This window comes from Collinsella sp. CLA-ER-H7, assembly GCF_040092345.1.
Classification (GTDB): domain Bacteria; phylum Actinomycetota; class Coriobacteriia; order Coriobacteriales; family Coriobacteriaceae; genus Collinsella.
The window spans coordinates 1-115,343 of record NZ_JBBNLT010000007.1 but is presented as its reverse complement, the minus strand read 5'-3'; the positions used below and the strand labels follow the sequence as shown (position 1 = coordinate 115,343).

General features: G+C 60.2%; 92 protein-coding genes, 2 tRNA genes, 1 pseudogene and 1 riboswitch (1 of these 96 running past the window's edge). Of the genes and pseudogenes, 71 read left to right on the top strand and 24 right to left on the bottom strand.

What is annotated here, in order from left to right:
* Positions 1-480, bottom strand: partial view of a DNA mismatch endonuclease Vsr gene (gene vsr, locus AAAX75_RS05720; protein WP_349091387.1) — the beginning only. Its footprint begins 507 nt before the window's first position; 480 of the gene's 987 nt are visible here — the first part of the coding sequence; it begins with the start codon at positions 478-480; its stop codon lies beyond the left edge, outside the window.
* Between the two features lie 148 nt (positions 481-628).
* On the opposite strand from vsr, the gene AAAX75_RS05715 reads away from it, so the two are divergent.
* The gene (locus AAAX75_RS05715; protein WP_349091386.1) at positions 629-1,414 is read left to right on the top strand and encodes an ABC transporter ATP-binding protein; all 786 of its coding nucleotides are present in this window, start codon (positions 629-631) and stop codon (positions 1,412-1,414) included.
* Positions 1,404-3,641 carry an ABC transporter permease gene (locus AAAX75_RS05710; RefSeq protein ID WP_349091385.1) on the top strand — a complete coding sequence of 746 codons (2,238 nt, stop codon included), beginning with the start codon at positions 1,404-1,406 and terminating at the stop codon, positions 3,639-3,641. Before AAAX75_RS05715 ends, AAAX75_RS05710 begins: the two co-directional genes overlap by 11 nt.
* Before the next feature lie 585 nt (positions 3,642-4,226).
* On the opposite strand, the gene AAAX75_RS05705 is transcribed toward AAAX75_RS05710, so the two are convergent.
* The 4 genes from AAAX75_RS05705 to AAAX75_RS05690 all read right to left on the bottom strand — a co-directional run bounded on the left by AAAX75_RS05705 (position 4,227) and on the right by AAAX75_RS05690 (position 10,507).
* Complete coding sequence (locus AAAX75_RS05705) at positions 4,227-5,258, bottom strand: 3-deoxy-7-phosphoheptulonate synthase (protein ID WP_349091384.1); 1,032 nt, start codon at positions 5,256-5,258, stop codon at positions 4,227-4,229.
* 580 nt (positions 5,259-5,838) lie between these two features.
* A complete protein-coding gene (locus AAAX75_RS05700; RefSeq protein ID WP_195620757.1) occupies positions 5,839-7,695 on the bottom strand; it encodes an ABC transporter ATP-binding protein in 1,857 nt (618 codons plus the stop codon).
* Positions 7,695-10,061 carry an ABC transporter ATP-binding protein gene (locus AAAX75_RS05695; RefSeq protein WP_349091383.1) on the bottom strand — a complete coding sequence of 789 codons (2,367 nt, stop codon included), beginning with the start codon at positions 10,059-10,061 and terminating at the stop codon, positions 7,695-7,697. Before AAAX75_RS05695 ends, AAAX75_RS05700 begins: the two co-directional genes overlap by 1 nt.
* Positions 10,058-10,507, bottom strand: coding sequence for a MarR family transcriptional regulator (locus tag AAAX75_RS05690; RefSeq protein ID WP_050766108.1), 450 nt, complete (start codon positions 10,505-10,507; stop codon positions 10,058-10,060). Before AAAX75_RS05690 ends, AAAX75_RS05695 begins: the two co-directional genes overlap by 4 nt.
* A 290-nt stretch (positions 10,508-10,797) precedes the next feature.
* Here AAAX75_RS05690 and AAAX75_RS05685 point away from each other — a divergent pair, with 290 nt between their 5' ends.
* The 12 genes from AAAX75_RS05685 (at position 10,798) to yihA (ending at position 25,086) form a co-directional block, all read left to right on the top strand.
* Positions 10,798-11,547, top strand: coding sequence for an SDR family NAD(P)-dependent oxidoreductase (locus tag AAAX75_RS05685; protein ID WP_006234857.1), 750 nt, complete (start codon positions 10,798-10,800; stop codon positions 11,545-11,547).
* 108 nt (positions 11,548-11,655) lie between these two features.
* Entirely contained in the window at positions 11,656-12,675 is a 1,020-nt protein-coding gene (locus AAAX75_RS05680) for a 2-keto-3-deoxygluconate permease (RefSeq protein ID WP_349091382.1), read from the top strand.
* 466 nt (positions 12,676-13,141) lie between these two features.
* Positions 13,142-15,193: a formate C-acetyltransferase gene (gene pflB, locus AAAX75_RS05675; protein ID WP_006234859.1), complete on the top strand. Its 2,052-nt coding sequence runs from the start codon at positions 13,142-13,144 to the stop codon at positions 15,191-15,193.
* Between the two features lie 85 nt (positions 15,194-15,278).
* Entirely contained in the window at positions 15,279-15,530 is a 252-nt protein-coding gene (gene grcA3, locus AAAX75_RS05670) for an autonomous glycyl radical cofactor GrcA3 (protein ID WP_006234861.1), read from the top strand.
* A 303-nt stretch (positions 15,531-15,833) separates the two neighbouring features.
* Positions 15,834-16,844 (top strand): LacI family DNA-binding transcriptional regulator, encoded by a 1,011-nt coding sequence (locus AAAX75_RS05665; protein ID WP_349091381.1) that lies wholly within the window; start codon positions 15,834-15,836, stop codon positions 16,842-16,844.
* Between the two features lie 184 nt (positions 16,845-17,028).
* Positions 17,029-18,411, top strand: coding sequence for a family 43 glycosylhydrolase (locus tag AAAX75_RS05660; protein WP_148346449.1), 1,383 nt, complete (start codon positions 17,029-17,031; stop codon positions 18,409-18,411).
* 45 nt (positions 18,412-18,456) lie between these two features.
* Positions 18,457-19,908 carry a PTS transporter subunit EIIC gene (locus AAAX75_RS05655; protein ID WP_271761288.1) on the top strand — a complete coding sequence of 484 codons (1,452 nt, stop codon included), beginning with the start codon at positions 18,457-18,459 and terminating at the stop codon, positions 19,906-19,908.
* 101 nt (positions 19,909-20,009) lie between these two features.
* The gene (locus tag AAAX75_RS05650; RefSeq protein ID WP_349091380.1) at positions 20,010-21,452 is read left to right on the top strand and encodes a glycoside hydrolase family 32 protein; all 1,443 of its coding nucleotides are present in this window, start codon (positions 20,010-20,012) and stop codon (positions 21,450-21,452) included.
* Between the two features lie 276 nt (positions 21,453-21,728).
* Positions 21,729-22,583 carry a DegV family protein gene (locus AAAX75_RS05645; RefSeq protein ID WP_349091379.1) on the top strand — a complete coding sequence of 285 codons (855 nt, stop codon included), beginning with the start codon at positions 21,729-21,731 and terminating at the stop codon, positions 22,581-22,583.
* A gap of 187 nt (positions 22,584-22,770) precedes the next feature.
* Entirely contained in the window at positions 22,771-23,589 is an 819-nt protein-coding gene (gene pflA / locus AAAX75_RS05640; RefSeq protein WP_349091378.1) for a pyruvate formate-lyase-activating protein, read from the top strand.
* Between the two features lie 126 nt (positions 23,590-23,715).
* Positions 23,716-24,456 (top strand): 5'-methylthioadenosine/S-adenosylhomocysteine nucleosidase, encoded by a 741-nt coding sequence (mtnN, locus tag AAAX75_RS05635; RefSeq protein WP_342996032.1) that lies wholly within the window; start codon positions 23,716-23,718, stop codon positions 24,454-24,456.
* Between the two features lie 39 nt (positions 24,457-24,495).
* On the top strand, positions 24,496-25,086 hold the full coding sequence (gene yihA, locus AAAX75_RS05630; RefSeq protein ID WP_349091377.1) for a ribosome biogenesis GTP-binding protein YihA/YsxC: 591 nt from the start codon (positions 24,496-24,498) through the stop codon (positions 25,084-25,086).
* Between the two features lie 256 nt (positions 25,087-25,342).
* Here the strand turns inward: yihA and thrB are convergent, their stop codons facing one another.
* Positions 25,343-26,224, bottom strand: a complete 882-nt coding sequence (thrB, locus tag AAAX75_RS05625) for a homoserine kinase (protein ID WP_006234874.1) — start codon at positions 26,222-26,224, stop codon at positions 25,343-25,345.
* 201 nt (positions 26,225-26,425) lie between these two features.
* Positions 26,426-27,943, bottom strand: coding sequence for a threonine synthase (gene thrC, locus AAAX75_RS05620; RefSeq protein WP_349091376.1), 1,518 nt, complete (start codon positions 27,941-27,943; stop codon positions 26,426-26,428).
* Between the two features lie 104 nt (positions 27,944-28,047).
* Here thrC and AAAX75_RS05615 point away from each other — a divergent pair, with 104 nt between their 5' ends.
* From AAAX75_RS05615 to AAAX75_RS05605, 3 genes are all read left to right on the top strand, one after another.
* Positions 28,048-29,436, top strand: coding sequence for an aspartate kinase (locus tag AAAX75_RS05615; protein WP_349091375.1), 1,389 nt, complete (start codon positions 28,048-28,050; stop codon positions 29,434-29,436).
* 174 nt (positions 29,437-29,610) lie between these two features.
* Positions 29,611-30,636: an aspartate-semialdehyde dehydrogenase gene (locus AAAX75_RS05610; protein ID WP_349091374.1), complete on the top strand. Its 1,026-nt coding sequence runs from the start codon at positions 29,611-29,613 to the stop codon at positions 30,634-30,636.
* Positions 30,637-31,039: 403 nt separating this feature from the next.
* Positions 31,040-31,618: a methylated-DNA--[protein]-cysteine S-methyltransferase gene (locus AAAX75_RS05605; RefSeq protein ID WP_271748854.1), complete on the top strand. Its 579-nt coding sequence runs from the start codon at positions 31,040-31,042 to the stop codon at positions 31,616-31,618.
* A gap of 206 nt (positions 31,619-31,824) precedes the next feature.
* Here AAAX75_RS05605 and AAAX75_RS05600 read toward each other — a convergent pair whose 3' ends face one another.
* Positions 31,825-33,060, bottom strand: a complete 1,236-nt coding sequence (locus AAAX75_RS05600) for a chloride channel protein (protein ID WP_349091373.1) — start codon at positions 33,058-33,060, stop codon at positions 31,825-31,827.
* A gap of 173 nt (positions 33,061-33,233) precedes the next feature.
* Positions 33,234-33,872, bottom strand: a complete 639-nt coding sequence (locus tag AAAX75_RS05595) for a GyrI-like domain-containing protein (protein WP_349091372.1) — start codon at positions 33,870-33,872, stop codon at positions 33,234-33,236.
* Between the two features lie 271 nt (positions 33,873-34,143).
* On the opposite strand from AAAX75_RS05595, the gene AAAX75_RS05590 reads away from it, so the two are divergent.
* Positions 34,144-34,845 (top strand): ABC transporter ATP-binding protein, encoded by a 702-nt coding sequence (locus AAAX75_RS05590; protein WP_349091371.1) that lies wholly within the window; start codon positions 34,144-34,146, stop codon positions 34,843-34,845.
* A 5-nt stretch (positions 34,846-34,850) separates the two neighbouring features.
* The gene (locus AAAX75_RS05585) at positions 34,851-37,616 is read left to right on the top strand and encodes an ABC transporter permease (RefSeq protein ID WP_349091370.1); all 2,766 of its coding nucleotides are present in this window, start codon (positions 34,851-34,853) and stop codon (positions 37,614-37,616) included.
* A gap of 540 nt (positions 37,617-38,156) precedes the next feature.
* Here AAAX75_RS05585 and AAAX75_RS05580 read toward each other — a convergent pair.
* Positions 38,157-39,236 carry an ATP-dependent 6-phosphofructokinase gene (locus AAAX75_RS05580; RefSeq protein WP_349091369.1) on the bottom strand — a complete coding sequence of 360 codons (1,080 nt, stop codon included), beginning with the start codon at positions 39,234-39,236 and terminating at the stop codon, positions 38,157-38,159.
* A gap of 140 nt (positions 39,237-39,376) precedes the next feature.
* Positions 39,377-40,462, bottom strand: coding sequence for a carcinine hydrolase/isopenicillin-N N-acyltransferase family protein (locus tag AAAX75_RS05575; protein ID WP_349091368.1), 1,086 nt, complete (start codon positions 40,460-40,462; stop codon positions 39,377-39,379).
* A 161-nt stretch (positions 40,463-40,623) separates the two neighbouring features.
* Here AAAX75_RS05575 and AAAX75_RS05570 point away from each other — a divergent pair, with 161 nt between their 5' ends.
* Positions 40,624-42,009, top strand: coding sequence for a M18 family aminopeptidase (locus AAAX75_RS05570; protein WP_349091367.1), 1,386 nt, complete (start codon positions 40,624-40,626; stop codon positions 42,007-42,009).
* A gap of 257 nt (positions 42,010-42,266) precedes the next feature.
* Here AAAX75_RS05570 and AAAX75_RS05565 read toward each other — a convergent pair whose 3' ends face one another.
* The 3 genes from AAAX75_RS05565 to AAAX75_RS05555 all read right to left on the bottom strand — a co-directional run bounded on the left by AAAX75_RS05565 (position 42,267) and on the right by AAAX75_RS05555 (position 45,157).
* Positions 42,267-43,202, bottom strand: coding sequence for a D-2-hydroxyacid dehydrogenase (locus AAAX75_RS05565; RefSeq protein ID WP_349091366.1), 936 nt, complete (start codon positions 43,200-43,202; stop codon positions 42,267-42,269).
* 130 nt (positions 43,203-43,332) lie between these two features.
* A complete protein-coding gene (map, locus tag AAAX75_RS05560; protein WP_349091365.1) occupies positions 43,333-44,220 on the bottom strand; it encodes a type I methionyl aminopeptidase in 888 nt (295 codons plus the stop codon).
* A gap of 160 nt (positions 44,221-44,380) precedes the next feature.
* Positions 44,381-45,157, bottom strand: a complete 777-nt coding sequence (locus AAAX75_RS05555) for a radical SAM protein (RefSeq protein ID WP_349091364.1) — start codon at positions 45,155-45,157, stop codon at positions 44,381-44,383.
* Positions 45,158-45,382: 225 nt separating this feature from the next.
* On the opposite strand from AAAX75_RS05555, the gene AAAX75_RS05550 reads away from it, so the two are divergent.
* From AAAX75_RS05550 to AAAX75_RS05540, 3 genes are all read left to right on the top strand, one after another.
* The gene (locus AAAX75_RS05550) at positions 45,383-46,180 is read left to right on the top strand and encodes an alpha/beta hydrolase (RefSeq protein ID WP_349091363.1); all 798 of its coding nucleotides are present in this window, start codon (positions 45,383-45,385) and stop codon (positions 46,178-46,180) included.
* A gap of 211 nt (positions 46,181-46,391) precedes the next feature.
* Positions 46,392-48,272, top strand: a complete 1,881-nt coding sequence (locus AAAX75_RS05545; protein WP_349091362.1) for an HD domain-containing phosphohydrolase — start codon at positions 46,392-46,394, stop codon at positions 48,270-48,272.
* 23 nt (positions 48,273-48,295) lie between these two features.
* Entirely contained in the window at positions 48,296-48,652 is a 357-nt protein-coding gene (locus tag AAAX75_RS05540; RefSeq protein ID WP_349091361.1) for an Hpt domain-containing protein, read from the top strand.
* A gap of 105 nt (positions 48,653-48,757) precedes the next feature.
* Here the strand turns inward: AAAX75_RS05540 and AAAX75_RS05535 are convergent, their stop codons facing one another.
* The 6 genes from AAAX75_RS05535 to AAAX75_RS05510 form a co-directional block, all read right to left on the bottom strand.
* Positions 48,758-49,567, bottom strand: a complete 810-nt coding sequence (locus AAAX75_RS05535; protein ID WP_349091360.1) for a gamma-glutamyl-gamma-aminobutyrate hydrolase family protein — start codon at positions 49,565-49,567, stop codon at positions 48,758-48,760.
* A 51-nt stretch (positions 49,568-49,618) separates the two neighbouring features.
* Positions 49,619-50,383 (bottom strand): amino acid ABC transporter ATP-binding protein, encoded by a 765-nt coding sequence (locus tag AAAX75_RS05530; RefSeq protein ID WP_349091359.1) that lies wholly within the window; start codon positions 50,381-50,383, stop codon positions 49,619-49,621.
* A gap of 36 nt (positions 50,384-50,419) precedes the next feature.
* The gene (locus AAAX75_RS05525; RefSeq protein ID WP_349091358.1) at positions 50,420-51,253 is read right to left on the bottom strand and encodes an amino acid ABC transporter permease; all 834 of its coding nucleotides are present in this window, start codon (positions 51,251-51,253) and stop codon (positions 50,420-50,422) included.
* On the bottom strand, positions 51,250-51,909 hold the full coding sequence (locus tag AAAX75_RS05520) for an ABC transporter permease subunit (protein WP_349091357.1): 660 nt from the start codon (positions 51,907-51,909) through the stop codon (positions 51,250-51,252). Before AAAX75_RS05520 ends, AAAX75_RS05525 begins: the two co-directional genes overlap by 4 nt.
* Positions 51,910-52,047: 138 nt before the next feature.
* The gene (locus AAAX75_RS05515; protein WP_349091356.1) at positions 52,048-53,043 is read right to left on the bottom strand and encodes a glutamate ABC transporter substrate-binding protein; all 996 of its coding nucleotides are present in this window, start codon (positions 53,041-53,043) and stop codon (positions 52,048-52,050) included.
* A gap of 347 nt (positions 53,044-53,390) precedes the next feature.
* Positions 53,391-55,172 (bottom strand): 1-deoxy-D-xylulose-5-phosphate synthase, encoded by a 1,782-nt coding sequence (locus AAAX75_RS05510; protein ID WP_349091355.1) that lies wholly within the window; start codon positions 55,170-55,172, stop codon positions 53,391-53,393.
* A 228-nt stretch (positions 55,173-55,400) separates the two neighbouring features.
* Here AAAX75_RS05510 and AAAX75_RS05505 point away from each other — a divergent pair, with 228 nt between their 5' ends.
* The 11 genes and pseudogenes from AAAX75_RS05505 to AAAX75_RS05455 all read left to right on the top strand — a co-directional run bounded on the left by AAAX75_RS05505 (position 55,401) and on the right by AAAX75_RS05455 (position 68,568).
* The gene (locus AAAX75_RS05505) at positions 55,401-55,937 is read left to right on the top strand and encodes an HD domain-containing protein (protein ID WP_349091353.1); all 537 of its coding nucleotides are present in this window, start codon (positions 55,401-55,403) and stop codon (positions 55,935-55,937) included.
* A 3-nt stretch (positions 55,938-55,940) separates the two neighbouring features.
* A complete protein-coding gene (locus AAAX75_RS05500; RefSeq protein ID WP_349091352.1) occupies positions 55,941-56,960 on the top strand; it encodes a putative ABC transporter permease in 1,020 nt (339 codons plus the stop codon).
* Between the two features lie 198 nt (positions 56,961-57,158).
* The gene (locus AAAX75_RS05495) at positions 57,159-58,436 is read left to right on the top strand and encodes an ammonium transporter (protein WP_349091351.1); all 1,278 of its coding nucleotides are present in this window, start codon (positions 57,159-57,161) and stop codon (positions 58,434-58,436) included.
* Positions 58,437-58,648: 212 nt separating this feature from the next.
* Positions 58,649-58,987: a P-II family nitrogen regulator gene (locus AAAX75_RS05490; RefSeq protein WP_349091350.1), complete on the top strand. Its 339-nt coding sequence runs from the start codon at positions 58,649-58,651 to the stop codon at positions 58,985-58,987.
* Positions 58,988-59,074: 87 nt separating this feature from the next.
* Positions 59,075-59,932: an HAD family hydrolase gene (locus tag AAAX75_RS05485; RefSeq protein ID WP_349091349.1), complete on the top strand. Its 858-nt coding sequence runs from the start codon at positions 59,075-59,077 to the stop codon at positions 59,930-59,932.
* Positions 59,933-60,087: 155 nt separating this feature from the next.
* Positions 60,088-60,213, top strand: coding sequence for a hypothetical protein (locus AAAX75_RS05480; protein ID WP_022094649.1), 126 nt, complete (start codon positions 60,088-60,090; stop codon positions 60,211-60,213).
* 275 nt (positions 60,214-60,488) lie between these two features.
* Complete coding sequence (locus tag AAAX75_RS05475) at positions 60,489-61,199, top strand: TetR-like C-terminal domain-containing protein (protein WP_349091348.1); 711 nt, start codon at positions 60,489-60,491, stop codon at positions 61,197-61,199.
* Positions 61,200-61,210: 11 nt separating this feature from the next.
* Positions 61,211-65,992 carry an acyl-CoA dehydratase activase-related protein gene (locus AAAX75_RS05470; protein WP_349091347.1) on the top strand — a complete coding sequence of 1,594 codons (4,782 nt, stop codon included), beginning with the start codon at positions 61,211-61,213 and terminating at the stop codon, positions 65,990-65,992.
* 418 nt (positions 65,993-66,410) lie between these two features.
* Positions 66,411-67,370 carry a 3-hydroxyacyl-CoA dehydrogenase gene (locus AAAX75_RS05465; protein WP_271758444.1) on the top strand — a complete coding sequence of 320 codons (960 nt, stop codon included), beginning with the start codon at positions 66,411-66,413 and terminating at the stop codon, positions 67,368-67,370.
* Positions 67,371-67,466: 96 nt separating this feature from the next.
* Positions 67,467-67,928, top strand: a pseudogene (locus AAAX75_RS05460) (aryl-sulfate sulfotransferase); the annotation flags it as partial.
* A gap of 190 nt (positions 67,929-68,118) precedes the next feature.
* Positions 68,119-68,568, top strand: coding sequence for a hypothetical protein (locus AAAX75_RS05455; protein ID WP_349091346.1), 450 nt, complete (start codon positions 68,119-68,121; stop codon positions 68,566-68,568).
* A 127-nt stretch (positions 68,569-68,695) separates the two neighbouring features.
* Here the strand turns inward: AAAX75_RS05455 and AAAX75_RS05450 are convergent, their stop codons facing one another.
* Positions 68,696-69,835, bottom strand: a complete 1,140-nt coding sequence (locus AAAX75_RS05450; RefSeq protein WP_349091344.1) for a DUF389 domain-containing protein — start codon at positions 69,833-69,835, stop codon at positions 68,696-68,698.
* Positions 69,836-70,141: 306 nt separating this feature from the next.
* Between AAAX75_RS05450 and AAAX75_RS05445 the strand changes: the two genes are divergently transcribed.
* Positions 70,142-73,594: a CAP domain-containing protein gene (locus AAAX75_RS05445; protein ID WP_349091343.1), complete on the top strand. Its 3,453-nt coding sequence runs from the start codon at positions 70,142-70,144 to the stop codon at positions 73,592-73,594.
* Positions 73,595-73,794: 200 nt separating this feature from the next.
* Here the strand turns inward: AAAX75_RS05445 and AAAX75_RS05440 are convergent, their stop codons facing one another.
* Positions 73,795-75,498 carry an OPT/YSL family transporter gene (locus AAAX75_RS05440; RefSeq protein WP_349091342.1) on the bottom strand — a complete coding sequence of 568 codons (1,704 nt, stop codon included), beginning with the start codon at positions 75,496-75,498 and terminating at the stop codon, positions 73,795-73,797.
* A 192-nt stretch (positions 75,499-75,690) separates the two neighbouring features.
* Here AAAX75_RS05440 and AAAX75_RS05435 point away from each other — a divergent pair, with 192 nt between their 5' ends.
* From AAAX75_RS05435 to AAAX75_RS05385, 11 genes are all read left to right on the top strand, one after another.
* Positions 75,691-76,542 carry a type III pantothenate kinase gene (locus AAAX75_RS05435; protein ID WP_349091341.1) on the top strand — a complete coding sequence of 284 codons (852 nt, stop codon included), beginning with the start codon at positions 75,691-75,693 and terminating at the stop codon, positions 76,540-76,542.
* 84 nt (positions 76,543-76,626) lie between these two features.
* On the top strand, positions 76,627-77,151 hold the full coding sequence (locus tag AAAX75_RS05430; RefSeq protein WP_195445341.1) for a dCMP deaminase family protein: 525 nt from the start codon (positions 76,627-76,629) through the stop codon (positions 77,149-77,151).
* Between the two features lie 170 nt (positions 77,152-77,321).
* The gene (locus AAAX75_RS05425) at positions 77,322-77,600 is read left to right on the top strand and encodes a NifU family protein (RefSeq protein ID WP_117637654.1); all 279 of its coding nucleotides are present in this window, start codon (positions 77,322-77,324) and stop codon (positions 77,598-77,600) included.
* Between the two features lie 109 nt (positions 77,601-77,709).
* Positions 77,710-78,531, top strand: a complete 822-nt coding sequence (lgt, locus tag AAAX75_RS05420) for a prolipoprotein diacylglyceryl transferase (protein WP_349091340.1) — start codon at positions 77,710-77,712, stop codon at positions 78,529-78,531.
* A gap of 143 nt (positions 78,532-78,674) precedes the next feature.
* Positions 78,675-80,858 (top strand): DUF6020 family protein, encoded by a 2,184-nt coding sequence (locus tag AAAX75_RS05415; RefSeq protein ID WP_349091339.1) that lies wholly within the window; start codon positions 78,675-78,677, stop codon positions 80,856-80,858.
* Positions 80,859-81,022: 164 nt separating this feature from the next.
* Positions 81,023-81,829: a YebC/PmpR family DNA-binding transcriptional regulator gene (locus tag AAAX75_RS05410; RefSeq protein WP_006234926.1), complete on the top strand. Its 807-nt coding sequence runs from the start codon at positions 81,023-81,025 to the stop codon at positions 81,827-81,829.
* A 166-nt stretch (positions 81,830-81,995) separates the two neighbouring features.
* Positions 81,996-82,541 (top strand): hypothetical protein, encoded by a 546-nt coding sequence (locus tag AAAX75_RS05405; protein ID WP_349091338.1) that lies wholly within the window; start codon positions 81,996-81,998, stop codon positions 82,539-82,541.
* On the top strand, positions 82,534-82,911 hold the full coding sequence (locus tag AAAX75_RS05400; RefSeq protein ID WP_349091337.1) for a DUF2273 domain-containing protein: 378 nt from the start codon (positions 82,534-82,536) through the stop codon (positions 82,909-82,911). The genes AAAX75_RS05405 and AAAX75_RS05400 overlap by 8 nt, the downstream gene beginning before the upstream one ends.
* 44 nt (positions 82,912-82,955) lie before the next feature.
* Positions 82,956-83,477 (top strand): Asp23/Gls24 family envelope stress response protein, encoded by a 522-nt coding sequence (locus AAAX75_RS05395; protein WP_195620847.1) that lies wholly within the window; start codon positions 82,956-82,958, stop codon positions 83,475-83,477.
* A 205-nt stretch (positions 83,478-83,682) separates the two neighbouring features.
* Entirely contained in the window at positions 83,683-84,705 is a 1,023-nt protein-coding gene (locus AAAX75_RS05390) for a YitT family protein (RefSeq protein WP_349091335.1), read from the top strand.
* 77 nt (positions 84,706-84,782) lie between these two features.
* Positions 84,783-86,168, top strand: coding sequence for a DUF4013 domain-containing protein (locus AAAX75_RS05385; protein WP_349091334.1), 1,386 nt, complete (start codon positions 84,783-84,785; stop codon positions 86,166-86,168).
* 140 nt (positions 86,169-86,308) lie between these two features.
* Here the strand turns inward: AAAX75_RS05385 and AAAX75_RS05380 are convergent, their stop codons facing one another.
* Positions 86,309-87,772: a M20 family metallopeptidase gene (locus AAAX75_RS05380; RefSeq protein WP_349091333.1), complete on the bottom strand. Its 1,464-nt coding sequence runs from the start codon at positions 87,770-87,772 to the stop codon at positions 86,309-86,311.
* A gap of 162 nt (positions 87,773-87,934) precedes the next feature.
* On the opposite strand from AAAX75_RS05380, the gene AAAX75_RS05375 reads away from it, so the two are divergent.
* From AAAX75_RS05375 to AAAX75_RS05320, 12 genes are all read left to right on the top strand, one after another.
* The gene (locus tag AAAX75_RS05375; protein WP_349091332.1) at positions 87,935-89,578 is read left to right on the top strand and encodes an amidohydrolase; all 1,644 of its coding nucleotides are present in this window, start codon (positions 87,935-87,937) and stop codon (positions 89,576-89,578) included.
* A gap of 493 nt (positions 89,579-90,071) precedes the next feature.
* Positions 90,072-90,365: a co-chaperone GroES gene (gene groES, locus AAAX75_RS05370; RefSeq protein ID WP_022094351.1), complete on the top strand. Its 294-nt coding sequence runs from the start codon at positions 90,072-90,074 to the stop codon at positions 90,363-90,365.
* Positions 90,366-90,461: 96 nt separating this feature from the next.
* Complete coding sequence (groL, locus tag AAAX75_RS05365; RefSeq protein ID WP_006234938.1) at positions 90,462-92,099, top strand: chaperonin GroEL; 1,638 nt, start codon at positions 90,462-90,464, stop codon at positions 92,097-92,099.
* A 371-nt stretch (positions 92,100-92,470) separates the two neighbouring features.
* Positions 92,471-92,661: riboswitch (FMN riboswitch) on the top strand.
* Between the two features lie 5 nt (positions 92,662-92,666).
* Complete coding sequence (locus AAAX75_RS05360) at positions 92,667-93,257, top strand: ECF transporter S component (RefSeq protein WP_349091331.1); 591 nt, start codon at positions 92,667-92,669, stop codon at positions 93,255-93,257.
* Positions 93,254-95,158 (top strand): energy-coupling factor transporter ATPase, encoded by a 1,905-nt coding sequence (locus AAAX75_RS05355; RefSeq protein ID WP_349091330.1) that lies wholly within the window; start codon positions 93,254-93,256, stop codon positions 95,156-95,158. The genes AAAX75_RS05360 and AAAX75_RS05355 overlap by 4 nt, the downstream gene beginning before the upstream one ends.
* Positions 95,158-95,958, top strand: a complete 801-nt coding sequence (locus AAAX75_RS05350) for an energy-coupling factor transporter transmembrane component T (protein WP_349091329.1) — start codon at positions 95,158-95,160, stop codon at positions 95,956-95,958. The genes AAAX75_RS05355 and AAAX75_RS05350 overlap by 1 nt, the downstream gene beginning before the upstream one ends.
* 30 nt (positions 95,959-95,988) lie before the next feature.
* Positions 95,989-96,435, top strand: a complete 447-nt coding sequence (locus tag AAAX75_RS05345; RefSeq protein WP_349091327.1) for a pyridoxamine 5'-phosphate oxidase family protein — start codon at positions 95,989-95,991, stop codon at positions 96,433-96,435.
* Positions 96,436-96,489: 54 nt separating this feature from the next.
* Positions 96,490-96,900, top strand: a complete 411-nt coding sequence (locus tag AAAX75_RS05340) for a pyridoxamine 5'-phosphate oxidase family protein (protein ID WP_349091325.1) — start codon at positions 96,490-96,492, stop codon at positions 96,898-96,900.
* Positions 96,901-97,157: 257 nt separating this feature from the next.
* On the top strand, positions 97,158-98,228 hold the full coding sequence (argC, locus tag AAAX75_RS05335; RefSeq protein ID WP_349091323.1) for an N-acetyl-gamma-glutamyl-phosphate reductase: 1,071 nt from the start codon (positions 97,158-97,160) through the stop codon (positions 98,226-98,228).
* A 135-nt stretch (positions 98,229-98,363) separates the two neighbouring features.
* Complete coding sequence (argJ, locus tag AAAX75_RS05330) at positions 98,364-99,632, top strand: bifunctional glutamate N-acetyltransferase/amino-acid acetyltransferase ArgJ (protein WP_349091321.1); 1,269 nt, start codon at positions 98,364-98,366, stop codon at positions 99,630-99,632.
* 81 nt (positions 99,633-99,713) lie between these two features.
* Positions 99,714-100,694 carry an acetylglutamate kinase gene (argB, locus tag AAAX75_RS05325; RefSeq protein WP_349089388.1) on the top strand — a complete coding sequence of 327 codons (981 nt, stop codon included), beginning with the start codon at positions 99,714-99,716 and terminating at the stop codon, positions 100,692-100,694.
* A gap of 64 nt (positions 100,695-100,758) precedes the next feature.
* Positions 100,759-102,042 (top strand): aminotransferase class III-fold pyridoxal phosphate-dependent enzyme, encoded by a 1,284-nt coding sequence (locus tag AAAX75_RS05320; RefSeq protein WP_349091319.1) that lies wholly within the window; start codon positions 100,759-100,761, stop codon positions 102,040-102,042.
* 614 nt (positions 102,043-102,656) lie between these two features.
* Here the strand turns inward: AAAX75_RS05320 and AAAX75_RS05315 are convergent.
* A tRNA-Val gene (locus tag AAAX75_RS05315) sits at positions 102,657-102,732 on the bottom strand.
* A gap of 187 nt (positions 102,733-102,919) precedes the next feature.
* Here AAAX75_RS05315 and asnB point away from each other — a divergent pair.
* From asnB to lysS, 13 genes are all read left to right on the top strand, one after another.
* Positions 102,920-104,800, top strand: coding sequence for an asparagine synthase (glutamine-hydrolyzing) (gene asnB, locus AAAX75_RS05310; protein WP_117745773.1), 1,881 nt, complete (start codon positions 102,920-102,922; stop codon positions 104,798-104,800).
* Positions 104,801-104,911: 111 nt separating this feature from the next.
* Entirely contained in the window at positions 104,912-106,474 is a 1,563-nt protein-coding gene (locus AAAX75_RS05305; RefSeq protein ID WP_349091318.1) for a UDP-N-acetylmuramoyl-L-alanyl-D-glutamate--2,6-diaminopimelate ligase, read from the top strand.
* Between the two features lie 107 nt (positions 106,475-106,581).
* A complete protein-coding gene (locus AAAX75_RS05300; protein ID WP_349091317.1) occupies positions 106,582-107,493 on the top strand; it encodes an HAD-IIB family hydrolase in 912 nt (303 codons plus the stop codon).
* Between the two features lie 51 nt (positions 107,494-107,544).
* On the top strand, positions 107,545-108,429 hold the full coding sequence (gene murI, locus AAAX75_RS05295) for a glutamate racemase (protein WP_035137557.1): 885 nt from the start codon (positions 107,545-107,547) through the stop codon (positions 108,427-108,429).
* 53 nt (positions 108,430-108,482) lie between these two features.
* Complete coding sequence (rph, locus tag AAAX75_RS05290; protein ID WP_349091316.1) at positions 108,483-109,208, top strand: ribonuclease PH; 726 nt, start codon at positions 108,483-108,485, stop codon at positions 109,206-109,208.
* A gap of 143 nt (positions 109,209-109,351) precedes the next feature.
* Positions 109,352-109,993: an RdgB/HAM1 family non-canonical purine NTP pyrophosphatase gene (gene rdgB, locus AAAX75_RS05285; RefSeq protein WP_349091315.1), complete on the top strand. Its 642-nt coding sequence runs from the start codon at positions 109,352-109,354 to the stop codon at positions 109,991-109,993.
* Positions 109,994-109,996: 3 nt separating this feature from the next.
* Positions 109,997-110,443, top strand: a complete 447-nt coding sequence (gene dtd, locus AAAX75_RS05280; protein ID WP_055286755.1) for a D-aminoacyl-tRNA deacylase — start codon at positions 109,997-109,999, stop codon at positions 110,441-110,443.
* A 182-nt stretch (positions 110,444-110,625) separates the two neighbouring features.
* Positions 110,626-110,922: a Veg family protein gene (locus tag AAAX75_RS05275; RefSeq protein ID WP_006234957.1), complete on the top strand. Its 297-nt coding sequence runs from the start codon at positions 110,626-110,628 to the stop codon at positions 110,920-110,922.
* 2 nt (positions 110,923-110,924) lie between these two features.
* Positions 110,925-111,821, top strand: coding sequence for a 4-(cytidine 5'-diphospho)-2-C-methyl-D-erythritol kinase (ispE, locus tag AAAX75_RS05270; RefSeq protein WP_349091314.1), 897 nt, complete (start codon positions 110,925-110,927; stop codon positions 111,819-111,821).
* 49 nt (positions 111,822-111,870) lie between these two features.
* Positions 111,871-111,947 (top strand) — tRNA-Pro (locus AAAX75_RS05265).
* 112 nt (positions 111,948-112,059) lie between these two features.
* Positions 112,060-112,335, top strand: coding sequence for a twin-arginine translocase TatA/TatE family subunit (gene tatA, locus AAAX75_RS05260; RefSeq protein ID WP_022094895.1), 276 nt, complete (start codon positions 112,060-112,062; stop codon positions 112,333-112,335).
* 106 nt (positions 112,336-112,441) lie between these two features.
* Complete coding sequence (gene greA / locus AAAX75_RS05255) at positions 112,442-112,912, top strand: transcription elongation factor GreA (protein ID WP_006234960.1); 471 nt, start codon at positions 112,442-112,444, stop codon at positions 112,910-112,912.
* Between the two features lie 79 nt (positions 112,913-112,991).
* Complete coding sequence (gene lysS, locus AAAX75_RS05250) at positions 112,992-114,956, top strand: lysine--tRNA ligase (RefSeq protein ID WP_349091313.1); 1,965 nt, start codon at positions 112,992-112,994, stop codon at positions 114,954-114,956.
* The last annotated feature ends 387 nt before the right edge of the window (positions 114,957-115,343 follow it).

Below are 115,343 nucleotides of genomic sequence, written 5' to 3'. Positions count from 1 at the left end.
TTTGCGCTTGGGCTTGGTAACGGGCTCGTCGGCTGTGGTGGACTCGGTGTCGTTGGCGCCGTTAGCCTCAAGCCGATCTTCCTTCAACTCAATCAGGGCATCAATGAGCCCTTTGTCGGCGGGCATCCACTCAACGGTGGCAAGCGAGGTGCGCGGAATCCAGCGGATATCGAGCTGGCGGTCATGCTTCTGGGGTTCATCGGATTCATCGGCGAGCGAGCAGTAGTAGCACTCCATGGAGAGATGAAAATCGGGGTAGTCGTACTCAACGGTGTAGAAATCGCGCAGGTTGGTGACTTTTACCTGCAGCTCTTCCATGAGCTCGCGGCGCACGGCGTCTTCGGGCGTCTCGCCGCGCATGAGCTTGCTGCCGGGGAACTCCCAAAGTCCCTGCATGTCGCCGTAGCCGCGCTGCACGGCAAGCAGCTCGTCAGATCCATCCTTGCGAATGATCCCAGCGGCAACATGAACAGTCTTCAACAGGAGTCCTCTCTCAACATCAACACGTGACAGGGTAGCTACCCGTACCTTACACAACGGTAAGGCAAGCGTAAGCCATATCGATGGTAGCCGACTCGTCTTCTTGCGACTATAGATGCCGTAGACTAATCGCAAGAAAGGACTCGGTATGCAAACCACGCACATGGCGACCCCGGTACTGGAGGTCGCGCATCTCGAAAAAGTATATGGAGCGCTGGGCAACGTGACCCGCGCGCTCAACGACGTCAGCTTTACCGTCAACCGCGGCGAATTTGTTGGCATCATGGGCGCTTCGGGCTCGGGTAAGTCGACGTTGCTCAACTGCGTCTCGACCATCGATAGCGCCACAAGTGGCACGATCCGCATCAATGGGCAGGACGTGACGCGCATGAAGCAGGCTAAGCTTTCGCAGTTCCGCCGCGAGGAGCTCGGCTTTATCTTCCAGGACTCCAACCTGCTCGATACGCTCACGGCACGCGAGAACATCGTCCTGCCGCTCACCATCGCCCGCACAAACTCGGCAGAGATCTCGACTCGCGTGCAGGATGTGGCAGCGCGCCTGTCCATCAGCCAGGTGCTCGACAAGTATCCCTACCAGATGTCCGGCGGTCAGCAGCAGCGCGTTGCCGCGGCTCGCGCGCTCGTCACCGACCCCACCATGATCATGGCCGACGAGCCCACCGGCGCCCTCGATTCTAAAAGCGCTCGTCTGCTGCTCGAGAGCCTGGAGGCCCTTAACCGCCGCCTACGCGCCACCGTGCTCATGGTCACGCACGACAGCTTTGCCGCCAGCTACACGAGCCGTGTGCTGTTTATTCGCGACGGCAAGATCTTCACCGAGCTGCGCCGCGGCGACATCGACCGCCGAGAGTTCTTCGACCGCATTATGGAGGTCGTTGCCATGATGGGCGGTGAGGGCTCCGATGCTCTGTAAACTCGCTTGGGGCAACGTCCGCCGCGCCGGCCGCGACTACCTCGTCTACCTTTTGACGCTCACCCTGGGCGTCACGGTCTTCTATGCCTTTAACACCATCTCGATGCAGGTCGACATCGCCGGCATCGATGAAAAGGGCTTGGCGCAGGTTATGGGCAGCATGCTCGGCAACCTGACGTATTTTTTGGCCGGTGTCATGGCCTTTTTGATGGTGTATGCCAATAACTTCATCATGAAACGCCGCAAGAAGGAGTTTGGCCTGTACCAGGTGCTCGGCATGGGGCGCGGGCGCGTCGCCACGATCATGGCGCTCGAGACCGTGATAGTATCGGTCGTGGCCTTTGTCGCCGGCATTGTGCTGGGTGTGGGACTCTCCCAGCTCATGACGTTCTTTACGGCCTCGCTCTTTAAGACACAGATCGCCAATTTCCACTTCTTTTTCTCGGTGCATGCGTTCAACCTGACCCTTGCTTGCATGCTCGTAATGTTTGTGCTCACGCTACTGCTGAACCTTCGCGCCGTGCGTCGTACCAAACTCATCGAGCTTATGGGTGCCGAGCGCCGCAACGAGAGCATCAAGACACGCAACCCCTGGATCGCGATTGCCATTTTTGCCGTGGGCGTGGTGCTTGTGGGCGTGGCCTATTACCGTCTGCTACGTGATGGGTTCCCGCTAACCGCGACGGACAGCAAGCTGCAAGAGGCCATGAACCAGTTTGGTATTACGACCGCTATGGTTACCGTGGGCACCTTTGCCCTGTTCTGGGGACTCTCGGGCATGCTCATCAAGCTGCTGCAGAGCCTGCGCGGCGTGTATTGGCGCGGCCTCAACATGTTTACCGTGCGCCAGCTTGCGGCCAAGGTCAACACGGTGTGCTTTTCGATGGGCGTCATCGCGATGCTCCTGTTTTTGGCCATCACCTCGGTGACGTGCGGTATGTCGATTGCCAACGTGATGAACGAAAACCTGGAGCGCTATAACCCTGTTGACGTGTCTCAGACGTATGTCTATTACACGCCCGATACGCTCGACTACTACAAAGAGTACGTCAATCCGTCTGAGGCCGATCGAATGGTGCTGGCCGATAGTACGGTCGATTTGTACTCCGCATGGCACGGCGATCGTATCGATCACGATAACGTTGCAGACGGTATTAAGGGCAAGTCGGCGGACAACAACGACGAGACCGGCAAGAAGGTCAATATCGCCGATGTTGCCGGTGAGCATGTGCAGATCGATTCGTATCTGAGTTACCCGTTTGGCGGTTCGGATCCTTCGGTGACCCCAAGTGAGATGTGCAAGATCATGGGCGAAAAGCTTCCCAAGGCGTTCGGGGGTAGCAATGCCGATGCGATGGGTCTGTTTGTGACGCCGGCGAGCCAGTACAACAAACTGCGTCAGATGATGGGCGAGGAGCCGGTGCATATCGGTCACGACCAGTATCTGCTCACGTGTGATATGGGCGGCGAGCTGGTCGACATGTACACCAAGTATATGGCTGGCGGCCATACCCTCACCTTGGGCGGGCATGAGCTCAAGCCCGCAGCCGATAAGTCGGACGAAGATACGGCGGCCATCGCCAACTCGGCGATGGGCAGTAATCCGGGTACCGTCGTCGTTGCCGACGAGCTGTTGTCCCAACTTAATCTGCAGCCGTATTCCAGTAGTCTGCTCGTTAACTACAAACAGGGGATGGATACGACCGAGGCAGACGAGAGTATTAAATACACTGTGCTCGACAATCTGCTCGTTGACGGCAAGGAGCCGGGGTCGTGGGGAACCTTCATCACACGCTCCGAGATGTACGCGCAAGCAGCGCAAATGAACGGTCTTATTAGCTACCTAGCCATCTACATCGGCTTTGTATTGGTCGTTGCATGCGTGGCGATTCTGTCGATTCAGCAACTCTCCAACGTGGCCGACGGTAGCCGCAGCTATCGTGTGCTGGCACAGATTGGCTGCGACGACCGCCAGATTCGCCATTCGGTGATGGCACAGCAGGCGGTATTCTTCCTGTTCCCGCTGGCAGTGGGCCTGGCGCACTCCTTTGTGGCACTTAAGGTGATCATCGAGCTGGTGAGTATTTTCGGAAATATGAGCATCGGCGGCACCGTTGGCCTCACCTGTGCAATCTTCCTGGCAGCATACGGTGGCTACTTCCTGGTGACCTACCTCATGAGTACCGGCATGGTGCGAGCCGCCATCGCCACCCGCTACAGCGAGTAACAAGCGGGCAAAATCGTCGCAAAATCAGAGGCGTATGACCGCCGCGAAGGGACCAGGGGCCCTTTCGCGGCGGTTTTTGCCAACCTGGTGCGTCTCAGATACAAGTGAGTAGACTTTTTTGAACCTGCCGAGCACATCGGGACAAATGCTCAATAAAACCGCAGGTCAGGGCAGTGATGTTTTGGGGCGTGCTTGGCTTCCTGAAAAAAGCCTACTCACTTGGTTTTTCTGCTAGAAGACCGCCACGAGGGAAGGCAACTCCCCCGGTAGTCGTTGGGGACGTTCTTAAACGACTGGCCGTTGGGGACGTTCTTGTTTGACTAGTCAAGCAAGAACGTCCCCAACGGCAACACCAAGGAATGTCCCAGACTGCCGGCAGAAAAGGAACGTCCCTAACTGCCGCATCCGGAGCAAGACAACGCCGCAGGTAGAGGACGGACAGCGAGCGGGTCGCATTTGAGACAAGGTGACGTGAAACGAAAGGGCGCCGACCTTCTGGTCGCGCCCTTGAAGTTGAACGTCAGATTGTCCAAATGCGGCCCGCGCAGCGTCGAGCCGTTACGGCGTTTGGTAAAACGCCGTAACCTACACCCGTTCCGCGATCTCGTGGATGAGGTAGTCGGTCTTTTCCCAGCCCAGGCACGGGTCGGTGATCGACTTGCCAAAGACACCGCCGTCGACCGGCTGGTTGCCGTCCTCCAGGTAGGACTCGATCATAAAGCCCTTGACCAGCTTGGAGATGGACTCGTTGCGGCGGCAGCTGTCGAGCACCTCCTTGCAAATGCGATACTGCTCCAGCGGACGCTTGCCCGAGTTGTCGTGGTTGCAGTCGATGACCGCTGCCGGATTGGCATAGCCGGCATGCTCGGTATAGCGTTCGGCCAGGCGTTCCAGGTGTTCGTAGTGGTAGTTGGGGTAGGTGCGCCCATCGAGACCGATGTAGCCACGCATAACGGCGTGTGCGAGCGGGTTGCCGTCGCACTCGACCTCCCAGTTGCGAAAGATGAAGCTCTGGTGCGCCTGCGCGGCGAAAATGGAGTTGAGCATAACGGTGGTAGAGCCGGCAGTGGGATTCTTCATGCCGACGGGCACCGAAATGCCGCTCGACACCAGGCGATGCTCCTGGTTCTCGACCGAGCGTGCGCCCACGGCAACATAGCTCAGCAGGTCAACGAGGTATTGGTAGTTGGACGGATAGAGCATCTCGTCGGCGGTGAAGAAGCCCGTTTCCTCAATAACGCGCAGGTGCATATGGCGGATGGCCTTGACGCCCTCGAGCAGGTCGTCGGGAGCCTCGGGGTTGGGGTTGTGCAGAAGACCCTTGTAACCGGTGCCCTTGGTGCGCGGCTTATTGGTGTAGACGCGCGGAATGATGATGAGCTTGTCCTTGACCTCTTCGGCGGTCTTGGCCAGTCGGTTCATATACTCGAGCACCGAATCCTCGCGGTCGGCAGAGCACGGGCCGATGATGAGCACCTTACGTGCGTCCTCGCCGGTAAAGACTTTGGCGACCTCGGCGTCAAATGCCTGCTTTTTGGCGGTAAGCTCGGCAGAAAGTGGCATTTCCTCGCGGATCTCCATGGGGATCGGCAGCCTGCGTTTGAATTCCATGGCCATAGGGGTCTCCTCAATCTATAGAAAGAGCAATAAGCGTATTGTCGAATGCTCGGCATTATCCGCTGTCGCACGCTAAAGTGCAAGCCCTTGTCACCCCGAAACCTACCAAAAAGGGACAGGTTTATTTTGGCAGGTTTTATCTGGGTAAACGTCGGCGGATGCTGGGAGGGAGCGGCGCCGCGCGGGACCCTAAGGCTGTTGTCGGTTCCCCAGGAAATACCCTGTGGGCAAAAAATGCCAAATATGAGTACGGTTGCTAGCTTAGTAGCATATTGCCTTCGCAAAATAATAGACATAACAGCAAAATATGCTCATTAACGCAAACACATATAAGTTCGCTATAGGGCTGTTTGATCATTTTAGGGACGCGTGTAAGCCGTGAAAACGGTATTTGGGGCTGTTTTGGCTGTTACTAAAAGGGTAACAGTACTCATATTTGCCATTTTTTGCCCACGGGGCCTCGAAGGGGCTGTCAATCAGGTCCCAGGGGAGGCGGTTTGAGGGTCGCAGAGCAAAAACGGGGGCGCAGGTTGTCCTGCGCCCCCGTTTTCTGGGCATTGCGGTTGTTTGCCGCCGGTTGTTACGCCGCCTCGTCGAACTGCGAGTTGTACAGGTCGGCGTAGAAGCCGCCTTGGGCGAGTAACTCGTCGTGCGTGCCCTTCTCGACGATGTCGCCGTCGCGAATTACCAAGATCACGTCGGCGTTGCGGATCGTGGACAGGCGGTGCGCGATGACAAAGCTGGTACGGCCCTGCATCAGCGCATCCATGGCGCGCTGAATAAGCTCCTCGGTGCGGGTGTCGACGTTGGAAGTCGCCTCGTCCAGAATCAGCGCCGGGCGGTCGGCCAAAATGGCACGGGCGATGGTCACGAGCTGGCGCTGACCCTGCGACAGGTTAGTGCCCTCCTCGTTAATCATAAAGTCATAACCGCCGGCAAGCGTATGGATAAAGTGGTCGCAACGTGCGGCGCGCGCGGCGGCCTCGACCTCGGCATCGCTCGCATCGGGGCGTCCGTAGCGGATGTTCTCGCGGATGGTGCCGTTAAACAGCCAGGTATCCTGCAGCACCATGGCAAACTCGCCGCGCAGCGCCGCGCGGTCCCAGTCGCGCACGTCGACGCCCTCGACACGCAGCGAACCGCCGTCCACATCGTAGAAGCGCTGCAGCAGCTTGATGAGCGTGGTCTTGCCGGCGCCGGTGGGGCCGACGATGGCGATGGTCTGGCCGGGCTGCGCCTCGCAGCTAAAATCGTGGATGATGGTCTTGTCGGGCGTATAGCCAAACTTGACGTGATCAAACTCCACATGGCCGGGGCGCTTTTCGGGAATCTGCGCGTCGGCCTTCTGCTCCTCCTCGGGCGCGGCCAGGAACTCAAAGACGCGCTCGGTGGCGGCTGCCATCGACTGCATCGTGTTGCTCACGTTGCCCAGTTGCTGCACGGGCTGCGTAAAGTTGCGAACGTACTGGATAAAGCTCTGGATGTCGCCGGGCGTGGCGTTGCCGGTCAGTGCGAGCTGTGCGCCCACCACGACAACGCCCACGTAGCCCATGTTACCCACCAGGCTCATAAGCGGCATCATCAGGCCCGACAGGAACTGCGAGCGCCAGCCACTAATAAAGAGGCGGTCGTTTTGACGGTCGAACTCTTCGATCGAGGCCTCGGCGCGGTCGAACACCTGAATGACGTTCTGGCCGGCAAAGTCCTCCTCGATAATGCCGTTGACGGCGCCCAGAACCTGCTGCTGCTCGCGGAAGTACGGCTGCGAGAAGTGAATCATTACGGTCAAGATAATCGCGGCGGCCGGCAGCGTGAGCACGGTGACGCCGGTAAGCGGCAGGCTGATCGAAAGCATCATGACGAGCACGCCGATAATCTGCGTCACCGACGTGATGAGCTGCGTCACGCTCTGGTTGAGCGACTGACCCAGCGTATCGACGTCGTTGGTGATGCGGCTGAGTACGTCTCCCTTGCTGTGGCCGTTGAAGTAACTCATCGGCACGACGGCAATCTTGGCGGCGATTTCCTTGCGCATGCGGTAGCAGATCTTTTGCGTGACGCCGGTCATGAGCCAGCCCTGGACCAGGCTGCAGACAGAGCTCGCCAGATACAGGCAGAGCAAAAAGCCGAGCGTCTTGGCGATCCAGTCAAAGTCAACGTCGCCGGTGCCGTTGACCTTGGCGACCAGGCCTTCGAACAGCTTGGTCGTAACCTGGCCGAGCACCTTGGGTCCCACAATGTTAAAGATGACCGAGCACACGGCAAAGGCGACGGCGGCAAACACGGCAATCTTGTGCTGGCCGATATAGCCGAGCAGCTGCCTCATGGTGCCCTTAAAGTCCTTGGCCTTTTCGCCACGACGCATGCCACCCATGCGGCCCATGGGACCACGCTGGCGGGTGGGCTTGGGAATCTGAGTCTTGGTCTCGTCTGCCATTAGCGCTCGCCTCCTTCCATGACGGCTGCAATTTCTTCTTGGGTAAGCCCCAGCTCCTCGGCGGAAAGCTGCGACTGTGCGATCTCCAGGTACGCCGGGCAGCTGCGCAGCAGCTCCTCGTGCGTGCCGGTGCCCACTACGTGGCCGTCCTCGAGCACGATGATCTGGTCGGCGTGCATGATGGTCGCGATGCGCTGGGCCACGACCACGAGTGCGGCGTCGGTAACGTTTTTGGCCAGCTCCTCGCGCAGGCGCGCGTCGGTCTTGTAGTCGAGGGCACTAAACGAGTCATCGAACACCACGACCTCGGGCTTTTTGGCCAATGCGCGGGCGATGGCCAGACGCTGGCGCTGACCACCCGAAACATTGGAGCCGCCCTGGCTGATGGGGGAGTCGTAACCGCCCTCACGCTCGGCGATAAAGTCCTCGGCCTGTGCGATGCGCGCGGCCTGGCGCATGTCATCATCGCTCACCATGTCGCCCGCAAACTTGAGGTTGCTCTCGACGGTGCCCGAGAACAGACGCCCCTGCTGCGGGATGTAACCAATGCGGCGGCGCAGCTCGGAAAGGGTCATGTCGCGCACGTCGATGCCGTCGAGCGAAATGCTGCCGCCCGTGACGTCGTACAGGCGCGGAATCAGCTGTACGAGCGTGGACTTGCCCGAGCCCGTGGAGCCAATGATGCCGAGCATCTGACCGGCATGCGTGGTGAAGTTCACACCGCTAATGACGTCGGCGCGGGCATCGGGGTACTGGAAGCTCACGTCGCGGAAGGTGAGCTCACCGCGCGGCGAGCTGGCCGCGGGCAGTTTGGGCGAGGCAGGGTCGTTGATGCTCGTGGGGCAGGTGATGACCTCATCTACGCGCTCGGCTGCGACCTCGGCACGGGGCAGGATGACCGAAACCATGGTGAGGATCATAAACGCCATGACGATCTGCATGGTGTAGGAGATAAACGCCATCATGTTGCCGACCTGCATCACGCCGTCGGACACGCCCTGCGCGCCAAACCAGACGATAAGCACGGTGATGCAGTTCATGACGAGCATCATGAGCGGCATCATAAAGCTCATGGCGCGGTTGGTGTAGAGCTGCGTGGTCATTAGGTCGAGCGAAGCCTTGTCAAAGCGCTCGAGCTCATGTTCCTCGCGGTTGAACGAGCGGATGGGCATAAGGCCGTCGAGCAGCTCGCGGGCGGTAAGGTTCACGCGGTCAACAAAGCTTTGCATCTTTTTGAACTTGGGCATGGTGAGGCCCATAAGCACGCCGACGACGGCCGAGACCGCGATGATGGCAACGGCGATGGTCCACTCCAGGCCGGTATGGTTGGCCAGGACGCGCATAACGGCGACGATGCCCATGACGGGGGCCATCAGACACATGCGGATAAACAGAGTTGCGGCCATCTGGATTTGCTGAATGTCGTTGGTGCAGCGGGTAATGAGCGAGGCCTGGCTAAATTTGCCCACCTCGGCTGGCGAGAAGTGCATAACCTTGTTGAAGGTCTCGCGGCGCAGGTCGCGGGCGATGGAGCAGGCGGTGCGCGACGCCACGGCACCGGTCAGGATGGTGGCGACGAGCGACACCAGGCACAGCCCAAACATCGTGGTCGCCATGCGACTCAGGTACGCGTTCTGCACGTCGGCGGGGTCGATGCCCTGCGCCTTGTACTCGTCCTGCACATAGCTCACGGCGCGTTGGGTCACAATGGAGCCCGACATGGAGCCCATTTTGTCCGCCATTTGGTTGGCGCCCTCGACGAGCTTGCCCTGGTCGATTAGGCCGCCTTCAACGCCCAGACGCAGACTCTTCATGGTGATCTTGCCGCCGTCGGCATCAATCTGCTTTTGCATGTTCTGCGCCGCTGCGGCCTTCTGCTGCATCTCGGCGAGCTGCTCGGGCGTCATCGCTGCCATTTGCTCGGGGGTGGGCATGGCCTGGGCAGCATTGTTGTCTTTCTCGCTGGACGAGCCCATCATGTCGCCCATGGAGTTGGCGTCGATGCCCTGGTTGAGCGAAAGGACGACAGTCTCGGGCAGGCTCATAATGTCGGCAATCTTGCCTCCATCGGCACGCTCTTCCTCGGTGCCCTTGTACGTTCGAATGCCGTTTTTGTCAGCCTTGCTAAACACGGCCTCCACAGCTTTGGCGTCCTTGGCGCTCATAAAGAGTTCGAGGTCGTCGAGCGATTCGGCGCGAATGGTGTCGGGCACAGGCGAGGCGATGCCGCCTTGCTGCACACCCACGTCGACGATGTCGCTCATATAGGTAGGCAGCGCCAGATCGGCGTTGCAGCTGATTACGATAAGTACGATAGCTGCGAACAGTGCCAGGATATGTTTTTTAAAGAGCTTGAGAATCCTCACTCGGCATCTCTCCTTTCTTGATTGCGGTCGATAATTTCGTTGGCACGTCTAAGAAGGCGCACCATCTCTTGGGTATCTGTTTCGCCAAGCTGCTCGAGGAAGGCCGCGGTGCGGTCCTCGAATTCCCGACGTTTGATTTCGATAACCTGGAATCCTTTGTCGGTCACCGTGACGTGTACGCGACGACGGTCGGTCTTTGAGTGCTCGCGCTCGACCCAGCCCTTGGCCTCGAGGGCGCGCAGGATATTGGCGATGCGGGCGCTCGAGACCCAGGCGCGATCAGCGAGTTCGCTCGGCGTGAGCGAGCCGCCGGCGCGCATGAGGGCGCGCATGACGGCCATCTCGCCACCCAGAGCCTGGTCGGCAAAGCGCGAAACGCGCTGGTGCATGCTGCCAAACTCGGTAAAGAGCTGACGCCCAAGCTCATGGAAATCGGTATCTTCCAACGAAAACCCCTAACACTAGAAACTATTTTCGGTGGAAGATGATACCCCCGCTCAACCATCCCATTCGGTGGATTTCTAGGCATGTCCCAAAAATCCACTTGGCCGCTAGGCAATATTAAGAGCTCATTAAGACTTAAAAACATTCAATTGCTAAAGCGTTTCAAAGAACTATCATGCCCGCGGTTAGGCGAGGGGTTGTCACCACCATGACGACTGGGACTCATATAATCGCCACGTGCGATGCTCCAACTTCCCGCGAGGAGACACCTTATATAAAGGGGGATGGAGTCATGGCATTTGACTTCACGGGCAAGACCGCGATTGTCACGGGCGGCACTCAGGGCATTGGCCTCGAGATCGCCAAGGGCATCGTCGCGGGCGGCGGACATGTCGCGCTCATCGCAAGGAACGCTGCTAAGGGCGAGGCCGCTGTGGCCGAGCTTGGCGAGGGCAACAAGTTCTATCAGCTCGATGTCGCCGATGCGCCCAAGGCGCGCGAGACCGTCGAGCAGATTTTTACGGACCTGCCGCAAACCAACATCCTGATCAACTGCGCTGGCGTCATCAGCACCAAGAAGTTCGACGAGATTGATGACACCGAGTGGCGTCGCACCATCGACATCAACCTCAACGGTACCTTCACTATGATGAACGCCGTGTACCCGCACTTTAAGGCGGCCCATGCCGGCACTATCGTCAACGTGAGTTCCGTTGCGGGCAAGATCGGTGGCGGCCTGCTCGGCACAGCCGCCTACGCGAGCTCCAAGGCCGGTGTTAACGGTCTAACCAAGGCAGTCGCCAAGGAAGGCGGCAAGTTTGGCGTCCGCTGCAACGCCGTGTGCCCGTCGCTTACGTTGACCGATATGACCTCGATTCTCTCTGACGAGAACTCTCAGCGCATCATCAACGGTATTCCTCTGGGCCGCGCCGCCCAGGCCAGCGAGCCTGCGCAGATGGTGCTGTTCTTCGCTTCCGACCTCGCCAGCTTCGTGAACGGCGAGATCGGCGACTGCGACGGCGGCATCGTCCTGGACGGGTAATACCCCACGACGATTATTCGGCGACGGCTCCTGCGACTCGGGACCGTCGCCTTCTTTCTGATATAGGCGCGTGCGGCTACGATTCGCATGCATCCAAAGGAGATATATATGAGTGAATCGACTGCGGTGGAGGCGCCGGCGGCAAAGGAGCCGTTCTTTAAGATGTCCTCCATCCCGGGTGCCAATATTTTGGTGCCGCTTTTGTTGGGCTGCCTGCTCAACACGCTGTTCCCCGACCTGTTCAAAACGCTCGGCAGCTTTACGCTTGGCATGACCCAGCAGGGTGCAGGCCCGCTCGTGGGCGCTTTTTTGCTTATCGTCGGTACGACGATTTCGTTTAAGAGTGCTCCTGCCGCCGCTGCCCGCGGTGCCATCATCATCGCCGTCAAGCAAATCGTGGTCGTTGCCGTGTCGCTGCTCATCCTTTATGTGTTCAACGACAACCTGTTTGGCATCTCGGCCATGGTGATGCTGGCCGCTTGCACGGGTGCCAACAACGCTATGTACGCTGGACTGATGGGCACCATGGGCAACGAGGCCGAGCGTGGCGCCGTCGCCATCACCACGCTCGTTGTCGGCCCTCCGGTCACGATGATCGTGCTCGGCGCCGCCGGTCAGGCTCCGATTGGCTGGTCGCTCGTGGGCGCCATCCTGCCGATCGTCGTCGGCATTATCCTGGGCAACCTGTTCCCCAGCTTTAAGAAGATGATGGCACCGGCACTTTCCGCCATCATCGTGCTCGTCTTCTTTGCCATGGGCTCGACCATGACCTTTGGCCAGCTCATTAATGGCGGTCTTCCCGGTATTTTGCTCGGCGTGATCTGCTCGGCGATCTTTGCAATTCCCGTCATCGCGGTCGATAAGCTCACGGGCGGTACGGGTGTCGCAGGTGCGGCCATTTCGAGCTGCGCCGGAGCCAATGTGGCCACGCCTGCTGCCATGGCAAGCGTCAACGGGGCCATGTACGGCGGCGCCGTGCTCGCGACGGCTACGGCACAGGTTGCTGCCTGCGCAATCGTGACGGCTATTTTGACCCCGCTGGTCACCAGCTGGTGCTACAAGCATTTTGAGGGCCAGGGCAACGGCAATAGCAAGGCAACGACCGACAAGGCCGCCGCAGCCGCCTAATGCCAAGCGGCAATCAAAGCTAAAAACTAGTCACGCCACAGGGCGGCCACGGGGGATCCTGTGGCCGCCCTGCAGTTTCTGTAGGGTCTCTGGGACACTTTACCCTGCTAAAGCTGACATAACAGCTAGAGCGAACGTCGTACAAAGGCAAGGAAAAATAACGTACAAATCGGTGAACGGTAGTTGTTCACGCTCGCATTTCCTGCGGGTTTGTAAAAAACGCCCTTATGATATAAAAAAAGAAACATATAACAGCCCAGATGGAGAGGGTCGCTATGTTATCCTTCTCAAACGGGTGAAATCTTGGGTTTTGGGTTGTAGTTCCAAGGTGGACAAACGTTTTCCCTGCACCAACGTGTGGTGAAGAACGGAAGAAGCCGGTAGTGCAAGCCGAAAATTCAAGAATTCAATAAGCAGCGGTGTGAGAGAGCGCCGCATTACACGTAACTAGGAGCGTGGTTACACAATGCAGGAGGCATGGGAAGGCTTCAAGGAAGGCATCTGGACGGGAGAAGTTGACGTCCGAGACTTCATCCAGAAGAACTACACCCCCTACGAGGGCGACGAGTCGTTCCTCGTCGGTCCGACCGAGCGTACCAAGGAGCTGTGGGGCGAGGTTCTCGACCTGCTGCTTAAGGAGCGCGAGCAGGGTGGTGTCCTCGATATGGACACCAAGATCGTCACAGGTATCGTGAGCCACCCCGCTGGCTACATCGATAACGCCCACCGCGAGAAGGAGACCATCGTCGGTCTCCAGACCGACAAGCCGCTCAAGCGCGCGCTGCACGTCAACGGCGGTATCCGCATCGCTTGCCAGGCTGCCAGCCAGCACGGCTATAAGGTCGACGAGAACGTTGTCGAGCGCTACACCTTCGAGCGTAAGACCCACAACGCTGGCGTCTTCGATGTTTACACCCCCGAGATGCGTGCTTGCCGCTCGGCTCACATCATCACCGGTCTGCCCGATGGCTATGGCCGCGGCCGTATCATCGGCGACTACCGTCGTGTCGCCCTGTACGGTGTCGACTACCTGATCAAGGACAAGGAGGCCCAGAAGGCTTCCACCCCGACGGTCATGACCGCCGACAACATCCGCGATCGTGAGGAGCTGCAGGAGCAGATCCGCGCCCTCGGCGAGCTTAAGATGATGGCCGAGACCTATGGTTTCGACATTTCCAACCCTGCTACCAACACGCAGGAGGCCATCCAGTGGATGTACTTCGCCTACCTTGCTGCCGTCAAGGAGCAGAACGGCGCTGCCATGTCCATCGGCCGTACCTCTACGTTCATCGACATCTACGCTGAGCGCGACCTTGCCAACGGTACCTTCACCGAGGAGCAGATCCAGGAGTTCGTGGATCACTTCATCATGAAGCTTCGCATGGTCAAGTTTGCCCGTACCCCTGAGTACCAGGCCCTGTTCACCGGCGACCCGCAGTGGGTCACCGAGTCCATCGGCGGCATGGGTGTCGACGGCCGTACGCTCGTTACCAAGATGAGCTACCGCTACCTGCACACGCTCGAGAACATGGGCACCAGCCCCGAGCCCAACATGACCGTTCTGTGGTCGACCCGTCTGCCCGAGAACTTCAAGAAGTTCTGCGCCAAGACTTCTGTCGCCAGCTCCTCGATCCAGTACGAGAACGACGACCTCATGCGCGTCTATCATGGCGACGACTACGGCATCGCCTGCTGCGTGTCCTCCATGCGCATCGGCAAGGAGATGCAGTTCTTCGGCGCTCGCGCCAACCTGGCCAAGTGCCTGCTGTACGCACTCAACGGCGGTGTTGACGAGGTCTCCAAGAAGCAGGTCGGCCCCAAGTATCGCGCCGTCGAGGGCGATACGCTCGATTACGACGACGTTGTGGCCAAGTACAACGACATGATGAAGTGGCTCGCTGGCGTGTACGTCAACTCGCTGAACATCATTCACTACATGCACGACAAGTACTGCTACGAGCGCATCCAGATGGCTCTGCACGACAAGCACGTGCACCGCTGGTTCGCTACGGGCATCGCTGGCCTTTCCGTCGTGGCTGACTCCCTGTCCGCCATCAAGTACGCCAAGGTCCACCCCGTCCGCGACGAGAATGGCATCATCGTCGACTTCGAGACCGAGGGCGAGTTCCCCAAGTACGGTAACGACGACGACCGCGTCGACCAGATCGCTCACGACGTTGTGCACCAGTTCATGGAGTACATCCGCATGAACGACACCTACCGCAACTCCGTGCCCACGACCTCGGTTCTGACCATTACCTCCAACGTCGTGTACGGTAAGAAGACCGGCTCCACGCCCGACGGCCGCAAGGCTGGTCAGCCGTTCGCCCCGGGTGCTAACCCCATGCACAAGCGCGATAGCCACGGCGCCATCGCTTCGCTGTCTTCGGTTTCCAAGCTCCCGTTCCGCGATGCTCAGGACGGCATCTCCAACACCTTCTCCATCATCCCGAGTGCGCTCGGCAAGGAGGACCAGGTGTTCTTTGGCGATATCGACCTTGATCAGCTGGGCGAGTAACTATTGTTAGTGCTATACTAACAATAACGATTACTGATTAGTGCGCCGGTTTCGGCCGGCGCCTATTAATCGAAGGAGACACATTATGAAGGTTTCTGAAGTTTCCGAGACCCAGGCCGATAACCTGGTCCACATGCTCGACGCTTACGCCGAGAAGGGTGGCCACCACCTGAACATCAACGTCTTCAACCGTGAGACGCTGCTCGACGCTCAGGCTCACCCCGAGAAGTACCCGCAGCTGACCATCCGCGTTTCCGGCTATGCCGTGAACTTCCACACGCTCACCAAGGAGCAGCAGGACGAGGTCATTGCGCGTACCTTCCACGACAAGTTCTAAAGGGTTCAACTCCTGTAGAATTACTGGGGCCGGTTTTGGGTTATTTCCCAAAACGTCCTCGGACATGCAAAGAGGCTCCGCTGCGCGCGTTGCGCGGCGGAGCCTCTTTGCGTCCTGCGGGATGTTTTGGAAAATAACCCAAAACCGGCCATGTGGGGTCCTTTGGAGTCACCCTTTAGGCGGAACTCTCCTAATTATTTGGATGAGTCGTTTACTTACTTGTGCTGTTACCGTCTTCCCGCTGTTGTTGGGGTATGCTTTGTTCGTATGTAAACGTATGACATGTTGATGGGGGAGGGTGCTATGGCTCGCGAGAGTGCTCGTTCTAAGGATACGGCTAAGCCTGGCATCAAGGAAGTTGCGGCGGTGGCGGGGGTTTCGCCCACTACGGTATCTCGCGTGCTTAATAATCGCGGCTATATTAGTCAAGAGACCCGCGATAAGGTCCATGCCGCGATGAAGCGCATCAACTATACGCCCAACGATATCGCCCGTGCCATGCTCAACGGTCGCCTGAATCTTATCGGTATGATCGTCCCCTATGTCAGCAGCCCGTTTCATGCCCAAGCGGTCCAAGCCGTTGAGCGTACCCTGGCCGAAAACGGTTTTAAGATGTTGCTGTGCAATAGCGCCAATCGACCTGATCTTGAGCGTTCTTATATCGATATGCTTCGGCGCAATATGGTTGATGGCGTCATCGTCAACTCGCTTAATATCGGTGCCGAGGCGTATGCCGAGATGGGCTTGAGTCTGGTTGGTATCGACTGCGACCTTGGCGAGACCTCTGTTCAGATTGCGAGCGACAGCTATGGCATCGGCGAACTTGCCACGCGTCGTCTTATCGATGACGGGTGTTCGCGCATCTTGTGCCTGCGCAGCAATAGCCGCATGCGCATGCCTGCCAATAAGCGTACCGATGCCTACCTCGATGTTGTTGAGCAGGCCGGTTTGCCCGCGCTTGTCCGTGAGGTCGAGTTCGTTAAACCCGACGACGAAAAGAGCGCGGTCGTTGCGAAGATCCTCGATGAGAACCCCGATATTGACGGCATCTTTGCGGGAGACGACACGATGGCGGCTATCTGTCTTAACGTGATGAAGCAGCGCGGCTTGAGCGCTCCGGGCGATATTAAGGTCGTGGGCGCGGATGGTGCCCGCCGCACTATGACGTTTATGCCTGACTTAACAACCGTACGCCAAGATATCGATCGCATCGGAGAGCTCGCGGCGCAATCCATCATTGCTCTTATTAACGGCGAAAAGCCCGAATCGAATATCAAGCTCCCCGTTGAACTCATTGAGGGTAAAACCGCGTAGTTCATCCCGTGCCAAAAGAATTCCTCAAACACCTCTGATGACCGTTCGCCGGCATATGTCAACCGTTTGCCGACGACTGGAACTGCGAAAAGACGTATTGGTGTGAAAACGTTTGACATATGAAAACGATTGACATATCTTGCAGTTGTACCGAGTTAGTATCTCGTGAGAAAGGAAGTCTCGGATGCACAAGGTGTATTACCAGCCTGAGGGAATTTGGGTAGGCGACATCATGCCGTACGGCGAGGACGGCACGTTCTATCTCTATCACCAGCGTGACACGCGAAACCCCGGTCCTTTCGGAGAGCCGTTTGGTTGGGCACTCGCGACGACCAAGGATTTCGTCAACTACAAGGACTTTGGCGAGAGCCTTGAGCGTGGCGGCGACGAGGAAGTCGACCAGTATGTTTATGCCGGCACGGTGTTTAAGGTGGGCGACAAGTACCATGCGCTCTACACTGGTTGCAATCGCGATAAGGTCCGCGCACGCTTGATGAAGCAGGTTCTTCTTCACGCAACGAGTGACGACGCCGTCAAGTGGGAGAAGAACATCGCCGAGACGCTGCTTCCGCCCCAGGAAGGTTACGATGACCGCAACTGGCGCGATCCCTTTGTGCTTTGGGATGAGGAGAACGAAGAGTACATGCTCATCCTCGGCACGCGCGTGGGCGAGGACAAGCGTCTGATGACCGGGCGTCTGGTCAAGTTCACCTCCAAGGACCTGGATACCTGGGAGTTCCAGGGCGACTGGTGGAATCCGGGCCTTTACACCATGTTCGAGATGCCTGATCTCTTTAAGATGGGCGACTGGTGGTATCTGGTGTTCTCCGAGTACAGTGATGGCAACAAGACCCGTTACCGCATGTCTCGCTCCATCAACGGTCCCTGGATCACTCCTGCGGACGATTCCTTCGATGGCCGCGCGTACTATGCCGCACGTACCGCATTTGATGGCGAGCGTCGCGTTCTCTTTGGTTGGGTTCCTACGCGTGACGAGGGCGGCGACCCCAGCTCTTACCTGTGGGGTGGCACCTTTATGCCCCTCGAGATCGTTCAGCGTGCCGACGGAACGCTTGGCACCAAACTCCCCGACAGCATGCTTGGCGCCTTTGGCGAGGCTAAGGCAGTCGAGGCCTTTGAGCTTTCCTGCGAGTCGGGCAAGGTCGAGCAGGTGCTCGCTGCGGATGCCGGTTCCACCTATATGCTCGACGCCGACATCGAGCTCGCCGGTGACGCTGCCGGCTTCTCGGTTAAGCTCGCCGAGGACGCCGAGTCCGGTCTTGCCTATGAGTTCCGCGCCAACCTGCGTGAGGGCAAGCTCGAGTTTACGGCGGCCCCCCAGTATCCGTGGTTCCAGGTCAACAACATGGGCCTCGAGCGTCCGTTGTTCTTTAAGGGCGAGGGCACTCATCATGTGCGCCTGGTCGTTGACGACGATATCGCGACCATCTTTGTCGATGATGTTGCGCTTAACGCGCGCTTCTGCAATAAGCAGGGCCAGGGTGTGGCACTGACGGTCACCGACGGTACGCTCAAGTGCGCAAATGCAACGATCGCGTCTCTGTAATGGCATCAAAACGTTTTATGATTTCGTAAGGGAATGGAGAGGAACATGGACTACAAAGTAGTGTCTCAGCAAGTCGTCGATAACGTCGGCGGTCTGGAGAACATCGAGGGCGCCACGCATTGCGTTACGCGTCTGCGTCTGGTGCTCAAGGATACGAGCAAGTACAACAAGGCCGAGCTTGAGAACATCGATGGCGTCAAGGGCGTGCTGTACAACAGCGGCCAGCTCATGATCATCTTCGGTACCGGTACCGTCAACAAGGTCTACGATGAGTTTATGGCTCTGACGGGCGTTAAGGAGATCAGCGCTTCCGAGGTCAAGGGCGCCGAGGCGGACAAGAAGGGCAAGTTCTTCTCGGTCCTCAAGGTATTCTCGGACATCTTTATCCCCATCATTCCCGCTTTCGTCGGCGCTGCTATCATCATCGGCCTTAAGTCGCTGATCGTTGCCAACGGCCTCTTTGGCATGGAGGGCAGCCTCGCCGACCACAGCGAGTTCCTCAAGAACCTCGCAAGCTTCTTTGCCATTATTGCCACCACCTTTGACTACCTGCCTGTCCTGGTTATGTATAGCGCGGTCAAGCGTTTTGGCGGCAACCCGATCCTGGGTATCCTCGTCGGTATCGTCATGGTTCACCCGAGCCTTATGAACCGTAACGCGTTCGTTATGGATCCGTCGGGTGCTGAGTACTGGAACTTTGGTCCGCTCTCCATCCCCATGGTTGCTTTCCAGGGCGGCGTGTTCCCTGCAATCCTGACTGCCTGGTTTATGGCCAAGGTCGAGAAGATTGCCCAGAAGTACATCCCCGAGGTCGTCTCGTTCGTCTTTGTCCCGACCGTTACCCTGATTCTTGCTAACGTCGCCCTGTTCACCGTGTTCGGCCCGCTCGGCAACCTGATCGGCGACGTCCTCGCCGGTGTAATCGATATCCTGTACAACAGGATGGGCGTCTTCGGTGCCTTTGTCTTTGCCGCATTCCTGCAGCCGCTCGTCGTTACCGGTACGCATCAGTTCATCCAGGGTATCGAGGCAAACCTCGTCGCCACGACTGGCTTCAACTACATCCAGGCCATCTGGTCGGTTTCCATCATCGCCCAGGGCGGCGGCGCCATCGGCATGTACCTCATTCACAAGAAGCATTCCAAAGAGCGCAACATCTGCATGTCGTCCTTTATCCCGACGCTGGTCGGTATCTCCGAGCCCGCAATCTTTGCTGCAAACATGCGCTACTCGATCATCCCGTTCATCTGCGCTTGCATCGGTGCAGGCTGCGGCGGTGCCTTCGTGAAGCTCTTTGAGGTGCGCGCCATCGGTCAGGGTCTGACCGGCGTGCTTGGCCTGCTCATCGTCACGCCCGAGACGCTCGTGTGGTATGTGGCTGGCAATCTCATCGCCTTTATCGTGCCGATCGTCTTGATCTTTGCCTACAACAAGGCAAAGGGCGTGCCGACCACTGATGAAGAGGGCGCTGGTGCTGGCTTTGATGTCAGCTTCTAGTTGAGCCGTTCAGCGTAATCTGAGGATAAGTCCATTTGGGGAAGGGCGTTCGACTCGTGTGAGTCGAGCGTCCTTCCCCATAGACGAGAAAGTCAACGGCGATGTTTAATCAAAAAAATAAGGTGACACGCGCGGACTATGAGCAGTGGCGAGCTGGACAGGACGAGACGGCGGCTCGCATCGCGTCCGACCCCGATAGGCTCCTGTTCCATGTGGAGCCTGAGCTTGGCTGGCTCAACGACCCCAACGGTTTGGTTCAGATTGGTGATACGTATCACATCTATCATCAATACGATCCGTTCGATGCTGCGCATGGCGGTCCAGTGCTTTGGAACCATCTGACGACAAAGGATTTTGTGACCTACGAGAATCACGGTCCCGTGCTGTTTCCCGATTCCGATTTGGATTCGAGTGGAGCGTATTCTGGTTCTGCCTTTGTACGTGATGGTAAGATTCACTACTTCTATACCGGCAACGTCAAGCATTTTGACCGCGATGATTACGACTACGTGTTGACGGGCCGTGAGCAAAACCAAATTCATATGGTTGCCGAGAATCCCGACGAATTGGGCGAGAAGCGCATGGCTGTTGGGCCGGTCGATTACCCCGACGATATCGGTACGCACGTGCGCGACCCCAAAATCCTTGAACACGACGGTATCTACTACATGGTTCTCGGCGCTCGTACGAAAGACAATCGTGGCTGCGTGCTTGTCTATGCCTCGCACGATCTAGAGGACTGGAGCTATGCGACGCGCATTGAGCCGGGCGAGAAGTTTGGCTTTATGTGGGAGTGCCCTGATCTATTTGAGCTTGATGGCGAGCTTATTCTCGTTTGCTGTCCGCAGGGTGTGCCCGCCGATGGTTGGTGTTACCGCAATCCGCACCAGTGCGTGTGGTTCTCCATCGAGGCCGATTGGGAGGCGCCGAGCTTTAAGATCACCGGGCAGGGCATGCCCCCGATGGTCGATGCCGGCTTTGATTTCTACGCACCGCAGTCCTTTGAGGATGCTGCGGGTCGGCGTTTGATGATCGGGTGGTCTGGTTGCCCCGATGCGACGGCAGAAAACCCGACGGTGGCACGCGGGTGGCAGTGCGCGTTGACGGTGCCGCGAGAGCTGAGCATACGCGATGGTAAGCTCTGTCAGCAGCCGGCGCACGAGATTGAGAAGGTGCGCGGCGACTGCGTTCGCGCGACAGGCGGTGAAACCGTTGAGGAGCCGGGCCGCCTGTTTGATCTTGTGGTTTCCTGTGAGGGCGCCAAGATGGTCGAGCTCGAAATCCGCAAGGGTGTCTTTGTGCGTTATACGGACGGGATGCTTACCCTCGATATGGGTGACGAAGGCTATGGGCGCGACCAGAGGTCGATTGAGCGCGGCGAGCTTCGCGACCTACGCGTGCTTTCGGACACTACGATGGTCGAGATTTTTGCAAATGGCGGCGAGGCGGCACTTACGAGCCGTACCTATTCGCCGGCGGTTCCGGCGATGGAGCTGCACGCCGAGGGTGCGGCATCGATGAATTTCTACCGCCTCGTGCATTAACCGTGCGTGGAGCACGATTGGATTTGCTGGACGGAATGTGTCGCAGTTGTCGCGGCCAACTACCGCTTACCGCATATAGCGACCGTTTGCGGAATAAGTAACCCTCCTTAATAAACCGTGTGGAATCCTAGATAAGCACGGAGTTTTCCAGGGAGACGCTGTCCTTTGTTGTGTGCAAGGGGCGGCGTCTCTTTGGCGCTTGGACGCCGTTGTGCAACAGTGCGGCGGCGCGTGCCATGTATTGAAAAGCCAATGTCGAGATGGGTCGTGATAATAATGGGCAAGTACGTAATCGTGGTTGAGTCTGGGTCGGATGTGACGCCGGAGCTCTGCGAGCGCTACGGCATCGTGCGCGTGCCCATGCATGTCACGATTGGTGACGAGACCGTCGAGGACGGCTCGATCGATCCGCTCGAGATTTATTCGCGCTGCAACGAGTTTGGCGTGATGCCCAAGACCAGCGGCTGCGCGCCTGCGGATTTTGCTCACGTGTACGACCGCATTCACGCTGAGCAGCCCGATGCGACTATTCTGCATCTCGCGTATTCCGAGGCCACGACCTGCTCGCATCAATCATCGAAGATCGCCGCCAAGGGTCGCGACTACGTGTTCTCTATGGACACGCGCTTTGTCTCGGTGGGCCAGTCGCTTGTTGTCGTCGAGACCGCCAAATACATCGAGGCTCACCCCGATGCCACCGTCGACGAGATCTTCGCCTTCGCGAACTCCGTCATGGACCGCGTGCTGCTGGGCTTTGTTCCTACCGATCTTGCCTTCCTTAAGGCGGGCGGTCGCTTGTCCAACGTCGCGTTCCTAGGCGCCCATCTGCTCAAGATTAAGCCCTGCATTGAGGTGACGGGCGGCAAGTTCGTGGCGACCAAGAAGTTCCGCGGCTCTATGCTCAAATGCGCCCGCGCCTTTATTGACCACATGGTTGCGAAGGGCGAGATTGACTACTCGCACATTGGCCTGGCGTATTCGGTAGGCCTTTCCCAGGAGCTTCGCGACGACATGGAAGTCTATGCGCACGACCTGGGCTTTAAGGACGCTACCTGGACTCAGGTCGGCGGTGTCATCTCGAGCCATTGCGGCCCGACGGCCTTTGGCGCGGTGCTTACGCTTAAGGCGTAAGGTCTGGCGTCTATCGATCTCTATTGCCACGGCGGCGGGCGGGTTGCGATAACCCTCTCGCCGCACTTGCGTGGGGCCAAATAGGACAACCCAATCGATCACTAAACCGTTTCACCATCATGCGTATGGGCTAGAATGGCTCTGGCATTAAAATTGGCAAAAACCAAAGAGAGGCAAGGTAGCGGGAATGGCTGAGATGACGCTTGAGGGTGTGGACGCTCATCCCGAGGACTCTGCGTTTGCCCTGGGTCGCGTGCATTCAATCGAAACGATGGGAACGGTCGACGGTCCCGGCATCCGCTTCGTAGTGTTCGTCCAAGGTTGTCCCATGCGCTGCGCGTATTGCCACAATCCCGATACCTGGTCCGTTAAGGGCGGCACTATGGTGACCGTTGAGCACCTGATGGACGAGTTCCGGAGCAACCATGAGTTCTATCGCAGTGGCGGCATTACCGTTTCGGGCGGCGAGCCGCTTCTGCAACCCGAGTTTTTGGCCGACCTGTTCCGCGCCATGCACAACAACCCCGATGGCCGCGTGCATACCTGCCTGGATAGCTGCGGTTATGCGTTTGATTCCAACCGCCCCGAGAAGTTCGATGCCGTTCTCAACGAGACCGATATGGTGCTGCTCGACATTAAGCATGCCGATCCGGTTGAGCACAAAAAGTTGACCGGATGCGATCCTGCGCGCATCCTGGCGTTTGGCGATGAGCTTGCCCGTCGCAAGATTAAGGTCGTTATCCGCCACGTGGTTGTGCCGGGCATTACCGACACGGTGGAGGAGTGCGAGAAGCTCGGTCGCCTCATCGCTCCATGGCACAACGTGGTGGGCCTGGAAATGCTGCCGTATCACACGATGGGTGTCGTCAAGTACGAGCAACTGGGCATTCCCTATAAGCTCGAGGGCGTGCCCCAGATGGATACCGCGCGCATGCCCGAGCTGCGCAATGCCGTTATGACCAGCATGAAAAAGCGCCGTGCGGAGCTCAGGTCGGCCATCGGCTAACAAGCTATTTTTGCCCCTTTATGATACCCGAGCTGTACTGGCCTAACGGCTTGGTGCTGACGCGGTTGAGCCAAAATGCTGGTACCATACCGTGGATAAGCAATTTGCACGGATTTGGGGGATGGCATGGCAACCATCGCGATCATAGGCGCACTCGAAAAAGAGGTTGCGCAGATTAAGGAAGAGCTGAGTGGCGCGCATGAGTCGCAGGAGGCGGGCTTGACCGTTGTGAACGGTGGGCTTTCGGGTCTGACGGTAGTCGCCACGACGGCAGGCATGGGGACCGTGAACGCCGCTGCCGCAACGCAGCATCTCATCAGCAAATACGCCCCGCAGGCCGTTGTGTTTTCGGGCATTGCGGGCGGCCTTAACCCTAAACTGCATATTAACGACGTGGTTATAGGCAAGTGCCTGCGCTATCTGGATACCGATACGGCACTCATCGCCGAGTCCGCGCCGGGGCTCGAGGAGTTTGTCTCGACGCCGGCGTTGGTTGATGTTGCCGCCGCCGTGCTTGCCGAGCATGGATTTGTGGATACCTCGGCGGATGAGAATTCTGCGGAGAAGGACCCCAAGCAGTTCCTGTGTGGCACTATCGCCACGGGTGACCGCTTTGTTACGGGTGACGCCATGCGTAACGCTGCGATTGAGGCCACGCATGCCGATTGCGTCGAGATGGAGGGCGCGGCAATTGCGCACATCGCGGCCAAGAATGGTGTCGATTGCCTGGTGCTGCGCGCTATCAGCGATAATTGTGACGAGGCATATGACGCGTTTTGCGAGCGCGAGTTCGATCTGGACGAGTACGCTCGCACCGCGAGCGGCATCACGCTTGACATCGTTCGTCGTATCGCTGCCGCGCAATAGCACGCCCGTTTTGTAAGAACCTACGACCAAGGAGTGTCCATGGCCGATTCAATTAATTACCAGCTTGCCAAGTTCGTCGCCAGCTACGGCAAGGTTTCGCAGATCCCCGAGTCCACCTGTCCCGAGGTGAGCTTCGTCGGCCGCTCCAACGTGGGCAAGTCCTCCATCATGAACAAACTCTTTGGCCGCAAGAACCTGGTCAAGGTTTCGAGCACGCCGGGCAAGACGAGCAACATCAATTTCTTCGAGGCCGACGACGTGCACTTTGTGGACCTGCCGGGCTACGGTTTCGCCCGTCGTTCCAAGGCCGAGCGCGACCGCTGGGCCGAGCTTATCGGCGACTTCTTCGACTCAGGGCGCAGCTTTAACCTGGTTGTGTCGCTGGTGGACATTCGCCACGACCCCAGTAAACTCGACCATGACATGATCGACTACCTGCAGGGCAACGAGTTCAACTTTATCGTCTGCCTCACCAAAGCCGACAAGCTCAGCCGCACCCAACAGGCCCGCCAGGCAGCAGCCATCAAAAAGCAGCTCAACGTCCCGGCCGAAAATGTAATCATCACAAGCTCCCAAACCGGTGTGGGTATCGACGAGCTTAAGCGCCGCATTGCCGAGGCCTGCCTCTAGTGAGTGCCCCTTACCAGCAAGAGCCCCTGCCAATAAAAATCAACTATCAGCCTGGCGCCCCTTCAAAGTGTGGGTCCCTGTAGACATCCTCAGCAAGGTAGGCGCAGGGACGGTCGGGATATTCCCTCAAAATCATTCCGCAGCGCGAAGGCCCCTTGTCCGTCGCTCCGTAGGAGCAGGACAAGGGGCCTTCATGCGCGAGGACGATTGTGAGGGAATATCCCGACCGTCCCGGACAGGTATATGAGGAGGATGTCTACAGGTACTCGATTTGAGCGCCTTCCGTGTCACACGTGAGGATATGCGTGTCGCACTTGGGGAACTGCTCGCGCAGCTTGACCTGCAGGAACTTTGCCACGATGGTGTCGTCGGTCACAGCCATGAGGGTCGAGCCCGAGCCGCTAATCCAGATGGTTTTAGCGCCGCCGTTAAGGCAGGTGTCGCGCACGGCGTTGTAGTCGGGGATGAGGCGGCGGCGATAGGGCTCCTGGATGCGGTCGTCATTGGCGGCGGCAATCAGGTCAAGGTCGCCGGTCTCCAGGCCGCGCGTCATGCCGGCGATGCGGCCCATTTGCCATACGGCGGTGGAGAGTGGAATCTCCTGCGGCACAACCTTGCGCGCCTCGCTCGTATGCACCTCGTAGGGCGGAATCACGGTAATAAAACGCAGACGATCGCTCACCTCGTAGCGCAGGCACTGGGGGAGCGAATCGGTCGGCGTAAAGGAGCAGACGGCGCCGCCCAGGATAGCAGGGGCGACGTTATCGGGATGGCCCTCGACCTCGGTGGCAATGCGGACGAGCTCGGCACGGTCGACGGTGTGGCCCGTCAGCGCGGCGGCCGCCATGATGCCGGCGACGACGCAGGTGGAGCTGGAACCCAGGCCGCGGGCGACGGGCACGTCGGTCTGAATGTCGATAGCGACGGGGAAGGCCGGCTCGCCCCATGCGGCCAGTGCATCGACAAAGCTCACATAGACCAGGTTATTTTCGTTTTGGAACTCCTCGGGGCAGCCCGTGATGGTGAGCTTGTCGGCGCGCTCGAAGGTGAAGTGCGAGTAGAGGCTGACGGCCATGCCGAGGGTGTCGTAGCCGATGCCTAGGTTTGCGCTTGTTGCTGGGACGGTGATCTTGATCATGGGAATCTCCTGGGCGGTCTGCCTGTTTAGTTCGCTGCTCGGGCAGTCCTGGCTCGCTCGGAAAGCACATTAAGTGCTTTCCGGCTCGTGCGGAACTCGCGACGAACTAAACAGGCAGACCCGCATGTCAGTTCGTCATCATCCGGTGGGTATCTGATGAAAGAAAGTGCGCCGGCTTTCGCCGGCGCCTTATAAGGGGTTTTAGTTGGAAGCCATCTTTTTTGCTGCAGACTCGATGTAGCTCGCCATCTCGTCGACGTCGCAGACGTCTTCGAAGCGGACGGGCTTGGACTCGAGTTCGGCGAGTTGGACCGGGGCAACCGTGTTGGTTGCCTGCTCGAGCACGCGCATGGCCTCAAAGTCGTCCTCGGGAACGTCGAGGCCCAGGGCGTCGCAGCAGGCACGCGGGAACTTGTAAGGGCTGGCGGTCGAAAGCAGCACGCGGGCCTTGGCGCCCTCGGCGGGGGCGACCTTTTCGAAGACGTGATAGCCGCAAGCGGTGTGCGGGTCGATCACGTAGCCGTTCGCGTCCCAGCAGCTCTTGATGGCGGCGCGGACCTCGTCCTCGCTGGCCCAACCGCAGCCAAAGACGCTCTGAATCTTTGCCAGCAGGTCGGCGGGAACCTCGTAGCGACCAGTCTGTGCCAGCTGCTTCATAAGGCCGGCAACGAGTTCGCAGTCGCCATCGGACAGGAAGTAGAGCATGCGCTCGAGGTTGGAGCTGATGAGGATGTCCATCGACGGCGAGATGGTCGTGAAGAACGGGCGGTTGCGGTCGTAGACGCCGTTGGTCAGGAAGTCAGCGAGCACGTTGTTCTTGTCGCTCGCGACGATGAGCTTGGCGACGGGCAGACCCATGCGCTTGGCGTAGTAGCCGGCCAAGATATCGCCAAAGTTGCCGGTGGGCACACAGAACTCTACGGCGTCGCCAGCCTCGATAGCGCCGGCGCGCAGCAGCTGCGCATAGGCGGCAAAGTAGTAGACGACCTGCGGTACCAGACGGCCGACATTGATAGAGTTGGCGCTCGAAAGCACCGTGCCGGCGGCTTCCAGACGCTCGGCAAGCTCCTTATCGGCAAAGATGCGCTTGACGGCGCTCTGGGCGTCGTCAAAGTTGCCGCGGATTCCGCAGACGGCGACGTTGCTGCCCTCCTGCGTGGACATCTGCAGGTTCTGGACGCGGCTGACCTTGCCCTCGGGATAAAAGACGGTGATGCCCGTGCCCGGAGCGTCGGCAAAACCGGCGAGCGCGGCCTTGCCGGTGTCGCCTGACGTGGCGGTGACGATCATGATGCGCTCGGCGCCGCCGTCCTTGGCGGAAGTGCGGGCCATGAGGCGGGGGAGCATCTGTAGGGCGACGTCCTTGAAGGCGCTTGTGGGGCCGCCAAAGAGCTCCATCACATAGGTCTGAGGGGCGTCAGCGCCCGGCGCTGCGTCGAGTTTGACGAGCGGCGTAACCTCTTCACTCGCGAACGTGCCGCGGTATGCCTCGTCGACACACGCCGAAATTTCTTCGGCCGTGTAATCATTCAGTAACATTCCCAACACATCTTGAGCGATTTCAAAGTACGATTTATCTGCAAGCGAGCTGATATCGACCTGCTGGGTGCCAAGCTCGTCCGAGACAAACAAACCCCCGTCGGGAGCGATGCCGGTGCGGATTGCCACCTTACTTGAGCACGATAAAGTGCGTCCTCGTGTACTATGATAAGTTCCCATATAACACTGCTCCTCGGATGCCTTGGTCCCAATCGGTGAAACCATGGTATCAGAGCGCGCAAAATAGGTTCGCAGAGGCTTTTTAGAAAGGTAACCTCCAGCCCATGATTAAGATTGCCAAGTTTGGCGGCTCGTCGGTCGCCGACGCCGAACACTTCAAGAAGATCAAGGCCATCGTCGATGCCGACCCTGCCCGCCGTTTTGTGGTGGTTTCTGCCTGCGGTCGCCGCTTTAAAGGCGACACCAAGGTGACCGACCTGCTCTACCTGGTCAACGCGCACGTTAAGTATCACGTGTCGTGCGAGGAGCTGCTCGAGGACATTGGCCAGCGCTACTTTGATATTGCTGACGAGCTAGGACTCACCTATCCCATCCGCGAGGAGTTTGCGGCCTTTGCCGAGCGCGCCCGCTCGGGCGGCTACTCTACCGAGGAGCTCGTGAGCCGCGGCGAGTACTTCACCGCTCGCCTGATGGCCGAGTACCTGGACCTGCCGTTCCTGGACGCCGCGACGGTTGTGGCGTTCCATCACGACGGTACGCTCAGCATGAATCGCACCTCCGAGCTGGTGCAGGAGTACGGTCAGCAGGGCGGCTTTGTTATGCCCGGTTTCTACGGCGCGACGCGTGAGGGCCAGATTAAGCTGCTCGACCGTGGCGGCGGCGATATTTCCGGCTCGATTCTGGCCAAGTGCCTGGGCGCCGATCTGTACGAGAACTGGACCGACGTCTCGGGCTTCTATTCTGCTGATCCGCGTATTGTTCCCGAGGCTCAGCCCATTGCGCGCGTTACCTACGAGGAGCTGCGCGAGCTTTCGTACATGGGTGCAAGCGTCCTGCACGAGGAGGCCGTGTTCCCCGTGCGCGAGGCAGGCATTCCGCTGGTCATCAAGAACACCAATGCGCCGCAGGACCCCGGCACCATCATTAGCGAGACGGCTGATGAGGGCGAGGCGGAGCCCATCATTACCGGTGTGACCGGCAAGCGCGGTTTTGTCGCCATTAACGTGGCCCGCGACCGCACCAAGCCGCGCGTCGGCTTTATGCGCCGCGCGCTTTCGGTCTTCGAGCGCTATGACGTTTCCGTTGAGCATATGCCCACCGGCGTCGACCGCTTTGGCGCTGTGGTGCAGGAGCAGGATGTGCACGATTCTCTGTACTCGCTTGTGGGCGACATTCAGCAGGAGGTCGAGCCGCTCGAGATCGAGGTTGTCGAGGGCTTGGCGCTCATCGCGACCGTCGGCCGTAACCTGCGCGGCCGTGCAGGTATCTCGGGCCATCTGTTTGGCATGCTCGGCCAGGCCGGCGTGAGCGTGCGCATGATTTCGCAGAGCTGTGACGAGATCAACATCATCATCGGCGTGGAGGAGAAGGACTTTGATCTGGCGATTCAGACCATTTACCGCGCCTTCTCCGACGAGAACGGCATTGTGAAGGTCTCCGATCTGGAGGCTCCCGCGCCGGTCGATCCCGCTCTGGTCGCGCTCCACAAGTAGCTGCTATCCCAGTAGATTTTTTGGACTTGCCTCAAAAATCTATGGCGGGGCGTTTCGTTTCGGTTTCGTTTCGACGGGGCGGGTTTCGTGCCCGCCCCGTTCTTGTATACACTGGCAACAATAATCGGCCTGCTTGGCGTGCGGGCAAAAGCCACAACCTTTAAAGGGGGAAGCATGAAACAGTACACGGTTGCTATTTTGGGCGCGACGGGAGCCGTGGGCACCCAGATGCTCGAGTGCCTCAACGAGCAGGAGTTCCCGGTTGGCAAGCTCAAGCTGCTGGCGAGCGCGCGTTCTGCGGGCAAGACCGTCGAGTTCCGTGGCGAGCAGATCGTGATCGAAGAGGCTTGTCCCGAGGCCTTTGAGGGCTGTGACATTGTGCTTGGAGCTGCCGGCGACGACATCGCGAAGGAGCTACTGCCCGAGGCCGTCAAGCGTGGCGCCGTCGTGGTCGACAACAGCCATGCCTGCCGCATGGATCCCGAGGTGCCGCTGGTTGTGCCCGAGATCAATGCCGACGACATCAAGTGGCATCACGGCCTTATCGCCAACCCCAACTGCGCGACCATTATCGGCCTGGTTCCCACGTGGCCGCTGCATCAGCTCGCTGGCGTGAAGCGCATGATCGTCTCGACGTACCAGGCGGCTTCGGGTGCTGGCGCCCCCGGTATGGCCGAGCTCGAGGCTCAGCTGGCCGCCCTGGGCCGTGGCGAGGAGATTCCCGAGCCGCGCGCGTTTGCCGCCCAGCTCGCGAGCAATCTGATTCCGCAGATTGGCGGCGTCAAGGAGGAGGGCTTTACCTCCGAGGAGATGAAGTTGCAAAACGAGGGCCGCAAGATCATGCATCTGCCCGAGCTGCGCGTGAACTGCACCTGTGTGCGCGTGCCCGTGCTGCGCTCGCACTCCGAGAGCATCACGCTTGAGTTCGAGCGCGACATCACGGTGGAAGAGGCCCGTGCCGCGCTGGCTGCCGCTCCGGGTGTCAAGCTAGTTGACGACATGAGCGCCGAGGATGCGCACGACCGCTTCCCCATGCCGATGGACACCTCCGACCAGGACCTGATTTGGGTCGGTCGCGTACGCCGCGACATCTCGAGCCCCGAGGCTGCGCGTGGCATCACCTTCTGGTGCTGCGGCGACCAAATCCGTAAGGGCGCGGCAACCAACGCCGTCCAGATCGCTAAGCTGCTCTGCGAGTAGTGTGACCTGTCCGGCGGGGGCCGGGCTTGGTTTTCAGAACGTCCTCGACCATGTGTGGCGCCTTGTCCTGCTCCTTCGGAGCCGCGGACAAGGCGCCACACTGGTCTGCGGAGTGTTCTGAAAACCAAGCCCGGCCCCCGCCTGCGGTGACGCTGCTGCAAGCGACCTGCGATGGGGCCGTTGTTGGTTGGGGCCGCTGGGCTGATGTGGGGGCACGTGGCTGTTGCGGGCCCTGATCCCGGCGGCGGCTTCGGCGCTTTGCGCCTGCCGCCTTGGGGGACTGTGGGGCGCGGCCGGCAGCTGCGGCGCGTTCGCGCCTGCTGCCTAGGGTGACTTTGGGGTCGATTGGGGTTGTCTGCACAATTCGCGGTATTATGTTGCGGAGTTTTGAAAGGAGCCGCTGGTGGTCACGACGACGTTTGCTTCGCCTTTGGGCGAAATCTTGCTTGCCGCTGATGGCCGCGGTCTGACGGGACTTTGGTTTGAGGGGCAGGAGCATTTTGGCTCCACGCTTCTCCGGGAAGACTCCGAACATGTTGAAGGCGCCGATGCGGTTTCTGGTGCTGGCGGCATGTCTTCGGTGAATCCGACAAACGGTGCTGCCTCGTCGGTACTTGAGCGTTCTTGGGCTTGGCTGAATGCTTATTTTGCGGGGCAGGAGCCTCGGTTTACGCCGCCGTTGCATATGATTGGTACGGCGTTTCAGCGCGAGGTTTGGTTTGAGCTGCTTTCTATCCCGCGTGGCGAGGTCGCTACGTATGGTGAGATCGCCCAGCGTGTTGCGGCTCGACATCGTGTACCGGGAAACGAAGCACCCGTTGCGTCTCCCCGTGCCGTGGGGGCCGCGGTCGCGCGTAATCCCATTTCGATTATTGTGCCGTGCCATCGCGTGGTTGCCGCCGATGGTTCGCTCAACGGATATGCCGGCGGCCTCGACCGCAAGGAGTGGCTGCTGCGGCTTGAGGGCGCGTACGAGGAGTAACACTCGAGCGCTTTGCATAGTCAAGATGCCGTGAAAGAACGGGACATGCTTTCCGAATGGAGGCTCAGACGGAAACTACGTCCCGGAATTCCGTTTTAAAGCGGGATGCGCTTTCCGAATGGCGTTCCAAGCGGAAACCGTGTCCCGGAATACAGCCTCAGAGTGGGACGCCGTTTCCGGCTGAGACCACCTGCCTGGACATCGATCTACGCCCGCTCCTGCAGGGCGTAGATGGACTTATCCATGTTGAACAGGTAAGCCACAACGCAGACAATAATGAACATCGGCAAGTTACCAAAGCCGAAGACTTCGCAGCCAATAAGGATGGGTGCGAGCAGCGTATTGGTGGCGCTGCCAAAGACGGCTGCGTAGCCCAGTGAGGCGCAGAGCTCGACGGGCATGCCGAGAATCCCGGCGAGTACGACACCCAGGCTGGCTCCGATGGAGAACAACGGCGTCACCTCGCCACCCTGATATCCTGCGGCAAGCGTGGTAATGGTGAGTGCGAATTTGAGTGCCCAGTCCCAAGGTATGATGGCGACCTTGCCGTCACCGTCGAGCGCCGCGGATATCAGATTGGTGCCAAGCCCGCAGTATCGACCCTGCCATAGTGCGAACAGAATCGCCGATAACGCGATGCCCATAACGGCGATGCGTGCATAGGGGTTGGGGAACAGCCGCGCCGCAAGTGTTTTGGCATGTGCAAGGCACCAGGCAAAGGCGCCGCCTACCATGCCAAACGCGATACCCAGCACCGCAAGCCGTCCAAGACCGGGGAGATCAAGCGCGTATGAGGCGACAACGGCGACTTCGAACTTCTCGAGTCCCAGGGCGCCGGAGGTCATACTTGCGGCGAGCGAGGCCGTAAGCGTGGGAAACAGCGCGCGGTATTCCATGCGTCCTGCGACCAGTACTTCGATAGCAAAGACCGTGGCAGCAAGAGGCGTTCGAAAGAGCCCGGCAAAGCCAGCGGCCATACCAATGAGCAAAAACGTGTTGCCGGGGTTTCGGAAAGGTAGACGCCGGCCGATCCAGTGTGAGACGGTTGCACCGATCTGCACGGCCACGCCCTCGCGTCCCGCGCTGCCGCCAAAGAGGTGCGTTCCCCACGTGCTCAGCATAACGAGCGGCACGAGACGCGGGGAGATGGCGTCTTCGCGCCCGTGGCCTACGTCAAATACCAGGCTCATGCCGCGGTCGGTGCCCTTGCCCCAAGTGCGGTAGGCAAATACGATGGCCAAGCCCATGAGGGCGAGGAGGGGAAGGAGCAGAGTGATGTGCTCGTCGCGGAAGGTGCCAATCGCCAGAAGCACGCGTCCAAAGAGTGCACAGATGGCGCCAACGATAATGCCGATGGGGATTCCGACGACACCCATAAGCACGAGGCCGCTATAGGTGTTGAGCAGGCGTTTGATTTTGCTCGATGCGTTGCTTTCCGACACTTGCCCTCTTGATAGAAAAAGAGCTGGAGTTGCGCATCGTTGAGAGGCTTTCCAGCTTTAGCAAAACAAACTTATAAGATGCGACGGGCCGCGTCAAGATAATTGCCGGACGGCCTAGGAGGCGGCGGCTGGTTGGCTGGCTTAAAACCTAGCGTGTGAAATGACGCTCCACGCTATTCAGCGCGCTTGATAGGATGACGAACCACAGTCTTAAGTTTCTCCGGTGCACATTTGCGTGGATCGGAGAGATAGATTTCGTGATGGAAACGGGTGTCTGAGAAGTCGGGGACATAGCCCTGCTCGGTCGTGTATTCATGCATGGCGTCTACGGTTGCCGGCTCGCTGTCATAAGGTCCGGTATGCATACATTGAACGCAGAGACCCTCGTCAACTTTAAGCAGCTCGACGGCAGAAAAGTCCAGTTTCTTTTTGGCCGTGGCTTCCGCGACTGCCCAGCCAAAGTCATCTCGGGTGACGAAATCGGGCAGGCGGATGCACGAGATAAAGTTGAAATCGTCCTTGCGTACATAATCGATGTCGCCGCTCGGGGAGTCTTGCCACCAGAAACCCTCGAGTGGCGGTACCACAAAGTCGAAATAGCCCTCGATACTCCTTGAACCTTTCTTCGACATCTTGACGGTATAGGCGATGCCGTAAAGCAGCGGCAGGGCGTTTTGATACTCGCCACCTTCGGTATTTGGGTCGCCTTTTCCGCGAACGGCAACGTAGCTCATAGGCGGGACAGTTACGATACTCGGCTTGCTTGCAGGTTTGTAGAGCTCCTTGCATTCCTTCTTAAAGTCGAACGCCATGTTGGCCGCCTTTCTGCGTATTGGCCTGCTTAGATAGCGGAATCATATCATAGAAACGAACAGCTGTTCGAATGATTTGGCTGACAGATTGAGATGCATGCGTTGTGTTTGGCGGTCGGCCTGACTCCGTCGATGATTTCTCTGCCTCCCCGGCGCCTCATTTATAGCTGCCATTTCCCCATATAAAACCTGCCAAAATAAACCTGTCCCTTTTTGGTGAGTGCGAAATGGGTAATACTAAAGAGTTATCCGACCAGATGGGAATTAATCGATGGCCTATATCGAATTCAAAGACGTCATCAAGGCATACGGCGAGGGCGACGCCCGCATTCACGCACTCGACGGCGCGAGCTTTACGGTCGAGCGCGGCGAGCTCGCCATCATTCTGGGTGCTTCGGGTGCCGGCAAGACCACGGCGCTCAACATTCTGGGCGGCATGGATACGGCGACCTCCGGCACCGTGACGGTGGATGGGCGTGACGTGAGCGCTGCCAACGAGGCACAGCTTGTGGAATACCGCCGCGCCGACGTTGGCTTTGTCTTTCAGTTCTACAATCTGGTTCCCAACCTGACGGCGCTTGAGAACGTCGAACTCGCGGCACAGATCTGCCCCGATTCGCTCGATGCCGAGCAAACGCTTTGCCAGGTTGGCCTGGGTGAGCGCCTCGCCAACTTCCCCGCGCAGCTTTCGGGCGGCGAGCAGCAGCGCGTGTCCATCGCCCGTGCACTGGCAAAGAACCCCAAGCTGCTCCTGTGCGACGAGCCCACGGGTGCACTCGACTACAAAACCGGTAAGCAGATTTTACAGTTGCTGCAGGACACCTGCCGCAAGCAGGGCATTACGGTCATTATCATCACGCACAACTCCGCGCTCGCGCCTATGGCCGATCGCCTGATTCGCTTTAAGAGCGGTCGCGTGGAGAGCGAGACGGTCCAGCAAAATCCCGTGCCGATCGAGACGATCGAGTGGTAGCGCCCATGGATCAGGACCGCCAAAACAGCCAACGCCGCGACGCGCGGAACACGGAGCGCGAGCAGGATTTTACGACCTACCGCACTGCCCAAAGCTCAAACGACATGGTGCCGACGGTGTTTCGCCGCGGTGTCTACCGCACGATTCGCGGCAGCCTCAAACGCTTCTTGTCCATCGTCGTGATCACTGCGCTCGGCGTGAGCGTGATGTGCGGCCTCAAGGCGGGTTGCGAGGATCTGTGCGATTCGGTCGACGCTTACTTTGACCAGCAGAATGTTTATGACATCAACGTGCAGTCGACCTATGGCCTGACTGACGATGATCTCGACGCCATCCAAGAGGTCGATGGCGTCGAAACGGCCGAGGGCATCTACACCGAGACCGCCTACACCGCCGTGGGCACAACGCGCGAGCGCGTGGTCGTGCAAAGTCTCTCCAAGGAGAACATCGATCAGCCGGTGCTCGTGAACGGCGATTTGCCTGAGAGCGCCGATGAGGTCGCGGTGACTTCGAAGTTCCTGAAGGCTTCGGGCAAAAAGCTCGGCGATACGGTGAGTTTTGCCGCCAATGACGCGAGCTCGTCGAACCAAAGCGCCAAGGATCAGTTTGCCGCGGGCGATTACACCATTACGGCCGAGGTCCTCGATCCCACTGATGTGAGCTCCGACTCGACGGTCAACGCCTTCCGTGCTGCTTCGGCGGCGGACTATAAGTTCTATGTGAGCGAGGACGCCGCGACATCTTCTTCCTACTCCGCGATCCACGTGGTCGTCGAGGGAGCCAAGAGCCTCAACTCCTATTCGGATGCTTACGCGGCAAAGATCAACAAGGTCAAGGGCAATATAGAGAAGATCCGCGAGGAGCGTGAGAAGGCGCGCGCTCAGGAGCTGACGGTCGACACGCCGACAAGTTTGGATGCGGCCGAGCGTCAGGCCGCCATGCTCTTTGGGATCGAGCAGGACAACATTAACCGCATGGCCGAGGGCAGTGAGGAGCGCGTGCAAGCGCAGGCCGACCTGGATCAGCGCCGTGCCGCCGCCGACCAGCAGTTTGCCGATGCCCGCGCCGAGCTCTCTGACCTGGGCGAATGCACCTGGTACATCCAGGACCGCGGCAATATCGCAAGCTACTCGAGCGTGGAGAGCGATAGCTCGTCAATTGAGGCTATCGCTACGGTGTTCCCGTTCATCTTCTTTATCGTTGCCGTGCTCATCAGCCTTACCACCGCCACACGCATGGTCGAGGAGGAGCGCACACTCATCGGCCTGTATAAGGCGCTCGGTTATTCGCGCGGGCGCATCCTGTCCAAATACGTGGACTACGCGCTGTGGGCTTGTCTGATTGGCGGCGTGCTCGGCAACATCATCGGATTTGTGGGCCTGCCGCTGTTCCTGTTTACGGTGTTCGACGACATGTACTCGCTGCCCCAGATGTTGCTTTCGTACGACATCGTGTCCTCGATCGTTTCGGTGGCGCTGTTTGCCGTGGGCGTGGTGGGCGCCACGATTATCGCCTGCCGCCACGAGATGGCCGAGACCCCGGCCTCGCTCATGCGCCCCAAGGCCCCGCGCGCCGGCTCGCGTATCTTGCTCGAGCGCATCGGCTTTATCTGGCGCCGCATGGGCTTTTTGAACAAGGTGGCAGCACGTAACCTGTTCCGCTACAAAAAGCGCGCCTTTATGACCATCTTTGGCATCGCGGGCTGTACGGCGCTTGTGATTTGCGGCATGGGCATTCGTGATACGTCGGTCGCGCTTTCGCCCAAGCAGTACGGGCATATCACGCGCTATGACCTGCTGGTGGTTGCCAATCCCGACGATTTTTCGCAGACGTGCGCGGCGCTCGACGAGCGAAGCGCAGCCAAGGATTCCGACGTGACCGTGACTTCGACGCTGCCGATTATGACCGACAACGTCACCTTTACATTTGGCGGCAAGAGCGAGACCGTGCAGCTGATCGTGGTGCCCGATGACCGCACGAACGACCTGGACGACTACGTGCGTCTCGAGGATGAGTCCAAAGAGCCTCTATCTTTGCGCGACGGAGATGTGTATCTAAGCAAGAGTTCACAGCTGGTACTGGGGATTCAACCGGGCGATACGGCACACGTCCAGGATTCGTCGCTCAACGTAGCCAAGGTCAAAGTCAGCGACATTTCGCTCAACTATCTGGGCAACACGCTTTACATGACGCAGGGCACCTATGAGCGCGCGTTCGGTCGAAGCGCGCGCCTTAACGGCGTCTTTGTGCTGCTTAAGGGCTCGTCGGCCGATCAGATTGCGTTTAGCAAGAAGCTTAAGAGCGACGGTTGGCTTTCGATTTCGAGCACGGCCGAGCATTGGGAGAACTTTGAGGCGAACTTCACTATTATCAATTCCGTCGTGGTGCTCGTGACCTTTATGGCGGCGTGCCTATCGTTTGTGGTGGTGTTTACGCTGTCCAACACGAATATCTCCGAGCGCGAACGCGAGCTGGCGACCATCAAGGTGCTGGGCTTCCGCCGTGGCGAGGTGCACCACTACGTCAACAAGGAGACGTTGATCCTCACGGCAATCGGCGCTGCGCTGGGCGTGCCGCTAGGTGGCTTGCTGGCCAAGAGCTTTACCTACATTTTGCAGATGCCGTCGCTGTACTTTGACGTCGAAGTCGAGCCGCTGAGCTACGTGCTTGCCGTGGTGCTTTCCTTCGGCTTTACGATCATCGTCAACCTCGCCACCAACCGAACCCTCAACAAGATCGACATGGTCGGCGCCCTCAAGAGCGCCGAGTAACCTGTCCTGGGATTCAAGTTCTAGCGAGCTGCCGACGCGCCCGCAGCAGTATTTTTGCATAAACCGCTCCGCCAATTGCATACTTTGACGGGGCGGTTGCTTTTTGCCCACAGGTACCCCAGGGGGCGCCGTGCAAATTCCGGAGTATTCAGCATCCCGGGGTCCGCGGGCGCGGGGGCGGGTGCACAAAACCGCGCTGAAAGCCCCGATTCTGAGTCCCAACGCCTCTAGAGCCGCTCGTTTTTTACAGGATGCGGCCCATGGTGCCTGCCTTTCGCCCAAAATCCAGTATGCAGGCACCCTCGGCTGCTGAATACTCCCAAAAATGCACGCCGCATCCTACCCCACGCACTTGCAGCAAGAAGACGAATAGCCTCGGCCTCCCTAGTTACCGCAGGAGGCCCCAGGGCTTACCTCCCAAATCTTTCCGCAGGACGGAAGGGCCCCGCCGCGCGAAGCGCACGGCGGGGTCCTGACATGTCCGAGGACGATTTGGGAGGTAAGCCCTGGGGCCTCCGATGGGGGCGGTTACAGCCGAGGCTATTCGTCGCCGAAGCTGATGCTCAACGCCTTGGCCTCGCGCACCAGATCACTCTGGGGGTCGACAAACTTCAGCTTGCCGGCGACCTCCTCGAGCGGCATGTGGCACATCTTGCCGTCGCGCAGGGCAATCATGTAGCCAAACTCGCCGCGCAGACAGCCGAGCGCTGCCTCGACGCCGCACTGGGTCGCAAAGATGCGGTCCTGGGCGTCGGGCTGACCGCCGCGCTGCGTGTGGCCGGGGATGGCGACGCGGGTCTCGCGACCGGTCTTGGCCTCGATCTCCTTGGCGATGTCGTAGACGATCGACGGACTCGTACGCTCGGCGAGCTTCTTCTTGTACTCCTTCTTGGACAGCGCCGCGTCCTCCTTGGAGATAGCACCCTCGGCGACGGCCACGATGGTAAAGCGGCTGCCGGTCTCCATGCGATGCTCGATGGTCTTGATGACGTTATCCATGTCGTAGGGAATCTCGGGAATCAAGATGACATCCGCGCCGCCCGCGACGCCGGCATACAGCGGGATCCAGCCAACCTTGTGGCCCATGATCTCGATAACGAACACGCGGCCGTGGCTCGAAGCGGTGGTGTGGATGTCGTCGATGCACTTGGTGGCGACGTCGATGGCGCTCGTAAAGCCAAACGTCAGCTCGGTGCCCCATGTGTCGTTATCGATGGTCTTGGGCAGGGCGATAACGTTTAGGCCCTCTTCGCGCAGGCGGTTGGCGGTCTTGGTGGAGCCGTTACCGCCCAGCATAAACAGGCAGTCGAGCTGCAGCTTATGATAGGTGTGGACCATCGCCGGCACCTTCTCGACGCCGTCAGCCTCGGGAATGTCCAGACGCTTGAACGGTGTGCGGCTCGTGCCCAGGATGGTGCCGCCGCGGGTGAGGATGCCGCTAAAATCGGCGGGCGTCATGACACGGAATCTGCTGTAGATAAGGCCCTGGTAGCCGTCCTCAAAACCATAGATCTCGATAGGTTCTTCGCTATTGGTCATAAGCGTTTTGACGATGCCGCGCATGGTGGCGTTGAGCGCCTGGCAGTCGCCGCCACTAGTAAGAAGACCGATCCTAAGCATGGTGAATCCTTCCGGGCAAGTTGTAACATGCGCATAAGTTTACCCCCGCACACTGTTGATGCGGGGGTAAAACGTGTTAGCTCAAGCGTATAGAAATGTAAGCAACGTCAGGCCAGCGTAAGGACGACGGTGCCAGCTCCTTACAGCGCGAAGGCATCGATGTCGCCCCAGTGGCGGCGCAGCGTGATGGCGGCAGCGGGCTCGGTGTTGTCAAAGACGACTGACCACTGCGTGTTGCTGGTGATGTCTTCCGGATTGGGCTCTTGCGCCGCAGCGCGCAGGGCCTTCCAAGCGACTGTCTCGTCTTGGGCGCCGGCATGGGCGTCGAGGACATCGGCGATTGCGACGGCGCGCTCTTTACCATGGCCCAGCTCGCCATTCTTTTGGTTGGGCAGCACTTCGTCGCCATAGCAGGCGTAGAAGTTTGTAACCTGGCGTACAGGAGTCGCTTTGAAAGCGCGGTCCGGATCGCGCGGATCCCACTCCACCACCCGTGCGTCACCGGCGGCGTCGTTGATAAAGAAGTGGTAATCGCGTCCTGCCATGGCGTGCATGTCGTAGGCGGAAAGCAGGTCGACGGCCTCTTGCGTGGTAGCCGCGCGGTCGAGCACCAGACGGATGGCGAGCGAAGTGTTGATGACGGGGCGTTGCGTGTCCTGGTCACAGGGCTTGGAATCCAGGGTGAGTACGGCAATGGACACGCCGCATTCGTTAACACCGTCGAGCTGGGCAAACGGGCCCATGAGTGCGGCGGCGCGTCCGGCGACGGAGTCAAGTGGAGTGTTGGCTCCCAGGTTATTGAGGGCCGCAAAGCCGATGGAGGCGTAGCCGCCGCGTGGGTGATTGCGCACCAGCAGCGCCGAGGTGTCGTCTTTAAAGTCGTAATTGCGACCGGTGCGCACGCGGCCTTCGGCATCTACGGCGACAAAAGCGCTGCAGGCAAACTGGGGCGCCTGGACATGTACCGGCACACCGGGCAGCACCTGCGCCACCACGGCATCGATGTAGGCCTGGTCGTCGCACACGCCAGCGGCGATGATGCGATCAAGATCGTAGTCGTAGGCGATGTCGATTGCGTACAGGTCATAGCCATCCGCGTAGCCGGTCAAGCGTTTGAGCGACGCGGCGGACTTGATTTGCTTGTGATAAACGATACCGGTGGCAGCGGCAAGGCCGACGGCGACTCCCGCGACACCGCAGACGATGGCAATGTTACGTGGCTTCATGACGGCTCCTCTCGTCCTGTTAGCGTAATTGTCGCAAAAGGTGCACGGGCATGATAGCTCAACTTGGTGAGCGGTGCGGGATTAAACACGGAATGAAGAGTGCAGCGCTGGCGCGGCGGGGTATGCTGGAAGGGACCATCAACCCAGCGAAAGGGGAGAGCATGACGGATCAGGAAACGCCCGAGCGCGCGCATGTGACGGCCGATGATATCGAGGCCGCCAACGACCTTATCGACTTTATCGAGGCATGCCCCAGCATGTTTCATACGGCGGCGACCATTATGGCCGAGCTCGACGAAGCGGGCTTTACCTACCTGTCCGAGAACGCGGCGTGGGACATCGAGCCGGGCGGGCGTTATTACACGCAGCGCAACACCTCGAGCGTTATCGCCTTTAAGGTGGGCGAGGACCTGGCTGCTACGTGGGGCGAGGACGGCGTTGCCGGCGACTACCATTTTCAGCTGACGGCGTCGCACAGCGACTCGCCGACGTTTAAGGTTAAGGCCGTGCCCGAGTTCGACGGCGCGGGCGAGACGCTGCGCCTGAACACCGAGGCCTACGGCGGCATGATCGACTACACCTGGTTCGACCGTCCGCTGGCGCTCGCGGGCCGCGTGCTGGTGCGCGAGGGCGACCGTATTGAGAGCCGCCTGCTTACCACCGAGCGCGAGGTTGCCATTATTCCGAGCCTTGCCATCCATATGAACCGTGGCGTTAACGAGAGCTTTGCTCCCAACCGAGCCGTTGACCTGTGCCCGCTCATCAGCGCCGGTGAACTCAAGCAGGGAGATTTTGACGCTCTGATTGCCGATGAGCTGGACGTTGAGCCCGAGCAAATTTTGGGCCGCGATCTGTTCCTGGTCAATCGTCAGGATGCGCGCATTTGGGGCTGGGCCGACGAGTTTATCTCGACGCCCAAGCTCGACGACCTGGCCTGCGCCTATACCTCGCTGCAGGCATTTTTGGGTGCTGAGAACGCGCGCGATATCTCGGTCTTCTGCTGCTTTGATAACGAGGAGGTTGGCTCCGAGACCAAGCAGGGAGCCATGTCGACGTTCTTGGCCGATGCGCTGCGCCGCATTAACGGATCGCTGGGCTTCGATGACGAGTCGTACCATCGCGCACTTGCCGCCTCGATGCTCGTGAGCTGCGATAATGCGCATGCCGTGCATCCCAACCACGCCGAGAAGTGCGATGCCCGCAACCAGGTCGTGCTCAACGGCGGCATCGTTATCAAGGAAGCAGCCAACCAGCACTATTGTACCGATGCCTTTAGCCGCGCGGTGTTCCAGGCCATCTGCGATGACGCCGACGTGCCCACGCAGGCCTTCGCCAACAAGAGCGATATGGCGGGTGGCTCCACGCTCGGTAATCTGTCCAATATGCAGGCGAGCATGCATGCCGTGGACGTGGGCCTGCCGCAGCTGGCCATGCACTCGAGCTACGAGACCGGCGGCGTGCGAGACGTGATGTATGCCATCCGCGCCCTCACCGCCTTCTACGAGCGCAACCTAACCATCAACGGCGCCGAAAGCGTGGAGCTCTAAAACCTGTCAAAAGAGGACAGGTTTACTTTGGCAGGTTTTATCTGGGCAAACGCCGCAATGCCAACAGCTGGACAGAATTGTTATGACACCGCAGGTTGAGCAAACGTCAGCGAGCGATGTCCAGAGCGAACAAGTTGGCATGAAAAAGGCAAGGCATAGACCTTCTGGTCATGCCTTGCCTTTTGAATGGCAAATTGTCGCTCTGGGCGGCGCGCAGCGTCGACCGGTCCGCCGTTCGTTAGAACGGCGGAACAAGATTAGTGCTCAATCCAACAGCGCAGGGTTTCGCCGACTTGCAGGTGACGCAGATTCTCCGCGGCGATGTCGACCACATTATTGAGTGTGGCCTCTAGGTGGAACCAGCCCGAGATATGCGGCGTGATGAGCATGTTGGGCGCATCCCACAGCGGGCTTGTCTCAGGCAACGGCTCGGGGTCGGTGACGTCGACCGCGGCGCCGGCGAGATGTCCCGACTCCAAGGCGGCAACCAAGTCGTCGGCGACCACAAGGTCGCCGCGGCCGCCGTTGGCAAAGAAGGCGCCCGGTTTCATCGCGGCGAAGAACTCGGCGTTCGCCAGGCCGCGGGTCTCGGGTGTGCTCGGCATAAAGGATGCGACGATGTCAGCCTCGGCCAGGCGCTCGGGCAGGGCGTCCATGCCGTCCATGTCCTCAAACACAATGGGGTAGACGAGCGGATGGCGCTTGATGCCGCGGACGTGCGCACCCATGTTGCGGCAGAGCGTGGCAAAGTGGCCGCCAATGTCGCCCGCGCCCAGCACCAGCACATTGGCGTTTTTGAGCGAGGTGACCGGCCCCAAATCCTCCCAGCGATGCTCGCGCTGCAGGTCCTGGTAGCCGGGCAGGCGCTTCATCATAGACAGCACCATGGCAAACATGTGCTCGCTTACTGCCTGGCCGTAGGCGCCCACCGAGCAAGACAGTTTGGCATCGGCCGGCACGGTGCCGGCGGCCAAGTAATCGTCATAGCCAGCGGTCTGCAATTGCAACAGCTGGAGATGTTCGCATGCCGTGAGCATGTCAGGGTCGATGTTGCCCAAGATCACGTCGGCATCGGCGACCTGCTCGCGCGTGGCGGCGTCGGAGCTCGTGTAGATAAAGTCCTCGCCCGGAGCGCTCGACTCAAGAATTGTGCGATGACGGTCGTTGACGGGCAACAAAACCAGGATGTTCACAAGCAGTCCTCTCCGCTCGACCTGCCAAAAAGGGACAGGTTTATTTTGGCAGGTTTTATCAGGCAAAACGCTCAAACAAAAACGCCGGATGCAAGACGAGCGTGCCCGTCAGCATCCGGCGCATCCACGGCTACCAGCTCAGCAGCTCGTAGCCGTCCTCGGTCACCACGAGCTGTACCTCGCACTGGGCCGAATCGCTGCCGTCCTTGGTGCGCACACACCAACCGTCACCCTTGCTAATCTTGATGTCGGGCGCTCCGGCATTGACCATGGGCTCAATGGTAAAGACCATGCCCGGGGCCATGATGGTGTCCACATCGGGCGCCTCGGTGGTAAAGCCCACAAACGGGTCCTCGTGGAACTCCTTGCCGATGCCGTGCCCGCCGTACTCGCGCACCACGCTAAAGCCGGCGTCCTCGACCGTCTTTTGTACGGCCTCGGCCATAACGGACAGCGGCAGCCATGGCTTGACGGCCGCCAGGCCCGCCTCCACGCTGGCGCGGGTGACGTCGACCAGGCGCTGGCGCTCGGCAGAGACCTCGCCGATGCAGAACATGCGGCTCGAGTCGCTAAAGTAGCCGTCTAGGATCGTAGAGCAGTCCACATTGATGATGTCGCCCCCGTGCAGCACGTCCGTATCGCAGGGGATACCGTGGCAGACCACGTCGTTAATCGAGGTGCACACGCTCTTGGGGTAGCCCTCGTAGTTGAGGTCGGCTGGCGTGCCACCGTGCTCGACGGTGTAGTCGTAGATCATCTGGTCGATCTGGTTGGTGGTCATGCCCGCGGCGATGTGCTCGCCTACGTAGTCGAGCACGCCCACGTTGATGGCGGCGGAGCGCTTGATGCCCTCGATGTCGGCGGGCGTCTTGTAGAGCGTGCGGGGCAAAACCTCCCAGCCCTCTTCCCACAGGCGCTCGAGGCGCTCGTCGAATGCGCTATGGCATTTCTTATATTTTTTGCCGCTGCCGCACCAGCAAGCGTCGTTGCGGCCGGGCACAGGTCCGTTGTCAAACATGGCTAACTTCCTTTCATCCGCAGCTAGTATAGCCCACTCACGTGTCCATAAAAGTTGCGGTGATATAGTTCCGATTTAAGCGGTTTAACAGCATAAATAGGAACTATATCACCGCAACTGATGGAGCGGGATGGCGGACACTGGCTGCTGCGTGGTTTTGCTAGTAGCTCACCTGGCAAGGGATGCCGAGGACGCGCACGCGCGCAGCAATGGCGTCGAGCACCTCGGGCGCCGCTTTGGCAAGGCCGGCGACCGGTGTCTCGCGCGCTACCGTGTAGATGGTTGCTTCTTGTGGGCGAATGCGCTCAAGCGCCGCGAGCCAGGGGGCAACGTACTCCTCGCCGGTGTTGTCGATGAGCTTGCCCTGATACTCGCCGGTCAAAAAGATCGTCTGGATAATGACATGACCGTCAAAGCTTGCGAACGTCTCAATCTGGTGCTTGACGTCGTAGGGGCCAACAGGCTGGTCGAGCAGCTGGATAAATGCCGGGTCGACCGTATCGAGCTTAAGAATGTTGTCGTCGACCATCATGAGCGCGTCGTGCACCTCGGGGCGGTCGGCGCGCGTGCCGTTGGAAAGCACGGCAATCTTGGTGTTCGGGGCAAGCTGGTCGCGAAGCGCGACGGCGCCGGCGATAGCCTGCGGAAACTCCGGTGCGGCGGTGGGCTCGCCGTTGCCGGCAAACGTGATCACATCGGGGAGCTCGCCCTCGGCTGCCATCTCGCGCAGCTTTGCTTCGAGCGCGTCGAGTACTACGGCAGCTGTGTTGTACGGCTCATGGCAGGGGCGTTCGGCGTTAAGACCGTTCTCACAGTAGATGCAGTCGAACGTGCAGATCTTGCCGCTCGCCGGCATCATGTTGACACCGAGCGAAAGGCCCAGGCGACGGCTGCGAACGGGCCCAAAGATGGGGCTGGCATTCAAAAACGTAGACATAGGCATATGCTCCTCAAGACAATTGTGCCTAAGCATAGCATCGGCTCCAAAGCAAGGTGCGGGCTCTTGCTTTACAAGTTTCGTTTTTTCACGTCGCTCATTATGCCGTGCCATGAAAAGCCTCGGGTCGGGTACAGTTAATCTGTTAACAAGGCGTAAGGCAATACGGGTCCATCCAACCGTACTGACGTGCAACTGGATGGGCGTTGATGATGGGGGCACAACATGGATTTTACGGTCGAGAATGCGGGCACCACGATTGCCTGTCGCGAATATGCCGGCCCGGATGTGTCGCCTGATGCTCCTGCCTTGGTGTGCGTGCACGGCGCTTGTGTCGACGGCACATTTTTCGACGGTATCGCTTGTGAGCTCAGCCGCAACTACCGCGTAATTGCCTACGACCGCCGCGGCTGCGGTGGTAGCAGCGATGCGGCAGACGGCAGCTATGATCTTGCCGCTCAGGCCGCCGACCTGCAAGCCGTGATCGAACACGTTGGCGCTCCGGCAAATGTGCTTGCGCATAGCGCCGGTACGTTGGTGGCGCTGGAGCTTCTTCGCACCGAACCCCATCTCGTCGCCCGTGCGATTCTGCATGAGCCGGCTGTGTCGGCCGAAGGCGTCGGTATGGGCGCAGCTCCGGTTTTGCTCGATATGATTGCGGCTGGAAAGGTTTCAAGGGCGCTCCGGCTTTTCTTGGGAGCCCTCGGCGACCTGGACCCCGAGGCTCCCGGGACGACCGAAGCGGAAGCCAAACATGCCCTGCGCAATGGTCGTTGCTTTATGGCCAATGAATACGGAACAAATATGACATATGCTCCCGACTGGGAGCGCGCCCGCACGTCAAAGGCAGTGTCGGCCGTGTTTTTGGGTGAGCTTTCGGTCGATACGCCCCGCGAGGCTGGCACGCGAGCGGCTGCCGAATATCTCGATTGCCCCCTTGTGACGATCCCGGGCGCGCATAACGGTCTGCGCGATCGCCCCGTTACGGCGGCAAACGCCGTTCGCGATGTCTTGGAGCGTTAGCACGCTCGATGACCTGCGGGGAGGGGGGCTGTTAGCGTTTCGTCATTGTTAACGAATGCGCCCATAACCACGCGTCCGCGACTCCATTACCGCCGTTTGCCAGGTCATAAAAATGTAACGATAATCGCGCGTTTGCCTTCAGCTGTTAGATGTTACCCTTGTACCAATTGATATGCACCGTTGCCGTGCGTAACGATAGGAAGGGCCCCATATGCTCAATAATCACGAGGTCAATCTAACCGACGAGGAGGCTGCCGCCGAGGTCGCCCGCGTCGCGAAGACCTACCCCGTGGTGCGTTTGCTGTCGGCCGATCAGATTAAGAGCGAGCCTAACTGCCTGCTTGCCGGCGATCGCTGCCCTTGTCTGCGTCAGTCGAGTCTTGAGGCCTTGGCAGATTCGGGTGAGGTGTCGGAGCAGCTGCTCAACGATGGCGTTGAGTACCGCGCCCGTCTGCGTCCTCTAAAGGTCGAGGGCGAGCCTCACGTCCTGCTGATGGTGCGTCCGATTGATGAGCAAGAGGCTGCAGAAGAGGACCTCGTCTACACCGACGTGCTGACGAGTGTGCGCAATCGCCGATATTACGAGGAAAAGCTCCGTAGTGCCCGCATGAATGCCGGCGTTGCGGTGATCGACCTTGATGATTTTAGGGTCTTCAACGATACGTGTGGCCGTCATGCCGGCGACCTCGCGCTCGGTGCTGTGGCGACGGCCATACGCAGCGGAATTCGTTCGACTGACGAGCTCGTACGCTATGGCTGCGACAAGTTTGTGGTTGTCATGCTCAATATTCCCTCCGATGACTTCACCCGTCGCCTGCATCAGGTGTCCGATGCCGTTCATGCCACGATTGTTCCGGGCCATGAGTACGTGAGCTTGACGGCATGTGTTGGTGGCGTTCGCATTCATGGCGAGACGGTCGATGAGGGAGTTGGCCGCGCTGTCCAGTTATTGAGCCGCGCTAAGGCAAAAGCCGGTACGGTCGTGACCGATGCCGATTCCATCGAAGCCTTCCAAAGCGAAAAGCCTTTGGTGCTTATTGTCGATGACTCCGAGATGAACCGAGCCATTCTCAACGAGATGCTCAAGGACGAGTACTGCATCCTCGAGGCCGCCAACGGTCGTACGGCGCTCGACATGGTCGACCGCTATGGCGATGAGCTGTCGCTCGTGCTGCTGGATATTGTCATGCCGGGCATAAGCGGCTTTGAGGTGCTGGCCGATCTGTCGCGCCGATCGGGTATCGACAATCTGCCTTTCATCATGATTTCGAGCGAAGATTCCGATGATATGGTTCTGCGCGCGTACGAGCTGGGCGCCTCGGACTATATCAACCGCCCGTTTGACTCCCGTGTCGTGCGCCGCCGTGTAAGCAACACCATCCGCCTATACGCCAAACAGCGCCGCCTGACGAACCTGCTGTCCCAGCAGTACAACGAGCGCGTCAAGAACAGTCGCATGCTCATCGACATCATGGCCGGCGTCATGGAGCTTCGCAACGGCGAGAGCGGCAGGCACGTTACGAACATCGAGAAGCTGACCGAGCTGCTGCTTGACTGCCTGGTCCAGCGTAGCGACACGATCTCCCTCGACAATGAGGAGCGCTCCACGATTGCCCTGGCTTCGGCGCTGCACGATATTGGCAAGATGGCGATTGACGATGCGATTCTCAACAAACCCGGACGCCTTACGCCCGAGGAGTTCGAGATTATGAAGACGCATATCACGATCGGCGCCGACATGTTGCTTGAGCTGGGTCGCCATCACGTCGGCAATGCGCTTATGGAATATGCGTACCAGATTGCGCGTTGGCACCACGAGCGCTGGGACGGCAAGGGTTATCCCGATGGCCTTAAGGGCAACCAGATTCCCATCGCCGCACAGGTGGTTTCGGTGGCTGACGTGTACGATGCGCTGACGAGCGTGCGCGTGTACAAGGACGCTATCCCGCACAAGGAGGCGATCCAGATGATCCTGGACGGTAAGTGCGGCACCTTTAACCCGCTGTTGCTCGACTGTTTGCTCGAGGTGCAAGACCGTATTGCCGAGACGTTGGCGCGCCCCGCCGACGTCGTCGCGTTTCCCACGATTTAGTTTGACCAAAGGAGTTTTAATCCATGATTTCCATGCGTGAGGCGTATGAGAAGATCGGCGCCAATTATGATGACGCGTGCGCTCGGCTGATGGGCGAGGAAATGCTTGCCCGCTTTGCCCTCAAATTTTTAGATGACGAGAGCATGGACAAGCTGGAGGCCGCCATGGCGGCGGGAGACGCCGAAGGTGCGTTTATGGCAGCGCACACGCTCAAGGGCGTGAGCCAGAACCTGGGATTCGATAATCTGTACGAGCCGGCGGTTGTGGTGACCGAGGCGCTGCGCGGCGCCGATGCCGTTGACGGCGCTCGCGAGGGAATGCATGCGCTGCAGCAGCAATATGCGGCCACGTTGTCGGCCCTGCGCGAGGCGGCTGAATAAGAGCTTGCGAGCCTTGGGCTGCTTGCCGGCCACATATAGGTAAAAGGGCGCCCCGCCGGACCGTGTGGCCGGCGGGACGCCCTTTTGTGTTGTGCCGTCCGTGAACTAGCGGGCCTGCTTAACCTTGGCCGCTGCCTCGACAAACGACTTCCACAGGTTAAAGTCGGTCTCGAGCGTCTGCCAGGTGTACTCGGGATGCCATTGCACGCCCAGGCAGAAGGGTTGACCTTCGACTTCGATGCACTCGGGAACGCCGTCGGTTGCCTTGGCGACCAAGCGCGTGCTCTTGCCCAGGCGATCGACACAGCAGTGATGTGCCGAGTTGGTCTGGATCAGCCTGTGCCCGCCAAGCGCGCGCTCCAACAGCGAACCCGGCACGACCTCGACGGGATGCACGGGGTCGTTGAGCACGTGGGTATGGCGCCACTGCGTGCGGCCCTCGCGAGCACCCAGGCTTGGCACGTCCATGCACAGGGTGCCGCCGGTGGCGACGTTAAGCAGCTGCGTGCCGCGGCAGGTGGTAAAGAGCGGCTTTTTGGCGCGGAGCACCTCGCCGACCAGCTTAAACTCAAAGCTATCGCGGATCTCGCAGCAGAGGGTGGGGTCGTAGGGTCGATCATCGCCCCAGCGTTTGGGATTGACATCGGGGCCGCCGGGAATGGCGATGCCGTCGGCGATATCGACGTAATGACGGATGACCTCAATGTCCTCGGTGATGGACATCTGCAGCGGCAGGCCGCCAGCGGCAAGGATGGCATCGACAAAGACACTTGCGATTTCCTCGTTGGGGGAGAGCATCTCGGTTAAAAATGGCTCTGCCTCTTTCCAGCGCGGTGCGACGAGGATGAGTGGGCGGTCGGCGGGGGCGACGTCGACGTGCGGGGTGTAGGACGATGAAGTGCGAGTTCCGATCATAGGTGTAACTTTCGAGTTTGGATGGGCATGGCGGGTAGGTGGGCGGTCTGGTTAGTGGCCCTTGATGGAGTTGAGGAAGTCCTGGGCGCGCTTGGTCTGGGGGTGGTCGAAGAACTCGTCGGGCGTGCCGGTTTCCACGATCTGGCCGTCGGCCATAAACACGACGCGGTCGGCCACGCGGCGGGCAAAGTTCATTTCGTGCGTGATGACAATCATCGTCATGCCCTGCTGGGCCAGACGGACCATGACCTCGAGCACCTCGTTGATCATCTCGGGGTCAAGGGCGCTCGTGGGCTCGTCAAAGAGCATGGCCTTGGGTTGCATGGCAAGCGAGCGGGCGATGGCCACGCGCTGCTGCTGGCCGCCCGAGAGCTGTGCGGGCACCTTATCGGCCTGCTCGGCCACGCCCACGCGGCCCAGCAGGTCCATGGCGCGCTCACGGGCCTCGTCCTTGGAGACACCCAGCACATCGACCGGTCCCAGCATGATGTTCTGCAGCACCGTCATATGTGCGAACAGGTTGAACTGCTGAAACACCATGCCCAGTTCGGCGCGCATGCGGGCAAGATCCTTGCCTTCTTGCGGCAGGGGCTCGCCCTCGATGAGGATCTCGCCCGAGTCGATGGTTTCCAGGCGGTTGATGGTGCGGCACATGGTCGACTTGCCCGAGCCCGAGGGGCCGATCACAACGACGACCTCGCCGCGGTCGACCGAGAGATTGATGTCGTTGAGGACGTGCAGATCGCCATAGTGCTTATCGACGTGTCTGAGCTCGATCAGCGGCTGATTGCCGGTGGAAGAGGTGCTCTGTGCCATGGTGCTCGGCTCCTTATGACTCGAAATGGTAAAGCGTTAGCGGATGATGGTCGCGCCGGTCTTGTGCGAAACATAGACAGCGGCCTTGTTGATCGCGACGTTGATGAGGATGTAGATGACCGCGATAACCAGGTAGACCGACACGAGGGCGTCGTAGTTGGTAATGAGCACGCGGGCGTTTTGCATGAGGTCGGGGTAGCTCACCACGTAGGCGACGGTGGTGTCTTTGACTACGACCACAAGCTGCGAAATCAACGACGGAATAATAAACCGAATCGCCTGCGGCAGCACGATTTTAAAGGTGATTTTAGCCCTGGAGAGACCGAGCGCCTGGGCCGCCTCGACCTGCCCGCGCGGTACGGCGTTGACGCCGGCACGGAAGATCTCGGCAAGTACACCGGCTGCAGCGAGCGCGACGGGAAGCGTGAGCATCCAAAACGACGGCAGCGCGATCTTGTACTGGGGCAGCACCAAAAAGAAGAAGTAGATGAACAGCAGGCTCGGCACGCCGCGGAAGAAATCGGTGAGCACGCGGCAAACCAGCTGCAGCGGCTTGATGTCGCTCGTGCGGCCGAGCATGAGAGCGAGGCCCAGCACCAGCGCGATGGCGCCGGCGGTGAGCGCGACTTTAACGGTGCCCTCAAAGCCGGTAAGCAAGAACTTCCAGGTGGTGAGGTGCGTAAAGAAATACCAATAGTGGACCGAAAGTTGGCCGGTCACATAAAAGCGCTGCAGTACCAGGGCGACGAGCGCGGCGACGGCGACGAGTGAGATGGCGGTGCCGATGCGAATCTTGGCGCGCATCTTGGGGCCGGGAGCCTCGTAGAGCGCATCGCGCATGGTAAGCGCAGGGGAGGAGTGCTTGCTCATCGGAGGATCCTCACCTTCTTATCGATGTAGTTGCCAATGTGGCTCACCACAAAGGCCGTGCCCAGGTAGCCGAGCGCCGAGATAAAGAACGCGGCGACGCCGCCGAGCGAGCGCGTGTTGATGTAGCTCACCACGCCGGTAAGCTCTTGCGGCTTAAGCGGCACCTGGCTGCCCAAGGCAGTAGTGAGCATGACGGCGATAAAGAGGTTCGTCATGGGCAATACGCTTGAGCGCAGTGCCTGCGGAATCACGATTTTGGCGAGGATGCGGTTAAAGCTCATGCCGAGCGAGCGGGCGGCTTCCACCTGGCCGACGCCGACGGTGTTGATGCCGCTCATAAAGTTCTCGGAGCCAAAGGCCGAGCCCAAAAGGACCGTGGCGACGATAACGCAGGTGCGGTAGGGCAGAACGACCTTGAGCGGCGGCAGCGCATAGACGACGATGATAAGCAGCGCGATGCCGGGGATGTTACGGAAGACCTGGACATACAGGTCGCCAAAGACGCGCAGCGGCTTGAGCGGCGATACGCGCATCACGGTGGCAGCGACGGCCAGCACCATGGCGATGGCAAACGACTCAAGCGTCATGCCCCAGGTTGCTAGCAGCGCGTCGATATAGTTCTGGCCATAGAGCGACCAGAGCTCGGAGAGACTCATGCGGACCTCCCGCCGGTAAGGAAAGGGGCTCCCGTGTGTACGGAAGCCCCGACAACTCAGTGAGGAAACAGTTTACCGCAATAAAGCGCATCATGCGTTTCCGTATGGTTTCGTTGCGGCCGTTAGCAGGCTCGCTGCCTAGGCGCCGATCTCGGGCAGCTCGGGAACATTGGTGTCGCCCGTACGGTCGCCGATGCAGATCTGCCACAGCTTGGTCCAGGTGCCGTCGTCCTCGATCTTCTTAAGGAAGTCGTTGACAAAGGCGACGCCGTCGGAATCGAGCGGCAGGCCGATGCCGTAGGGCTCCTTGCTGCCGAAGGGCTTGCCGGCGATCTTGTACTTACCAGGCTCGCGGACCAGGGCGCTCTGCTGCATGTTGTTATCGATGACGTAGGCGTCAACGCGGCCCTGCTGGAGTGCCTGGCGGGCCTCCTCGTCGGTCTTGAACTCCTGCTGGCTGGCCTTGGGAGCGAGCTCCTCCAGGATGGCGGGGCCGTTGGAGCCGGACTGGACGGCGACGCTCTTGTCGGCCAGGTCGTCGACGCTCTTGATGTCGTCGTTATCGGCAAGCACCAGGATGGCCTGCTGCGTGTAGTAATAGGGCCCGGCAAAGGAGACGAGCTTCTTGCGCTCATCGGTAATGGTGTAGGTGGCAAAGACAGCGTCGACCTGGCCGTTCTGCAGGACAGACTCGCGCGTGTCCGAGGTCACCTGGGTGATCTCGACCTTGTTCTCGCCCAGAATGTAGTTGGACAGGAGCTGTGCGATACCGGCGTCGAAGCCGCGGGTCTGACCGTCTTTCTCGTTGAGGAGGGAGAAGAGCGTGGAGGTCTGAACGCCACCGATATTAAAGACGCCGGCGTCCTTGACGGCCGTCGCCCAGGTGCTGGCGGCGATGGCGTCGTCATCGGCCTTGGGGCCGTCGTTGACGAGCTTGTCGAATGCCTTGGCATCGAGCGTGGCGGAAACCTCGGTATCCTCGGAGCTCTTGGAGGAACCGGCGGCGGAACCCTTGTCGGCCTCGGCGCTGGTGTCAGAGCAGCCGGCAAGACCAAGGCCGGCGACGGTTGCGAAGGTGGCGGCAACGAAGCCGCGGCGGTCGAGAACGACCTGCTGGGAGAGGTTCTTGCTCATGGTAGAACACCTTTCTCAATAAAATCCCTAGCGGTTGAGTAGAGTTATACCCTATCGCGCTCAAATGGGTCAACACGAAATAACTCAGAAACATACTTGTCTTATGGGTTATTCTACCTACCAAAAAGGGACTGGTTTATTTTGGCAGGTTTTATCTGGGCAAACGTCGCTTATTGCAGCTGAGATAGCGCTTTGCAGACGGCATGGTCGGTGCGGCGGCATGCCTTGCTGCTTTGTCTCAATCTGTAACAGTTAGACGGGAATTCGGGCCCTAGATGTTACAGATTGAGATAATCGCGTCGCGAAAATAAAAACCTCCGCAGGGATGCTTTCCTTGCGGAGGTTTTTTACTCGTTGAGTAGCCTTACGGCTTCGGCGGCCATGTTCTCGACCGTCATGCCGTTCTGCGCGAGCAGTTCGTTGGGGTCGTAGCGGTCGGGGAAGCCCTTGGCGATGCCGAAGGTGCGCGTGCGCAACGGCGTGCATGCCAGATAGCATGCCACGCGCTCGCCCCAGCCGCCGTCCAAGATGCCGTCCTCGAGGGTGACGACGACGCGATGCTCGGCGGCAAGACTGTCGAGGAACTCGCGGTCGAGCTCGGTTGCAAAGCGCGGGTTGACGAGCGTGGCCTCGATGCCGTACTCGGCAGTCAGACGGTTTGCCACGCGCTCACCCAGCTCAAAGAAATCGCCAAGCGCGAGCACGGCAACGTCGCGGCCCTGACGCACCACGTTGTAGCGAACGGCGCTGTAGTCGGTGTCTTCGGCGGGCGCAAGGTCGGGGCGGCTTACCAGGCCGATGCCCGGTACGCGGATTGCCACGGGATGCTCGCGGTGGTCGAGCGACCAGCTCAGCATGGACAGATATTCCTCCATGCAGGCCGGCGCCAAGTAGTGCATGTTGGGAAGACCGCCCAACATGGAAATATCAAAGAACGAAAGATGCGTCTCGGACGTGGTGCCAAAGATTGACGCACCAAACACCAAAATGGTTGCGGGGGCGTCGTTGAGGCACAGGTCGTGCCACAGCTCGTCGTAGGCGCGCTGCAAAAACGTACCGTACACACCAAAGACTGGCTTGGCGCCCGAGCGCGCAAGCGCGGTGGCAAAGGTCACGGCGTGCTCCTCGGCAATGCCCACATCGACGAACTGTTTGCCGGCGGCAGCGCGAAGCTCGGGCGTAAAGCCCATGATGTAGGGCGTGGCGGCCGTGATGCCAACGACCTGTGGATCGCGCTCGATGGCGGCGCTGAGCGCCTCGCCCGTAATGTCGGCATAGGTGCGCGGCGCAGGCTCGCTCGGATGGCCCGGGCAGAGCTTGCGCCCGGTTGCCATGTCAAACGGACCCACGTGATGCCAGCGTTCGGGGTCGTTCTGGGCTGGCTCAAAGCCCTTGCCCTTGGCGGTGGAGACGTGCAGCACGATGGGGTGATCGATATCGTGCAGCTCCTGCAGCGTGTCGACTAGGGCCAACACATCGTTACCGGCGTCCAGATAGCGGTAGTCGAGCCCCATCGCGCGGAAAACGTTGCGCTCACAGGTGCCGTTGCTGGTGCGCAGCTCGGCCAGATTGCGATAGAGGCCACCGTGGTTCTCGGCGATGGACTGGTCGTTATCGTTGACGATGATGATCAGGTTGCCGTCGAGTTCGGCGGCATTGTTGAAGCCCTCAAACGCCAAGCCGCCCGAAAGCGAGCCGTCGCCAATGATGGTGATGACGTTGTAGCTGTCGCCCGCCAGATCGCGGGCGTGCGCCAGGCCGCAGCCCAGGCTCACCGACGTGGAGGTGTGCCCCATGGCAAACAGGTCATGCTCGGACTCGTCGGGATTGGCAAAGCCAGAAGCCTCACCATAACGCTCCGGATCGATATAAGTGTACGCGCGCCCCGTCAGCGTCTTGTGGGCGTAGGTCTGGTGCGAAACGTCAAAGACAATCTTGTCGATGGGGGAGTTAAACACGCGATGAAGCGCAACCGTAAGCTCAACGACGCCCAGGTTGGGGGCAACGTGCCCGCCGACGGCGGCGGAGCTTTCGAGGATTGCCTGGCGGATCTCGCCGCAGAGCTGCGGGAGCTCGGCGCGATTAAGAGCCTTGACGTCCTCGGGCGTTGTCGTTTGCGTAAGCAGCATCGTTGTGGGTTACTCCATGCGAATCGAGCGCCGGCGCTCCCTCGGCCGGCACAATTGCACAAAACAGTCTCGCACATTTTGGCGTTTGATATGTGACGGCGGCGCGGTAATTCGCCAACTGGCGGGGCAAAACGTTTTGTCCGATGCCATACTGATAGATTCGATGATGATTTTATTCAATACGTGCAGGCCGTGGCTTGCCGCCGTGAGCCGCTGGAAGGAGGCAGCATGTCCGATGCCGTTCGTGCCGAGAAAATCGTGCACGAGGTCGACGATGCCGCCCGCCAGCTCGCCCAGGCGGGCCGCTTGGACCTGACGCGCGAGTTTATCCAGCATGGTGACGTGACGGTCTATGCACATGTGACCTCGGTGGCGCGGGCGAGCCTGTCCTTTGCCGAGCGCTTGGGCCGTGCTGGCATTTCGGTCGACCGTGCTTCGTTGCTGCGCGGGGCCTTGCTGCACGACTACTTTCTCTATGACTGGCACGATCCCGACCCAAGCCATCGGCTACATGGCTTTCGCCACCCGTTTTTTGCTCTGGCGCGTGCGGAGGAAGATTTTGAGCTGACGTCGCGCGAGCGGAATATTATCGTGCGCCATATGTTTCCGCTGGTGCCGGTGCCGCCGACGTGTCGTGAGGCATGGATTGTGTGCCTGGCAGATAAATGGTGCGCGCTGCGTGAGACAGTCGCCGGCCGCCTGCCGCGCAAGGACGAGGCGGACGATGGCGTGAGCAGCGAATCGAGTGAAAAGAGGAGAGGGTAGACGGTGGGGACCGCGATCGACATGGCATTTGACGGCGCGACGCTTGCCGCCTGCCCACTCTCGGCACTGGTGCTCTCGTTTGTCTTTTACGGGTTTTGCGGTTGGGCATGGGAGTCGACAGTATGCGCCATGCTCAATCACGGACGATTTGCCAACAGTGGCTTTTTGCTGGGGCCGTGTTGTCCTATCTATGGTGTGGGCGGCATTGCCTGCTGGCTGCTGTTGCGTGGGATTCCGGATGCCTCGAGCCAGTTTGTCGCTGCAGCGCTCGTATGCAGCGTGATTGAGTACAGCGTAGGCGTGCTGTTGGAAAAAACAACGGGCGCTCGCTTTTGGGATTACTCGCACCTGCCGTTTAACTTGCACGGACGCATCTGCCTGTACTGGGCCTGCGCGTTTGGCTTGGGTGCGTTGTGTATTTGCCGTTTAGTGGAGCCGGCATTGCTGGGGCTGCTTGGCCATCTGCCGGTGCTGATTGTGCGGCTGTCCGCCTTTATCGTCGCGGTCGCGATGATGGTCGACGCGGTGTGCTCGTTGGCGAGCTGGCGGCGTCTGTCCGATCAGCTTGAGCGTGTGCGTGCCGACCTTGCCGACCGCATCAATGAGTCGCTTGCCGACGCCTCCGACTCTATGCTCGAACGTATTCCCGATTCGGCGATCGACTCGGTGGCGCAGACGCATATCCGCGGTCGCGCCGTTAACGCTTGGCTGGCCGAGCTGGGCGACGCGGCGCTCGATGCCCTGCGCGAGAAGGCTTCGATGCCGACGTTTATCTCGGATGGTGCTCGCGGCCTGGCGCTCGCTGCCAGCCGCGTGGCCGATGCCGCGCCGAGCGTGCCCCGTCCGTCGCTCACCCGTCTCCGTACCGGCAAGCGCATGAGCCGTCCGGTGCCGAGCGTGTCACTCAGCCGCCGCGACCTACGCTTCTTTAACGCCTTCCCGCGTCTGCGCATCAATCGTTACGAGGGCGTCATCCGAGCTACCGACCTCCGCGACCGAGCCCGCGAGCTGTTCCGGCGCTAGCCAGAGCGGAGCCAAGCGCGCCCTTCTCGCTCGCACGTTTCCCGTTCGTTTCGCGCCCGTTGCCGTGCCGTTTCCAAGATTGCGGCACCGTTTCCATTCGACAACGCAGCGTTTAACAACGCCGTATCTGGTCTACACCAGTTGGCCCTCGGCCGCATGATGGGCGCCGACAACGTTCATGCGACCAAGGGGGAGCGAATGTACGATACGGGATCGACAACGTTTATGCTCATCTGCACCATGCTCGTGTTTTTAATGACACCGGGTCTGGCGTTTTTCTATGGCGGCCTGTCCAGGCGCAAAAATGTCATCAACACCATGCTTATGTGCTTTGGCGCCATTGGTTTGGTTGGTGTGCTGTGGATTGTCGCCGGCTGGTCGCTGGCCTATGGTGGCGACGGCGCGAACCCGTTTATTGGAGGCCTTGACCAGCTGCTGTGCCTGCCGGTACTCAACCAGGTGCTGCAGGCGGCCGAGGGCAATCCCGCGGACGGTGCCGTCTACCCTCAGATCATCAACATCGCCTTCCAGATGGCGTTTGCCATGATCACGGCCGCTATCGTCACGGGCAGCCTGGCCGGCCGCGTTAAGTTTGGTGCCATGACGGCCTTCCTGGGCATTTGGCTGCTCGTGGTCTATGCGCCGCTCGCCCACATGGTTTGGGGCGGCGATGGTCCCTTTATCGGCGACATCATCGGCGCGCTCGACTTTGCCGGCGGCGACGTGGTACACATTTCGTCCGGTCTCACGGGCCTGATTCTCTGCTTAATGCTCGGCCGTCGTCGCGGCTTTGGCATGGTGAGCTACCGTCCGCATAACGTGCCGTTTGTGGCGCTGGGCGCCGGTCTACTTTGGTTTGGTTGGTTTGGCTTTAACGGCGGCAGCGAGTTTAAGGCCGACGCCGTGGCGGCACTCGCCATCCTCAACACCGTGACGGCCAGCGCGGCGGGCATGGTCTCGTGGCTTGTCGTTGAGCGCGTGCACACCGGTCGTCCCACGCTGGTGGGTGCTAGCACCGGTTTGGTTGCGGGCCTTATGGTGGTTACGCCGGGTGCGGGCTTTGTTGAGCCGTGGGCGGCGCTGGTCATGGGCCTGATCGTATCGCCCGTCTGCTACCTGGCCATCAGCCATCTTAAGACCAAGTTCGGCTACGACGATGCGCTCGACGCGTTCGGTTGCCACGGTATCGGCGGCATCTTGGGCGGTGTGCTCACGGGCCTGTTCTGCGTGCCGGAGCTCTCGTGGACCGGTAAGGGCGGCCTGTTCTACACGGGCGACGTGTCGCTGCTTGTCTCGCAGGTTCTGGGCATTGTGGTGACGGTCGTTATTGTGCTGATGCTCGACTTGGTGATCGCCGCGGTGGTCAAGGCGCTGTTCCACGGTAGCCTGCGCGTGGACGAGGCCGACGAGGCGCTGGGCCTGGATGCGAGTCAACACGGCGAAAGCGCGTATCCCTCGTTCTCCGGACTCGATTAGCAGCTTCCCCAAGCACCGCACCTTGCCGTTCAATCGTCGCTCACGTACTTAAGTACGCTTCGCTCCTCTTTCACGGCAATCTGCGGCACTTGGGAAACCTGCTAAGACCAGTCAGTTGAACTTTTTGATCTCTGAGGTTGGTTTGCGGCATTTGGAAAACCCGTGCCACATGAATGAGCAATTCATTTCTTTATTAAAGAGAGGAATTCACTATGAAGAAAATTACGGCGATCGTTCGTGCCGAAAAGCTTGAGGTTCTTAAAGACGCGCTGTTTGCTGCCGATGTTCGTGGCATGACTATCAACCAGGTGCAGGGCTGCGGTGCACAGCATGGCTGGAAGGAATACGTGCGCGGCAACGAGTTGCTTGTCAACACGATCCCTAAGGTGCAGTTCACGCTCATTTGCGCCGATGAGCATGTCGACGGCATTGTCGAGATTATCTGCAACGCCGCTCGCACCGGTGCCGTCGGCGACGGCAAGATCTGGGTCGAGTCGGTCGAGGAGGTTATCCGCATCCGTACCGGCGAACACGGCCCCGCTGCGGTGTAGGACAATCTTTCGCCTGACGGGCGTGCCTCTCTTGGGGCGCGCCCGTTCTCGTCTACAATATCGTGCAGACGAAGGAGAGGCATGCCCATGATCAAGATGTTTGCGAGTGACTTAGACGGAACGCTGCTGAACGCCCTGCACGAGGCGGATGGGACCATCCGCCGTGCCATTCGCGAGCTGACCGAGGCTGGCCTGCATGTGGTTCCCGCGACCGGGCGCTCGACGTTGCCAATCGGCGAGCATGGCTTTACGGGCCTGGCGCTTGACGCTTGCTGCTCCAATGGGTCCATCGTGCGCAACAGCCATGGCGAAGTGCTCAAGACCTGGACCATCGACCCGCAGGTTACCGAGGAGCTGCTCAAGGCGTTCCCGGACATTTGCTTCGACTGCTCCACGCCTGACGGCATGTTCTCGAGCGGATCGTTTGAGATGCACCAGGCGGGCTTTAAAAAGGACAGTCCTATCAAGCGCATCGTGATGCGCGGCATGCGTGCACGTGGCGGGTATCACGAGGAGCAGTATTTCGATCAGTCGATCGGTGACATCCTGCGTCATGACGTGTGCAAAATCAACTGCCGCGTGACCTCGCCCGAGCTGGAGCGCGACCTTAAGGCATATTTGGCTGAGCGATCGGACCGTGTGGTCAACGCGCCGTTCGATCCGGTGATGTTCGAGATCACGGACGTGGCGTGCAACAAGGGCGAGAGCGTGGCGTGGCTGGCGGGCTACTACGGTATTGCCGAGGACGAGGTCGCGGTCTACGGCGACGGCGGCAACGACATTGCCATGCTCAAACGCTTCCGCCACAGCTACGCGACCAAAAACGCAAGCGATGCCGCCAAGGCCGCCGCGAGCGCGACCATCGGCAGCTGCATGGTCCACGCCGTCCCCAAACACATGCTCGCCACCATGCACAAGCAAAATTCCCGCACCGTCATCGAATAATGTGACAAAGGGACAGCCCCTTTTTCACGAGAACCCTGCACCTTTGGCATGCGAACATATATTCGTATATATAACTAAGTTTTGATAGAATCGGTATCGTTGACGGCAGCTCCATGTGTCGGGCAGCGCCCTCCATCTGATGGGAGGTGATGCCCATGACCGATTTGATTGATTTCGTGAGACTTCTGACCGCTTTGGTCTCGTTCTTCACGGCACTTGTCGGCCTTTCCGAGGCACTCAAGCAGCGTTCGAAGCGCAACAGAAGGGGTCGCCGCCGCTAAGGCGTTGACCCCCTAATGCAAACAACGGCGCTGCCCAGCTTTCCAGAACTTGGGCTGCCGTCGACACTATTCTACCCACGAATGACATTTTGAACAATCGGCAATGCCGCTTCAAAAGCCAGGCACAACTGGCACAACCTAGGCGGTCGCTGAATGTGACAAAGGGACCGTCCCTTTGTCACAACCCAAATATTGCCTTTACGTGTTGATGCACACGGTGTGCAATAATACTCGCACTGTGTAATAGCGCACAGGCTGAGTAACAAGGAGGACGCTTGTCCCAGCTCGAGAAATGCGATCGCCGGTCCCTTCGCTCGCAGCGTGCCCTTCGCCAGGCGCTTGCCAGCGAGCTTGCCGAAAGCGGCGACCTTTCGCGCATTAACGTCGCGTCGCTCACCGAGCGCGCCGGTCTTACGCGCCGTACGTTCTATTCGCACTACCGCGATATCCCCGACTTTATCAGCCAGATCGAGAACGGCCTGCTTGCCGAGATTCGTGAGCGGGTGGAGCTTATCACCGCAGCTCAATTACCCGATCTTTACCGCAACATCGACGAGCTCGAGCCGGCACCCGGTTCGGTTGAGCTGCTTCGCTATCTTGCGGCTAATCGCGACCTTATCGGGGCCCTGCTGGGCCCGGGCGGCGACCCCGCCTTTATTAAAAAGATCATCGATACCGCACGCGAGGCCGTGGTGCCGCGTGCACAGACGGGCATTTTGGGCCTGGCGCTGGGCACGTTCTTTGACTACTACGTCACCTACGTCGTGAGTGCCGAGGTCGGCATGATTCAGCGCTGGTTTGAGCGTGGGCTCACCGAATCGCCCGAGGCCATGGCGCGCATTATGACAGTGCTCGCTTTTGTGCGCCCTGGTGACCTGTATGGCCAACCCATCGATATCAACGTGCCGGAATACGGCATGAAGCTATTGAATCTGCAGCTCGAGGACGCGGTCGACACCACCGCAACCGTCGAGTCCAACAACTAAGAGGAGAGACAATGAGCAAACTCGTCGAGGGCATCAAGGACCGCATGGTCGCTGCCGCACGCGAGGCCGCGCCCGCCGTGGTGGACGCCGCGCAGAAGGCCGCGACCGCGGCTGCCGAGAAAGTTGCCGAGGCAGTTGCCGATGCCAAGAACGTGGCAGGGGAGACGTCCGTCGTCAGCGAGCCCGCCGCCGCTGCTGAGCCCGTAGCCGCCGCTCAGGCCCCCGAAGGCGCGATTTTCAACCCCGAGGCCGCCCACGGCAACCTGCACCTGGGCATCGACGTGGGCTCCACCACCGTTAAGCTCGCCGTGCTCAACGACGACAACCAGATCGTCTACGCCAAGTACCAGCGCCACCACACCGACGTCCGCGCCTGCGCCCGCGACCTGTTCGAGGGCGCTGCGACCGTGCTGCCGACGGCCCAGATGACCTGCGCCATTACCGGCTCGGGCGGCCTGCTGCTGTCCCAGTGGCTCGACCTGGAGTTTGTCCAGGAGGTCATCGCCAGCAAGCGTGCCGTCGAGACCCTCATCCCGGCCACCGATGTCGCCATCGAGCTGGGCGGCGAGGACGCCAAGATCATCTACTTCGACAACGGCATCGAGCAGCGCATGAACGGCACCTGCGCCGGCGGCACGGGCGCCTTCATCGATCAGATGGCCACTCTGCTGCACACCGACGCCAGCGGCCTCAACGAGCTCGCGGCCAACGCCACCACCATCTATCCCATCGCTAGCCGCTGCGGCGTTTTTGCCAAGACCGACGTGCAGCCGCTGCTCAACGAGGGCGCCCGCCCCGAGGACGTGGCCGCCTCCATCTTCCAGGCCGTCGTGACCCAGACCATCTCGGGCCTGGCGTGCGGCCGTCCCATCCGCGGCAACGTCGCTTTCCTGGGCGGCCCGCTGCAGTATCTCTCCGAGCTGCGCCACCGCTTCTACCTCACGCTCAATCTGGACGAGGAGCACCGTATCGTGCCCCAAAACGCTCACCTGTTTGTGGCGAGCGGCGCCGCCATGGCGCACGAGTCCAACAAGCTCAGCACGTTCCCGCAGCTCATCGGGGCCATCGATGCCCTGGGTGACACGCAGGGTGCCGAGGTCGAGCGTCTGGATCCGCTCTTTGCCACCGACGAGGACTTTGCCGAGTTCAAGACCCGCCACGACACCGAGGTCGTCCCCAAGGGCAAGCTCGAAGGCTACACCGGACGCGTGTTCATCGGCATCGACGCCGGCTCCACCACCATGAAGGCCGCGCTCGTGGGCGAGGACGGTCAGCTGCTGCACACCTGGTACGGCAACAACAACGGCGACATCCTAGGCACGGCCAAGGTCATCATGGCCGATTTCTACAACCACATCCCCGCGGGCTGCACCATCGGCCACGTGACCACCACGGGCTACGGTGAGGCGCTGCTCATCGAGGCCCTCAAGGCCGACTCCGGCGAGATCGAGACCGTCGCGCACCTGCGCGGCGCCAAGGCGTTCCTGCCCGGCGTCGAGTTCATTCTGGACATTGGCGGCCAGGACATGAAGTGCCTGCGCGTGAAGGACGGCGTCATCGAGCACATCATGCTCAACGAGGCCTGCTCGTCGGGTTGCGGTAGCTTTATCGAGAGCTTCGCCGTGTCTATGAACATGGACGTTCGCGCGTTCGCCGACGCCGCTATCCATGCCAAGGCTCCGGTCGATCTGGGAAGTCGCTGCACAGTCTTTATGAACTCGCGCGTCAAGCAGGCGCAAAAGGAAGGCGCCACGGTGGGCGACATCGCGGCCGGCCTGTCCTATTCCGTCATCAAGAATGCCCTGTTCAAGGTCATTAAGCTGCGCGACCCCAAGGAGATCGGCAGCCAGGTGATCGTCCAGGGCGGCACCTTTATGTCCGACGCCACGCTGCGCGCGTTTGAGCAGCTCACCGGCGTCCACGCCGTGCGCCCCGACATCGCCGGCTGCATGGGCGCCTATGGCGCTGCCCTGCTCGCCCGCGATCGCGCCGGCGCCGACGGCACTTCGACCATTCTTTCTGCCGAGGACATCGCGCACCTCACCGTGACGCAAAAGCATGTCCGCTGCGGCCGTTGCTCCAACAACTGCCAGCTTACCGTCAACGACTTTGGCGGCGGCAGGCGCTTTATCACCGGCAACCGCTGCGAGAAGGGCGCCGGCCACAAAAAGCAGAAGACCGAGGCCCCCAACCTCTTCAAAAAGAAAAACGAGCTGCTCTTTAACCGCGAGGTGCTGAGCCCCGACGAGGCCCCGCGCGGCACCGTCGGCATCCCGCGCGCACTCAACATGTACGAGAACTACCCCTTCTGGCACGCGTTCTTTACACACCTGGGCTTTAGCGTGCAGCTGTCCGACCAGTCGAGCAAAAAGACTTACCAGGCGGGCATCGAGTCCATGCCGTCCGAGAGCGTGTGCTATCCGGCCAAGATGAGCCACGGCCACGTGATGAACCTTATCGACCGTGACGTCGACTTCATCTGGATGCCGTGCGTGCGCTGGGAGCGCAAGGAGGATCCGACGGCTGGCAACTGCTATAACTGCCCCATCGTCATGAGCTACCCCACGGCACTGGCGCTCAACATCGACGAGATCCGCGAGCAGAACATCGAGTTCCTGTACCCGTTTGTGCCCTATCACGATAAGACCGAGCTCAAGCGCCGTCTGTACCAGGTGCTCGCCGTCGACCGTGTGGCCGATGCTGAGGCCGGTCGCGGTCGCGTGCGCGGTCCCAAGATCACGCGCTCCGAGGTCGATGCCGCCGTCAACGCTGCCTTTGAGGCCGATGCGCGCTTCCACGAGGACATCCAGACCATGGGCGAGGAAGCCCTTAAGTGGGTTGAGGATCACGGCGGCCACGGCATTGTGCTCGCCGGCCGTCCTTACCACAACGACCCCGAGATCAACCACGCCCTGCCTGAGCTTATTTCGAGCTTTGGCTTTGCGGTCTTTACCGAGGATTCGCTCGCGCATTTGGTAAAGCCCGAGCGTCCGATTCGCGTTGTCGACCAGTGGATGTACCACAGCCGCCTGTACGCCGTCGCCCGTTTTGTGACGATGCGCAACGACCTGGACCTGATCCAGCTCAACTCTTTCGGCTGCGGCCTGGACGCTCTGACCACCGACCAGGTGCAGGAGATCCTGGAGGCCAGTGGCAAGATCTACACCGTGCTCAAGATCGACGAGGTGTCCAACCTGGGCGCCGCGCGCATCCGCATCCGCTCGCTCATGGCAGCGCTCAAGGACCAGGAGGCCGAGCGCTTGGCCGAGGCCACGGCCGCGGGCGAGGCCTACGAGCAGGGTGACGCCGCGCCGGTGGCGCCCTCCACGGATGCCCCCGCGTTCGCGAGCCGCAAGTACACGTTCGAAGCGCAGCGTGAGAGCGCATCGACCGCGTGGCCAAAGGTGCCCTTTACCGAGCAGATGCGCGAGGAGGGCTACACCATCCTGTGTCCGCAGATGGCGCCGATCCACTTTGACCTGGTCAAAGAGGTGTTCCGTGGTGCTGGCTACAACTTGGAGCTGCTGCCCTCGACCGATCACGACGCTGTCGAGGCCGGCCTGCGCTACGTGAACAACGACATCTGCTATCCGTCGATCCTGGTGACGGGCCAGATCATGGAGGCCATCGAGAGCGGTCGATACGACCTGTCCAAGACGGCCGTGGTCATCAGCCAGACCGGCGGCGGCTGCCGTGCCACTAACTACATCGCACTCATCCGCAAGGCACTGCGCGAGAGCGGCCACCCCGAGATCCCGGTGATCTCGCTTTCGGCCGTGGCGCTCGGCGAGGATAATCCTGGCTTTAAGATTACGCCGGCGCTGCTCAAGCAAGCAGTCTACGCGGTGCTTTTTGGCGACGTGATGATGCAGATGCTCTATCGTTGCCGTCCGTACGAGGCTACGCCCGGTGCCGCCAATGCGCTCTACGAGGAGTACATGGCGCGCGCCCGCAAGCTGGCGCCCAAGTTCAACAGGCATAATTACACCAAGCTGTGCCGCGAAGCCATCCGCGCGTTCGATACCATGCCGCTCGTGGGCGAGGGCACCAAGCCGCGCGTGGGCGTGGTCGGCGAGATCTTGGTCAAGTTCCATCCCACGGCCAACAACCACGTGGTCGACGTTATCGAGCGCGAGGGCTGCGAGGCCGTGGTGCCGGGCCTGCTCGACTTCTTCCTGTACTCCATGAGCAACGCCGAGCTGCAGAAGGATGAGCTGGGTAGCTCTGCTACAACGCGTGCGGGCATGCAGGCGCTCATCAAGCTCGTGGACTGGATGCGTACGCCGGTGGAGGAGATGCTCGAAAAGTCCCGCCGCTTTGAGGCGCCCGAGCGCATCGGCACCATGGCCGATAAGGCCCGCACGGTGCTTTCGGTGTGCAACAACATGGGCGAGGGCTGGCTGCTCACGGCTGAGATGCTCGATCTGATTGACCACGGTGCGCCCAACATCATCTGCACGCAGCCCTTCGCGTGCTTGCCCAACCACGTGGTGGGCAAGGCCGTGATCAAGGAGCTGCGCCGCCAACATCCCGAGAGCAACATCGTCGCGGTGGACTACGACCCCGGTGCATCCGAGGTCAACCAGCTCAACCGTATTAAGCTCATGATCAGCGTGGCAAAGGAGAACATGCGCGCCGGCAAGGGCTTTAAGCTCGAGAAGGTGGCGCCGCTCGCGATGGACGAGGTCACCGGTCAGATGCGTGCCCACGACGGCTGCGTGAGCTGCGGTTCGGTCGATGAGAGCGCCGTGGCGTCGGTCGCTGAGCGCCTGGGACGCGGCATTAAGAAGTAGCTGGCCTGCTATGGGCTGGATATGAGACAAACGGGTGGTGGCCGTACCGGCTACCACCCGTTTTTGCTTGGACACATGTTGCGTAAACGCCCCGACTATCACCCTTTGCGAACTCAGATTTCGGAAGTATGCGGCAAAATCTGAATAGACCGAGCACACCGAATATGTCCAAGCCCTGTACCTGCGGTTTTATTGGCGGAAAATCGGGGGGTGCTCAAGGGTTCCGGAATTTGCCGCATACTTCCGCAAACGACGTCTCGGTGGCACAAAAAATCGCCCTCGGAACCCTGAGATAATGAACAGATGTAGCCGTTCGCCGCAAATTACCGTCCGTTTATAGAACCCACCCCCAGTGTGCAGCCCTCTTACGGTTGAATAAATACACATCTATGGAATTACGTAAGAGAGGACTGTTCCTATGAGCTACAAGACCGTTTGCGTTGCCGGCGGCGGCGTGCTGGGAAGCCAGATTGCCTTTCAGGCTGCCTACTGCGGCTTCGATGTAACGATTTGGCTGCGCAGCGAGGGCAGCATCGGCCGCACCCAGCCCAAGATCGATCATGTGCGCGAGGAGTACATCGCGGCAATCGAGGGTATGGCGGACGGCACGGGCGAGTGGTGCTCCGGTATCGCCGATAGCGGCAAGCCCTTCGACAAAGAGGCGGCACTCGCCGCCGTTGAGCGCGCCTACTCCACACTCAAGCTGGAGCTCGATCTTGCCAAGGCAGTGGCCGACGCCGATTTGGTCATCGAGTCTATGGCTGAGGATACCCAGGCAAAGATTGACTTCTACAAGAAGCTCGCCCCGGTCCTTCCGCAAAAGACCGTCGTCGTGACCAACTCCTCCACGTTACTGCCGAGTACCTTTGCCAAGTACACTGGCCGCCCCGAGAAGTACCTGTCGCTGCACTTTGCCAACTCTATCTGGAAGAACAACATGACCGAGGTCATGGCACAGGACCAGACCGACAAGCGCTACTTCGATGAGCTCGTCGACTTTGCTAACGATATTCGCATGCTGGCGCTTCCCGTCAACAAGGAAAAGAACGGCTACCTGCTCAATTCCATGCTGGTGCCATGGCTGCTTTCGGGCCTCGACCTGTATGTCTCGGGCGTGAGCGACCCAAAGAGCATCGACCTCGCATGGACGCGCGGCACTGGCGCTCCCAAGGGCCCGTTTCGCGTATTCGACACCGTGGGCATCCAAACGGCGTACAACATCGTTATGCAGTATCAGAAGGTCCCGGGCCTGGTGAGCCCGCTGCTCAAAAAGATGATGATGCCCTACAACTTTAAGGCCATGGCCTCCGTCCTCAAGAAAATGCTCGACGAAGGCAAGCTGGGCGAAAGCTCGGGCGAGGGCTTCTTCAAGTACTAAGAACGATCCCTCGGGGTCGGAGGAAAACGGATCATTCTCGGCCGCCAGCAGTGAGAAGATGGACCCAGAAATAGAAAGGAGTGGCAATGGGCTGGCTCGGGCTTTGAAGACAAGTTATTGCAGGCCCAGGGCGATTTCTCGCTCAATGCAGGCCAGCACAGCGTGACGTATCTGCCGAGTTCTGACACGGCAGCGACTGGTCGCTACCAGGTGCTGCTATACGACAACAACTTTGGTGCGGCCGAGAGCTACCCCAAGTTCGACTGGGGCCAGCTGGGCGCCGCGGTGGTGACCGACTACAACAAGGGCACGCATTCGTTTGGGCGCATCTTTACGGTAGACGAGGTAGCGCGCACCTACGAGCTCGAAGACCAGATCGCGGCGCCGTTCTCGGGCTACGTCAGCAGCGCGCAGCGCGTCGGCAATTCGAACAGCATGCTCGTGGCATCGGGCATGGCCAAGACCTTTGCCGAGTACGATCGCTATGGACTGCCCATCGCCACCTACGAAATGGAAGCCGAGAAGTACATCTACCGTGTGTACAAGTACGAGCTGTAGGGCCGCGCTTAGGTTTGACCAATGGAGTATGAAAACACGCCGTTCGCCGATGTCCCCTCCGCGAGTGGCAGCCATATGGTTTGATGTCAGAAACATATAGTTGTCGCCAGCCTGCTGGCGACCTTCCCCCTGATATCGGAGGTTCCAGGTATGTTTCGCGCTCCGTTAAGCAACTATCGGCTGGGCTAACATGGGTCGCCGTGCTATTTCGATAACCCTTGCAGTGGTCTGCCTGGCTGTGCTCCTGGGCGCTACAGGGCTGTTTGCTATAAGCCGAGAAACGTCCTATATGCAGGAATGCGCTTCCGAAGGGTTTGCCATTGACGGTTACTATCGGGACGACAAGACGAGTCTGGAAACCCTGGCCTTTCTTGAAGAGGATAACCATCGGTGGCAACTGGTCGACAAAGACGGTAGCTGCGTTGACGGGCAGTTTAAGCGTACGGACGATCCCAATATCCTGGTATTAAAGAAGGAAAACGGCGAAGAGTTCGGCACGGTTCACGTTGCATATATATCGCGCCGACGCAATCAGGGGCAGATTTACCTAATTAGAAATACTGAGGTGACCCGATTTTATCTTGTGAGCACCGATCCGGCGTTTACGGTGGAGTTTGGCGATGTCGATGCGGACGTCTGATTCACGGCAATAAAACAGCGAGCGGGGCGCGGACGTGAACTACGTCCCGCTTTTTGCTTGTGCCTGCGTCGCGTCTGAGCCTCGCCGCGACTTGCGCCTGTGCGCGGGAGCCATTCCATGCTCCGCATTACTTCACATCGAACTCCACGCGGTCGAGTTCAGGCACGTTGAGGTCGATGAGCTTGCGGGCGACGTGACGGTCGTGTGCCCCAAGCGCCTCGCCTGTCGTCACATGGGCGACAATCTCACGTTCGACGATGCCCTCCTCGTCGCCTTCGGTGGCCGAGGTCTCGACGGCGACGGTGTAATCCTTAAAGCCCGGCAGCACCGCGGCAAGCTCGCGCGTGGTCTCGGTGACGCCGTAGCCGTCCTGCACGCCGGCCTGCGCCGAGCCAATAGACCCCGCCGTCATAACGATGCAGGGGATGGCAAAAATCACCGTGCCCACAATGATGCGGCGGCGCACCTTGCGCGACAGCTCGTCGACCTCGGCGTCTTCCTCAGCGGTCACAATACCGTCGCCGTTCAGGTCGCGCTTGAGCGGCACGCGCAAAAGAAGCAGCACGGCTTCGGCAGCCAGTGCGATAAAGACCACGTTGATGCCAAATTCGTAGAGCGCTGAGAGAAACAGTGACCCGCTTGCGATGGCGATGCCGTAGCCAGCCGCGCACAGTGGTGGCATGAGCGCGGTCGCCACGGCCACGCCGGCGATGAGCGTGGCGGGTTCCTGGTCGCGCGAGTTGCCCAGGCCGCCCGCAAAGCCGCCCGCGAGCGCGACGGCAAGGTCCCACACAGTCGGTGTCGAATTGTCGATGATGGCGGCCGTGGTGGTGCCAAGGGGCGAGAGCTTAAAGTACAACGTGGACGTGACCAGGCAAAAGACCATCTGCAGCGCAAGGCCGGCGACGGCTTCGACGGTAATCTCGCGGTCGAGCGTGGCGATGCCATATGCCATGGCAAGGACCGATCCCATAAGCGGGCAGATGAGCATGGCGCCCACGATGGCGATGTCCGAATCGATATCGAGGCCGATGCTTGCGATGAGCATGGCGATGATGAGGATGCACAGGTGAGAGCCGGTCAGGCGTGCTCCGTTTACAAAGCGCTTGCGGATTACGTGGTAGGGCGCGCGACCTTCGCGAATGTTGAATGCGCGCTTTAAAAAGCGGCCTGCCTGCTCGGCTGCCTCACTATGGGCAGGACGGATGCCGTGGCGCCGGTGATGGCGTTCGCGTAGTCGCTTGAGTTGTTGTCTATCGAGTTCCATGTTCACCTCGTTCTGGCACGGGCCGCATATCTCGCCCGTCGCCCATACTCTACACCGCGGCGGGCGGGGTGCCTGTTGGATGCGGAATCCGATAGGGCGGATGACGCGGGAGCAAATGCAAATCACAGGCTCAATTCCATCCCGCGAGAATATGATGCACCAGCTCCTTCAAATGTGACGAAACTGTGAAGCACGAGAGCGTGAATTTCAAAAAAACGCTGGTCGCCAATGTTGCGCAACAGAATTCAAAAATCGACAGTTACCGTTTGATACGTATGGATACATCCGTGTCAAAGGGAGAAAGCCATGGCAAACTACAGTCCACAACACTTTGAGCCTCGGGCCAAGGCCGTCAACGTCAAGGGCGTTGCCAACCGCGCCGTCGCAACCGTTTTGACGGCGGGCCTTATCGCTCAGCCGCTCATGTCGCCGCTGGCGGCAATCGCCGCACCGTCAACCGATAACGGCGATTCTGTTCAGGGGGGGGGTAGTTCTGTAGAGAATACCGTTGCCGCCGGTAACCAAGCGGTCGTAAAGACGGCTGCCCAGCTGGCCGAGGAGTCGGCAAAGCAGCTCAAGGACGCTCAGGCCGCCTACGATGCCGCCCAGAAGAAGGCCGACGCGGCGGGCCAGTCTCAAAAGCAGGCGCAGCAGCAAAAGAATCAGGCCTCGCAGGCTGTGAGCGACAACGAAATCGAGCAGAACGCAGCAGAAGTCGCCGCGCTTCAGGAGAAGATTGACGAGCTCAAAGCCGCCGTCGAAAAGACCGAGCAGCAGCAGAAGAAGCTGGGCGACCTGAACGATCAGCTCGATCAAGCCAACAAGAGTGTCGAGGATAAGACCCAGGCGCTCAAGGACGCCAAGGCAAAGCAGGATGAGGCCAAGAAGGCCCTCGATGATGCCCAGGCCAAGCTCGAGGCCATGGGTATGGACGAGTACGAGGCCGCCAAGAAGGCCGTCGAGGACGCACAGGCAAAGCTCGATGACGCCAATAAGGCCGTTGCTACTGCACAGGCCAATCTGGACCAGGCCAAGGCTGCCGAGGCTAGCGCCCAGCAGGAAAAGAAGGACACTGAGGCCGCTCTGACGACTGCCCAGGCCAAGAAGCAGGAGACTGCCGCTGCGCTCGCAGCCGCAACCACCGCGCGCGATAACGCCCAGCAGAAGTTCAACCAGGCGCAGGCCGCGCTCGATGCTGCCGTCTCGGGTACGGGTGTCGACCTGAGTGCGCTTGAGGCCGCCAAGATCGCTGCTGCTGGTGAGCTCAAGACCGCGCAGGCGGAGCTCAATGCCGCGACGGATGCCGACGCTACTGCCCAGGCGAATCTGCAGGCCGCCCAGGCTGCCGTCGCTGCCGCGCAGGAGAAGGCCAACGCCGCCAACGCTGCTGTGGCATCTGCCCAGTCTGCATACGATGCGGCAAACAAGGAGTACAACGCCGCCGCCAGCAAGCGCGACGCCGCCAAGGCCGCATACGAGAAGGCGCAGCAGACCGAAGCAGACAAGAAGACCGCGTACGATAAGCTTGTCGAAGTTCGCAAGCAGAAGCGCAGCGAGTGGGAGGCAGCCTGCGCCGCTTCGAACGCCGCGGAAAAGGCTTATGACGCTGCTAATGCCCAGGTTGAGGCTCTTGAGCAGCAGATTGCAGACCTAAAGTCCAACATGACCGTTGACCAGGAAGTCATCAGTCAGGGTATGTTCGGCTTCATGAACTACATCATCGGCGGCAGCCAGTTCACAGCCACGCAGAAAAAGAACGCCCAGGACGCCGTATCGATGCTGACCGGTGTCGCTGACAAGGCCGAATGGTATGACCAGTACGTCGATCAGGACATGTCCCGCGACACTAATCCGCTTTCCCTGGAGCAGATGCGCAACGCCCTGACATATCTCGACACCCAGAACAACCTCCGCAAGGCGAACGGTCAGTCGGCACTCAGCGTCAGCCTCCGCATGACTGCGGCAGCAGCCCTTAATACATCGTATTCATCGAACATCTGGGGACACTCGAACTGCTACTTCGACAACGGCGAAAATCTTGCCGGCGGAGGCGGCGCATATACCGGCGGCGAGACCGAGGATACCCTCGGCTGGCCATATACCGGCCTCTACACCCAGGAGAAAGAGGCATTCGATAAGTACGTCGAGAAGAATAGTGACCTTGGGAACCATCGATATGATTCCTACTATATCTACCAGCACTACAGCAGCATCTACCATGAGTGCGGGCACTATCTCAACATCATCGATGCCGGCACGAAGGCTATCGGCATCGCGACCGGTAGCGGTAAGAACACCGATTCCGAGGTAACAATCTTCGATTACAGCTCTTTTGACAGTGAGGCTGATTTCACTGTCTCCGAGTTCAAGAAGCTCCTGAACGACTACATCGATTCCGCATACAACGCAGGCGGCACGCAGGAGCAGAAGGAGCAACTGAAGCAGCTTCAGAATAAGCTGGCGGAAGCGCAGAAGACCTTCGGTACTACCAAGGAAGCTTATTTCGCAGCAGTAAATAAGCAGGATGCGGCGCATGACGCCTATACCGCGGCAGACACGAACGTGAATACCGCCAAGGGCGAGTACGAGAAGGCTAAGTCCGGCACCGCCGCCGCGAAGACGGTATACGACGCCGCAAAGGACGCGCTCGGCGGAATCGACATCGAGTCCCTCAAGCAGAACCTCGATGCTGCCAAGACCGAGGCCGCTACTGCCCAGGCGGCTCTCGATAAGGCAAACGCCACGCTTGCTGACAGCAAGACGAAGGCAGCCGAGGCCGCTGCTCACAAGGCGAAGGTTCGCAGCGCCCGCGATGCCGCCAAGGCAAAGTCCGAACAGGCCAATGAGGCGTATGACAACGCCACGGCTTCGGTCAAGGACCTTGCTGCCAAGCGCGATGCCGCCCAAGCGGGCCTTGCGAATAAGCAGGGCTCGCTTGACGAGGCAAAGAAGGCCGACGATGCCGCCCAGGCTGGTGTAGACAAGGCCCAGGCCGCAGATGTCCAGGCCGCGACTGCTCTTTTGGACGCCAAGCAGGCGGTTGCCGCCAAGGCGCAGGCCCTGTCCGACGCACAGGAGAAGGCCAAGGCCGCCGAGGGCGAGCTTGCCGGCGCAAACAAGGCCTTCGAGCGCTTCGCCGGCGCCCAGAAGGCGGTCGATGACGCCAAGGCCGCCTATGACGCTGCCGTCGCCGGTGTCGCCGATGCCCAGAAGCAGCTCGAGGCCGCCAACGAAGCCGTCGTCGATGCGAACCTCGATATCTTCAAGGCCAAGGCAGAGCTTGCCAACGACGAGGCGCTCAAGGCCGATCTTGAGGCTGTCGACCACAAGGCATCCCTTGCCGCGGGCACGACGGGCAACGAGAAGCTGGTCAAGCTGAACGCTGCCTACGCTCGCTATAAGGCTGCCGTCGATGCCGCCGCTGGTCTCAAGGCTGCTCTGAGCGATGCCGATGCCAAACTGTCCGATGCCAACGACGCCTATGCCGCCGCGCTGGCTGAGCTTGGCGATGCCAAGGATGCCCTGGCTGCCGCGCAGGCCGAGTACGACAAGTATCATCCCAAGGCTGAGCCGCAGGCCAAGCCTCAGGTTGCGCAGGCTGCTGCAAAGGCCCCCGTTGCCAAGAAACAGGCTGCGCCTGCCGCGCTCGCCCAGACTGGCGACAATTCCGCTCTTGCGGGCGAGGTGTTCGTCATCGGCGGTATTACGCTCGTGGCCGCTGGTGTGACGCTGAGCGATCGTCGTCGCAAGCAGATGTAGCGTTTCGAGCGTAGTTTCTGCAACGAACTTCAATTCATAACGGGACCGTCTCGTTAGCCAAACGATAAGGCCGGCGCGCTGTTAAACGCAGCGCGCCGGCCTTTCTTTGCGTTGGTATCAAAAAGCCCGGTCGGTAGCCGCGAAAGCTACCGACCGGGCAAATCGTAGGCAATATGGTTGCTGTCGAGCGGCTGCTCAGCTTATCCCAGCAGACTCAGACCGACGGAGACAAACGCCAGGATAACGCCGACGATGGACTCGCCGCCGAGCAGGCCGCTGGCGACAACCAGACCCTGTTCCTGGAAGGCGGCGTCCTTGGCAGCCCTTTCCTCGTCAGAAAGACCAGCGGTGGCGTCGCGGTGGGCGGACCACTTATCGTAGGCGAGCTTGACGCAGGAGCCCAGGAATGCCGTGAGTGACATGTAGAACGGCAGGTACACGCCCAGGCCGATCATCATGGCCGGAATGCCGAGCCAGTACATGACGATGCCGGCGATAAAGCCGCCAACGAACCACGGCACGCTCGGGATGCCCGAGACCATGGTGGCAACGACGCTTGCCTGCGCGGCAACGAAGCTCTTGTCGGGGCCAAAGGCGTCCGGGCCATAGGCGGTGACGAGCGCGACCATGACGGCTGCGGCGACCAGGGCGCCCACGATGCCGCCAATGGCTTGGCCGATCCACTGCGCACGCGGGTTGGTGCCCAGCACGGCGCCGGCCTTAAAGTCGTTCATGACGTCGCCCGCAAGGCCGCACGCCACGGCCACGATGCCGGCAATAAAGAACAGTTTGACCTGAGCGAGCTGTGCGAAGGCGGCAACGATGAGCATGACGATGAGGCCGAAGATCTCCATGGGGTCGATGCCCGTCTGGCCGCAGCTCTGCGCGCTCATGATGGTGGTGACAAAGGTGAACAGCGTGACGATGACGGCCGGAACGGGGCCAAGGTCGAGCACGATGGCGATGATCACGGCGATGGCGGCGGCGCCCAGGCCGATGATACCGGCGTCGAGCTTAAGGGAGCCCGAGATGAGCGACTGCTCGTCGGTGTCGGTGGAGCTGTCGGCGGCGAGGCCGCGGACGATACCGGCGACCTGCGGCAGGATGTCCTTGAGGACGACGGCGACGCCAAAGCCCATCATAAGGCCCATGCCGAGGGACTTGACGATGCCCTGTGCGGTCACAACATCGAACAGGCCGGCAGCGGTGCCGCCGACAATGATGCCAAAGTTGCCCAGCAGCGCGCCGGCAAACCAGAAAGCGACGGGGGCGAAGCCCACGAGGAAGCCGACGGAGAGCAACATGGGCGAGTTGTAGATGGCAAAGGTAACGCCGGGGATATTGAGCGTGCACAGCATGCTGGGCACCACGCCCAGGGCGTCGCGAAGCACGCTGTAGATGCCTGCGATGGCCATGGAGCCAAAGAGCTGCTTGCCGGTCTTGCCGCCGGCCTCGGTCGCGCGCAGGGTCTGAGCTGCGGCGTTGCCAGTGGGGAACTCCAGCGCGGCGTCCACGATAAAGTGACGGTGGATGAGCGCGGTGGCCAGCAGGCCCAGGATGGTGCCGGCGAGTGCCACGATAAACATGTCGAGCCAGCTGATCTGGTCGGCATAGCCCAGCATCCAGGCGCCCGGGATAGTAAACGCCAGGCCGCCGGCGACCATGGCGCCCGCGGACATGATGGTGTGGGTGACGTTGGCCTCGTTGAGGCTGGCATTGCCCATGAGCTTAAGGAAGAACAGCGAGATGACGGCAGCGAAGACGATCGGCCAGGGGAGAGCGCCCATCTTGAGGGCGGTGTAGGCCGAGCTTGCCGTGATAATCACGCAGCCAAGGACGCCGATGACGACGCCGCGCAGCGTGAGTTGCCCGCGCATCGAGGCGCGGTTCGAGGGATTGCTCATATAAAACTCCTTTGCGTATATCCGCTTCCCCCGGGAGCGCCGTTACGGATACGGCGCGGGAAGTCGGGTTACCAAGGGCCGCCGCGTGAGCTCGCAAACGACCGCGCACCAGTATAGCCGCAAGCTAGTCATTTTGGGATGACTGGTTTAGGTAGGCGATATACTGCTGGGCAGACGAAAGGAGCGCCGACGATGCTTAATGGGTGCGCATATATATTGACGGTCGACGTGGGTAACACGTTCATTCGCTTTGGCCTGTTTGCCGAGGATTCAGCCGCGGCACAGGAATGCCCGCTCGCGACGTGCGAGATCACCACGCCGTCGAGCATCACAGCCGACGAGGCGCGCATGAGGCTCGCGCAGGTCATGGCCGCGCTGGCGGCCGATGCGGGCATGCCCGGCGCGCTCGTTCCCGCAGCTGCAGTCCTGAGTTGCGTGGTGCCGGCGCTCGAGCGTCCGTGGAAGGCGGCACTTTTTCGCACCTGCACGGGACGCGTGCTCACCGTGGGGCCGGGCCTCAAGACCGGCATACCCGTGCACTACGATGACCCGGCCGAGATCGGTCCCGACCGCATCGCCGACGCCGTGGCGGCCCGTGCCGTCTACGGCTCTCCGTGCATCGTGATCGACCTGGGCACGACGACCAATATCGAGGTCATCGACGCGTGCGGTACCTTTGTGGGCGGCGTCATCGCGCCGGGTCTGGCGCTCGGCGCCCGCTCGCTCTCGGCCGCTGCGGCACGTCTGCCGCAGGTCGAGCCTTCGGCGCCCACGCATGTGATCGGCCGCAACACGCGCGAGGCCATGCGCTCGGGCGTGGTCTTGGGCGAGGTAGCCCGCATCGACGGCATGCTCGACATGGTGCTCGCCGAGATGCGCGCGACCAAGGCCGCGGGGGAAGGCAACGTGCCCATCGTCATTACCGGCGACGATGCCGAGGCACTCGCGTCGCTGGTCGGTCACAGTCTGACGGTCGACGACGCGCTGACGTTGCGGGGACTGGCCGAGCTCTACCGCATCAACCAAAAGCCCCGCCGCGTGTAAAAGTGAGGGCGCCGGTGGGACAAACGCCTCCACCTTTCACCTGCTACAATGGGTCAAACTATTGCGATTACGGAGGTGTCTGTCATGTCGGACGATCTTCATCAAACTTCGTCAGGCAAGCGCCTGGACGTCATTAGCTGGGACGAGTTCTTTATGAGCGTGGCCATCGCCGCGCAGCGCCGCAGCAAGGACCCCAACACGCAGGTGGGTGCGTGCATCGCCAACACCAACCACCGCATCCTTTCGGTGGGCTACAACGGTACACCCTCGGCGCTCAACGACGACTTTTTCCCGTGGGGTACGAGCGACGACCCGCTGCAGGACAAGCACAACTACGTGGTCCATGCCGAGGCCAACGCCGTGCTCAACTACCGTGGCTCGCTCAAGGACCTCGAGGGTTCCACGGTCTATGTCACGCTGTTCCCGTGCCACGACTGCGCCAAGATTTTGGCTCAGGTGGGCGTGGGCGAGGTCGTCTACCTGGACAACAAGTACGCCGACACCGATGACGGACGCATCAGCCGCCGCATCCTCGACTCCTGTGGCATCAGCTACCGCCAGGTCATCGTCGATGTCCAGATTGGTACCGGGGGACAGGCTCAGCAGTAGCGCGTGCCAACGCCAGCTGGCGGCAAAACAGCCAAAAGAGCCCCGTCCCAAATTGACTACTCGTGAAAGTCGCGTCTGCGCGCATGGACGGCTCGTGAGCGGGTACATGGCTGTAGTAACATAGCTTCTGTCTGCGGGCGTGCCCGCGTTATTGTGAGAAAGGAGCCCCTGTGGCTGTTAACGAAGAGCTGCTTAAGAAGGTTCTTGAAGAGATCCGCCCCAACCTGCAGGCCGATGGCGGCGATATGGAGTATGTGGGCGTTGACGACGAGGGTGTTGTCAAGCTGGAGCTTCAGGGCGCCTGTGCCGGTTGTCCCATGAGCGCCCTGACGCTTTCCATGGGCATCGAGCGTATCCTCAAGGAGCACGTGCCCGGCGTTACGCGTGTCGAGCAGGTCAATGCCTCCGGCGAGACCGATGACCTGTACGACGAGTATGCGCCGTTCTAAGAAGTGAAAGCTGCGGGCGATATGCTCCGCATAGACGTCACGCCCGAATATGCGGCTGCGAGCGCAAGGCCCGCGGCCGCATTTGTATGTAGGGAGCAGGGGGACCGATATGCTCAACGACCTCTACCATATGCTTGATCCCGTCGCCATCTCGGCGGGGCCCATCACCATCTACTGGTACGGCTTGGCCTATGTGGTCGGAGCTCTGCTCACGGCGGTCGTCATGTACCGCACGCAGCGCCGTTGGGGTTTTGACATTACGGTCGACGACCTGACGAGTGTCGTGGTCGGCGTGGTCTTTGGCCTTATCATTGGCGCCCGCCTGTTCTACGTCATCTTTTACGGCGACGGCTACTACTGGGCGCATCCGCTCGAGATCTTTGCCACCAACGAGGGCGGCATGAGCTTCCATGGCGGCCTGGTGGGCGGCATCATCGGCGGCGTGCTCGTGTGCCGCATGTACAAGCTCGACGCCTGGACCATCGCCGACCTTGCCGTTATCGGTGCTCCGCTGGCCTTGTGTCTGGGACGCTGCGCCAACTTTGTCAACGGCGAGCTGTGGGGCAAGCCGACCGATCTGCCCTGGGGCGTGATCTTTGGCGGCACCGCGGGCGATATGCCGCGTCACCCCTCCCAGCTTTATGAGGCATTCCTCGAGGGTATTGTGCTCTTTTGCATTCTGCAGGTGCTCAGCCGCAAAAAGCCGCTACTGCCCCAAGGCACGTTTATGGGCGTGTTTGTGATGGGTTACGGCATCGTCCGCTTCCTCATTGAGTTTGTGCGCGTGCCCGATGCCCAGCTGGGTTATCTGCTGGGTGGCGTTATCACCATGGGCCAGTTGCTGAGCCTGCCGCTCGTGATCGCCGGCCTGGCGCTCATCATCTTTGCTCGTCGCCGCAACCAGCCCCAGCGCGTCTACCTGGACGCCTAACCACCAAAACCACCACAAAGGGGACAGGCGCCTTTGTGGTGGTTCGCTGGGCAACGATGACAGAACCGTAACATTTCCCCAGATAAAACCTGCCAAAATAAACCTGTCCCTTTTTGGCAGGTTTCTAGAAAGGCTTTCGGACTGTGAAGGATTCCGACCTCTCCACAACGGCTGCGCGCGACGCTGCCCGCATCGTCTGGTTTAAGCGCTATCCCGCCAAGCAGACGCTCATCGCATTTCTGCTCGCGCTGTTGGCGACCACGGCGTTTTCCATCGATCCCGCCCCGGTGTCGAGCAACGCAGTCTTGGCGATTGACCCCAAAGCCTCGGGCATGCTGTACGTGTGCTACGAGGTGCTCCTCTCGTTTGCCGGCCATGCCGACGCGGTCATGCTGCTTGCGCTTGCCTGCCTGCTCACGCTGCCGTTTCGCTACGTGTTCTTTGGCCGTGGCGACACCTGGCGCCCATCGATTATCCTGCCGTCGCTGTTTTTCGCCATCTGCATGGTGTTCGGCCGCAGCTACGATCTCACCGACTCGGCCGAGATTGTTCTTGGCGACAAGGCCCGCATCATCTGCGCCTGGATTGGCGGCGCGGGCTGGATGCTCCTAGCGATCGTGGCTTTCTATCTGGCTTTTGAGTGCCTGGATTGGCTGAGCTCTCGGCGCATCCCGTTTTCCGAGGCGCACTTTGGGCGCATATGGCGTGTGGCTCACGCCGTGCTCTCGGTCCATCCCTTTGCCGGGCCCTTCCTGGTGCTTATGATCGCCTGGGCGCCCACGCTCATCGCTTCGCTGCCCGGCCTTTTTATGGGAGATACGGGTGCGCAGATTCGCCAGTGGTTCAACTATCCCAACGGCACGAGCGACTACCTGCGCCTACTCAACCCCAACGTGCTGCTCAACGGGCATCATCCCGTAGTGCATACGGCCATTATCGGCTCGTGCGTTCAACTGGGGCTTTCGCTGTTCAACAGCGCTAACGCGGGCCTCATCATCTATACCTGCGCTCAATTTGTCATCACGGCTGCCTGCATGGCCTATTCCATTTCGTCGCTGCGCAAACTGGGCGTGAGCCTGCCGGTTCGCGGTGCGATCCTGCTGTTCTTTGCGTTTATGCCGATGTTCTCTAACTACGCGGCGTTGCTCACCAAAGACGTGCTCTTTGCCGACGCGTTTTTGGTGCTGCTGGTACAGACCGTCAAGCTCGTGACATGTGGCTTGCCCCGTCGTGATGCCCATGTCGAGCGAGCGGGCGAGAAAGCCCCCGTGCTCTTTGCGTGCCACGACTGGCTGTTGCTTGCGCTGGCTGCCATGGGTTCCACGTTTTTGCGCAATGGAGGCCTGGTCTTTCCGTTGGCGGCCTGCGTGATTGCGGCGGCGTTTTGCGCATGGGATATACATGTCGCTCGTCGTGCGGCTAAGCAGACGGGCACCGCGGTCTCATGCGCCACGCCGCGCTTCCGCTGGGTTGGCGTCCTCGCGGTGCTCGCACTCTGCCTTGCCTCTAATATGTACTTCACCAAGGTCTTTATGCCGGCGCACGACATCACGCCTGGTTCCAAGCGCGAAATCCTCTCGATTCCGTTCCAACAGACGGCTCGTTTCGTCCAAAAGCACGACGGCCTCAACTCGGGCGTTAACCCTACGGTTAAGGAGGATGGCACCATCGTGGAAGCTCCTTGCGACGGCTTGGTGACCGACGAAGAGCGTGCCGTGATCGACCGTGTGCTCAAGTACGAGAATCTGGGCCGCCGCTACAACCCGGATAAGTCGGACGCCGTCAAAAATTGCTTTAACGAGTACGCCTCGCAGGAGGACATCAAGGCCTATTTTGAGGTATGGACCCAGATGTTTAAGAAGGATCCCGAGTGCTATATCTCGGCGCTCATCAATAACTACTACGGCTACTTTTATCCGAGTACCCGCGATGCGTGGGTCTACAGCACGGCGCGCAGTGCCGAGATTATGGCACGCCCCGATAATCTCAAGTACTTCGACTTCCATCCGGTCGATAGCAAGGTTGTGCGCTGGTGCGACCACCTGATCAACCTGTATCGCGTGGCAGTACAGCGCATCCCGTTTATCTCGCTCACCATGAGCTCGGCTACTTACGTGTGGATTATGATCGCCGTGGTGGTCTACCTGTTGCGCCGCCATTCGTGGCGCGGGCTGGCCATTTGGGTGCCGCTGCTGGGCGTGCTCGCCGTGTGCCTGATTGGTCCGTGCAACGGCTCGACCTACATGCGCTACCTATATCCGGTCATTGCCTGCATGCCCTTCGCCATCGGCGCCACCGTCACCCGCAGCGACTTCCTCTGGTCCTAACTTGGTGCATTGGGGTCAGGTTTCTTTGCACCAAAGGGGGCATCATCACGACGCCTTCATTTTGGGGTTTATCTCGCAGGCTAGTAGGTATATCATAACGACGTTTGTTTATATTGCCCGAGCATTTGCGCTGGGCTTTAGGTCGAAACCGATAGGAGACACGTATGTCCGGACACTCTAAGTGGGCCACAACCAAGCATCGTAAGGGCGCGCAGGACGCCAAGCGTTCCGCCCTCTTCTCCAAGCTCAGCCGCAACATCACCGTTGCTGCCCGTCTCGGCGGTGACCCGCTGCCCGAGAACAACGCCAGCCTCGCCGCTGCCGTTGCCAAGGCCAAGGCTCAGTCCATGCCTAAGGACAAGATCAAGTCCGCTATCGACAAGGCTTTTGGTTCGGGTGCTGACGCCGCCGTCTACGAGAACATCGTGTACGAGGGCTACGGTCCTGCCGGTGTCGCCGTCTACGTCGACTGCCTGACCGACAACCGCAACCGTACCGCCGCTGACGTCCGCTCCGCCTTCTCCCACGCTGGTGGCAACCTGGGCACCTCCGGCTCCGTCGCCTTCCAGTTTGAGCGCAAGGGCCAGATTGTCGTCGCCAAGGAGATCCTGGACGAGAACGCCAAGAAGGAGACCATGATCGCCAACGGTGCTGCCGGTGACGAGGATGAGTTCATGATGGCTATCGCCGAGGCCGGTGGCGAGGACTACGAGGATGCCGGCGAGGAGTGGATCGTCTGGACTACTGCCAACGAGGTTATGGCTGTCTCCAAGGCGCTCGAGGAGCAGGGCGTCCAGGTCAAGGGCTCCGAGACCACCATGGTCCCGACCACCCCGACCGAGGTTTCCGGCGCCGACGCCAAGAAGGTCCAGCGCCTCATCGACCGTCTTGAGGAGCTCGACGACGTCCAGGACGTCTACAGCACCATGGACATGACCGACGAGGTCATCGCTGCCCTCGAGGAGGAGTAGCGCCAGCACGGATTGAGCCGTGCATATCTGGGCATAATGAAGCGAGCATGCAAGCCTCGTGGAATAGATGAGCCGGATCCGCGTGCGTAGAGCACCGGACCCGGCTCTTTTATAATGATGCGAACCGTTTTGCATTTCGAGAGTCGAGATTTGAAGGGAGCGCCGCGTGCGCGTACTCAAACGAGCCCTAGCGATCGTGTATCTTGCTGCCACCATCGTGGCGCTGGGTACGCTTGTCTGCCAGTTTTGGGGGCCGTATACGTATCGCTTTATGCTGCTGATGCGCGACCCCATGCCGCGCATCGTCGTCACGGCGTGTGCCGGCGTCGTGGCGCTCGGCGCACTGCTGAGCTTTTTCCGCCTGATGTTCGCCCGTCGCGAACCGTCCTGCGTGCATCCGGCGGGGGAGCGCAATATCGAGGTTACCCTTGCGGCGCTTTCTTCGTGCGCTAGGGCTGCTGCCGAGCGTGACGACCGCGTGATGGTCGAGCATGTCGAGGCCCGCGTCCAAGGCCCCGACGATTCGCACGTCCGTTTTAAGGTCGAGGCTATCGCGCTTGACGATAAGGACGTGGCATCTCTGGCTACCGCGATGCAGCAGCGCATCGAGGAAGCTTGCGACACCATGCTCGGCACGCCGGGTACGACCACGCGCGTCCGTTTTTTGCCGTCCAAGACTACCGTCCAGACCGTGGAGGTTTCCGGTGAGTGATACCAATCAAGATAAGACCGCTCGTACGCCGCGCCTGACGATTGACCAGAGCGCCACGCCGGCGAGCGAACCTGTTGATTCCAAAGCGGGGGCAACCGAGTTGCAAGACGCGGCAGCCGCGGATTTTGACGAGGCTATGGGTCTCATCAAGGGTACGGGCGCTGCCATCTGGAGCTATGCTGTGCGTCATCCCAACACCACGCTTGGCGCCGTCGCCGGCTTTATCCTCGCCGTGTTGGTGCTCACGCTGGGCCTGTGGGACACGCTCGTCATTGCATTCTTCGTGCTGATCGGCGCTGTGATCGGCCAAATTCGCGACGGCGAGAACGGGATCGTCAACTTCTTCGGCCGTCTGTTTAGCGGCCGCTAATATGTATTCGACTGTCGCATCCGCGGCAGGCATAAGGAGGAACCATGGCTTTTAATACGAAGGTCGATGTAGCCGATACCGAGCTCGAGGCCGACGAGACCGTCGCCGCCGAGGCCGAGGACGTAACGCTCGAGGACGAGGCGCTCGTCGAGGCCGAACCCGCCGACGATGCGGACGAGGACGACGAGGAAGCGGACGAGTCCGAGGACTCGCTGACCTATTCCAACGGCGTGATTGAGAAAATCGTTGCCATGGCCACCCGCGAGGTTCCGCACGTTCTGGGCATGAAGGGTAACCTCATGCACTTTGTGCAGGAGCAGTTTGGTGCCGAGAATCTGACCAAGGGCGTGACGGTCGAGGTCACCGATGATAATCGCGTGGTCGTCAACATCTCCGTCATCATCGAGTACGGCGCCTATGCGCCCGCGATCTTCGACGATGTCAAGGCACGTGTCACCGAGCGCCTTGCCGCGATGACCGGCCTTGAGGTGGCGGGCGTCAACCTGCGCATCGAGGACGTCATCACCCCCGAGGAGTACGAGCACCGCACCAGCCAGCACGAATAACCTTCCAAAAAAGACAGGTTTGTTTTGGCAGGTTTTATCTGCGAAAACGTTAAACGGCCGACCGCGCAAGTAAAAGCGTAGCCGGCCGTTTCTGTACGCTCCCGATATAGTCATACCGCTCGTCTAACTAAGGGTTGCAATCCCCACGTTCCGCGTTACCCTAATGAGCGCATTGTTTCCAAATTGTTAACGAGGAGTTGCCGTAATGGCCGACGAGCACGAAACAGAAAGCCAGGCATGGGCGATTGAGGCTGCCGCGGCAGAGGCGGCATCGCGAGCTGCCGAGGAGGTGCATCGTCCTCCCGTGGTGCCGATGGAGCGCGTGGTCGATCGCACCGATATCGAGCGCGGCGAGCGTGCCGGCCAAAAGCGCAGCCAGGAGCCAGGCTTCCCGCGCTTTTTCGCCGAGCTCAATCTGGGCCTGATTCTTACGGCCTTTGCCATCGTTGCGTTTAAAACCCCTAATCACTTTGCTTTTGGCGGCACCTCGGGCGTGTCGGTCATTCTATCCACGCTGTTCCCGACCCTTCCCGTCGGCGTCTTTATGTGGATTATCAACGCGGTTCTCGTCGTCTTGGGCTTTATCTTTTTGGAGCGCAAGGCGATTCTTTGGAGCGTCTTCGCTTCGTTTGCGCTTTCGGCCTACGTCTCGCTGTTTGAGCTCTTCATTCCGACCGATGTCTCTCTGACGGGTGATATGTGGCTCGACCTGTGCTTTGCCGTGATTCTGCCGGCGCTCGGCAGCGCTATCGTCTTTGATATTGGTGCCTCGACGGGCGGCACGGACATTCTCGCCATGATCCTCAAACGTCGCACGACGCTCGAGATTGGCCGCGCCCTGCTGCTGGTCGATATCGGCATCGTGACCATCGCGGCCTTTTTGTATGGCCCGCGTGTCGGTCTGTACTGCGTGCTCGGTCTGTTTGCCAAGACGCTTGTGGTCGACAAAGCCATTGAGAGCATTCATCTGCGCAAAGTCTGCACGGTCATTTGTTCCGAGCCCCTTAAGGTCGAGGAGTTTATCGTCAAGCATCTCAACCGCACGGCGACCATCAGCCGCGGCTACGGTGCCTTCTCGGGCAAGTGCGTGACGGTGATCATGAGCGTGCTGAGCCGTCGCGAGGCCGTGCAACTACGCCGCTATGCGCGCGAAGTCGATCCGGGTGCCTTTATCACGATCGTCGACAGCTCCGAGATCGTCGGCAAGGGCTTCCGCGGAACGAACTAACGCAGACGTATTCAACGAACCGCCTGCTGGCGCCGTGTACCTTGCAAATCGGTCATCTTTGAGTATTTGACCCCACATTGGGCAATAATGATGCTAAAGACATCGTTTGCGATCCAAGTGATTCGTTCAAGATACGAAGGGATGATTCTATCTTCTGCTCGCAGTGTGGCGCCCCCATGGGCGATAACGACAAGTTCTGCGGCGCGTGTGGTGCCCCCAATGCCGGTGCCGCAGCCTCTGCCCCTCAGGGTCAGCCTCAGCCTCAGCAGTTTGCCCCTCAACCGCCCGTGGCGAATGCGCCAAAGGGCTGTGTGGCTCAGGCGTTCCAAGATATGACCAAGACCCCGGGCGTGCTTCAGCGTGTATGCCAAATCGCGTTTTTGCCGGCGCTGATTTGTGTTGTGTCGGTACTCGTGCTGTTTATTCCCGTTATTGGCGGCATTGCAGCTGCCATCGGCTTTTTGGCAGCTTGCATTGCGAGCGTGTGTGGTTCCGGCTTTGGTATCGAGTGGGGTCGCGATCTGTCGCTCAAGGTTGATGACGGTATGGATCGTCCACTCATGCGTTCCACGTCGTTTGGCCTCGGAGTCTTTTCGAGCGTTATCTCGGTCGTGCTCGAGGTTATCGCTGCCATTCCCGTTATCGGTGTAGTGCTTTCGCTGGTGGAGAGCGTGGTAATTGGCGCCGCGGGCTCGTATTCTTATTACGGCTCTTATGCGCTCGAGGCTGCGCTGTTTGGCTCGCTTGGCTTGCTTGTCCTGGCTATGATTGCCACGGCGGTCCTGGGGGTCTTCTTTAAAATGTTCGCCGACATCGCCGTGATGCACTTTGCGGTGACTGGTCGTGTGGAGAGTGCGTTTTCGCTCGACAAGGTCTGGGCGGCGTTTAAGCACAACAAGACCAAGCTGTTCTGTGCTTCGTTCCTTCCCGAGTTTTTGACGGGCCTGGTCGCCAACGTTGTCACCTGGATTCTGACGTTCGTCTTTGGCACCATTGCCTCTGTCGGTATGTATAGCTACTACTACCGTCCTACGGCTATTGAGGCGCTTGTTACTGGCGGTGGCATCACGCTCGTATTGTTCTTGGTGCTGACGGCGTTTGTCACGGTATTCCTCACGGTCTTTGGCAAGATGCTCAAGCACCGTGCCGTTGGCTATTGGGTTGCACGTTATGCAAGCGAGTGGGCCGACGAGGACAAGGACGACGTCCTGACTTTTGTATTGCCCTTCGAGAAGAAGTCCGCTCCCTCGGGTTACAGCGCTCCGGATGTCGCGCCCGCGCCTGAGCCCACACCTGAGCCCGAGCCCGCGCCTGAGCCTGCACCCGAGCCGGTGCCTGTGCCTGAGCCTGCGTCGGCGCCCGAGTCTGAGACGGCATCTGAGCCTGAGCCTGAGCCTGAGCCGGCACCTGCACCTGAGTCGGCGTCCGAGCCAAGCTCCGACGAGGAACCTCAGGACGAGTAGCCATGCCGTCTGCCATTTGGGGACGGGGTAGAAATAGTAGAAATAGCGCTTGAAGAATGAGCGGGGGCGGACGTGTCGAAACGTCCGCCCCCGCTTTGACATCGCGATGTGGCTATGACTGCGAGATGCCAGCGAATCGATTACTCGTCGTGCTTCTCCTCACGGCGTGCAGCAGCGCGTGCGTCGTGGATGCCCTTGATCGCGGCATGGCGAGCCGTTCGGGCATCATGGATGGCGTCGCGAGCCTCGGCGGTCGTCGCCTTGGCAGAGCGCAGCTTGGCGGCCAGATCGGGGTTGGTTTCGGCGACCGCGGTAATCGCGGGGCCGTCGAGCTCCTCTTGCGTGGGCTCGGCCAAAAAGTCGATAGCATACTGGGCGGCCACCATGGAGCCCTTTGCCAGCACGGTCTCGTCAATCTTGTAAAAGCAGGAATGCTGGGCGTACGTGGCGCCAATCTTGGGGTTGCGCGTACCTACAAAGGCGAGCACGCCCGGTACGCGGCGCAGGTACTCCGAAAAATCCTCGCCCGAAAGCGTGCCACGGTAATGGCCTTGACCGGTGGGGCCCAGGCACTTGATTACAGCCTGACGGCAGCGCTCGCTCGAGGCGGCGTCGTTTTCGACCTTGTAGTTGGCGATGGTGTAGTCGGTGAGCTCTGCCTCGGCGCCCAGAGCTGCCGCGGTATGCTCCACGATGCGGCGCATGAGCTCCGGCATTTCCTCGTGGGTCGAATCGCCGTAGGTGCGCACTGTGCCGGCGAGGTAGGCCGTGCCGGCGATAACGTTGCGCGCGGTGCCGCCGTGCAGCTCGCCGACGGTGATGACGGCCGGCTCGTAGGGGCTGATTTCGCGCGAGACGATGGTCTGCAGGGCGTTGACGATCTCGGCGGCAACCATGACGGCGTCGTGACCGCGCTGGGGCATGGCACCATGGCACGAGGTGCCACGGACATCGATGCGGAACCAGTCGGTATTGGCCATGCGCGGGCCGGGCTCGCAGCTTACGGTGCCGGCGTCGACCTCACTCCAGATGTGTGCGGCGTAGGCGCCATCGACGCCGTCGAGCACACCCGTGCCGATCATGAGCTTGGCGCCCTGGCCGTTTTCCTCGCTGGGCTGGAAGACGATGCGGACTTCGCCGTGGATGTCGTCGGTCATATGGCGCAGGATTTGCAGCGTGCCGAGCATCATGGCGATGTGGCAGTCATGGCCGCAGGCGTGCATGCAGCCCTCGTTGACGCTGGCGAACTCTTCGCCGGTCTGCTCGGTGACGGGCAGGGCGTCGATGTCGGCGCGCAGCAGGATGCGGCGGCGTGGCGTGCCGTCCTCGCGATAGGCGTCGGGCGCGGTGCCGCGAAGGGTCGCCACAAGGCCCGTATTGAGCGGACGCTCGTAGGGGATATTCATGGCGTCGAGCTGGTTGGCGATGTCGGAGGTCGTGCGCTCCTCGGCAAGGCTCAGCTCCGGGTGCTTATGGAAGTGCCGGCGCTGCTTGATGATATAGGGTTCAAACTCGGTAGCGATATCTTTGATGGCTGCGGTGACGTCGTCAGCCGCGCGAGCCTCGGTCGCCGCCATAATCTGCTGTGCCTTGGTCTTCGTCATGGTCGATTTGCTCCTTGCTGGGTTGATCGCAAAATCGTACAGGCTCTCTCCAGTATGCCACCTGCCGCTAGGGCTGGTAAAGTTGCCGTTTGCCGCTTGGGGTTTTGTTGCAAGGGCGGGGGAGTACACTCGGGGGTGTTGAATTTCCTGCCAGAGATGGGGATGCCCATGCAACATATCGATCGGATTATCCGCTCCAAGAACGTCTTTACCGCGCAAGACGGCATCGATACCGCCCGTGAGCTGGCGATTGCCATCGCAGGCGACCGTATCGTCGCAGTCGGTGCGCCCGATGGCGTGATCGCCGCCGCTCCTGCCGCTACGTCGGTTATCGACTACGGCGAGCAGTTTGTCTGCCCCGGTTTCCATGACGCTCATCTGCACTTCTTCCATACCTCGGTCGGTTCCTCGCCGTACATGCTCATGGATATGGGTACGTCCGAGGCGGCGCTGGTGCAACATGCGCTCGAGTTTTCCCAGGACTTGCCCGACGACGCTTGGGTTGTGACGCAGGGCTGGCGCGACTACCGTTGGGACCCGCCCGAGCATCCTACCAAGGCGTCGCTCGATGCGGCATTCCCCGATCGTCCCTGCGTTATGTATTCGGGCGACGGGCACACGCTGTGGCTCAACAGCCGCGCACTCGATGCACTCGGCGTCACGCGCGACAGCGAGCCACCAGCGGGCGGTAGCTACGACAAGGACGCAAACGGCGAGCTCACGGGTATTGCTCACGAGGCGGCTGCCATGCAGCTGCTACCGCGCTGCCTTGAGTGGCTGGGCGAGGATCGCATCGCAAGCGCTTACGCCGATCAAATGAGGCGGATGGCCGAGCAGGGCATCACCTCGATATGCGATATGTCGCTCATGCCCATGCCGGGCTGCGATTTTATCCGCGACGACGTCTACGACAAACTGCAGGCAGCCGGCAAGCTGGGCATCCGAGCCCATCTGTTCCCCACGCTGCTGGATGACCAGTCGCGCTTGGAAGAGCTGCAGGCCCGCTACGCGAACAACGCGCTGCTCTCGGCACCGGGCTTTAAGCAGTTCTTCGATGGCGTGTCGAGCGAACACACGGCGTATCTCACCGAGCCCTATACCAATCCGCGCTTCCCGGGCGACCAGGGCCGTCTGACAGTTCCTGCCGAGCGCATGCGTAAGCTGGTTCTGGCGGCTGCGGAGCGTGGCCACACTGTGCGTATTCACGTCATCGGCGACGGTGCCATCCATGCCGCGCTCGATATCTTTGAGGAGGCCGCCGAACTGTACGGCCTGCCCCAGCACGGTCATAACACGCTCGAGCATCTGGAGAACCTCTTGCCCGAGGACATCGACCGCCTGCGCAAGCTCGACGTGGTTGCCTCGAGCCAGCCCTGCCATATCACGCTCGACCCGGGTGGTCCGGAGCGCGACCTGGGCTTGGAGCGCAGCCGCATCATGTGGCCGTTCGCAACCTATAAGCAGCGCGGCATTCGCCAAGCCTTCGGTACCGACAGCCCTATCACGCCCGTTACCAGCATGAACGTGCTCTACACGGCTATCACGCGCCAGGACCCCAAAAGCCACTGGCCCGAGGGCGGCTGGTTGCCGAGCGAGCGTATCGACGCGGCAACGGCCCTGCGCAACTACACGCTTGGCAGCGCGTACGCAGCGGGCGACGAGCAAAACCTCGGCAGTCTGGAGCCCGGCAAATACGCCGATCTGGTAGTCCTGGACCAAAACCCGCTCACCGTTGACCCCCAAGACCTCCAGGCCACAAAAGTTCAGGCCACCTACCTGGCAGGTAACCTCATCTACGAGCGTTAACCCCACATCCCACCCCTCAGTTGCGGTGAAATAGTCCCTAAAATCGGCCTTCAAGCCCAAAAACAGGAACTATTCCACCGCAACTTAAAAGAGCGCGTCCCAACAACGTGCCCCTATCTTGTGCATTCCATCTGCATCGCCATTTTGCTGCACTGACTTTTCTGAATGCCGGGCCCGAATAAGTTACCCCAGCTCCCGGGGCGGACCGGAGGGCATGAAGTTTGTCGCGAGTTCCGCACGCAAAGGAAAGCACTTAATGTGCTTTCCGTCTTGCGCAGGACTGTAGAGCAGCAAACTTCATGCCCTCCGGTCCGCCCCGGGAGCCACCGCTAAGTTATCCCCCGGCATTCAGAAAATCTAAGTGCCAAAAAATAAGATTTTTTGACTCCGTGTTGTATAACCCGCCATTCGTGGGTACCATTCAACGCGTACGCAAACAAAAAGGGTTAATTCGCGTGGTATAACCGCGCGGCCCAAAAAGGAGGAGACAAGCATGTCGTCTTTGAAGCCGCTTGCAGATCGTGTTCTGGTCAAGCCCGACGAGGCCGAGCAGAAGACCGCTTCTGGTCTGTATATCGCCAGCAACGCTCAGGAGAAGCCGCAGCGCGGCACCATCGTTGCCGTGGGCGCCGGCAAGGTCAACGACAAGGGTGAGCGCATCCCCATGGACGTCAAGGTTGGCGACGTTGTCATCTACGGTAAGTTCGGTGGCAACGAGGTCAAGGTCGACGGCGAGAAGTATCTGCTGATGCGCGCCGACGACATCTACGCCGTCGTCGAGGCCTAGTCTCGTCAGAATCTCTGATTCGTCTTTGAACGCGGCCGCCGCATAGGACTCGGAAGCGGCGACGCGAGTCACATTTCTTTTGGAGGATTACCTACCATGGCAAAGAACATTACGTTCAACACCGATGCCCGCGCCAAGCTCGCAAAGGGCGTCAACACTCTGGCCGACGCCGTTACCGTCACCATGGGCCCCAAGGGCCGTTACGTCGCTCTGCAGCGCACGTTCGGTGCCCCGACCATCACCAACGACGGCGTTTCCGTCGCTAAGGAGATCGAGCTCGAGGACAACATCGAGAACATGGGCGCTCAGCTGGTGAAGGAGGTCGCCACCAAGACCAACGACACCGTGGGTGACGGCACCACCACCGCAACCCTGCTCGCTCAGGCTATCGTCAACGACGGTCTGCGCAACGTCGCCGCTGGCGCCAACCCGCTGGCCATCCGTCGCGGCATCGACAAGGCCGTCAACGCCGCCGTCGCCGAGATGAAGAAGCAGGCCAAGCCGGTCGAGACCAAGGAGCAGATTGCTTCCGTCGGTACCATCTCTGCTGGTGACCCCGAGGTTGGCGAGAAGATCGCCGAGGCCATGGAGGTCGTGGGCAAGGACGGCGTCATCACCGTCGAGGATTCCCAGACGTTCGACATTACCATCGACACCGTCGAGGGCATGCAGTTCGACAAGGGTTACGTCTCCGCTTACTTCGTCACGGACAACGACCGCATGGAGGCCGTGATGAAGGATCCGTACATCCTCATCACCGACCAGAAGATCTCCAGCGTTCAGGACATCATGCCCGTTCTCGAGGCTGTCCAGCGCGCCGGCCGTGGCCTGCTCATCATCGCTGAGGACATCGACGGCGAGGCTCTGCCTACCCTGGTTCTCAACAAGATCCGTGGCGCCCTCAACGTCTGCGCCGTCAAGGCCCCGGGCTACGGCGATCGCCGCAAGCGCATCCTCGAGGACATCGCCGTCCTCACCGGTGGCCAGGCCGCCTTGGACGAGCTGGGCGTGAAGGTCGCTGACATCACTGCCGATATGCTCGGTACCGCTAAGTCCGTCACCATCTCCAAGGACAACACTGTCGTCGTCGGCGGCGCTGGCTCCAAGGAGGCCATTGACGCTCGCATCGCCCAGATCAAGGGCGAGATGGAGAACACCACCTCTGACTTCGACCGCGAGAAGCTCCAGGAGCGCCTGGCCAAGCTTTCCGGTGGCGTTGCCGTCATCAAGGTTGGCGCTGCTACCGAGTCCGAGCTCAAGGAGATCAAGCATCGCGTCGAGGACGCCCTGCAGGCTACCCGCGCTGCTGTCGAGGAGGGCATTGTCGCCGGCGGCGGCGTCGCCTTCATGGACGCTGCTCCTGCGCTCGATGCTGTCGAGATCGACGACCCCGAGGAGAAGATCGGTGTCGACATCGTCAAGAAGGCTCTGACTGCTCCGGTTGCTACCATCGCCAAGAACGCTGGCTTTGAGGGCGCCGTCGTGGTCGACAAGGTTGCCGAGCTGCCCGCCGGCCAGGGTCTCAACTCTGCCAACGGCGAGTGGGGCGACATGATCGAGATGGGCGTCCTCGACCCCGTCAAGGTCAGCCGCGTCACCCTGCAGAACGCTGCTTCTGTTGCCAGCCTGATTCTCATCACCGAGGCCACCGTCTCCGATGTGCCCAAGAACACTCAGCTTGAGGACGCTATCGCTGCTGCTACCGCTGGTCAGCAGGGCGGCGGTATGTACTAAGGCCGACAAGGTCTAGAACTCCCACCGGGAATCCGGGGGCGTGACGGGGGTTTCTCTCCGGAACGTCCTCGGACATGCAAAGAGGCTCCGCATCGCGCTTCGCGCTGCGGAGCCTCTTTGCGTCCTGCGGAATGTTCCGGAGAGAAACCCCCGTCACGCCCCCGGATCCCCTGCGTTTACGGCCTTGAGGTCGGCGTGGGCGGAGATCGTGGCTGATGGGGATACATGTCCCGGTCGCTGTTTCGCGGCTTTGCCGCGAAAGGCGCGCTACTTTGGGATGGGTGGGGAACGTGGTTGTTGCGGTAATTGGTCCCCACCATAAATTGCCCTTGGCATACTTGCGCGAATACCTGCTCGTGCTACACTTGCAATTGCTGTTTCAGGGCGGGGTGAAATTCCCCACTGGCGGTAAATCGGGCGGTGCCAAAGGGGCGCCGTGGCGCAGGCGAGGATCTGCGTCGAGCCGATGAGTCCGCGACCCGTGCGTGTGTTGGTTCGCATGCCGGCTGAACTGGTGAGATCCCAGTACCAACGGTTAGAGTCCGGATGAAAGAGGCAGGTGATCTTATGTCTGAACAGTCGCAGCATATCCATTTTGAGAACACGAATAGGTGGAGCACCAAACAGCTCGTTACCATGGCGCTGATGTGCGCCTTGGGCGCCCTGTTTATGTATGTGCAGCTGCCCATCCTTCCTTCGGCGCCGTTTTTGACGTATGACCCGTCGCTGGTGCCGGCGATGGTGTGTGGATTTGCGTATGGCCCTGGTGCCGGCACAGCTGTTGCCGCCATGGCGATCGTTATCCATGCGCTCACCACGGGTGACTGGGTCGGTGCGCTTATGAACCTGGTTGCCACGCTGGGCTACATTCTGCCCGCGGCTATCGTCTACCAGAAGATGCATACCTATAAGGGTGCCGTGATTGGCCTGGTGCTCGGCGTCATTGCCGCTACGACGCTGTCTATGGTCGCAAACCTTACCATTGGCGTATGGTTCTGGTATGGCTCGGTCGATGTGATCGCCCCGCTCATGATTCCCGCCGTGCTGCCGTTCAACCTTATCAAGACCGTGCTTAACTCGGTATTGACGCTTGCGGTGTACAAGGCGGTCTCCAACCTCATCACGCCTAAAAAGGACCAGGTCAAAGGCCGCGCATGATTGAGTGTCGGGGCGTTTCCTTTAGCTATGACGGTGCCGTACCGGCACTCGACGACGTCGATCTGAACATCGAGGACGGGGAGTTTTTCTGCATCCTCGGTGGCAATGGGTCGGGCAAGTCGACGTTTGCCAAGCATCTGAATGCGCTGCTGCAGCCCGATGCGGGCACGGTGCGCATCAACGGCATGGATGCGTCCGATCCCGAGCTGGTCTACGACATTCGTTCGACCGCGGGCATGGTATTCCAGAATCCCGATGATCAGCTGGTGGCAACGCTTGTCGAAGATGACGTTGCGTTTGGTCCCGAAAACCTAGGCGTGCCATCGGCGCAAATTGCGCAGCGCGTACGCGAGGCGCTGAAGGGCGTGGGCCTGGTGGGCTTTGAGCGCCACGAGACCCATGCGCTTTCGGGCGGCCAAAAGCAGCGCGTGGCGCTTGCCGGCGTGCTTGCCATGGAACCGCGCGTGCTCATATTGGACGAGGCCTCCTCGATGCTCGATCCGCGTGGACGCAAGGGTCTCATGAAGGCTTGTCGCGTGTTGCACGATCGCGGCATGACCATCGTGATGATTACGCACTTTATGGAAGAAGCCGCCGAGGCAGATCGCATCGCGGTGTTTCAGGCGGGACGAGTTGCCATGTTGGGCACGCCCGAGGAGATTCTGACGCGGGCAGATGAGCTCGCGGAGCTCAACCTAGATATGCCGGCGTCGTGCCGTTTGGGCATGGCGCTTCGTGCGAAGGGCGTGCCCATTCACGCGCAGGTGCGCGAGGTGGATATGGTCGCCGAGGTTGCGCAGACTTATGCCGAGCGAAGTGGGGCAGACATCGCGGGGCAGTCTTCCGTATCCCAGTTGGAAATCGCTGACGGCACTGTTCCGGTAGACAACGAGGACAACGCGTCGGAGCCCGTCATCGAACTATCCCATGTTTCGTACAGTTATTCGCTCAGTCCGCGCGAGCGCCGCCGCTGGCATAAGCGCTCGGCCACTGCGGGCAAATCGAACAAACAGGCTCTCTGGGGAAACGACCCCAGCAGTCCGTGGGCGCTGCGCGATGTATCGCTGACGGTGCGTCGCGGCGAGTTCCTGGGTTTGGCAGGTCATACCGGTTCGGGTAAGTCGACGCTGGTCCAGCATCTCAACGGTTTGATTCGTCCCCAGGAGGGATCCATTCGCGCGCTGGGGTTCGATCTGTCAAACAAGAAAGACGCCGCTGCGGTTAAGGCTAAGGTCGGCGTGGTGTTTCAGTATCCCGAGCGTCAGCTATTTGCCGAAACCGTGGCGCAGGACGTGGCGTTTGGCCCGCGTAACCTTGGCCTGCCACAAGACGAGGTCGCACGCCGTGTCGCATCATCGCTTACGCGCGTGGGCCTCGATCTTTCCACGGTCGGCGACAAGAGTCCCTTTGAGCTCTCGGGCGGGCAGCAGCGGCGCGTGGCGTTTGCTGGCGTGCTTGCCATGGAGCCCGAGGTCCTGGTGCTCGATGAACCCATGGCGGGGCTCGATCCGGCTGCGCGCAGGGATTTCCTAGGGCTCATCGGTCGACTCCATCGCGAGGGCCTGACCGTTGTCATGGTTTCGCACAGCATGGATGACCTGGCAAATTGTTGTGACCGTATCGTTGTGATGAACGAGGGCGCGGTGTTTGCCGAGGGAACGCCCACGCAGGTTTTTGCGCATGCGGACGAGCTCAAGTCAATTGGCCTGGGCGTTCCTGCCGCCCAGCGTATGGCGCTGGCGCTCGCACAGGCCGGTGTGCCGCTCCGCTGCGACAAGCTTTATACGGTTGAGGCGCTGGCCGACGAGCTGGCCGGCTTGCTGCTGGGCTGCGCGGACGTGCCTTTGAGGGTTCCGTGTCAGGCTGGTTCTAAGATGGCCACGCGAGAGGAGGGCTGCTAATGGAGGCGTTCTCATTTGGCAGCTACTATCCCGGGGATAGCGCGGTGCATCGCCTGGATCCGCGCACTAAGCTGCTCCTAGGTTTCGCATTTCTGATCACCGTGCTCACTGTCGGAAGCTTCCGCGGGCTGGTTCCGGTCGCAATGTTTGTCGTGCTGGTCTATGTCGCAGCCCGAGTGCCGTTGCGCCGAGTCCTATCATCGATGGCACCACTGCTGGCGATTGTCGTAGTGGTCGCGGTACTCAACCTGTTTTCCGACCAGAGTGGCCGCACCCTGTGGCAGCTTGGCTTTTTGCAGGTGAGCGAGGGCTCGCTGCATTCCGCCGGGTTTATGGCGTGCCGCCTGACCCTGATGATGGCCGGCATGAGCGCCATTACACTCGCCACGCCGACGCTCGACCTCACCGCAGGTTTTGAGCGTCTGCTCGCACCATTTGCGCGCGTGGGACTTCCGGCGCACGAGCTCGGCATGATTATGGGTATCGCGTTGCGGTTTATGCCGCAATTTGCCACCGAGATGAAACAGACGGCCGATGCACAGGCAAGCCGCGGCGCGCGCGTGACGGGCGGTCCGCTCGGCGGTGTGCGCATGCTCGGCAGTGTGGCGATTCCGCTGTTCACCGGCGTGTTCCGTCATGCCGAGACGCTTTCGGCCGCCATGGATGCGCGCTGCTATCACGGCGAACATGGACGCACGCGTCTGCATGCGCTTAGGTTTGGCCGCGGGGATGCACTGGCCGCGGTGGCGATGGCGCTGCTGGTGACATGCGTTGTCGTTATCAATCTTCAACTCGTCTAAGCTCGATTCGAGCGCAAGAAAGGGGTCTCTATGACCGACATCAATCGCACGGCTCAGCTCGAGCGCGCCTGCTCGTATCTCAGGCGCATTCCGGCGTGGTATCTTGCTACGACCGATGCGAGCGACGGGCATCAGCCCCGCGTGAGGCCGTTTTCGTTTGCCATGGTCGATGATGGCAAACTGTGGTTTTGCACGTCGCGCGACAAGGACGTGTGGGCGGAGTTGAGCGTGAATCCCAAGTTTGAGATATCGGGCTGGAAGCCGGGGGAGTGCTGGATCGTGTTAACTGGCGAGGCTGCGCTCGAGGACGATGCAGTCGTGAGCGACAAGGTACGCCAGGCGGGCTTTAAACACATGGTGGGCATTGGCGAGCAACACGATAGTGCCAACGACGGCCGCCTTGCGTTCTTCTCGGTCCGCAACATCGCCGCGCGGTTCTGCGATATCGACGGTAGCGAAGAGCTCCTCGAGCTCTAATTTCCCAAATTGACTACCCATTCCAAAAAGACTGGTCAGGCGACAGGAGGAAACGTGGACGGATTGAATACGGTGCTGGAGTATCTGACGTCGGTGCCGGCGTGGTATCTGGCGACGAGCGTGGACGGACAGCCGCATGTGCGTCCGTTCTCGTTTGCACAGATTCAGGACGGCAAGCTGTGGTTTGTGACGGCGCGCACCAAAGATGTGTGGCAGGAGCTGCTGCAAAACCAGCGCTTTGAGGCCACAAGTTGGTGGCCGGGCCATGGGTGGTTGATTCTGCGCGGACGTGCGGGTCTGGACGACCGCGCTTCGAGCGAGATGCGCGAGGCCGGATGGAAACATCTTGAGCGCTTGAGCGAGCGCTATGAGGGGCCTAACGATCCCGCGCTCGTCTTCTTTAGTGTCGAGGATCCCGAGGCTTTTATCTGCAATCACGACGAATGGGTGCCGGTCGAGCTCTAGCCAGCTGGCTCATCCTAACAACTTAGTTTTCGCATGGGCGGGCTCCGTGTTGCCCGGCACCGTAAGGAGTGCCGGTCAATACGGAGCCCGCTCTATTTGTCAATTCCTTCAAGCGAATGTGTCGGGAATGTTTCAATGCATGAACATGCAAGCTATTTACGTATTCATGCATCTTTTGGTGCTAAAGTTTCAACCCACTTCATAACGACCGCTGCGAAATGCGCATCGGTGCATAAATCGCAGACAAGGAGTCTGATATGTCTTTGAAGGTTGGAATCGTCGGCGCGGCTGGATATGCCGGAGCCGAGCTCATTCGCCTCGTGCTCGGCCATCCCGAGTTTGAACTTGCTGCCATTACGTCCAACGCCGATGCCGGCCAGCCGCTGTCCGCGGTGTATCCGAGCTTTGCTGGCGTGAGCGATCTGGTTTTCACCACGCATGACGCCCCCGAGCTCAAGAGCTGCGATGCGGTTTTTCTTGCCGTGCCGCACACGGCTGCCATGGCACAGGTGCCCGCGCTCCTTGCCGCGGGCGTTTCCTGCTTTGATCTTTCGGCCGATTACCGTCTGAGCGACGCGTCTGTCTTTGAGGCATGGTATGCCGCCGAGCACACGAGCCCCGAGTTGCTCAAGACCCGCGCTTTCGGCCTGCCCGAGCTGTTCTGCCAGGACTTAGAGACCGCTGCTTCCAGCCATGCCGCTGGCGGGCCCGTGTTGGTCGCCTGCGCCGGCTGCTATCCCACCGCAACGAGCCTTGCTGCTGCTCCTGCCGTGCGTGCGGGCTGGGTGGCAGAGAGCGGCCCCGTAATCGTCGATGCCATTAGTGGCGTGACGGGTGCCGGTAAGTCCTGTAACGCTCGCACCCATTTTTGTAGCGCAGACGAGAACCTGGAGGCCTATGGCGTAGGCAAACATCGCCATACGCCCGAGATTGAGCAGATCCTGGGCCTGACCGATCGCGTCGTCTTTACTCCACACTTGGCACCGCTCAAGCGCGGCCTGCTTTCCACGGTGACGATGCCGCTCGCGCCGCAGGCTCTCGACACGTTGACCCTTGAGGACGTCGTCGACCATTACAAGAAGTTCTACGCCGGTCGCACCTTTGTGCGCGTGCTCGATGCCGGCCAGCAGCCCAAGACGGCTTCGGTCGTCGGCACCAACGCCGCCCAGATCGGCCTTGCGCTCAACAAACGTGCGGGCGTGCTGGTGGCGACAGGTGCTATCGACAATTTGTGCAAGGGTGCTGCGGGCCAAGCGGTCCAGTGCGCCAATATCGTCTTTGGCTTTGACGAGCGACGAGGCTTGCCCACAGTGGCGTGCCCGGTGTAGCACATTCGATTGTTAACGATTTGGTAGTCGGGTATCGAGTTGGGCGCCACTTTTAAGCTGGTCTACTAATTGCGACCGGTATGGCGTGCCAGCCGATGCCCGCTTTTTTATTTGATATAAGGAGTCGTAGGGACGATGAATACCGACCTGATTGATATTAAGATTCGCGCCGTCGAGGGTGGCGTTACGGCAGCTGCTGGCTTTAAGGCCGCAGGCATCCATGCGGGATTCCGGAAGAATCCCGAGCGCTTGGACTATGCGCTCGTGGTGCCTGATAAGCCCTGTCCCGGCGCCGGCGTGTTTACGACCAACCGTTTTTGCGCGGCGCCCGTGCAGGTGAGCCGTGCCAACCTGGGCGGTTCGGACAAAGGCTATGGCATCGTCGCTGGTGTTTCAATCAACTCCGGCAACGCGAATGCCGCTACGGGCGAGACCGGCCTTGCCTGCGCACGCGAGACATGCAACATCGCGTCGCAGGTCATCGGCTGTGAACCCCAGCAGATCCTAGTTGCATCCACAGGCGTGATCGGACAGATTCTGCCGATCGACACGTTTGAGACGGCCGTTCCGTCCGCCTTCGAGGCGCTCTCCGCTCATGGTGGCGCCGATGCCGCCCGTGCCATCATGACGACCGATACGCACTCCAAGGAGTATGCCGTTCGCTACCGCAGTGAGGCTGCGGGCCATGCGGGCAACGCCTATACGGTGGGCGGCATGTGCAAGGGCTCGGGCATGATCATGCCCAATATGGCCACCATGATCGCGGTCATTACTACCGATGCCCCCGTCGAGCCGGCGGCGCTCCACGCCCTGTTGCTCTCGACCGTTAAGCAGACCTTTAATAAGGTGACGGTCGATTCCGATACCTCGACCAACGACACCTGTATCATGCTTGCTTCTGGCGCTGCTGCCGCAGATACCGAGGTCATCGTCGAGGGCACTGACGCTTTTGACGAACTGTCCTTTGCCGTGCACGAGGTGTGCGAGAGCCTGGCGCGCAACATCGCCGCCGACGGCGAGGGCGCATCCAAGCTCGTGACGGTTAATGTTACCGGCGCCGCTAACGACGAGGAAGCCGATATTGCCGCCCGTGCCGTCGCCAATTCGCCGCTCGTCAAGACCTGCATTGCTGGCCACGACTGCAACTGGGGCCGCGTCGCTATGGCGCTTGGCAAGTGCGGCGTGCAGTTTAATCAGGAAGACGTTTCCATCGACATGATGGGCATGCCTGTCTGTCGCGACGGTCTGACTGTTCCCTTTGACGAGGACGAGGCTCTGCGACGTTTCGAGGCGCCCGAGATCGTGATCTCGGCCGACCTGGGCGCAGGCGACGCGGCAACGACTGTGTGGACCTGCGACCTCACGCATGAGTACATCTCCATCAACGGCGACTACCGTTCCTAGATTCCAGGCACGCTGTGCATCTTGCCGCGATTGCGGACAGCGGAGCACGGCGCGATAACGATACGAAAGACGAGGCAGACTATGAAATTCGCACGCGATTGTCGTTCGAGCGAATCCAACGAAGCGACCGCGCAGCTGCTGTTCGAGGCGCTGCCGTGGATTAAAAACCTGACCGGCAAGACGGTCGTTATCAAGTACGGCGGAGCCGCCATGGTCGACGAGCAACTGCGCCGCGACGTGATGAGCGATATCGTTCTGCTCAAGATCATCGGCATGCGCCCCGTTATCGTGCATGGCGGCGGCAAGGCCATCAACGAAGCACTCAGCCACTATGACATCCCTGTCGAATTTAAGAACGGCCAGCGCGTAACCACGCCGGATACCATGGATATCGTGCGCGAGGTACTGGGCGGCAAGGTCAACCAGGAGCTGGTCGCTGCCATCAACCAGCACGGTAACCTGGCCGTGGGCGTGTCGGGCAGCGATGCCGGCACGCTCATCGCCGAGCCGCTCGACCCCGAGCTCGGTCGCGTGGGCAAAGTGACGCACGTCAACACCGACTATATCGAGCGCTTGCTCGATAGCGAGTACATTCCCGTCATCGCTACCGTCGCGGCGGGGGAGGACGGCGGCTTCTTTAACATCAACGCCGATACCGCCGCCGGTGCTGTCGCGGCGGCGCTCCACGCGCATAAGGTGATCTTCCTTACCGACGTCGATGGCCTGTATAAGGACTTTAGCGACAAGGATTCGCTCATTTCCAACCTGACGCTCGACGAGGTTAATGAGATGCTCTACGGCGGCGAAGTCGACAAGGGCATGATTCCCAAGCTACGCGCCGCTGTCGATGCGCTTGCCGCCGGTGTGTTCCGCGCGCACATCATCAACGGCACCACGCCGCATTCGCTGCTGCTGGAGCTGTTGACCGATGCCGGCGTCGGTACCGTGATTCATTCCACCGAGACGGCTTATGAGTTCGATACGCACCCGCACCCGCTTTCGACCTTTGCGGCGCGCCTGACCGAGAACCTCGACGAGGTCGAGAAGCTCCAGACGGTTTAACGTCCTGGCGCCGCATCCGTACACCCATAGCCCGCGCTACCTAGCGCCCGACGAAAGGCATCCCATGTCACTTGCTGCTCAACAATCGCTCGAATCCCACTACGTTATGCATACCTTTGGCCGCTCGCCGGTTGAGTTTGTCGAAGGTCACGGTATGAAGCTCACCGGTGACGATGGTCGTGAGTATCTCGACTTTCTCGCTGGAATTGGCGTGTGTAGCCTAGGCCACGGTAATCCTACAGTGCTTTCGGCACTCGAGGCTCAGACCAAAAAGCTTCTGCATGTGTCTAACTACTTCTACATCGAGCAGCGTGGCCAGGTCGCGGCGTTGCTGTCCAAGCTCGCTAACGACGACGTAGACGGTGCGCGCGTGATTGCCGATGCCATCGCCGCCGGCGATGAGACCACGGCAGCTGCGCTCGGTGCTCCGACGGCGGGCGAGCAGGTGTGGGAGACGTTCTTTGCCAACTCCGGCGCCGAGGCCAATGAGGGTTCGATGAAGCTTGCTCGCCTGTACGCCAAGCGTGCCGGTAACGGTGGCAACACCATCGTGTGCATGCGCGGTGGCTTCCATGGCAGAACGCTCGAGACCATTGCCGCTACCATGCAGGATTGGCTGCAGGATAGCTTCCGCCCGCTGCCGGGCGGCTTTGTGGCCTGCACACCCAACGATATCGATGAGCTGCATGCAATCTTTAAGCAGCTGGGAAGCGAGATTTGCGCCGTGATGCTCGAGCCGATTCAGGGCGAGAGCGGCGTGCATCCCATGACCGAGGAGTTTATGGCTGCCGCGCGCGACCTGGCGCACGAGGCCGGTGCCGTCCTTATCGCCGACGAGGTCCAGTGCGGTCTGTTCCGCTCCGGTAAGCCGTTTGCGTTCCAGACTTATGGCGTGGAGCCCGACATCATGAGTCTTGCCAAGGGCATCGCCGACGGCGTTCCCATGGGCGCCGTGGTGGCAAAGAAGGAGATCGCCGACGTGTTTAAGCCTGGCGACCACGGTTCGACCTTTGGCGGTAGCTGCTTGGCCGTCGCGGCGTGCGCTGCGACGCTCTCCGCGCTTGTGCGCGGCGACTACGCTGAGCATGCCGCCAAGGTGGGCGCCTATATGGAGCAGACGCTAGCCAAGCTTCCGCACGTGGTTGAGGTCCGTGGCCGCGGCCTGATGCTCGGCTGCGACCTGGATGACGCTGCGGGCGATGCACATGACATTGTTGCCCGAGCGCTGGAAGCCGGTGCCGTGATTAACGCGACCGGAGCTCATACGCTGCGTTTCCTGCCGCCGCTCGTGTGCGAGGAGGCCGATGTGGATAGCCTGATTGAGATTTTGTCGGGTGTCTTGGGCTAGTTCGGCGCAATAACTCAATTTGGACCGGGTTCCGGACTGCGGACGTGCCATATGCGGCATGATTCAGCGGTCTGGAACCCTTTTTGCCTTAGATTTGCTAAGGCTGGGAGACCTACTGGTCAAAAAACATCAAATATGAGTACTGTTACCGATTTGGTAGCAGCAATTTTGGACTAATCAGACCAAATAGCAAGTCGAAATGGCGATGAATGCACGATTCTGGTCCAACTGTTAGTCCTTATAATGGACATATGTTGCGAAACTTAAGCAAATACTATCTATTTATATGTTGTAACCAAGGTAGCAGTACTCATTTTTGCCATTTTTTGGCCACGGCCTTTGTGACAGACGTGCTAGCGGGTTCGAATCCCTCTGCACTGGGCACAAAAAAGAAAGGCCCCCATCGCTGGGAGCCTTTTCAATCAAGTGGTGGGCGATGAGGGATGTCCGCGTGCGGCTGGCGCCGCCCGCTTCCGCTTCGTCGCTTCGCTCCTCGCGTGCTGCGCTGGAAAACGCTTCGCGTTTCCTCAGCTCCGCACCCTTGCGGGTTCGAATCCCTCTGCACTGGGCACAAAAAAGAAAGGCCCCCATCGCTGGGAGCCTTTTCAATCAAGTGGTGGGCGATGAGGGATTCGAACCCCCAGCCTTGTGCGTGTAAAGCACCTGCGCTAACCGTTGCGCCAATCGCCCGTGCGGAGAGAGTATAGCAAAACAATCGCCTCATTCACCTCATATCCATTAAAGGTAACTCGCGCGTGTCACAGCGGAGCTGATTCAGTTGAGATTGCCTGAACATTCCGCCCCTCTTTACGCCCTCGGGTATACTCAAAAGCTACTGATTCGATTTGATGCCCAGTAACAGCAGAGGGGATAGTATATGTGCGGTTTTGTCGGTTTTGTCGGTGGGACGGATAACCAATCCGAGGTGCTCACCAAGATGATGGACCGCATCGTCCATCGCGGTCCCGACATGGGCGGTCAGTTTATCGACGGCCGCGTTGCCCTCGGCTTCCGCCGCCTGTCGATCCTCGACCTGACCGAGGCTGGCGCCCAACCCATGGCCAACGAGGACGGTAGCGTCGTCATTGTCTTCAACGGCGAGATCTACAACTTCCAAGAACTCCGTTCCGAGCTCGAGGCCAAGGGCTACAAGTTCCACTGCGGCGCCGACACCGAGAGCCTCCTGCACGGCTACGAGGAGTGGGGCGAGGCCGTCCTCGATCGCTTACGCGGTATGTACGCCTTCGTCATCTGGGACAAAAAGAAGAACAAGCTTTTTGGCGCCCGCGACATCTTTGGCATCAAGCCGCTTTACTACTATCCCATGGCCGATGCGGGCGACGGCGCTCCGGGCGTGCTCTTTGGTTCCGAGATCAAGAGCTTCTTGGACTACCCGCACTTCCACAAGGCGGTCAACAAAAAGGCCCTGCGTCCGTACATGACGCTGCAGTATTCGGCAACCGAGGAGACCTTCTTCGAGGGTGTCTACAAGCTGCCACCGGCGCATTACTTTACCGTCGATATCCCGACCGGCAAGATGAACATCGAGCGCTACTGGGATTGCGATTACTCTGCCGTCGAGAAGCCGTTCGAAGAGTATGTCGATGAGCTGGACGAAGTCGTGCACGAGAGCGTCGAGGCCCATCGCATCGCCGACGTCAAGGTCGCGTCGTTCCTCTCCGGTGGCGTCGACTCCAGCTACATCGCCGCTTGCCTCATGCCCGACAAGACCTTCTCGGTGGGCTTTGACTACAAGAACTTCAACGAGACCAACTACGCCAAGGAGCTTTCCGATAAGCTCGGCGTCGAAAACGTTCGCAAGATGATTACCGCCGACGAGTTCTTCGGTGCGCTCGAGGACATCCAGTATCACATGGACGAGCCACAGTCCAACCTGTCTTCCGTGCCGCTGTGGTTCTTGGCCGAGATGGCCCGCAAGGACGTCACCGTCGTGCTTTCGGGCGAAGGCGCCGACGAGCTCTTTGGCGGCTACGCCTACTACGAGGACACGGTCCCGGTGCGCAAGTACAAAAAGATGGTGCCGCTGCCCATCCGTCGCGCGCTCGGTAACCTGGCGCTGCATATGCCGTACTTCAAGGGACATAACTTCCTGGTCAAGGGTGCCGAGATCCCCGAGAAGTCGTTCCTGGGACAGGCTCTGGTATGGCCGGAGCGCGAGGTCGACGGCGTGCTCAAGCCCGAGTACAACACCGGCGACGGCGCCTTTGAGCTCGCTGCACCCATCTACGCACGCGTGAAGGGTCAGCCCGAGCTGGTCAAGAAGCAGTACCTGGACATGAACATGTGGCTCCCGGGCGACATTCTGCTCAAGGCCGACAAGATGTGCATGGCACACTCGCTGGAGCTGCGCGTGCCCTTCCTGGACCGCAAAGTCATGGAGTTCGCCGAGCACATTCCCGACCGCTACCGCATCAACGAGAACGGCAACAAACAGGTACTCCGCCACGCTGCCAACAAGTCGCTGCCCGATGAGTGGGCCACCCGTCCCAAGGTGGGCTTCCCGGTGCCGATTGTCTACTGGCTGCGCGAGCAAAAGTGGTACGACTATGTCAAGGAGTACTTCACCGCGCCGTGGGCAAGCGAGTTCTTCAATACCGACGAACTCATGCACCTGCTCGATCTGCACTTTGCGGGCAAGGGCGATTTCCAGCGCAAGATCTATACGCCGCTCGTGTTCTTGGTGTGGTACAAGCGCTTCTTTATCGACGAGGACCAGCCCGCTGTTCAGGCTGCCTAGCCTCGGCTTACGAACGCCTGCGCGTAACGGCTCCTCCGGGAGCCGTTTTTGCGTGGGTGCGTTTCAGTTACTATAAAACCGTCCCTGCCAAATGGCTGAGAAAGGTGAAAGATGCACCATTCGGATTCCGCGACCGTGACCACGGTCGATACGCTTGCCAAGCTTCTCGATGTGTGCGGCGAGCTGCGCGCATCAGAGCAGGTTGACGAGCGTGCCGTGACCGGCTGCTCGTTTGATTCGCGCGCGGTCTCGGCAGGTGACGTGTTCTTCTGCAAAGGTGCTGCCTTTAAGCCCGCGTTTTTGAGCATGGCGCTCGATGCGGGCGCCGTCGCATTTGTGTGCGAGGAGCCACTGGTCGAGTCTCTGGAGCCGCTGGCGCAGGAGAGCGGTGCTGCGATGCTGGTTGTTGATAGCGTTCGCACGGCCATGGCCCTGTTGCCGCCGGAGGTCTACGACCGTCCCGACCACGACGTCAAGATCGTGGGCATCACCGGCACCAAGGGAAAGACCACGGCCGCTTTTATGCTCCAGTCCATCATCAAGGCGGCGGGCGAGTCCTGCGGCATGATCGGTTCGGTGAACACCGACGATGGTATCGAGTGCTACGAGAGCACCAACACCACGCCCGAGGCTCCCGAGGTCTGGCGCCATATCGCCAACTGCCGTGAGTCCGGTCGCCAGTCCATGGTCATGGAGGTCTCGAGCCAGGCGCTCAAGTATCAACGCGTCGAGAATCTGCCGTTTGACGTGGCGTGTTTCCTCAACATCGGCCGCGACCACATCTCGCCGATCGAGCACCCCACGTTTGAGGATTATTTTGAGAGCAAACTCAGGATCTTTGACCAGGCAAAGACTGCCGTAGTGAATCTGGGCACTGATGAAGTCGAACGCGTGCTGGAGGCAGCGTCGACGGCCGATCGCTTGGTGACCGTTGGCGTCGAGCATCCCGAGGCGAGCCTGTGGGCAAGCGACGTACGCATGGTCGGCTTTAGCATCGAGTTCAACTTGCATGGCCTGTGTGCCGACGAGTCCGAGACGGGGGAGAAGGTCCTGCTGGGCATCGCGGGCGACTTTAACGTGGAAAACGCGCTGGTCGCTATCGCCGCTGCGCGCGAGATCGGCATCGGTATCGAGGCTATCAAGAAGGGCCTCTCCAAACTGCGTGTGCCGGGCCGTATGGAGGTCGTGGAGTCGAAGGACGGCCGCGTGATCTGCGTCGTCGACTATGCGCACAACCAGCTTTCGTTCCGTTCGCTTTTCTCGTCGGTGAAGCGCGCGTTTCCCGCTAGCCCCGTCATTGCGCTGTTTGGCGCTGCCGGCGGCAAGGCGCAGGAGCGCCGCGAGCAGCTTCCGCGCGAGGCCGCACCGTATTCCGACCTGATGATCTTTGCCAACGAGGATCCAGCTCACGAGGACCCGATGAAGGTCTGTCGCGAGCTTGCCGAGCATGTTCCCGACGATACGCCGAACAAGATCATCCTCGACCGCGAAGCCGCTGTGCATGCGGCGTTCAAGGCGGCGCGCGAGGAGTACGTCAACCCCGATGCTCCCACCATTGTCTTGCTGCTGGCAAAGGGTGACGAGGAGCTCATGCACGTGGGCGACGAGTTCGTGCCCATCGAGAGCGACCTTTCGCTGGCCAATCGCCTGATCGATGTTACCCAGTTTGACTAATGAACCATGATGGCGGCGGCGCCCTGAGTGCGCTGTCGCCATAAGCGTGTTCCCTCAATCAAAACATGCCGTCCAAGTCCAAACCCTTCTACGTAAACGGAGTAACCATGTCCCACAATACCCTGCCGACCGTCGCTGAGCTTTCGGGCGAGATGCGCGAGCGCTTGGCCAAGGTCAAGTACGTCTTTACCGACCTGGATGCCACGATGCTCGCACCCGGCTCGTGCGTGCTGCGCGACAACGACGGCAACCCCTCGACCAAACTCGTCGAGGCCGTCGTGGCGCTCGCTCGCGCTGGTATTCAGGTGGTTCCCACCTCGGGCCGCAACCGTACCATGATCCACGAGGATGCGCGCGTGCTCGGCCTCAACTCCTACATCGGCGAGATGGGCGGCCTGGTCATGTACGACCTCAAAGCCAACGATTGGGAGTATCTGACCGGCGACATGCCCTACGACTCCTCTTGCGGCCTCACGCCGCACCAGGTGATCGAGCAGACCGGCGTGTGCGAGAAGATCCTTGCCCGCTGGCCGCACAAGATCGAGTACCACAACGACATGTCGACCGGCTACAAATACCGTGAGGTCACCGTCGGCATGCGCGGCGATGTGCCCGACGATGAGGTTCAGGCCATTCTGGACGAGGCCGGCTGCGGTCTGATTTGGGCTTGCAACGGTCACCTGACGCATCTGTCCAAGCCGACGACGCTCGAGCTCGATCGCGTCGAGGACGGTCGCGCATTCAACATCAACCCCGCGGGCCTCAACAAAGGCGTCGCCATTGCGCGCTTCTGCGAGCGCCTGGGGATCGAGCGCGAGGAGACGCTTGCGCTCGGCGACTCCGAGTCCGACTTCTACATGGCCGATCACGTGGGCACGTTCTGCTTGGTCGAGAATGGCCTGACGAGCGCCGGCGCGCCCGAGTTCCTGGCTGCTTGCGAGAACGCTTTCGTTACGCGCGGCAAAATTGTCGACGGTTGGGCGGCGACGGCAGAGCTGCTGGTCGCGGCGCGTTCGTAGCGCGGCGTCGCTGCACTTGGACATGTCTTTTCGAGAGAGACTGGTGAGGTAATGTCCGATATCGAGAATCCGGCAGGCGACACGCGCCCGATTGGCGTGTTCGATTCTGGTTTGGGCGGTCTGACGGTTGCGCGCGCGATTGCGACGGCGCTGCCGCACGAGTCCGTCTACTACTTTGGCGACACCAAGCGCTGCCCCTACGGCACGCGCACCGAGGATGAAGTGCGCTCGTTTGCGCTGCAGGCGGGTCGTTGGCTTTCGAAGCACGACGTCAAGATTATGGTCATCGCCTGCAACACGGCGACCGCTGCGGCCTTGCGTCTGGCCCAGCAGGTGCTCGACGTTCCCGTGATCGGCGTGATCGCGCCGGGTGCCCGTGCAGCAATCAACAGCACGCGTACGCGTCGCGTGGGCGTGCTCGCTACCAACCTCACCATTCGCTCGGGCGCCTACACGCGCGCCATTCAGGATCTAGATGCCGGCGTCGATGTATACGGCTGTCCTGCCTCGAGCTTTGTCGAGGTTGTCGAACACGAGCTCGCCTCGGGTGCACATCTGCAGGAACAGTGGCTTGAGAACGAGGACATCTTCGATACGCCTGCCGTGCGTGCGCTGGTGGGTGCCACGGTTGAGCCGCTGCGCGACCACGGTATCGATACCGTGGTGCTCGGCTGTACGCATTTCCCGCTGTTGGTGGGACCTATCCGCCATGCGCTGGGGCCTGGGGTGCGCGTCGTGAGTTCCGCCGAGGAGACCACACGCGAGCTGACCGATATCCTCACGCGCCGCGAGCAGCTGGCGGGCGACGCCGCCGAGCCGCAGCATCGTTTTGCCACGACGGCCGATAACATTGCCGAGTTTGCGGTGGCGGGCAGCTTTATCTTTGGTCAGCCGCTCAAGAGCATCGAACATATCGATATCGACGAACTGAAATAGATGTAAGGCAGCTCCAAAGGCTTCGCCACAGCTTTTGCCGAAAGGATATTTCTATGGAGTACATGCAGGTCAACCGCGCCAACGGCCGTGCCGCCAATGAGCTGCGCCCCGTCAAGCTCACCCGTGGTGTCATGAAGCACGCCCACGGCTCGTGTTTCGCCGAGTTCGGCGACACGTGCGTGCTGTGCGCCGCCACTATCGAGGAGGGCGTGCCGGGCTGGCGAAAGGGCGCCAAGGCCGGCTGGGTGACCGCGGAATACGCCATGCTGCCGGCGTCGACCGGCAAGCGCTGCAAGCGCGAGCACGCCAACCGCAAGGGTCGCTCCATGGAGATCGAGCGCCTCATTGGCCGCAGCCTGCGTACCGTCGTCAACATGAAGGCGCTCGGCGAGTACACCGTCACCGTCGACTGCGATGTGATTCAGGCCGATGGCGGCACGCGTACAGCGAGCATCACCGGCGCCTGGGTGGCGCTGCACGACGCCCTCGCCATGTGGGTCGAGGCGGGCAAGATCGAGCGCATCCCGCTTACCGGCCAGGTGGCTGCCATCTCCATGGGCGTTGTCGACGGCAATACGCTGCTTGACCTCGATTATTCCGAGGACAGTCATGCCGAGGTCGACATGAACCTCGTCGCCACCGATACCGGTGAGATGATCGAGCTCCAGGGCACCGGCGAGCAGGCGCCCTTCGACCGCAAACGCCTCAACGCCCTGCTCGACCTGGGCGACAAGGGTATCGCCGAGCTCATCGAGCTTCAGCGCCAAGCCCTCGCCTAACCTGCCAAAAAGGGACAGGTTTATTTTGGTAGGTTTCATCTGCGGAGACGTCTAGACACAAGACTGCCGTTGATTGAGAGGGGAGAGGCAGAGGCCCTCGTCGCCCTCGGCGCGGCATTGCTATAGAGACAAGGAGGCCAGTTATGGCACTTGAGAAGATCGACATCGACACCCTCGACCCGGCGGCGACCATCGTCGTGGCAACCGGAAACGCTCATAAGCTCACCGAGATCGAGGCCATTTTGGGCAAGGTCATGCCCGAGGTGCGCTTTGTGGCGCTCGGCCAGCTGGGCGATTTTGAGGACCCCGAGGAAAACGGCACGACGTTTTTGGAGAACGCCATCATCAAGGCGCAGGCTGCCGTCGAGGAGACGGGGCTCATGGCCATTGCCGACGATTCGGGCTTGGTCGTTGATGCCCTGGACGGCGGGCCGGGCGTGTATAGCGCGCGCTATGCGGGCGTGCATGGCGACGATGCCGCCAACAACGCCAAGCTGCTCGTTAACTTGGAAGGCGTGGCAGACGAGGATCGCACCGCGCGTTTTATGAGTGTCGTCGCGCTCATCGACACGGATGGTCTGGTCACCTATGGTGAGGGCGCCTGCGAGGGCGTTATCGCGCACGAGGGCCGCGGCGATCACGGCTTTGGCTACGACCCGCTGTTCCTGCCGGTCGACACGCCGGGCAAGACCATGGCCGAGCTGACGGCTGACGAGAAGAACGCCATCAGCCATCGTTTCCACGCGCTCGAGCATCTGTCCGCCAAGCTGACGGGCGAGGAGTAGACCGTGCGTGCGGTGGTGCAGCGCGTGCTCAACGCCGGCGTGACGGTCGACGGCGAGTGCGTGGGCCGCATTGGACGCGGCTACCTGGTGCTGCTGGGTGTGGGCCATGGCGATACGCGTGCCGAGGCCGACAAGCTGTGGGGCAAGCTCCGCGGGCTGCGTATCAACGAGGACGAGAACGGCAAGACCAACTTGGCGCTTGCCGATGTCGACGGCGAGGTGCTCGTGGTGTCGCAGTTCACGCTGTTCGCCGACTGCCGCCACGGTCGCCGCCCATCGTTTACGGATGCCGGCGCCCCCGATGTCGCCAACGAGCTCTACGAGTACTTCCTGACGCTCGTTCGTCAAGATGTCGAACACGTGGCGCACGGCATTTTTGGCGCCGATATGAAAGTCGATCTTGTCAACGACGGTCCGTTCACCATCGTCTTGGACACCGACAACCTTTAGGTTACGCGGTTTACCAAACCGCGTAACAACTGGTCATGCGAGATTGTCGTCTGGTACGTATTTGGGACCGGGCTTATTTAGCTACTTGCGTATGGCCACAATAGGGTGCTATAGTATTAGAGTTTTGTCTATCTTAGGGGTATTATCCCCTTTTTGAATTGCACCTTCTGGAGGCCCTGTTCATGGAAGAGATGGAAGTCAATCACGTCGACGACATCCACGAGAAGCTGACCGATATGGTGGGCGATCGCGTCAAGGTGAAGGCCAACATGGGCCGTACCCGCGTCGTCGAGCGCATGGGCACCATCAAGAGCGTCCACCCGGCCGTCTTCATTGTCGAGGTTGACGAGCGTCGTGGCCGCAAGTCGCGTCAGTCCTACCAGTATATCGATGTGCTCACCGGTCAGGTCGAGCTGTTCGACCCCGAGAGCGGCGAGCACATCTTTACCCCGCTCGGCAATCAGCTCGAGGAGCATTAACGGTGACCGATCGGTCCCTGACTCTTTCCGCGCCGGCAAAGATTAACCTCTACCTGGGGGTTCATACCGAGCGCGATGACCGCGGCTACCACAGGGTCGATTCCCTGATGGCGGCCGTCGGTCTTTCCGATACCGTGACGGTCACGCCGGCGCAGGTGCTGACCGTCCAGACGGTTCCAGCATCAGATTTTCCCATGCAAAAGAATACGGCGTATCGGGCTGCGGTTGCTATGGCCGAGCATTATGGTCGCGAGGCAAACATCTGCGTGACGATTGAGAAGCGCATCCCATTGTGCGCCGGCTTGGGCGGCCCCTCGACGGATGCGGCCGCGGTCATTGTCGCCTTGGCGGAGCTCTGGGGCATTGATCACACCGACCCAGCGCTCGACGATATTGCGCGGGGCATTGGTGCCGACGTCCCGTTCTTTTTGCACGCGAGTCCTGCGTTCTACGTAGGTGGGGGAGACGTGCTGGCAACTGAGTACCCCGCGCTGCCCGCGACGCCCGTCGTGCTGGTCAAGCCGCGCGAGGCAAGCGTTTCGACAATTGAAGCCTATCGACGTTTTGACGAGGCCCCGGTGCCTGCGGACAAGCCCGGCGCGATAGCTTCTGCCTTGCGTGCTGGTGATGCCGAGACGGCATATGCACTCATCCATAACAACTTGGGTGTCATTTCCGCACAGATGGAGTCGCAGATTCAAACGGTCCTCGACTGGCTGCGTAAACAGGACGGAACCGTTGCTGTAGATGTGTGCGGATCGGGTGCCTGCTCGTTTGCCATTTGCGACACCGCTGCTACGGCCGAAAGGCTTGCCGATGTTGCCCAGCAAAATGGCTGGTGGGCCTGCGCGACTGAGCTTATTCCCAACACGGTTCAAATCGACGCGCCAAAGAAATAAAAATTTCTCTAGCACGCGGCGAAAATCTTTGTTACTATAGTCAAGCTAACGGGTTGTGGCTCAGTTTGGTAGAGCACTGCGTTCGGGACGCAGGGGTCGCTGGTTCAAATCCAGTCAACCCGACCAGAGCATGAGGAGGGACCGCTTCTTGCGGTCCCTTTTTTTAGCTAGTGTTGTGATACCGCGATACCCGCGGTATACTCATTCGAGCTTGTCTCGCTGTATTGTGGAGGTCTACATGTTTGGACTGAGGGCTCCTGAGCTCATCATTATTCTCGTCGTTGTCCTGATTATCTTCGGGCCCAAGAACCTGCCGAAGCTCGGCAAGTCTCTCGGCTCTACCGTCAAGAATATCCGCGAGGGTATGGAGGGCGACGATAAGGCCGAGACCAAGCAGGCCGAGGAGGTCGTGGTCGAGCAGTCCGAGGAGGACAAGGAGATCGCTGAACTCGAGGCCAAGCTCGCTGCTGCCAAGAAGAAGCAGGCAGAGGACAGCGACGCGGACGCAGAGTAGTCCCATCCCTTTGGGGTGAGCACCTGACCGGCTTGCCCGCAGGCTAGCCGGTCTTTTTCGTTTTGTTGACAGTTGATTGTTTGATCAGAGTTGGGGAGATATCCGTATGGACGCAAGCCAGATCGTACTGACCGCTGAGGGCCGCCAGAAGCTCGTCGAGGAGCTCGCCTGGCGTGAGGGCGATTACGCCAAGGAGATCGTCGAGGACATCAAGGAAGCCCGCGCGTTCGGCGACCTTTCGGAGAACTCCGAGTACGATGCCGCCAAGGACAAGCAGGCCCAGAATGCTGCTCGTATCGCCGAGATCCAGGCCATTCTTGCCAACGCTCAGGTTGCTGCCACCACGGGCGATCTGACCGTCTCCATCGGTTCCACCGTTTCGCTGATTGATCCCAACGGTGAGGTCATGGAAGTCACGCTCGTCGGTACCACCGAGACCAACTCGCTTGAGCACAAGATCTCCAACGAGTCTCCGGTCGGTCACGCCATCATCGGTCACGGCGAGGGTGATTCCGTCGAGGTCGTTACGCCTTCCGGCAAGACTCGCGTCTACACCATCGCCAAGATCGCACGCTAGACCACGGTCCCGCGTAAAGGTATGTTTTCGCTCCCTGGGACCGAATCCTGGGGAGCGTTTTAGTTTGAGGAGCTAACTTATGGCAGAGAACCAGAACGCCGCCGATCAGGCATCGACGCTCAACGACGAGCGCGCCACCCGCCTGGCCAAGCGCGCCGCCCTGTTCGAGGCGGGCCAGAACCCCTATCCCGAGCACTCTGAGCTTGAGGACTACGTCGCCGATATCGAGACTAAGTACGCCGATCTTGCCGATGGTGAGGACACCGAGGATGTCGTGAAGATCGCCGGCCGTGTGGTCGCCAAGCGCGGTCAGGGCAAGATCATGTTCATCGTCGTGCGCGATGCGACTGCCGAGATTCAACTGTTCTGCCGCATCAACGACATGGACGAGGCTGCCTGGAATACGCTCAAGGCCCTCGACCTGGGCGACATCCTGGGCGTGACCGGCGTGGTCGTGCGCACCCAGCGCGGCCAGCTTTCCGTTGCTCCTAAGAGCGCGACCCTGCTTGCCAAGGCCGTTCGTCCGCTGCCCGAGAAGTTCCACGGTCTTTCCGACAAGGAGACCCGCTATCGCCAGCGCTATGTCGACCTGATCGCCAACGACGACGTTCGCGAGACCTTCCGTAAGCGTTCGCAGATTCTCTCCACCTTCCGTCGCTTTATGGAGTCCGACGGCTACATGGAGGTCGAGACCCCCATCCTGCAGACCATCCAGGGCGGCGCTACTGCCAAGCCGTTCATTACCCACTTCAACGCGCTCGATCAGGAGTGCTACCTGCGTATTGCCACCGAGCTGCACCTCAAGCGCTGCATTGTCGGTGGTTTTGAGCGCGTGTTCGAGATCGGCCGCATCTTCCGTAACGAGGGCATGGACCTTACCCACAACCCCGAGTTCACCACGATGGAGGCCTACCGTGCCTTCTCCGACCTCGAGGGCATGAAGGCACTCGCCCAGGGTGTCATCAAGGCTGCCAACAAGGCCATCGGCAACCCCGAGGTCATCGAGTACCAGGGCCAGACCATCGACCTTTCTGGTGAGTGGGCCAGCCGTCCCATGACCGACATCGTCTCCGACGTGCTCGGCAAGCAGGTCACCATTGACACGCCAGTCGAGGAGCTTGCTGCCGCCGCGCGCGAGAAGGGCCTGGAGATCAAGCCCGAGTGGACTGCTGGCAAGATCATCGCCGAGATTTACGATGAGCTGGGCGAGGACACCATCGTCAACCCGACGTTCGTGTGCGATTACCCCATCGAGGTCAGCCCGCTTGCCAAGCGTTTTGAGGACGACCCGCGCCTGACGCACCGCTTTGAGCTGGTTATTGCCGGTCACGAGTACGCCAACGCGTTCTCCGAGCTCAACGACCCGGTCGACCAGGCCGAGCGCTTTGCCGCCCAGATGGCCGAGAAGGCCGGCGGTGACGACGAGGCCATGGAGTACGACGAGGACTACGTGCGCGCCCTCGAGTACGGTATGCCTCCCGCGGGCGGCATTGGCATTGGTGTCGACCGCGTGGTCATGCTGCTCACCAACCAGGCTTCTATCCGCGACGTGCTGCTGTTCCCGCACATGAAGCCCGAGAAGGGTTTCCAGTCCGGTGCCGCTGCCGCCAAGGCTGCCGAGGCCGGCAACGCCGCGAGCCCGTTCGTTAAGTCGCTTAAGCCCACGCTCGATTACTCCAAGATCGCCGTTGAGCCGCTGTTTGAGGAGTTCGTCGACTTTGATACCTTCTCCAAGAGCGACTTCCGCGCTGTGAAGGTCAAGGCATGCGAGGCCGTCAAGAAGTCCAAGAAGCTGCTGAACTTTACGCTCGACGACGGCACCGGCACCGACCGCACCATCCTCTCCGGTATTCACGCTTATTACGAGCCCGAGGACCTGGTTGGCAAGACCTTGCTCGCCATCACCAACCTGCCTCCGCGCAAGATGATGGGTATTCCCAGCTGCGGCATGCTGATCAGCGCTGTCCACGAGGAGGAGGGCGAGGAGCGTCTCAACCTGATCCAGCTCGACGCCTCCATCCCCGCCGGCGCAAAGATGTACTAACTTGTTACGCGGTTCTACGAACCGCGTAACGGCTCGACGCTGCGCGGGCCGCATTTGGACAATCTGACGTTCAACTTCAAGGGCGCGACCAAAAGGTCAGCGCCCTTTCGTTTCACGTCACCTTGTCACAAATGCGACCCGCTCGCTGACTTATGCTCAACCTGCGGCGCCATTTTTCTTGAAGGCACCTTGCTCGCTCTGGCGGGCTTTCGCTGTCCGTCCTCTATCTGCGGTGTTGCCCTGGTTGGCACTTAGGGACGTTCCTTTTAATATGAGCAGGACATTGTCAAGAGGCAAAATCGGGCCTGGCCCCAACGATATGGGGTCAGGCCCTCTCCCTATATCAGCCCGTCCGCGGCGACCTCGGCGTGTCTTACCGACGCTCGT

What these genes read in the sequence shown, in the direction of transcription:
- AAAX75_RS05350 (WP_349091329.1), top strand. Translation starts at nt 95,158, where the DNA reads ATGGAGGCGTTCTCATTTGGCAGCTACTATCCCGGGGATAGCGCGGTG.
- AAAX75_RS05580 (WP_349091369.1), bottom strand. Translation starts at nt 39,236, where the DNA reads ATGCTTAGGATCGGTCTTCTTACTAGTGGCGGCGACTGCCAGGCGCTC.
- AAAX75_RS05545 (WP_349091362.1), top strand. Translation starts at nt 46,392, where the DNA reads ATGCTCAATAATCACGAGGTCAATCTAACCGACGAGGAGGCTGCCGCC.
- AAAX75_RS05480 (WP_022094649.1), top strand. Translation starts at nt 60,088, where the DNA reads ATGACCGATTTGATTGATTTCGTGAGACTTCTGACCGCTTTGGTCTCG.
- groL (WP_006234938.1), top strand. Translation starts at nt 90,462, where the DNA reads ATGGCAAAGAACATTACGTTCAACACCGATGCCCGCGCCAAGCTCGCA.
- AAAX75_RS05680 (WP_349091382.1), top strand. Translation starts at nt 11,656, where the DNA reads ATGAGTGAATCGACTGCGGTGGAGGCGCCGGCGGCAAAGGAGCCGTTC.
- AAAX75_RS05525 (WP_349091358.1), bottom strand. Translation starts at nt 51,253, where the DNA reads ATGAGCAAGCACTCCTCCCCTGCGCTTACCATGCGCGATGCGCTCTAC.
- AAAX75_RS05610 (WP_349091374.1), top strand. Translation starts at nt 29,611, where the DNA reads ATGAAACAGTACACGGTTGCTATTTTGGGCGCGACGGGAGCCGTGGGC.
- AAAX75_RS05515 (WP_349091356.1), bottom strand. Translation starts at nt 53,043, where the DNA reads ATGAGCAAGAACCTCTCCCAGCAGGTCGTTCTCGACCGCCGCGGCTTC.
- argC (WP_349091323.1), top strand. Translation starts at nt 97,158, where the DNA reads ATGTCTTTGAAGGTTGGAATCGTCGGCGCGGCTGGATATGCCGGAGCC.
- tatA (WP_022094895.1), top strand. Translation starts at nt 112,060, where the DNA reads ATGTTTGGACTGAGGGCTCCTGAGCTCATCATTATTCTCGTCGTTGTC.
- AAAX75_RS05345 (WP_349091327.1), top strand. Translation starts at nt 95,989, where the DNA reads ATGACCGACATCAATCGCACGGCTCAGCTCGAGCGCGCCTGCTCGTAT.
- groES (WP_022094351.1), top strand. Translation starts at nt 90,072, where the DNA reads ATGTCGTCTTTGAAGCCGCTTGCAGATCGTGTTCTGGTCAAGCCCGAC.
- AAAX75_RS05300 (WP_349091317.1), top strand. Translation starts at nt 106,582, where the DNA reads ATGTCCCACAATACCCTGCCGACCGTCGCTGAGCTTTCGGGCGAGATG.
- AAAX75_RS05395 (WP_195620847.1), top strand. Translation starts at nt 82,956, where the DNA reads ATGGCTTTTAATACGAAGGTCGATGTAGCCGATACCGAGCTCGAGGCC.
- AAAX75_RS05505 (WP_349091353.1), top strand. Translation starts at nt 55,401, where the DNA reads ATGTCCGATGCCGTTCGTGCCGAGAAAATCGTGCACGAGGTCGACGAT.
- AAAX75_RS05430 (WP_195445341.1), top strand. Translation starts at nt 76,627, where the DNA reads ATGTCGGACGATCTTCATCAAACTTCGTCAGGCAAGCGCCTGGACGTC.
- murI (WP_035137557.1), top strand. Translation starts at nt 107,545, where the DNA reads ATGTCCGATATCGAGAATCCGGCAGGCGACACGCGCCCGATTGGCGTG.
- AAAX75_RS05275 (WP_006234957.1), top strand. Translation starts at nt 110,626, where the DNA reads ATGGAAGAGATGGAAGTCAATCACGTCGACGACATCCACGAGAAGCTG.
- AAAX75_RS05320 (WP_349091319.1), top strand. Translation starts at nt 100,759, where the DNA reads ATGTCACTTGCTGCTCAACAATCGCTCGAATCCCACTACGTTATGCAT.
- asnB (WP_117745773.1), top strand. Translation starts at nt 102,920, where the DNA reads ATGTGCGGTTTTGTCGGTTTTGTCGGTGGGACGGATAACCAATCCGAG.
- AAAX75_RS05470 (WP_349091347.1), top strand. Translation starts at nt 61,211, where the DNA reads ATGAGCAAACTCGTCGAGGGCATCAAGGACCGCATGGTCGCTGCCGCA.
- AAAX75_RS05705 (WP_349091384.1), bottom strand. Translation starts at nt 5,258, where the DNA reads ATGGCCATGGAATTCAAACGCAGGCTGCCGATCCCCATGGAGATCCGC.
- lysS (WP_349091313.1), top strand. Translation starts at nt 112,992, where the DNA reads ATGGCAGAGAACCAGAACGCCGCCGATCAGGCATCGACGCTCAACGAC.
- AAAX75_RS05575 (WP_349091368.1), bottom strand. Translation starts at nt 40,462, where the DNA reads ATGAAGCCACGTAACATTGCCATCGTCTGCGGTGTCGCGGGAGTCGCC.
- AAAX75_RS05660 (WP_148346449.1), top strand. Translation starts at nt 17,029, where the DNA reads ATGCACAAGGTGTATTACCAGCCTGAGGGAATTTGGGTAGGCGACATC.
- AAAX75_RS05595 (WP_349091372.1), bottom strand. Translation starts at nt 33,872, where the DNA reads ATGGCGTTCGACTTTAAGAAGGAATGCAAGGAGCTCTACAAACCTGCA.
- AAAX75_RS05465 (WP_271758444.1), top strand. Translation starts at nt 66,411, where the DNA reads ATGAGCTACAAGACCGTTTGCGTTGCCGGCGGCGGCGTGCTGGGAAGC.
- AAAX75_RS05700 (WP_195620757.1), bottom strand. Translation starts at nt 7,695, where the DNA reads ATGGCAGACGAGACCAAGACTCAGATTCCCAAGCCCACCCGCCAGCGT.
- AAAX75_RS05305 (WP_349091318.1), top strand. Translation starts at nt 104,912, where the DNA reads ATGCACCATTCGGATTCCGCGACCGTGACCACGGTCGATACGCTTGCC.
- AAAX75_RS05390 (WP_349091335.1), top strand. Translation starts at nt 83,683, where the DNA reads ATGGCCGACGAGCACGAAACAGAAAGCCAGGCATGGGCGATTGAGGCT.
- AAAX75_RS05375 (WP_349091332.1), top strand. Translation starts at nt 87,935, where the DNA reads ATGCCCATGCAACATATCGATCGGATTATCCGCTCCAAGAACGTCTTT.
- AAAX75_RS05510 (WP_349091355.1), bottom strand. Translation starts at nt 55,172, where the DNA reads ATGCTGCTTACGCAAACGACAACGCCCGAGGACGTCAAGGCTCTTAAT.
- AAAX75_RS05645 (WP_349091379.1), top strand. Translation starts at nt 21,729, where the DNA reads ATGGGCAAGTACGTAATCGTGGTTGAGTCTGGGTCGGATGTGACGCCG.
- AAAX75_RS05685 (WP_006234857.1), top strand. Translation starts at nt 10,798, where the DNA reads ATGGCATTTGACTTCACGGGCAAGACCGCGATTGTCACGGGCGGCACT.
- AAAX75_RS05490 (WP_349091350.1), top strand. Translation starts at nt 58,649, where the DNA reads ATGAAGAAAATTACGGCGATCGTTCGTGCCGAAAAGCTTGAGGTTCTT.
- AAAX75_RS05550 (WP_349091363.1), top strand. Translation starts at nt 45,383, where the DNA reads ATGGATTTTACGGTCGAGAATGCGGGCACCACGATTGCCTGTCGCGAA.
- AAAX75_RS05655 (WP_271761288.1), top strand. Translation starts at nt 18,457, where the DNA reads ATGGACTACAAAGTAGTGTCTCAGCAAGTCGTCGATAACGTCGGCGGT.
- mtnN (WP_342996032.1), top strand. Translation starts at nt 23,716, where the DNA reads ATGGCAACCATCGCGATCATAGGCGCACTCGAAAAAGAGGTTGCGCAG.
- map (WP_349091365.1), bottom strand. Translation starts at nt 44,220, where the DNA reads ATGTTTGACAACGGACCTGTGCCCGGCCGCAACGACGCTTGCTGGTGC.
- rdgB (WP_349091315.1), top strand. Translation starts at nt 109,352, where the DNA reads ATGGCACTTGAGAAGATCGACATCGACACCCTCGACCCGGCGGCGACC.
- AAAX75_RS05520 (WP_349091357.1), bottom strand. Translation starts at nt 51,909, where the DNA reads ATGAGTCTCTCCGAGCTCTGGTCGCTCTATGGCCAGAACTATATCGAC.
- AAAX75_RS05410 (WP_006234926.1), top strand. Translation starts at nt 81,023, where the DNA reads ATGTCCGGACACTCTAAGTGGGCCACAACCAAGCATCGTAAGGGCGCG.
- AAAX75_RS05530 (WP_349091359.1), bottom strand. Translation starts at nt 50,383, where the DNA reads ATGGCACAGAGCACCTCTTCCACCGGCAATCAGCCGCTGATCGAGCTC.
- pflA (WP_349091378.1), top strand. Translation starts at nt 22,771, where the DNA reads ATGGCTGAGATGACGCTTGAGGGTGTGGACGCTCATCCCGAGGACTCT.
- AAAX75_RS05495 (WP_349091351.1), top strand. Translation starts at nt 57,159, where the DNA reads ATGTACGATACGGGATCGACAACGTTTATGCTCATCTGCACCATGCTC.
- AAAX75_RS05355 (WP_349091330.1), top strand. Translation starts at nt 93,254, where the DNA reads ATGATTGAGTGTCGGGGCGTTTCCTTTAGCTATGACGGTGCCGTACCG.
- AAAX75_RS05555 (WP_349091364.1), bottom strand. Translation starts at nt 45,157, where the DNA reads ATGTCTACGTTTTTGAATGCCAGCCCCATCTTTGGGCCCGTTCGCAGC.
- AAAX75_RS05450 (WP_349091344.1), bottom strand. Translation starts at nt 69,835, where the DNA reads ATGGAACTCGATAGACAACAACTCAAGCGACTACGCGAACGCCATCAC.
- AAAX75_RS05710 (WP_349091385.1), top strand. Translation starts at nt 1,404, where the DNA reads ATGCTCTGTAAACTCGCTTGGGGCAACGTCCGCCGCGCCGGCCGCGAC.
- AAAX75_RS05435 (WP_349091341.1), top strand. Translation starts at nt 75,691, where the DNA reads ATGCTTAATGGGTGCGCATATATATTGACGGTCGACGTGGGTAACACG.
- grcA3 (WP_006234861.1), top strand. Translation starts at nt 15,279, where the DNA reads ATGAAGGTTTCTGAAGTTTCCGAGACCCAGGCCGATAACCTGGTCCAC.
- AAAX75_RS05485 (WP_349091349.1), top strand. Translation starts at nt 59,075, where the DNA reads ATGATCAAGATGTTTGCGAGTGACTTAGACGGAACGCTGCTGAACGCC.
- AAAX75_RS05440 (WP_349091342.1), bottom strand. Translation starts at nt 75,498, where the DNA reads ATGAGCAATCCCTCGAACCGCGCCTCGATGCGCGGGCAACTCACGCTG.
- AAAX75_RS05615 (WP_349091375.1), top strand. Translation starts at nt 28,048, where the DNA reads ATGATTAAGATTGCCAAGTTTGGCGGCTCGTCGGTCGCCGACGCCGAA.
- AAAX75_RS05585 (WP_349091370.1), top strand. Translation starts at nt 34,851, where the DNA reads ATGGATCAGGACCGCCAAAACAGCCAACGCCGCGACGCGCGGAACACG.
- AAAX75_RS05590 (WP_349091371.1), top strand. Translation starts at nt 34,144, where the DNA reads ATGGCCTATATCGAATTCAAAGACGTCATCAAGGCATACGGCGAGGGC.
- AAAX75_RS05535 (WP_349091360.1), bottom strand. Translation starts at nt 49,567, where the DNA reads ATGATCGGAACTCGCACTTCATCGTCCTACACCCCGCACGTCGACGTC.
- AAAX75_RS05445 (WP_349091343.1), top strand. Translation starts at nt 70,142, where the DNA reads ATGGCAAACTACAGTCCACAACACTTTGAGCCTCGGGCCAAGGCCGTC.
- AAAX75_RS05540 (WP_349091361.1), top strand. Translation starts at nt 48,296, where the DNA reads ATGATTTCCATGCGTGAGGCGTATGAGAAGATCGGCGCCAATTATGAT.
- greA (WP_006234960.1), top strand. Translation starts at nt 112,442, where the DNA reads ATGGACGCAAGCCAGATCGTACTGACCGCTGAGGGCCGCCAGAAGCTC.
- AAAX75_RS05715 (WP_349091386.1), top strand. Translation starts at nt 629, where the DNA reads ATGCAAACCACGCACATGGCGACCCCGGTACTGGAGGTCGCGCATCTC.
- AAAX75_RS05650 (WP_349091380.1), top strand. Translation starts at nt 20,010, where the DNA reads ATGTTTAATCAAAAAAATAAGGTGACACGCGCGGACTATGAGCAGTGG.
- lgt (WP_349091340.1), top strand. Translation starts at nt 77,710, where the DNA reads ATGCTCAACGACCTCTACCATATGCTTGATCCCGTCGCCATCTCGGCG.
- AAAX75_RS05360 (WP_349091331.1), top strand. Translation starts at nt 92,667, where the DNA reads ATGTCTGAACAGTCGCAGCATATCCATTTTGAGAACACGAATAGGTGG.
- AAAX75_RS05380 (WP_349091333.1), bottom strand. Translation starts at nt 87,772, where the DNA reads ATGACGAAGACCAAGGCACAGCAGATTATGGCGGCGACCGAGGCTCGC.
- rph (WP_349091316.1), top strand. Translation starts at nt 108,483, where the DNA reads ATGGAGTACATGCAGGTCAACCGCGCCAACGGCCGTGCCGCCAATGAG.
- argB (WP_349089388.1), top strand. Translation starts at nt 99,714, where the DNA reads ATGAAATTCGCACGCGATTGTCGTTCGAGCGAATCCAACGAAGCGACC.
- argJ (WP_349091321.1), top strand. Translation starts at nt 98,364, where the DNA reads ATGAATACCGACCTGATTGATATTAAGATTCGCGCCGTCGAGGGTGGC.
- thrC (WP_349091376.1), bottom strand. Translation starts at nt 27,943, where the DNA reads ATGGGAACTTATCATAGTACACGAGGACGCACTTTATCGTGCTCAAGT.
- pflB (WP_006234859.1), top strand. Translation starts at nt 13,142, where the DNA reads ATGCAGGAGGCATGGGAAGGCTTCAAGGAAGGCATCTGGACGGGAGAA.
- AAAX75_RS05570 (WP_349091367.1), top strand. Translation starts at nt 40,624, where the DNA reads ATGACGGATCAGGAAACGCCCGAGCGCGCGCATGTGACGGCCGATGAT.
- AAAX75_RS05455 (WP_349091346.1), top strand. Translation starts at nt 68,119, where the DNA reads ATGGGTCGCCGTGCTATTTCGATAACCCTTGCAGTGGTCTGCCTGGCT.
- thrB (WP_006234874.1), bottom strand. Translation starts at nt 26,224, where the DNA reads ATGATCAAGATCACCGTCCCAGCAACAAGCGCAAACCTAGGCATCGGC.
- AAAX75_RS05665 (WP_349091381.1), top strand. Translation starts at nt 15,834, where the DNA reads ATGGCTCGCGAGAGTGCTCGTTCTAAGGATACGGCTAAGCCTGGCATC.
- yihA (WP_349091377.1), top strand. Translation starts at nt 24,496, where the DNA reads ATGGCCGATTCAATTAATTACCAGCTTGCCAAGTTCGTCGCCAGCTAC.